The following is a 96,457-nucleotide window of genomic DNA, read 5'->3' as shown; positions in this document are numbered from 1 at the left end:
AAATTCTGCTCGGTTCTTTCTGGCTAATATCGTAACTTTAATCAACTATAATCCAATCATGCGTAACATCAGTTAATCACTTATATCATGGGAAAATACCACGGGCAATGTAGGAAGTAGCAATCTTCTCTACCGAACTTACAAATGAAGCTGTCCTTAAATCTGGAATATTTTTGGTTTTCATCAACTCACGTGTATCATGGTAAGCATTCACCATAATTTCCTCCAGTCCAGAATTCACAATATCCACTTCTCCAGGACCAGTTTCCATCAGCTTATGCTGTACATCAGAAAGCTTACCTCCGGTCAGTTCTTCCATCGCTTGCAGGATACGGCGGTTATTTACTTCTTCATAACGCTTATCCATACGTCCGAAAGATACTCTTGATAAATTTTTAAGCCACTCAAAGTAAGAGACTGTTACACCGCCAGCATTGAGATAGAGGTCGGGAATAATCATCACATTTTTATCCAGAAGGATAGCCTCAGCTCCTTTGGTAACCGGCCCGTTGGCAGCTTCAGCTACAATCTTAGCTTTAATTCTGGGGGCATTTTCTTCAGTAATTTGATTTTCCAGGGCAGCTGGCACCAGTATATCACACTCGTATTCCAACATTTCCTTAGCGTTTTCTACGCTTTTTCCTTTTTGGTAGTTGATGATTGCACCACTGCTTCCTTTCAGATGCATAAGCTCCTCTATATCCAGCCCATCTTCGTTATAAATCCCACCATTGTATTCGGCTACTCCTATGATGATAGCCCCTTCTTCCTGTAGAAATTTTGCCGAATGATAACCTACGTTACCCAGACCCTGAATAATAATCCTTTTACCCTGTAGACCGGTACTTAAGCCCAGTGCTTTCATATCTTCCGCTACGCTTACTGCCTCCCGTATACCGAAAGACACTCCTCTACCGGTAGCTTCAGTTCTGCCACGTATCCCATGCAAAGAGATAGGCTTCCCGGTTACACAACCATAGGCATTGATCTGTTCAGGAAAGAAGGTACTGTAGGTATCAGCAATCCAGGCCATTTCCCGCTCTCCGGTACCGTAGTCAGGAGCAGGTACATCTAAAGCCGGACTGATGAAGTTCTTTTTAATTAACTCGGAGGTATAGCGACGCGTTACTGATTCCAGTTCAGAAACTTTGTAGTCTATTGGGCTAATGCACACACCACCTTTAGCGCCTCCGAAAGGCACATCCATCAGAGCACATTTAAAGCTCATCAGGGAGGCTAAGGCCATTACTTCATCTTCATTTACATGCTTGCTGTAACGTATACCTCCTTTTACCGGCAGACGATGGTGAGAATGCTGTACACGCCAGGCGGTAATTACCCGGTAACCACCGTTAGCCAGCTTAATAGGAAAATGGAACTTGTAAATGCTATTGCACTGCTTGATCTGTTCTATAAGTCCCTGAGGGTGATCGGTGTAGGTTGCAGCGCGGTCTATGTAACTACAGACATCTCCAAAAAAACTGTAATCGCTCATAATATAAGGGTAAGAGTTATAAACTTTTAAAAAATAATTCTATAAAGTTACTTACGGTAAATAAAAATCAAAGACTATATCCCGCATACATTTGAAATGGCCCTTGGGACATTTATTGTAACCAATCTTAGAACAAGGTCTGCATGACAGTTTGTTATTCTCAAATATGGTGAATTTTGTCCTGTAAGGATACATCCCAAACATCGGAATAGTATTACCCCAAATAGAGAAAATTGTTTTCTTAAAAGCCGCAGCAATGTGCATTAAGCCGGTGTCGTGAGTAAAAACATACTGGGCATTTTTGACAATGGAAGCTGATTGGTTGAGATTAAATTGTCCACAGGCATTGAAGATAATTGCTTTCTTGTTAAGCTCATTCTGCAGTTGCTGTTCAAGCGGAGCGGAGGCTTCAGTTCTTTCAAAAAATTTCACAATCTCCTCTCCTGTTTCTCTGTCGTTTTTATCCCCTAGCAATATTATGGGCTTATTGATACGATCACAAAGCTCTATCATCCGGTCAAGCGGCAATTTTTTGGTATTGAACTGGGCACCGATAGCATATACTACATATTCTTTCTGATGCGTTTCAGGAAGCCACTCCAGTTCAACCTCATCTTTTTCAGGAATGAAATAGTCCAGCCCCAGGCTATCCATCTTCACTCCCAGGGGAGCTACCGCCTCCATGTATCGGTCTACAATATGGACGTTAGGCAATTTATTGATTTTGAGATTGGTCATCAGCCATTTCTCCACATTAAGCTTAGGAAAGCTGTAACTCTTTACCCCTAGCCTTTTTTTAATGATCAATGTGCGCAGATTATGGTGCAGATCAATCACATAATCAAAACGTTCGGCTTTCAACTCTTTAATGAGTTCACCCAGATTTCCATCCAGCAGGTGAAGCTTGTCAATGTAAGGATTGGCAGCCAGTATGTTCTGGTATTGCTTTTTCACGCAGTAGTGCACTTCAGCCTGCAATTGCGTTTTGATTGTTCGGGGAACCGGGGTAGTGAGTACAATATCACCGATTGATGAAAAGCGCAGAATTAGAATCTTCTTTTTTGCCATGGCGCAAAAATAAAAATTAAGCCAGTGCAGCAGTATCTTAAAGACAGTTTTTTGAAGAATTTCAGATTACTTCCCAATTCGTGGAGAATTTTGCTGTAATACTGCGTTATATAAGAGCTCACCCTATTTATTTTTACGGTGAAAAACGTTATTTTATCGTAAAGAGCCTTAGGTTTTGAGTTGATTATGATTAGATTATCCGGCAAGTAAATTTGCATACTATGGGAATAAGATTTTACTGGTTTTTAGCAATGCTTGGTCTACCCTGTCTGAGCATAGCACAGATAGTACAGCCAGATCGCATTGAGATAGAGGTAGAAAGTACAAGCAATGAATTCGTTGTAGTTTCTGCTGACGAAAACGGCCTGCTCATTTTTAGGGATTCTGAAGAACGTAATCCGGAGGGCAAACACATCTGGGAATTTCACAAGTACAACACTGCGCTGAAGCAGGAATGGAGACGGGATCTGGCCATTGAGTCAGACTATATTCTGAGAGGCTATGATTATGACAAAGGGCAGCTTTGTGTACTTTTTCAGGATGGCCCCTACCAGGATCGTAGATGGCCAATGCTGAATATGTCCGTGGAAACAGGTGATACTGTTCAACACTTTATCAACCGCGTGGCGCCTGTTAATCTGGAGTATTTTGAAATTGTAGGTCAAACGGTAGTACTGGGAGGTCAAATCAATTATAAGCCAGTCGTCATACACTACGATATGCTTACCAGCCGCCTCAGAGCACTGCCTGGCATTTATCAGGAAAACGGAGAGCTGATTGATATCATCCCTAATGAAAATGACAATACTTTTGATGTCCTCATTGGAGAAATGAATGACAATCGTGTCAAAACGGTGACGCTCAAGGCCTATGATCAGTATAGTAACCTTTTGCAGAGTGCTCCGCTCAATACAGAAGACCGCAAAAACTTATTAGATGCTCAGGTCACCGAGTTTGACGGAGAAAAACAATTTCTGGCAGGTACTTATGGTCCCCGTCGTTCTCGCTACTCACGAGGTATATTTATCGCTTCGGTACAGCCTAATGGTGAGCAGGATATCAAGTACTACAATTATGGTGATCTCAACAACTTTTTCAACTATATGCGCGACAAGCGGGAGGCTCGCATCAAACGGCGTATTGAGCGTAGAAAGCAGAAAAACAAAAAGCTTAAGTTCAACTACCGTATGGTGATCCACGAACTCATCGCTGATAATGGTAAATACATATTGCTGGGCGAAGCTTATTACCCTAAATACAACAGCTATTACTACAGCGGTTTTTACGGAGGTTACCCTTCACGCTACGACAATATGTATTTTGACGGCTACCGCTTTACTCATGCCATTGCAGTTTGTTTTGACAGAAAAGGCAACCTCCTCTGGGATCATGCTTTTAAGCTGGACAATGTCAAAAGCATGCAACTCAAACAACTGGTGCATGTGAACGTGCAGAATGATAGCGTAGTACTGATGTACTCTTATGAAAAAGAAATCACGACCAAAGTCATCAGAAATAATGGTGAGTATGAGGAAACTACCACCAAGCCTATCAAACTGGCTAATGAAAGTGATACCTTAAAAAATAAAAACGACAGCGAGATCGCTGGCATTGAGAAATGGTATGGTGAGTACTTCTATGTGCATGGCACACAAGATATTAAGAACAGCCAAAGCCGAAGTTTAGATCTCAAACGAAAGGTTTTCTTCATCAACAAAGTTGCCTACGATGGCAGTGGCAGTTGACGAAATGAACATTTTTTTCAGACAAGCCGGCACATTTTTGTATGTTCCGGCTTTTTTATGTCTATTCATGCCAGAAAAATTGCTCATTTACTCTTGCAAGATGTAACTTAAGCCTTGTAACTTGCGGCGTATTCATGAAACAAATAAAACAAATCATAGATCAGCCTTTGCTGGAAGTAGTCCTTAGCAGACTATGTCACCAACTGCTGGAAAATCATACCCCCTTTGACAATACTGTCCTCCTGGGTTTACAACCCCGGGGCATTCACCTGGCCGACCGTATCAAAGCACGATTGGAAAAAATCACTGGTCAGAAAGTGCCCTTAGGCTATCTGGATACTACTTTTCATCGGGACGATTTCAGGAGAAGAAGCATACCACTGACAGCCAGCACCACTAAAGTTCCCTTCCTCATAGAGGACAAAGAAGTAATCCTGATTGATGATGTACTCTATACAGGTAGAACAGTACGGGCTGCGATGGATGCCATGATCACTTTTGGCCGACCCAGTAAAGTTGAATTACTGGTTTTAATCAATCGTAAATATGCCCGTCACCTGCCCATTGAAGCTGATTACGTTGGTCAGGCAGTTAATACGCTGGATAGCCAGCGGGTAGAGGTACTGTGGGAAGAGCAGGGTGAGCAGGACGGTGTATGGTTAAGCAATAAACAAGAAGACGAAGCATGAACGCATTGCGCAGCAAACACTTATTGGGAATCAAAGACCTGAGTGGAGAAGAAATTCAGCTCATTTTTCAAACTGCTGACAGTTTCAAAGAGGTTATTAACCGACCGATCAAAAAGGTGCCGTCGCTGCGCGATATCACTATCGCCAATGTTTTTTTTGAAAACTCTACCCGCACCCGCCTTTCCTTTGAACTGGCGGAAAAAAGACTCTCAGCGGATGTGGTCAACTTTTCTTCTTCGGGCAGCTCGGTAAAAAAAGGAGAAACCCTGCTGGATACGGTGAATAATATTCTGGCAATGAAAGTAGACATGGTGGTGATGCGCCATGCCAGCCCGGGAGCACCTCACTTTCTGGCCAAGCATATACAAGCCAATGTTGTTAATGCTGGTGACGGCACGCATGAGCACCCTACACAAGCCCTGCTGGATACTTACTCTATCTATTCAAAATTTGGAAGCGTAGCAGGAAAAAAGGTAGCGATCATCGGTGATATTTTACATTCCAGGGTTGCGCTTTCTAACATTTTTGCGCTTCAGAAACTGGGAGCTGAGGTGATGGTATGTGGCCCTGCTACGCTCTTGCCTCGCTATGTAAAGCAACTGGGCGTACAGGTAAGCCTGGATGTGCGCGAAGCCTTAGAATGGTGCGATATTGCTAATGTGTTGCGTATTCAACTGGAAAGGCAACAAGTGAAATACTTCCCTTCTCTCAGAGAATACTCGCTTTATTATGGAATCAACCTGAAGCTGCTAAATAGCCTGAGCAAACCTATTACCATTATGCACCCTGGCCCGATTAATCGTGGGGTAGAACTAAATAGTGACGTTGCCGACTCAGAGCATGCCATCATTCTGGAGCAGGTAGAGAATGGCGTGGCTGTAAGAATGGCAGTACTTTATCTTCTGGCCAGTAAACATCAGAACTAATTTCAAATTAATACATTCATATTTCTAATAATGCCTATCAGGATGATCATTCATGATTGTGTTAGGTAACAGGTAGATACGATAGAAAGCTGAAAAGATGGAAGAATAAACTGTTGAAAAGTGGGGGTGATGCAGCGTATCTGAAGCAAACCGAGATTAAGATATAGCGTGTTGGCACAATCTGTTCTCCATTGGCAAAAAATCAACCTTCATGCAATTCATCAATAGATTTGTTCTACTGTATTTCCTCAGTGTTTTTTTCTTTAGCTTTTTATTGCTCAACACCTATTCTTTTGCGCAGCGTCCTGATAAAACCGACAGCCTGCAAAGACTCCTGACTAATTCTCAGGATACCAGCCAGGTGCATCTGCGGCATAAGCTCTCCAGAGCTTATCAGCATCATCAGCCGGATAGCGCGTTGGCCTACGGACAAAAAGCCCTTCACTTAGCTGAAAAAATACAGTACGAGAAGGGAAAAGCCGATGCATTACATCATATTGGTATATTAAAGAGAGATAAAGGAGATTTCTCTCATGCATTGGAAGATATGTTTGTCGCGCTGGAAATCTACCAAAAAATCAAAGACAGCGTGCAGATCGGCCATGCCTACAATGATATCAGCATCGTCTACGGCCTTTCTAATGATTTGGCTACTTCCAGAGAATACTTTCAGAAAGCGCTGGATGTATTTAGGAAGACCGGTAACGCTCAGGGGGAGTCTTATGCACTGAACAATATCGGAGCTATCTATGAAGAAGAAGGAAACCTGGATAAAGCTAAGGAGTATTACCTGGCCTCCATGCTTATTAAGCAAAAAAGAAAGGATGCTTACGGTATATCCCGGGGTTATAATACATTGGGAAACCTTTCTAAAAACCAAAAAAAATATGCTGAAGCGCTTAACTATTTCTTTAAGGCAGATAGCTTATTCATCAAACGCAATGATGATATTGCCCGGACCCACAATCTGAAATCCATCGCACAGACTTATCTTGCTTTGGGCGAGCTGTATCTTGCCAGAGACTATGCCCAGCAGAGTTATGCCATTGCAAAACAACTCAATAACAACCGCTTTCTGGAAAACACTCTAAAAGAACTAGCCCGAATTAGCGCTGCCCAGGAAGATTTTCAAGCTGCCTATCAATATCAGCTACTTCATGAGGCAGTTATGGACAGTTTGCATAAGGAGAATGAAGAAGAATACCTTGCCGAACTTAAAGCGAGATTTGATGATGAGCAGCAAAAAACAGAAATCGCCCTGCTAAAAAATGAAAAGATGCTGCAGGAGGCATCCATCGTACAGCAAAAAACCATGATATTTTCGCTGGTCATCGGGCTACTGCTTACCGCGGGTTTTTCACTTGCATTGTACCGTGCCAATTATCGTAATAAGCAGAAAAATGTACTTCTGGCCAGTAAAAATCAGGAGATTCAATTTCATACACAGGAAATGGCGGGACAAAAACATGATCTGGAGCAGCTCAATTCAACCAAGGACAAACTGTTTTCAATCATATCCCATGATATTCGTAGCCCGCTTAATTCACTGAAAGGTTTTTCCAGTCTGCTGGCTCAGGAGATAAGCATTATGAGCAGAGATGAGATGCAACGTACCAGCAAGCAGATTAATATTGCATTAGACAATCTAAGTCAGTTACTGGACAATCTGCTCAATTGGTCATTGATGCAGACCGGAAATGCCAAACCGGAATTCACTTCAGTGTATGTTAATGAGCTAATCAGCTTCAATATTGAACTTTATCAAGCTACCGCAGCAGAGAAGCATATACGCCTTGTCCATGAATCCGCTACGGATGTGTATGCCTGGGCAGATTATCAGTCGGTAAATACCGTGATTCGCAATCTTCTTTCTAACAGTATCAAGTTCTCCTACCCCAACTCTTCTATTTACATAGATACTTTACAGCACGAAGGTTTTGTAGAAGTTCTGGTCACTGATCAGGGAGTAGGCATGAGTGAAGAAGTACTGAGCAGTATCTTTTCTATTGACAAAAAACAGTCTCAGAAAGGCACAAATAATGAATCCGGTAGTGGCTTTGGACTCACGCTTTGCCAGGAATTAATCCTTCAAAATCAAGGCCAGCTCCGGGTTAGCAGTAAACTTCAGGAGGGTAGTACATTCAGTTTTTCTTTACCGATAGATAAATTTAAAGGAGAAAAAATTCATCAATAAACATTAAGTATTTAGAATAAATAATGAGATTTTACTTCTATTAGACAACCCTAAGCCATTATTGACGTGATAATTAGTAAGTATTATCATTTTTTTATCAATTATTTATTAAATAATTTTTTTATTATGAAGCTTTACAAACAATTGATACCAATTTTAGGAATTATCTCAATATTATTTACCCAATGTGGCCCTACAGTTCAAACCAATAAAACAGCCAGCGTAGACCTGTCTAAGTTTGATACTTATGCCTATCTTCCCAATAGTGACACTGTTGACTATACCAGGCTTCAAGAAGAGTTGGTAGAAGAGAAAACGATGGAAGCTATCAATACCCAGATGCAGGAAGTTGGTTATAATGTCAATAAAGATAATCCTGATTTGCTGATTAAAACCCATATCATGTTTGATCAGGAAGAAAATGTAGTGGCTGACCCTATATATACTTCTTATAATTATTATTATCCCGGCTATTCTGTGGGATATACTTCTCCATACTATTATACTGGCTATACAAACGTCAATAGAGTAGCAGGATATGACATTGATGAAGTTGAATATACCGAAGGTACTATGGCAGTAGATATCATTAATGCCGAAACGAATGAAATTGTATGGAGAGGATGGGCTGAAGAAACGATTTCTCCGGATAATTTTGAAGAAGACCTCAAAAGCTATGTAGAAGAAATCTTTGATGAATATCCGGTTGAAGATGCATAAGCATAAGGTATAACACAAAATTTAATAGCGTCTTCGGTAAAATGATTTTACTGAAGGCGTTTTTTTGTTTTTACATTAAACAGTGGTTTGCCAAGCTTAGAAAAACTAAAGCTAAACTACCTTTTTCTCCATAGCCTGTTCAGTCTCTACGGCTGGCAAATTGATCATGATTTTAGTTCCTACGCCTAGCTCAGACTGAAGTTCAATAGTGCCCCCCAGTTTCTCTACTGTTTCTTTTACAATGTATAAGCCTATACCTGAGCCCGTAGAAAGATCACTACCCCGATAAAACATCTCAAACACTTTGGACAATGCAGTAGCACTAATTCCAATACCGTTATCTTCCAGTATGATACCTGCAGCCTTATCTTTGGTTACATTAATGTTGATTTGTAAATAATTATCTGCGTTTCGGGGATTGAGGTATTTTATCGCATTTGAAAGAAGATTGCGAAAGATGATCTGAAGTCGCCTGATATCACTATAGTGTTCTCCTTCTAAATGATAAGTTTCGTGTATATGTAAGCGTGAAGAGTTTTCCATGTACTGAAGTTCTTCTCTCACTTCTTTCAGAAGTTCCGGAAAGCTTACTTGCTCCCGTTCTATTTGCATACGGGAGTTGCGAGAGTAGTCCAGAATATCCTTTACAAAGCTATCCAGTTTATGAATACTTTTAGAGGTCATTTTAAGGTATTCCTTGAGTTGCTGCTTGTCATTTTCATCCTCAATCAATTCTACCAGCCCTAAGATGGAAGAAAGGGGAGCACGTATGTCGTGGGATACTCTATACACAAAATTATCTAACTCCTGATTTGATTTTCTGAGATCAGCAGTACGAATTTCAACTCTTTCTTCCAGTTGCTGATTAATAGATTTCACTTCCTCATTAGACTCTGCCAGTTCCTCAGCCTGGGTTTGAATCTCTTCTTTTTGCTCCTGTATGAGAAGGTTTTTTTCATGTAAAGCCTTGTTTGCCTCTTGTAAAGCATGGTTAGTAGATTGTAACTTCTTTGTTCGTACTGCAACTTCAGATTCTAACTTTTTTTTCTGACTACTGATTCTTCTTAGCCTCAGGTAATAGCCAGCATATATAAGTCCTGCGAACAACAAGAAAAATAATGATCGTGCCCACCAGGTCTTCCACCAGGGAGGAGTTACGATAATCGTTAACTTACGCGAATGAGTATTATCAGGACTGATAGTTGTGACTATAAACTCATACTCACCGGGATCAAGGTTAGTATAGGTTGCTTTTCGTTCATTACCTACTTTCTGCCAGCTTTCATCCACAAATCCTTTAAGCTTGTACTGGTATGATACCTTATCCGGAAACGTGTAATCAAGTCCGGCATACTCAATGCTAAATACAGATTGATCATAGCGAAGCGTAATTGTATCGGTGACATTGATATGTGTTTGCAATGGGGAGTTCTCCTGACCAATAGAAACAGGCTTATTAAAAATCTGAAAGTCGGTGAATACAATCGGTATCTGGCGTATAGTTTCGTTCAGACTATCCGGGTGAAACATATTGAAACCATTGGACCCACCAAACAACATCTCTCCTGTTGGAAGATGTGCAGAAGCTACACGATTGAACTGTAAACCCTGAAGCCCGATACGCATATCATAATTTTTGAAAGTTTGTTCTTCCGGTGTAAAGCAAGAAATACCTTGGTTTGTACTTAGCCAAAGCTGCCCCTTGGTATCTTCTTCTATCGCGTGTACATGATTGCTGGGAAGTCCGTCATTGATCGTGAAAGTCTTAAATTTACCGCTCTTTCTATCAAAGGATTTAAGCCCTCCTCCTTCTAATCCCAGCCAAAGGTTCCCCATACTATCCTCAAAAATGCACTGGACCTGACTTTTGCTTTCCCCCTCTTCCCAAATAAGCTGTGGGGAAAAAGTCTTGGTATCCTTATCAAAGTTGAAGAAATTGCCCAGTGTACTTCCAATCCAGATGGTATTGCGGGAATCAATAAGTAAGGAAACAAATCTGCTATCTTCTACACCATCGTGAGAAACAATCTTCTCATCAAAATATTCAAAGCTTTCTGTTTTGGGGTCTAAGCTATTTAACCCACCACCCAAGGTAGTCATCCAAATCATGCCTTCATCGTCTTCAGCCAGACTAAGTATATTATCGTTATTAGGACCATTACCAGGTCCCATAGCATGAGTGTAATGTTTAAATGTATGCGTAACGGGATCAAAAAGATCAATGCCACTATTCCAGAAACTCACCCACACTCTTCCCTTACTATCTTGCAGTAAGGATTTGACCTTATTTCCTCCTATGCTTTTGGGATTAGCCGCATCATGTAGGAAACTGGTAAACTTACCATTCTCAGGGTTGAAAATGTTGAGCCCTCCCCCATCAGTACCTATCAGTATTGTATTATCATCCAGATAAAGAAAAGCAGTCACATTGTCATAGGACAATGTGTTTTCTCCAGGAATAGCGTAATAATGTAATGTACTGATATATGAATCATCAAAGATATTGACTCCCCCATTATAGGTGCCTACCCACAAGCGCCCTTCATGATCAGTAAATAATGATTTTATCTCGCTGCCGGATAAGCTTTTAGGGTCATAAAGACCTTTTTTGTATACATAAAAATTCTCTTCTTCTTCATTAAACTGGCATAATCCGTTATCCGTACCCACCCAGATTTTTCCATCCATCGTCTCGGTGAAGCTTATCACCTGATTGTTACTTAATGTGGTAGGGTCACCGGGCTGATGTGAAAAATGTTTGAAATTACCGGGTTTATTATCCTCCAATAAATATATTCCTTCATTAAAGGTTGCAATCCATAGCCGATCTTTGCTGTCGTAGTACAGCTTAGATATATCATATTTGGTAATGCCTGATGGATCATTATTCTGCCGTGTTTCGCTGGTAAATTTTTCACTAACAGGATCAAGGTAAAGGAGTCCATTCCCGTAGGTTGCTACCCAAAAATTACCCTTCTTATCCTCAACAATAGAGGCAAACTGAGCGGGACTAATACTATCCTTGTTAATCGGCTGAGAAGTATACAGCTTTGCCTGTAGTGTGGATGGCTTTATTTTGAGAAGTCCTCGGTCAGTACAAGCCCAGATATTTCCCTCACTATCTTTGTATAGTTCGCTGATAAAGTTAATATCTCCAAGATCATTCTGCTGGGGAAGTATCAGTTTCGGATGCTTAAAATTATCGGTTTTCCTATCATACAGGCATATCCCTCCTCCCCAGGTGCCCACCCATAGGTTTTTTTCGTCATCTTCTACCAATGATATAATGAAATTACTGGGAAGGCTAGTACTATCACCTACTACAGAGCGATAAGTTTTGAAGTCATGTCCCAAAAATTTGTTGAGTCCATCGGGTGTGCCTAGCCATACTATACCTTCAGTATCCTGATAAATTTCTGAAACGTAATTGTAGGATAAGCCATCCAACACCGTATAATTTTTAAAAACCACAGGGGGCTTTTGTGCAGTGCTATACTGACTGAAAAACAGAAAACACAAACTAAGAATAAAATAAAGCGGAGGGTGAGGCTTAATTTTAGGAGGTTTTAGTTTGTACATGTATGAGCTTGGTTAATTCAAAAAGCTATCTCTTCTATCAGATGCAGGAAGCCGGGTATTGACAGATAAAATTTTTTGCAATAGTTATAATTTGTAGCCTGTTGAGAATAGAACTGAGTTATTTTGATCATGCATTACTTAGTTAACTCAATCTGAGCTCCGTTAATTGATTTACTCTTAAACAGTTTTATCAAGCCAGAGCAAAGTACATCAACTTTTGCCATAACCATTTCGTCATTCTCTACAATTTCATCACATTCAATATGCAATCTAAAAACTTCTTATAATAAACTGCTTAGTCTGTACATGAGGCGAATTTCTAGCTTTTGAAGACCTTTAACAAATTCTGAAATATTATTAGCATGACAATTATAGAGTCGGTTGTTTCAACCCATATGATTTCCTGATATTTGCCTCAAAATGCACTCAAAAATCCTGCCTACATCTATTTGATCAAGAAGTCTGTCTAGCTTATGATGATAAGATTCTTTTTTCATGTTCTCACAAAAGCTTCCAAATAGGTATCTGAACGCTAATCTTCATTAAGCGGTTACTCTAACTCACACAGTGCATATTAAGAGCTAGGACTCAATTTATATAAACAATGTTAAGCCTGACAGTCCTAAAATTGCTGTAGGTTGATTATACTTTTTTATATTGCCTGCTATATTATGGTACATTTCCGGTTTGTGAAGACCGCAGCCCACTTTCAGAAAATGTGCCTTAGTATAATCGCCTGCTTGTAAATCGTAAAAAGCATGGCAACTTACCGTTTGAGCGGTAATTCGTAATTTAATTAATCTTGCACCATATCATAACAAATGAAGAAGTTTGATCTAACGCTTGAAGCCATTAAAAACATTAAACAGATAGGAAGTATCGCTTCCAGCAGCAGATTTCTCACCCGAAAAATTATTAAAGAAATTGATTTTAGCCAAAAGATCAGGGTACTGGAGTTAGGTGCCGGGAATGGTGTATTTACCAAGGAAATACTAAAGAGAATGTCAGCCAACTCCGAACTTTATACCTATGAGAATCATGATGGATTTATCCCTTTGCTCAGGAAGATTAAAGATAAAAGGCTGTTTCTGAAAGCTCAATGCGTATCCAGTATAGAGCAGCTTCCCGATGATTATTTTGATATTGTAGTCTCCAGCCTTCCGTTGGCCAATCTTAGCGATTCATTTAAGGAGAATATTTACCGTGCGATTCAGTCCAAGCTAAATGATTCGGGCATTTTTATACAATATCAGTATCTACTAAATGATTATCGGGACATTGAGAAAACATTTAGTATTTGCAAGCTGGGCTTTTGCCTTTTTAACCTGCCACCGGCATTTATTTACAAAGCGAAAATGCTGGAAGCTGAGTCTATTGAGCTTACCAAAGCCTCTTAAAGAAATTGTACATTCCCCAGATGTACCCTTTAGTATAGATATGACATTCCTATGACATAGATATGACTTAGCTATGACTGATCAATGTTTAGATCTTTTGTACTTTTCTTATAGCTGAGTAAACAAGCTTTCCGATAAGCAGATAAACTTACTACTTCTCAAATTTCGCAAAGATATCTTTGATGCGGCGCATCTCCTGCACCAGTTCCAGCCCCTCGGTGGGAGGAGCCTGCTCAACTACCAGATAACCACTGTAGCCTTTATCAAGTAGTGTACTTACGATCTTTTCTCCCTGGGTAATGCCTTCTCCGTAAGGCACTGACTTATAAGTACCGAAAGCGACCACATCTTTGAGGTCAACATGGTTAATCTTTTCGTGGAAATGCTCAATCACATCAAAATTACTTACCGAGGCCCCGTCAAAGTGCCCCATATCCAGACACATGCCTACATGGGAAGAATCTACCGCTGAAAATATCTTTTCGTAGTCTTCTATGTTTTCAATATTGTTGTTGGCGTGGTTTTCTACTGCAATGAGTACGTCCATCTCTTCGGCAGCGGGAGCCAGTTCTTTGAGGGTTTCAATTACATTTTCCAATCCTCCGGCTTTGCCCCTTCCCGCACCGGTGAACTTCACCCGGCGGCAGCCCAATGCTTTTGCCTGCTCCATAAGCCACAGCTTGTGGGTAACATCTTTGAGCACATTATCGCCAAAAGAAGTGCCTTGCAGGGAAATAGGCTTAAGTCCGTTTTCGTAGCAGCGTTCTCTTATACTGGCTATCCCAGAAGGCGTAATATTGCGTGGATACCAGACATTGAACTCCACATTCTTTATGCCGGTTTGAGGGATGATCTCAAAGGCAGGCTCAAAGTTTTCGTCTCCAAAACCATCCAGACAGATGGTAGCAATAGCCAGTTGTACTCCCTTCATATCATCCACATCTTTTTGAGTGCTGATAGAACTTCCAGTACCCATACTCAGACCTGCCAGAAGTGCAGATGAGCTCTTTACGAATGAGCGCCGGTTGATTTTATTTTCCATAGGTTATTATTGCTTTATTTAAGTGAGACCAGATAAGCGATCAGATGGTTAAATTCTTCCTGGGTCAGGGTATTTTCCAGCCCCTCAGGCATGAGCGAAGTGGGGGCAATACCATAACCTTTGGGCGCTTTATAGTTAACAAAAGCTCCGGATGGCATCAATAATTCAGCGCTGTTGTACCCTACATCTATCTGACGTCCATAATGGGTTTGCCCGCTACTATCCGTTACATACCAGCCCTGCCACTCGGGAGAAATAGCTGCTGAAGGTTCCAGTATGGCAGTGATTAACTGCTCCTGAGACTTGCTGCTGCCTACATGAGAAAGGTCAGGGCCAAAATCTCCTCCCCAGCCCTCTACTTTATGACAGCGCTGGCACTGGGTACTGGCCAGTTGAAAAACCAGCTTACCTTTTTCAGCATCACCTTCATCATTTACTCCCTGTCTCCAGGCTTCATCTGAGGCTGGTCGGTCTTCCGGAGCCAATGTACCTCTACACAGCTGCCATATGTGGCTTAGCTGCCGGGCATTGTCACTTTTTTTATCAGCAATAATTTGTTCAACATTGGCACTCAGCCCCTCTTTGCCTCCACAACGACAGAGGTATCGTAATGCAGTCTCAGCCATATTTTCACCTTCCTGCTGAAGCAGGGACTGCACATCTTCACAGTAGAGACTGTTTTGATACCCCAGTGAAATCAGTGCCTGGGTACGCAGGCTGGTCTGGTGGTTTTGATCCATGACAATACTTAGCATAGCCTCTGCTACCTGTTGATCATTGGTGCCCTGAAGGGCGTGTAGCAATGCTGATTGAAGCGTCTCGTTTCCTTCTTTCAGCATGTTCAGAAGGGCAGTTTTATGCCCTTGCGGATTTTCCAGATAAGGCAGTGCGGTAGCCCGGATTTCATCCGAAAGCTGTTTATTCGTCACAATAGAGATCAGGTAAGCCGAAGGGAGTTCACGCTTGATCTGTTTGGCTTCTGCTTCTGTTTTAGTTGTATAATTACTTATATATTCCGGCTGCAGGTGGCGAATGGTAGCTAGATAAGTCTCAAAAAGCGAAGCACTGATTTGCCCATCATACAATGCCTGCTCTATAGTGGAAAGCAGATCTCTTCGCAAATGGCTGCCGATGTAAATCAGGGCCATTCTCCGAACTTGCTCGTTTTCGTCCTGCAACAAGCTTTTCAACTCATCTTCGCTCAGCTTTTCAGATGACTTTGCCAGGGTCAGTAAAGCCTGGAGGCGTAATGCATCATCTTCCTGCCTGATCAAATCGTGGAGTTCCGGAAAATAAGCAGGATTTTGACTCAGCGAATGGCGCGCAACAGCCTGCAGGAAAACATCGCCTGACTGTAAGGCTTCCCGGTGCTGATCAAAATTTTCAAACTTATCATACAGCTCAAAGAAGTTTGTGGCTGACTGTTCATCCAATGCAACTGTCTGAGCTTGGGGCTGCATAGGTTCTTCTTTGCTGCCAGTAAGCCGCCATATTCTCCCCTGCCCATGATTAGGATACTGCCGAACTACCCAGTCGGTAATGTAAATATCTCCTTTGCTGTTAGCCGCCAGAGCTACCGGATGAAAAGTACTATCCCCCTGTATAATTACTTCTGCCTCTCCGGTCACGCTACTCATATTTTGCTTTAGCGGAACCCTAACGATATTATTCTCCTCCCAGATTGTGGCTAAAATATTGTCCTCGTAGTCGGAAGGAAAATTGCTGAAGCTGGCATCTATCAGTCCGGAAGGAGCTTCACCCAGGGCTGCGGCATAGGGTAAGGTGCCGGGTAGTTCGCCATTCCAGGCCAGGTAAGGATGAATTCCGCTGCCTCCGTACTGGGACTGATAGCCGTAATCTCCGCCGGGCACAATTTCCAGCAGCCGATTGGGCCCCCGACTGTCGGGATCGTTGTCTACCAGCATCAATCTGCCCTGGCGGGAAAACTTAAGGTCAAAAGGATTCCAGAATCCGGTAGCTATTTCTTCCACTGCTGAGCCATCAGGACGGCAGCGGAAGACATTACCACCATCACCATAGCCTACAATAGCTGAACCATCAGTACCCTCAATCTCATAGGCCAGACTACCACAGTTACCCCTTGATACATACAGCCAACCATCGGGTGCATAAGTTAAACCCAGAATACCCGCATGATCATACACATCCTTAGGGGTATGCATTTGTAAAATCAGCTTCCGCTCATCGCTCACGCCATCCTGATCGGTATCCTGAAAAGAAAGCACCCGGTCTTTTTCTGTCAGGTAAACGATATCTTCAGGGCCTATACTTAGGTTCATGCCGTCGTTGATACTATCTGCAAAAATGATCCAGGTATCGGGCTTCCCATCCTGGTTTTCGTCTATTCCTTTTTTGATGCGGTCAAAGTTTGGCCCCTGATAATCTTTAGGAGGCGTATGGGTATGAGACTCCAGAACGTAAATATTATCATGGCTATCAATTGCCAGTCCAATGGGTGTCATGATGGTGGGTGCAGTCTCTATCAGTTCCAGTTGTAGCCTTTCATCCAATACCTGAGGCATAAATGCAAGCTTTTCTTTCTCCTGATCGTCAGAACAGGCTACCAACAACAAGATCATAAAACTCAGAAAAATATATTGATTAGGTTTTCGCATCAGTATCTATTTAGGGTATCATAGTGTTGAGGAGTTATGATTAATGGATTTGATACATATTACCCCCTAACACTATCAGTACGAGTTTACAGAAAATCAGAGGCACTGCCAACAGATTTAACTTTTGCTTAACTTTTTTAACGCCTGTTTAAGAGATCACTTGAATATCATTAACAGGCTTGAGTAAAGTAAAAGTAGGATAGAAACTTCCATTAGTTTTACCATCTTTTGATTCCACTCACTCCTAAAATAAAACAAAATACACGAATCACTTGCCCTGCAGGCTTGTTATTAAAGTTAATGTCAACGAGTTTTGTATCAAAAAATAATTTAACAATGAATAATGATCCGGAACTGAACGGAAAATATCTGGGTACAATCACGAAGGACTTTGTAGTAGTTTCAGAAACTTTGAAGGAAGCCTCGTATCAAATACGTAAGCGTGGTTTTTCAGACTACCCAATCTTCCCGATTGCCAAAGTGGAATTACCGATCGGCAAGACGCTGATCGCAAGGGGCGAAATGGCTACCAACTGGCACTATAATGTCACTTATCTGGATGAGTTCCTGCAAAGGAAGTTGGTAACCGATGAAGACGACTTTAAAAAAGCTTACAAAGATCCTGATGAGTTTTGCTGTCTTTTTGTGGTAGACGATGAGTTCACCAACTTTGTGTTTATTCCTTACCCTGAAGAGTAAATACAAGCATAAAAGCATATTTTATTGCACTTTATCTAACGAAAGTGCCTCTATGCTGTTTATTCAAACAAGTTGATTCGTATCACCCACAACTAAATTTATTTTTTAGCTTTTTCTGATATTTCATGCAGATTTCTAAATTTTCGGCATTAGCCCGTCCTCTGGATATATCATACCGCAGCAACTTCAGCATATTGCTTTTATGCATAATTACATTATTAGCTGCCTTTTTCTACCAATGGAGTTACCTGGATAATGTATTTGGCAAGAGTGTATGGTGGGCTGGTCAGGCTATGCTTACAGTATTTCTGGCCTGGGCACTGGGGAGAGAGATTGATCCCGATGTAAAGGCGACTGCATTTTTAGCTACCCCTTTTTCCCTTGGGTTATTTCTATTTGCTGGTAGTTTTGAGTGGCTGGTCCTGGTAGCCATGCTGATGCTGCTCAGGGTATGTAATCATTGCACGGGGAATACAGTAAAATGGCTGGATGTTATCTTTTGCCTGGGGCTATGCGCTTACCTCTGCTGGCAGGGACATTATCTGGTAGGCTTTGCCTTTAGCGCGGCTTTTCTGGTAGACAGCCGCTTCCCTCCGGCTAATAAACTGAGCCTGTGGTATGCAGTAGCTGCACTACTGATGGCTATCCTGTCCATGATCTTTTTTCCAGTAGAATTAACTAACAACGAATTCCTCTTCTCAGGCTGGTGGATAGCCGGGGTAGTATTGGTACTTCTTATTTATCTACTGGCCATACGGGAATACAAGCGGCCTCACTCTACCGAGGACTATAGGGTACAACCTCTGAACGGCCCCCGGGTACAGAGTGCGCAACTTATAGTCATGATTTTTGTACTGGTGATTTACCTGACGCAGAATTTTATGGCCAGCATGGAACTGGGTGCAATCTGGGCAGTCATTATCAGTTTGGATCTCTTACGCTTTTATCAGCTGCTTACGAGGCGTTCTCTTTATTGAAATGTGCCCAGCCCTGTGCCTGAATAGGTACTGCCTGTTGTGCTCTGGTAATCAGATTTACACCTTTCTTCGTTTCATGCACATAGCCTATAAAGTGGATATCCCGGTGGTTTTTGATCTTTTCAAAGTCATCCTGGGCGATGGTAAAGAGTAGTTCATAATCTTCCCCTCCGTTGAGCGCACAAGTATTGGGATCAATCTTAAATTCAGCGGCAGTGTTATAAGTAAGCTCATCTATAGGAAGGTTTTCCTCATAGATATTCATGCCAGCATTGGATTGCTCACAAAGGTGGAATATCTCCGAAGCCAAGCCATCAGAGACATCAATCATGGAAGTAGGAATGATCTTTAAGTCTCGGAGTTCGTGGATAATATCCATGCGCGCTTCGGGCCGAAGCAAGCGTTTGACGATATAGTCATAAGACTGAAGCTGGGGCTGCATTTCCGGATTCTCTTTAAACGTGATTTTTTCCCGTTCCAATACCTGTAATCCCATGTAAGCCGCACCCAAATCACCACTTACGCATACAATATCATTGTGCCGGGCACCATTCCGGCGAGCCAGCTTATCTTTTTCAACTTCGCCTATTGCTGTGATTGAAATCACCAGACCGGCCTGAGAAGCAGTAGTATCACCGCCTACCAGGTCTACTTTGAAGTTTTCGCAGGCAAAACGGATACCCTGGTAGAGTGCGTCCACTGCTTCAACAGAAAAACGATTACTCAAGCCAATGCTTACTGTAATTTGTGTAGGGATGCCATTCATAGCTGCTATATCTGATACATTTACAGCCACTGCCTTATAGCCGAGATGCACCAAAGGCGTATAGGAGAGGTCAAAATGGATTCCTTCGGTAAGCATATCGGTACTGATCAGCATATATTTCTCACCGGTATCTATAACTGCTGCATCATCTCCAATCCCAACTTTGGTAGAATCATTTACATTTTTAAACTGCTGCTGAATATGCTTAATCAGGCCAAATTCTCCTAAGTGGGCTATTTCTGTTCTTTTGGACTGTTCTTCTGACATAGTTTTGTGTTCTAAGTGTTATGGTTTGATAGTGTTTTAGTGCTTTACAAAGCACTGCAATTCATCATTATGCATTATTCATTCATCACTATCCAGTATTTCCTGACATAACTCTATCAGTACACCATTGGTTGACTTTGGATGCAAAAAACAAATCAGCTTATTATCCGCACCTGCTTTGGGAGTTTCGCTGACGAAGGTAAACCCTGCGGCTTTCAGTCGGCTGATTTCATGCTCAATATCATCAACCTCAAACGCCAGGTGGTGGATTCCTTCCCCTCTCTTCTGGATAAACTTATCAATGGCTGAGTCAACATCCAGAGATTTTAATAGTTCCAACTTCGCATTGCTTAAGCGAAAGAAAGTGGTTTTTACATTTTCGCTCTCAACTTCCTGGGATTTGTAAGCTTCCTCTCCCAAAAGGCGAGCAAAGAGCGAAGCTGATTCCTGATCTTCTTTTACAGCGATTCCAATATGTTCTAGACGCATCATGCTATGAAACTTTTTCTTGAAGAGCACAGTTCAAATTTATATATTACCTTGATAGTTTATAAATTAGCGGCTCGTTTAAAACAACCTATCGTAAGGCCTTATCCTATTAAGAAACAGCCCTTAAAGGGATTAAGTTGACTCACATTTGGATAGCTTTAGGTCCTTTTGTTACTTAGAGAAATAGGATATTACTTTACATTAGTAAGTTAGGACGTAAAGTTCGTGTTAAATATTGGCTTAATAAAATTTACTTTACAATGATAAAAGTCACAGACAAAGCAAAAGCAAAAATTTACGCTTTGAGAACTGAGGAAGGCTACACCGAAAATCATAACATCAGGGTAGCAGTGAAAGGTGGAGGTTGCTCGGGTCTTATGTACGACCTGGTCTTTGACAGCAAAGTTGAGGATAATGATCAGGTGTTTGAAGATAAAGGGATTAAGATATTGGTAGACAAAAAGAGTCTGCTTTATCTTTTGGGTACTACACTTGACTTTTCCGATGGTCTGAATGGTAAAGGATTTCATTTTGTAAACCCTAATGCTTCCCGGACCTGTGGATGTGGCGAAAGCTTTGCCGTTTAAGAGATATTAGCAATACCATCTCAAGTTTTCAAAGCCAGAATCAGTAATGATTTTGGCTTTTTTATTTTTGTACTACACTACTCCCCTACTCATTTTGATATCGCATTGTAAAATAAGCATACATATTTTCTATCATTTACCCCACGTAAACACATGTCACAGGAAAACCCTCAGAAACTGACGCTTAAAACAGAGCAGGCTGATCTCACTTATCTGTATACACTCTCCGATGGAGATATAGACTTTATGCAGGAAATGGTGAGCGCTTTTATCAGTGAAATTCCTGAAACGATATCGCTTTTTGAGCAGTACTTGAAAAGTGAAGATTGGCAAGCAATAGGAATGTTAGCCCATAAAATCAAACCCTCCATACAGACGATGGGCCTGAACCATACCTATGAGTTGATGAAGATCATAGAGGTTAATGGTAAAAAACAGCAAGAAGTGGATGAACTTCCTACTCACACAGCCCAATTATTGAAAACCCTACGGCTAGTAATTCCTGCTTTACAGTATGAGTTGGACCAAAAATTTCCCAGCTATACCGCTGAGAGATAATGCTAAGAACGAGTTTTTTTTAAGCAGCTTTTTTCTCCATTGAGCTGCATCAGCTGTAAAACGCTCTATCACCACTGGATTTACAGTGGTGTAATGCTGCTTATGCTGCCAGAGGAGGCTGAATAAGCGCACTCATGTGGGAGCGAATAACTTTCGTTTCAGGCTTGGTTTTGACTGGAAAATATCAGTAATTCTTTTGGAGAGTACATTATTTCAGTCAATCATATGCCCTACAAACCCATCCACTTCCTGCAAAGCAAACAGGCTCTTCAGGGGTTTCTTTGCCATTTCATGTTCATCCAAAGCAGTGAGGATAAAAATATGCAGGCAGGTATCCCAGAAAAACTGATAGGGATACCTGCCCCTTGCTGGTTGGGTAAAATGAAAATCAGAGTCTGCAGATCTGGAGTAACCCGATACCATGCTATCAAACATCACTTTTCTTACCTGCTTACGGATTTCTTCTTCACTCATACTTTATTTTACATATTTATCCCATAGTCCGTAGCTCTCCTTGACAGGGCCGCGTGGAATGGCTAATGCAGCTACTGCCAGTCCGGTGATAGCACCGCTAATATTAAGCGCGAGCGTACTGTCCTGTAAGAACCATGGTAATAAAGCGACTACCAAGCCCAGTAACACATTGAGGTAGCGACCTATTCTCACCACTTCACCCATGCAGATCACAGACACTACCACAATCAGTGAGCCTCCCAGGTGATTAACGTCTGCTGCTCTGGCCTCTATGCCTACACCAAATGCTGCAGGAGCAAACATCAGCCACACTCCCAATAAGGTAGATACTGTCAATGTCCAGGGGAAGCTCATGCCCCAGATAGAGGCTTTAAATACTTTCCAGGGACTCTGGGGAAGCTCCATAATCTTGGGTGAACGTTCATCTGTATTTTGCTCCATAGGTTTTCCGCCCTTCCAGAATACTTTCCAGAAGGAGTCTCCTCTTCTCTTAGCCTGTACCATGTGTTGACCCATCGCCACTACTTCATCTATTTCCAGGGGAATCATGGGTAACATAACGGCAGCTGCCATCAGGCAAAATGTACACCAATGCCCCACTACCACCGGCTGAGAGATGACAAGGAATATGTGAACCAGACCTAAAGGAATCACCAGTATACCAAAGAAAGTTACCATCCAGGGCATCGTCCTCCAGCGGGTGGGTGCGCCCATCCACCCCATCAGAAACTCAAATGTATAGGCAAGGGCTCCCATCGCACCGTCGGAGATGGGCAATGAATGAGACATGTTTGAATTAAGTACCAGACGGCTACCCTCTCCGAAAAAGGGATCCCAGATCTGATCTATAAAGCCCAGCTGAAATGCTCCCAAATAGCGGGAAACCATCCACCCTACGAAACCAGCAACAATCATAATCCAGCGCTGGGGCCAGCTGGAAGGATTATAACTCCAACCGGGAGGCACCTGCGCACCCATCTTCATGTAGGTGATCATATTGGGCATGCCGGGAATCAGAATGGTGAGCGCAATCACCAGAGCACCTACCAAGGTATCATTAATGTAAGCAGCAGCATTGGGTGCCCAGAAGATAAGTGGTGCAATGCTTAGCCAAACTCCCACAAAACAGCATATCCACATGCTTACCGGACGATTGGGCGTAAGGGAGCGCCAGCCAAAAAAGATCAGTAACAAGCCACTAATGATATCACTCCATTTCATGAAGCTGATTCTTTGCGATAGTGTAAGCCAGACTTCGCGCCCACCGCTAGGCTCAGCCGTGGATTGGGCATAACTGAACGTGAGAGGTGACAACACCATCCAAAAACCTAACATGACCAGCATCCAGTACACCCAAAGCGTTTGCATATGGTGCATGTGCAGCATTTGCATGCGCTGGTCATGATCCATCATCTGATGTCCGCCTCGTTTGTGTTGCTGATGCTCATCACTTTTATGTTGCTGACCTTTTTCTTTTGGCTCCCCTTTCTTCTGGTGATGCTGTTGGATTTGCTTTTCTGCCATCGGACGGCTTACACCTCGCATAGCCATCCCTCCTTGCTTGTGCTTTTTCTTTTTACCCTTCTTTCCTTTATCCTTATCTGTATCTTTGTCTTTCATAATTGTTAAAGGTTAAAAAATGACATAAAAAAAGTGTGGGATAAAGTAGAAAAGCATGGAGGGAGTATCCATGCTTCATGATTTATGCAGCTACACTCAAATAGCTTTCGCAGGCCTCTTCGCAGGCACGGCAAGCTTTGGCACAGGCCTGGCAGTGATCCATCTCATGCTTTGCACAATCATCCCCACATTCTTTACAAAGGGTCCGGCAAAACTCCACCGCTTCCTTAGCATGATGACTTTTTCGGGACACAAAATTAATAGCCTGTAAACAGGAGTCAGCACAGTCATGATCGGTACGGATGCAATCTACCATCTTGGCAATGTTATCACTATTAAGGCACTGGTCGGCACAATACTGACAGGCAGCAGCACAATCTGCTAACTTTTGGATAAATTCCTTATGTTCTCTCATGATAAAAAATGTTAAGGTTAGAAGATTAAAAAATTTATTTCTTACTAATGACATAGGTTTAACCAACATTTTGATGTACATAAATTAATGGTCTACCTACAAAGTGCAAATAATATTATATGACATTTTGTTTTAGATAATAAAGAATAGCATGCTATAAACTTCAATAGAGGCAAAAACAACTATTTTTTTTGATATATTTCTACCATATCTATTTTGAAAATAATAGTATTGCTCTCTAAGGACAAGGAAGCTACATTGGTAGCTAAAAGCAGTTAACAGGGGATTTAGGTATTTCTTACATGCTTCCGCTAGCCTTATGGAACTAGTTAAAAAAATATTAAATTGGATAGAACTGCTATATTGAAATTGCAAACAACATAACATGCGTATGTATTCATTTTGGAGAGTTTTCGCAGGAATAGTATTGTCGTTTATACTTTTGGCTTCCTGCAACAGTGGTTCATATCAGCCCCCATTGTTTGAAGCAGTTTCTCCGGAAGAAAGTGGAATTACCTTTGTAAACCAGATAGAAGAAAACGATACGCTGAACGTTATTGATTATCCCTATATCTATAATGGCGGTGGACTGGGTGTGGGAGATGTGAATAATGACGGACTGAAAGACCTCTTTTTTGCCGGTAATATGGTAGAGAACAGACTCTACTTAAATAAAGGAAAACAGGAATCCTTCCGCTTTGAAGATATTAGTAAACAGGCAGGTATTGACATCAACCGCTGGTGTACCGGGGTAGCCATGGTAGACATCAATCAGGATGGACACCTGGATATCTATGTCAGTGTAGCCAATAAGTTTAACCGTGAAGCCAGCCGTAATCTTCTTTTTGTAAATAATGGTGATGCTGTACCAACTTTCACTGAAATGGCTGCTGCCTATGGTCTGGATGACGATGGCTACTCCACTCAGGCTGCTTTTTTTGATTATGACAAAGATGGTGACCTGGACATGTACCTACTCACCAATGGAATGGAGTCTTTTAATCATAATAACACCCGCCCTAAAAAAGTCAAAGGAGAAGGTATCAGTAATGACAAATTATACCGCAATGAAGGCGTAGGAGTAGATGGTCATCCCGTTTTTGCGGATGTCACTGAAGAAGCTGGGATTCTGAAAGAAGGCTATGGACTGGGCATTACAGTCAACGACATCAATGATGATGGCTGGCCGGATGTTTATGCGGCCAATGACTTTATCACCAACGACCTGATGTGGATGAATAACGGCCAGCAGGATTCTCTGATCACATTCACCGACAAAGCACCCGATTACCTCAAGCACCAGACGCATAACGGTATGGGCACCGATATCGCCGACTACAACAATGATGGTCTTGTGGATATCGTAGTGCTGGATATGCTACCGGAAGATAACCAAAGACAAAAGAGTATGCTGCCCAAGCCTAACTTTGAGAAGTTTGCGCTTACGCTGGATCTGAACTATACGCCCCAGTATATGCGCAACACACTGCAACTCAATAATGGTAAAACGCCTGAGGGAGAAATGTCTTTCAGCGAAATTGGACAGTTAGCAGGAATATATAAAACCGACTGGAGCTGGAGCTCGCTCTTCGCCGACTATGATAATGATGGATATCGCGACCTTCTGATTACCAACGGTTATGTACGGGATGTCACTGACCTGGACTATATCATGTATCAGTCCTCCACCTCACAATTTGGTACCCAGGATAGTAAAAAAGCAGGAGTGAAAGAACTGGCTTCTAATCTCAAAGAAGCTAAAATCCATAATTACGTATTTAAAAATAAACGTGACCTGACTTTTGAAGATCAGTCTGAGGAATGGGGAATTGCTACGCCGTCCTTCTCCAACGGCACTGTATTCGTAGACCTGGACAATGATGGTGACCTGGACCTGGTGATGAACAATATCAACGATCCGGCTTTTGTCTATGAGAATAAGGCTGAGACTAAAGGCAATCATTTTTTAAAAATCAGTCTGAAGGGTTCAGCGCAAAACCAGGCAGGCTTAGGTGCCAAGATTACCCTCTGGTACGACGGTCAGCAACAGTACCATTATCATACAATTTATCGGGGTTACAAATCCAGCATAGATACCGATCCACATTTTGGTTTAGGGCAATATACACAGATTGATTCCTTGTGGATTGTATGGCCGGATGGCAAAAGTCAGAAGCTGCAAGATGTAAAAGCAGATCAGACTTTGATGCTTGATTACTCAGAAGCAATGGATCAGCAGCTTCCCGAAGCTGAAAACTCTCAACCTTTATTGACAAAAGCTCCGTTTACGCAAGAGCTTGGCTATCAGCATGAGGAAAATGAGTTTATAGACTTCAGGTACCAGAGCCTGCTTCCCCGTATGTATTCACAGGATGGCCCGGCTATAGCCACCGGAGATATCAACGGAGATGGTCTGGATGATTTTTATGTAGGAGGTGCCAAAGATTTTGCCGGTACATTTTTTACCCAGCTTACGGATGGCTCTTTTGAAGAAAAAGCTTTGGAAGATGCTATCAACAGCGAGGATATGGGCGCACTATTTTTTGACGCCGATCAGGATGGTGACCAGGATTTGTACATAGTTAGCGGAGGCAATGAGTACCATGAAAAGCATGAGGCCTATCAGGATAGGCTTTACCTGAATGATAGCAAAGGGAACTTCAGTCGTGCCGAACAGGCTTTACCAACCATGCAGAGTAGCGGCTCATGCGTAGTGGCAGCCGACTACGATCAGGATGGTGACCTTGACCTTTTTGTTGGCGGCCGATTACGTCCTCAGCAGTATCCTCTCCCACCCCGCTCCTACCTGCTTCGTAATGATGGTGGCAAGTTTACTGATGTTACGGCAGAAGTAGCTCCTGCTTTGGAAAATATTGGCCTGGTGACTTCCGCCCTCTGGACAGACTATGATAATGATGGAAAAGCAGACCTGATGCTAACCGGAGAATGGATGTCCATCACTTTTTTGCATAATGAAGGGGGAAGTTTTAAAGATGCAACTGCCGAAACCGCCCTTCCTAATACTTCTGGCTGGTGGAATAGTCTGCTGGCAGGAGATTTTGACCATGATGGCGATATGGATTATGTAGTCGGAAACCTGGGTTTGAACAGCAAATTCAAAGCATCTGAGCAGGAGCCGGTAAGTATTTTTGTCAAGGATTTTGATGAAAACAATACCATTGATCCGATCATGGCCCACTACATTATGGGAGAAGAATATCCCGTTCCTTCCCGGGATGCCCTGTTAGGACAGATCATAAGTCTGCGCCGAAAGTTTCCTCGCTTTGAAATTTACGGGCAGGCCCGCTTTTCTGATGTATTTACTGAGCAGGAACTGGAAGGAGCTTATATATTAAAAAGCAGAAAAATGGAGAGCAGTTATCTGGAGAACCTGGGAAATGGAAAGTTTAATATCTGGGAATTACCTCTTGAAGCACAGTTTTCTCCTATCTACGGTATGCTGGCCGATGATGTAAATGGTGACGGACACCTTGACTTGCTCACCGTAGGTAACTCCTACGCCAGCGACACTCAGACCGGATACTATGATGCCGGAATTGGCAACGTCCTTTTAGGTAATGGCAAAGGGGGCTTTACTCCTATGAGAATGCAGGAAAGTGGATTCTTTGTAGACAGTGATGCCAAAGCTTTGGTTTCTATACTGGGCAAGAATCAAAAAATCAGCTACCTCATCTCCTCCAATGCTGATAGTCTGAAAGCCTATACCCCAGCTAATTCTATGACTGAAATGATGGTTATTCCTCTGGAAAAAAATGATTTCTACGCAAAAGTGGAGCTCAAAGATGGCAGCAGCTATCGTCAGGAGTTTCACTACGGAGAAGGTTACTTATCACAATCTACCCGTAACTTTTGTATTGATACTCGCCAACTGGATAAAGTTACGCTGTACAACTTTCAGGGCGAAAGCCGGGTGATAAGGCCACAGACAGCCGAACTGAGCCAGCAACATATGCCTTGATATTATGAAAAAGTGGCTGGCAAGTCATATTCACTTTCTAGTATCATTTTGGCTGCTGTTTACCGCTTGTCAGCCTGATGCAGAAGAAGTGAGTCATGCGTATATGTTACAACTCCTTAAAGAGGTCCCCAGCAGAACGTATCATCCAGAAAATATTTTTGCCAATCAAACACGCATCCAGTTCTTTGATAGCTTGTTGAAGCTACAGCCTGATCATTATCCCTATCAGTATCAAAGGGCTTTGGACTTACTGCGCTATGGTAAATCTGAAGAAGCAGCTTTGCAACTGGAAAAACTTATCCTTCTGAAGAAGCAGGGACAACTTGAAGGAAAGCTGCCGCTGACAGAACAGGCATCTCTGGAAGCTTACGAGGCTTTGGCCTATCTGCGCCTGGGGGAGCAGGAGAACTGTATCATTAACCATACTGCGGCTTCCTGTCTCTTTCCCATACAAAAAGCAGGTTTTCATCAGCTTCCTCAAGGATCACAAAGTGCTATTGAACGCTATATCCACCTTCTGGAGCATGATCCCGATGACCTGACAGCCCGCTGGCTATTAAATGTTGCTTATATGACACTGGGTCAATATCCTCAGCAAGTAGCTGAGCCCTGGCTGATTCCTGATAGCAGTTTTCAGTCTGAGTACCCGGTAAAGCGTTTTGAAGACATTGCTTCCTCCATTGGCTTTGACTTCCGAGGCCTATCAGGAGGGCTGGTTGTGGATGACTTTACCAATGATGGTTACTTAGATATTCTGATTTCGGAATGGGGACAGGAAGACCAGCTTCGTTTTTTTGTAAACAATGCAGACGGAAGCTTCACTGAAAAAACCAAAGAAGCTAATCTTTCTGGCCTGTTCGGTGGACTCAACCTCATACAGGCTGACTATAACAATGACGGCTGGCTGGATGTATTTGTCCTGAGAGGCGCCTGGCTTCGCGAATTTGGTGAGCATCCCAATTCTCTGCTTAAAAACAATGGTGATGGCCCGGATGGACATCCCACTTTTACCGATGTCACCCAAATGTCGGGACTGCTTTCTTTTCACCCTACCCAAACCGCTACCTGGAATGACTTTAACCGGGATGGTTGGTTAGATCTTTTTATAGGAAACGAAACTGCCGGTGCAGACTCCTTTCATCCCTGCGAGCTATTTATAAATCAGGGAGGCAAAAGCCCTGAATTTGTTGACATAGCTGAGCAGGCAGGCGTGGCAGTAAGCAAAGTAGCTTTCAACATTGATCCAATCCATGTTAAGGGAGTAACATCTGGCGATTATAATAATGACGGATGGCCTGATATTTTTGTGTCTACCGGCGGAGGAAACAATCTATCATCCAATTTTCTATTCAAAAATAATGGGCTCAATGAGGAAGGTAAACTTAGTTTCACTGATGTTACCGAAGAAGCTGGTTTAGGCGGTGTGAACTCTACTTTTACCACCTGGTTCTGGGACTACAATAATGATGGATGGCTGGACATTTTTGTTGCCAACTACTGGAAAGGTAATCAGGGAAGTATCGCCAGCGATATTGCCGCGGAGTATTTAGGTCAACCCTTTGATGCTGCCACTGGTATCCTTTATCAAAACAATCAGGAAGGTCCGGACGGGAAAGTCACTTTCACGAATGTATCTAAAGAAAGCAAGCTTGACAAAATTCTCTATGCCATGGGTGCCAACTTCGGAGACCTGGATAATGATGGCTGGCTGGATATGTATCTAGGCACCGGTGATCCTACCCTTAGCTCAATTATTCCTAACCGTATGTTTCGCAATGCGGAAGGGAAGCATTTCCAGGATGTAACCACCGCTGCTGGTGTTGGCCATTTGCAAAAAGGGCATGCCGTCTCTTTTTCTGATATAGATAATGACGGAGATCAGGATATACTGATGTCTATGGGGGGAGCTTATCAGGGGGATGTTTTCCAAAATGCTTTTTTTGAAAATCCCTACCGGGACGGTCCTTATCAGGATGACAATCACTGGATTAGCTTACAATTGATTGGAAAAGAAGCGAACCGCTCAGCCATTGGTACAAGGCTCACATTTACCGTAGATGATAATGGAATGGACAGGAAAATACATCGGGAAGTAAATTCGGGAGGCAGCTTTGGCGCTTCTACCCTGAGGGTTGAGGTGGGGCTGGACAATGCAGTAATAGTAAAAAAACTTTCAGTACTTTGGCCCAACGGGCAGATACAGGAATTTACCAATCTACAAGCCGATCATTTTTATAGCCTTACTGAAGATGATGCGAATATCAAATCTGTTGAGCTTAAACAGCTTCATTTCGCTCCTTCTGAACATGCACACACACATCCATCTCAACCATAAAAAAAGCGTCCCCTTATGAAGACGCTTTTTCATCATTTAACCAACATCTAATAAAACATCTTTTTAATAGCCGGGATTCTGGTCTGCCTGATTGATATTAGGATTAGTCTCCAGTTCCTGCTGAGGAATCGGCCACAGCTTATGCCGATCAGCATAGGGTTTTCCGCTGGCAATGGCAGCGTCATCATCCAATCCCCAACGACGAAGATCATTATAACGGTGCTGTTCTCCTGCCAGCTCCACTTCACGCTCGTGCATAATGATTGTCATTACATCATCTGTGGTATTCGCCGGATAATCATCGGTAGGATATAAACCCAATTCATTATCCAAAGTGCGTGGCATATAAAGATTGATATCCGGATTATCTTTCTGATCCAGTGCACGTGCCCTTACCTGATTGACCAAAGCCAGCACTTCACTCAGAGGCTTTCCGTTATTAAGTTTTGCTTCCGCTGCCATCAGCAGCACATCGGCATAACGCATCAGGCGGAAGTTAATACCAGAACTTTGGTTACTGTCGTCACGAATATCATAATTGTGGTACTTACGCCAGGCAATCAGATCACCAAAAGCATCTCTGGTAAATACGCCCTGATACCAGCGTACGCTATCATCATAGAAAGTTTGCTCATAACGAGGATCTCCCAGTTCAAAACGGTCGGCAAAAGACTGTTTGGGACGTACATTGTTGAAGCTGGCAAAAGCATATTCAACACCACGGAAAGTACTTTCTCCTCCGCCTGCATTGTCAGTACCCCACTGCGCTCCTAGTCCGTCCTGAAACTGTATTTCAAACAGAGACTCAATGCTATTCTCCGCCGCAGGCTCCTGTTCTTCTCCTATGCCGTTCCATCTGAAATTTGCAACCAAACCATACGTTCCGTGCTGTCCATCTATGATTTCCATAAACTCACGCTCTGCATCAGCCCAACGCTCCAGATATAGATAAACTTTGCCCAAGTATCCGGTGGCGGCACCTCGGGTAGCTCTTCCCAGATCGCCGGAGCCATATTCATCTTTAGTCGGAAGGTTTGCCTTGGCGTACTGCAGGTCTTCAATCACAAAATTATACACATCAGCAGCAGGAGAACGTGGTTCTTCTATTGAAGCAGTGGGTGGCTCCGTAATCAGAGGGACATCACCCCACTTGTTGACCAAATCAAAATAGAAGGTAGCTCTTAAGAAACGAGCCTCCGCCACAATTCTGTTGCGCAGAGTTTCATTCATTTCTATCTCCGGCACCTGCTGTACGATACGGTTGGCACGGCCTACTCCCGTATAGTATGCATCCCACATACCTGTAATCACTTCGTTATTGGCATCCCAGGTATAGTTCAGCATTTGCGCCAACGTAGCCTGAAGATTATTTGTACCAATGCTTTCATCCGAAGGCATATCATTACCAAAGAAGTAGAAACGTTGTGCCAGGTTGGTAGCCTGCCAGGTAGCGTATACGGAGGTAAGCCCTAAAAGAGCATCCTGCTCAGTCTGATAAAAGGTATCCGGAGTAGGCCTGTTAGGATTATCTATTTCTAGTAGTTCTTCATCCCGCTTACAGGAAATTACAATCATCAGATTGGCGAGTATGAAGACCAGCAAAAACTTTAAGGATGTACTGTATTTTTTCATAATTCTGATTCTTTTTAAGCTCGTGTTTTCGTTAGAAAGTTACCTGAACACCCAACATAAAAGTACGGGCCTGAGGAAACTGTCCATTGTCAATTCCCCTGCCTCTGCTTGCCTGATCGGGATCATTATTTTGCGAACCTATTTCCGGATCGTAGCCTTCATAATCTGTGATGGTAAATAGATTTTGAGCGGTGAGATAGACGCGGGCATTAGAAATAAATCCTCCGGCATTTTCCAGGGCTACCGCTGGCACTGTATAACCCAAAGTAATGTTACGCAAACGTAAGAATGAGCCATCGCCAATAAAGCGGCTAGACTCGCGCGTGTTATTGGCAGGGTCACCTCCTACAGCACGAGGAATGGTATTACTTGTACCTTCTCCATCCCAGTAGCCAAGCGTACGTCGCTCAAAGTTGAACGGACGTAGCATGCCTGAAGCAAAGTAACGGTAACCGTAGTACAACTCTATCCCTTCAACGCCCTGAAAGAAAGTATTGAAATCAAAACCTTTATAGGACGCATCTAAAGTCAGTCCGTAGGTCAGGTCAGGAATGGGATCGCCAATATAGGTTTTATCGTCTACATTGATTTCTCCATCATTATTCAGGTCCCTGAAGCGAATATCACCAGGGCGAGCGTTGGGCTGATCCGCATGAGCATCAACCTCAGACTGATTCTGGAAGATACCATCCATTACGTATCCAAAGAAATGACCGATCGGCTGACCTTCAATAATTCGGGTTACCCGGGTTACATTTACATTACCGCTGATGATAGGCTGCCCTCCACCCAAATCCAGCACTTCATTTTTGAGCGTAGCGAAGTTTCCACTGATACTGTACTGAAAGTCACCGCTGGATTTGCGATATGTGGCAGCAAACTCAAAGCCCTCATTTCTTACCGAACCTGCATTCAGTGTTGGTGAGTTATTTACCCCTGTGCTGGGAGTAGGGGGAATAGGGACAAGGATATCTTCAGTTTCTTTGATGTAGTAGTCAGCATTGATCAATACCTGATTGTTAAATAAACCAATATCTATGCCTATATCTGTCTGGGTAGAAGTCTCCCACCTCAGATCGTCTGAAGCAAGATTTCTTTGTGCCACTCCTGTGCTAACTGCTCCATTAAATAAGTAATTGATCGTATTATCCAGTGTAGGCTGGAAAGAATAGTTACCAATTTCCTGAAAACCAGTTTCTCCCCAGCTAGCCCTAAGCTTTAGGTCGCTAATGAAGGAGACACCACTCATAAAACCTTCTTCGCTGACACGCCAGCCAACCGATGCGGAAGGGAAGACTCCAAACTTATTTCCCGGTGAGAAACGGGAAGATCCATCACGACGAATATTTGCAGTCAATAAGTAACGGTCATTATAACTGTAGGTCAACCTTCCCAGGTAGGATACAAGGGCAAATTCATTTAAGCCGCCGCTAACATTAGGCACTTCATTTACGCCATCCAGTACTCTTACTACAGAGTTAACAGTATTACGTCCGCCAGCACTGGCTGAACGTTCTGTATATGACTGACGCGTATATCCAATCAATAGCCCTAAATCATGCTGACCAAAGGTCTTGTTATAATTAAGTGTATTCTCAATGAGGGGAGAGATTGAATAAGCATTTCTTTCATTTAAGGTAGCAAAAGGTTGGTTACGACGATCTCCAAACTTATAGGGAGGCGTATACTGATAACGGGTTCCATAAATGAAGTCACCTCCCAGGCTCAAACGATACGTAAGTCCATCCAGGATTTCATACTCTCCATAAATATTACCTATCACCCTGAACCTGGTAGAACGATCCTCAAATAACTCTGCTTCACCTACTGGGTTATTGGCATCCTGCTCATCTATGATGCGGTTACCAGAATACAGGCTGGGGTTGGGTCCGGTAGTTCCTCCTACATTTTCAGGGTCAAAAACAGGGCGGTTGGGCGGGTAATGAATAATAGAGAAAAAGCTTGAAGTAAAGTCATTGGCCTGAGTGCGGCTGAATGCCATAGATTCTCCAAACTTAAACCTGCCGCTTTTAAAATCTGTATTGACCCTTAGGCTGAAACGGTCAAAATCCGTTTCACGCAATATACCCTCCTGCTTCATGTAGTTTCCGGATACACTAAACTGAGCATTTTCCGAACCACCGGATACCGTCAGATTCACATTGTTGATAGGAGCATTGCGAAACATTTCTTCCTGCCAGTCAGTCTTATTGACCAGTTCTTCCTCCCGCTGCAAAGCTACTACCCTGGGAAGGCCAGCGTTGTCGGTGAGAGCATCGGAAATCTGCTTGTACCCATCAATATCTGTAAGTTCCAACAGCCTCCAGGGCTGTTGAATACCTGTGTATGCATCTATTGATACTCTGGCTTCGCCTGCTTTTCCTCTTTTGGTGGTGATAAGTACTACACCGTTGGCAGCCCTTGCACCATAAATAGCTGCCGCTGAGGCATCCTTTAGTATTTCAATAGACTCAATATCACTGGGATTGATACTACTTAAGGCATTAAAATTGTTTTCGCCAGTAGCTCCGTTGTCGTTGATTACCGGCACTCCGTCTATGACATACAGAGGCTCAGAATTACCTATAGAACCTATACCTCTGATCTGTACCTGCATTCCAGCTCCGGGTTTTCCGGATTGCTGTACTACGTTGACTCCGGCAACCCTGCCTTGCAAACCCTGCTCTACCGAAGTAATTGCCATGTCTTTATAAGCGGTAGCGTCCACTGAAGATACAGCTCCGGTAAGGTCCCGCCTCTCCTGGGTACCATATCCTACCACTACAACTTCAGACAATGACTGTATATCGGGTACCATTTGTAGATCAATCGTTGAGCGGTTACCGATCTCCACTTCTTCTGGAGTATAGCCGATAGAGGAAAAAACTAATACGCTTTCTTCTCCAGGCACTGAAATTCTGTAGTTTCCATCAATGTCAGTAACGGTGCCAATGGTGGTTCCCTTTACCAAAACATTAACCCCTGGTAAAGGCCCTTCTTCTGAGGAAGTAACCGTTCCTGATATTGTTTTTTCTTGGGCAATGGCCAGACTAACTGATAAAGTGACTGATAAAGCGACAAGTAGCCCCCTGGAAAAGTAAGTATAGATACTCATTTGCTTAGGTTAAGGTGAAACATATATGACTGATTGTATTTTTTCACTTACATCAACTATCAGCGGCAACCTCAGAAATGCAAAACCACCCTCCCCATCATTTAGAAAAAAATTTCAACAATTGATAATATTACGATTTTGATAATATTATAATTAATATACAGATATTATTGAAATATATACGCATTTATCATAGCAATAACCAGAATTTTCATCTGTTTAAAAAAACTACTCTTTCATTATACAAAAAATATTCTGCTAAACAATTTCATGAAGAGAATTCAAAGAATAGAATTATTTATTGATAAGGGAGCTTATGCCAGCAAAAAATGTATTAGCATTGGATAATATTTGCACATAATTTTCCTAAGTGATTATCTTAAGTATAAATTTCAATGGCAAGGGCAGTCACATAAGTACTATCAATCCTTTAAAAAAGCCAACAGCTTATTTTTTTGACTTTTTACAAACTGTTAATTTTGCCATTTAATGAATGTGATTTACAGTATTTCGGTTCAATTCTACTGTGGGAACGGCTAGTACATTATAAGTCTCTTTTCCTTCTTCAATTCGGATCAATTGGTCAACGGTGAGGTTATAGAAAGTTTGCTTTTTGCCTCTTCCCCATTCAATGCTTAAAGTATCTATCTGCTCGGCTTTACCTAAACCTATTTGTGCCTGCAAGGGGGAACACCCAAAACTCCCTCCTGAGTTAATTTCTCTGACAATTTGCCTTTGCTTTCCGTCATCAGTAATAGTTAGAATTACTTTACTCCCTATAGCTGAGTGATTGGTTTCTTTCCCCACCAGCTTTATGGTGATCCAATGATTCACATCCCGGAGGGGAGAGTCCCGGTGGGGACCATCCTGATAAGGGTTCTGGAAAAGGATATTTTGAAAGTTATCTCCCTCATAAGCGCCTCCCATCACGGTGTAAATATCCTGGTCACCATCATTATCCCAGTCGGCAAATGAGACCGCATGGCCTTTCTGCAAATGTCCAAAACCACCGGCAGAAGTGACATCCTGGAAGTACTTGCCTTCCGCATTACGAAACATACGATTAGGAATGATGGAAGCAAAATTGACTTCTCCGGTGCTGAGATAGAAATCCAGATAACCATCATTATCCAGGTCGCCATAGTTGGCTCCCATAGCATAGCTGATCTTATCCAGCCCCACTTCTTTGCTAACATTGGTAAAAGTAACTTTTCCGTCCGGACCAAGCTGATTGTTTTTGTAAAGCCGGGCAGTCTCTGCAGTATGAGGCATACCCAGATATTCGGCGGTGATATCATGGGTGATGGAACTGATTGCCTGCGTTTCACGATAATAGCCTGCCACAAACAAATCCAGCCAGCCATCATTGTCATAGTCAAAAAACCAGGTAGGAAAACTGGATATTTTTTCTCCTAGCCCTGCCTGCTGGCTTACTTCTTCAAAAATAGGTATGCCTTCTTCATTGGTACCCATGTTTTGGAAAAGCAGATTTGACTTCCGATCATCCAGAGCAGAGACAAAGAGATCGGATTTACCGTCATTATTATAGTCGGCCGAGGTCACTCCTTTGACATAATACCATGCTGAATCTGTGCTCACCTCAACTCCGGCTTTTCCAGCTACTTCTATAAATGTGCCATCTTGCTGAGACAGATATAATTCACTGGGATGTATATCCTCCTGACTACTACTTTCATTGCCAATAAACAAATCCAGCCAGCCATCCTGATTGTAGTCATTCCAGCTAGCGGTTTGGGTAGGATGAAAAGAAAGCAGGCCCGCTTCAATGGTTACATCGGTAAAACTCAGCTTTCCATCAGGTCCTATGCCATTGTTGCGTAAAAGCGAATTAGGGTGCTTACCCAAAGGACCAAGCCATGCACCACGAAGTACCAATACATCCAGCCAGCCGTCATTATTATAATCAGCCTGCACTATATTCAGCCCTCCTTTAACAGCATCTAGTCCAGAAACTAAACTCACTTCTTCAAAACTTCCATCGCCCTGATTCAAAAACAGTTGCAATGGATCATCAGCAAACCAACTAGACACCATTACATCCAGGTAATTATCATTATTGAAGTCATCTACCACACAACCACCGGAAAGGCCATTTACATCCAGACCCAATTGGGGAGCTACATCTTGAAACTCTTTTAGAGGATAATCTGAAGCAAATGCTTCCTGAGGTATGAGCCACTCTTCCGGTACTTCTTGGGGGTATTTTCCCAAGGTCATGTATGCAACATTGAGCAGCCAACGACTATGTAGATCTCTGGGGTTCTCCTGCAAAATTTCTTCAAGATAAGTTATGGCCTGAGTAGAACCTTTAGGCAGCTGATGAAACCCAGCCTCCTGTATTGGCAAAATGCACGAGGCAGCGGTGTGATTGATAATACAATTCTGCTGTTCACCAAGACGCAGATAAGCCAATGCAAGAAGGTCATCAATGCGATCTTCATCATAATCAGACAGGCCGGGGATCAATAGCTGAGTATTATGGATGTGCCAGAGTTCTTCCAGAGTTTGAATAGCTTCCTCTGTCTGCCCGCCATAAAGCTGAGCTTCTGCCTTTTGAAACTTCAGCGCCATTTGTTCATACTCAGAAGCTACCTTTAGTAAGCTGTCAAAATAGCTAATCCTCACGCTACTGGCATACACATTTTCAGGAACAAAAAAAGACTCCTGCGCGCTGCGCTCTACTATCTCCTCCATCCTGGAAGATGGTGAGTGACAGGCAAAAAGAAGAAGTACAAACGCTAAGGTGAAAGTAGGAAACTTCATGGTTGATGACATACTGCTAAACTAATAAAAAAAGCCCTTCATGATGAAGGGCTTTAACTAAAATTACTGGTTATCAAACACTTACATTAGTACCCAGGATTCTGATCTTCATTAGAAAGGGCACTATTGTTATCAATTTCCACAGTAGGAATAGGTAACAAATCATGTCTTGGTTCATAAGCAGCGATCGGTTCTTCATCCAACTTACCCAATCTTCTCCAGCGACGAATATCACGGTTACGGATCTGCTCAGCTGACAGTTCAACCCTACGTTCGTGAACAATAGCATCAAACATTTCCTCCTGAGTACCAGTAGGATATTGCGCAGTAGGATAAGGTGGCATATCCACATCGGCACGGGCACGCACCTGATTGATATAAGGCAATGCTGCCGCCGGACCACTAAGCTCGTTTTCAACCTCAGCCATCATCAGTAATACATCTGCGTAGCGGATGACACGGAAGTTGATCCCTGAACGAGAGTTCTCATTAGGAACTTTGTAGATCATCTGATACTTTTTCCAGCTCGGCTTGTCAGTATCACCCTGCACATCACTGACATTCAAAGTATCAAGTCCACTATTGAAGAGGTCTCCGATTTGGTAAAAAGAGTACTCTTTACGCGGATCATCCTTTGCAGCGCCATTGGCTACAGTCTCAAATTCATCGGCCAATGAGTTAGAAGGAATCACGTTTCTCCAGGCATTAGGACCATATTCCTGACCACGGAATGTGATTTCGGTAATGCCATTACCATCTCCACTCCATGCGCCACCGGTTCCAAAGTCAAGCGAAAATTGTACTTCAAAGATAGATTCAATGTTGTTTTCAGCCTCTTCCTGATGATTATCCAGAAAACGGTCAACAAGGCCATATTCTCCTGATTCAATTACCGCCATAAGTGGTGCACGTGCTGCCTGGTAATCACCACGGAATAAATGTATTTTTCCTTTTAGTGCCTGTGAAGCTCCTTGGGTAGCTCTTCCCAGTTGCTCATCTGAATATTCCGATTTTTTGGGAAGGTTTTGCTCCGCGATATCCAAGTCAGCAAATATCAGATTGTAAACTTCATCCTCTGATGCAGCTCTTGGTGTTCCTTCAGGACTGGTAGCCGGCTCTGTAATAATAGGCACTGCTCCCCACAGACTTACCAGTTCAAAGTATGCCCAGGCACGTAAAAAGCGAGCTTCGCCCTCTATGCGAGTCTTTAAATCAGCAGAAATACTTTCAGCTTCAGGGAGATTTTGAAGAACAAAATTGGACCTCAAAATTATGCGGTACATTCCTCTCCAAACGTCATTCACCAACTTATTGGCACCATCCAATTCATAATTTAATGTTCTGCCCCTAACTGCTTCTAACTGTCCTCCACCCGACTGACAATCATCAGAAAGTAAGTCGTGCAAAAAGAAATACTCACGATTGTAAAGGTTATTTGCCTGCAAAGCAGCATAGACAGAATTTACTGCGGCTATCGCCTGATCATCGTTGGCAAAGAAAGTTGCCGTAGATAATTGGGCTGGATTGTCCTTATCCAAAATCTCATCGTTACAAGACGAAATAATGAAGAAGATCAGCCCTATAGTGATTAATATTTTACTTTTCATATTTCCTATAAATTTCATTCTTTAAATGCTGTTTAAAACCCGATCTGTATACCTGCCAGGAAAGTCCGTGCCTGAGGAAACTGTCCATAATCCACACCTGTAGCCAATGAGGCATTCAAACCCTGGCGCACTCCTATTTCAGGATCATAGCCTGTATAATCAGTAATAGTAAACAGGTTTTGAGAAGAAACATACACCCGTACGTTGGATATAAATCCGTTGGCAAATGAGCCTAATAAATCTTGATTCAGCGAATAGCCGATAGTCATATTTTTTAAGCGCAAGTAGCTACCGTCTTCAATGTAGCGGCTAGAGATTCTGGAATTATTATTAGGATCAGAGTTTACCGCACGAGGTACATCAGTGTCGGTATTCTGAGGAGTCCAGCGGTCCAGTATGGCAACACCACCATTAAATAGTCTGGTCATTCCCTGCAAGTCGTAAATATTAGTATTCATGATTTCGTTACCTGACACACCTTGCAAGAATAAAGTGAGGTCAAATCCCTTCCAGTTCGCAGTCGCATTTAAGCCATAAGTAACATCAGGCAAGAAATGACCAAGATTGGTACGATCATCATTATTAATCACGCCATCATCATTGATATCTCTGAAGCGAATATCTCCAGCACTAGTACTGGAAGTCTGATAAGGAGACTCAGCGTCACCATCCAATGCATTAGCCTGCTCTACTTCCTGTTCGCTCTGGAAAAGACCTTCAACTTCCCATCCATAATAGTAAGCAATAGGCTGTCCTTCTTCGGTAAAAGTAACGGGATTACCTTCAAATGCGGGTCCAAATATGGAATTACCAATACCTAATGATGTCAGCTCATTTTCCACAAACGAAATGTTTCCGTTGACACTCCATTGAAAATCCCCTAGTGACTGATTATAACCCATGGTAATTTCTACACCTTTATTGACCACCGTACCTACATTAGCTACCGGGCTCTGATCGTAGCCTAATGATGGAGGAATCGGTACACCTAAGATCATGTCCTGCGTTTCGTTATTAAAATACTCAAAGCTGGCAGTGAAACGGTCCTCAAACAAACCTAAGTCAAAACCGATATTCGTCATTACAGTAGTTTCCCAACCTAGATCTGCATTTGCCAGCGCGTTTATTGTACTGGCAGGTTGTAGATTACCATTAAAGTTATAGAAGAAGTTCGGGTCAATAGTAGCCTGATAAGGATAATTACCTCCCGGTACATTCCAGTTACCAGTTTCTCCATAACTACCACGTATTTTCAAGTCGCTTAAGAAAGTAACTCCATCCATGAAAGCTTCTTCACTTATACGCCACCCGGCAGATACAGCAGGAAACAAACCCCATTTTTTTCCAGGGCCAAAGACTGAAGCTCCATCATAACGAACAGAGGCTCCAAACAGATATTTTCCCGCATAATCATAGTTCACCCTACCCAGATAGGAGATAATGGCTCTTTCATTTGCCGTTCCCCCTACGTTAGGATTTTCCACCCCATCCAGCACCTCAATATCATTAGTAATTGAGTTTTCACCGCTGCTGTTAATGCTTTCAAAATTAAAAGTCTGTTGCTCAGCCACTGCAATCGCATCAAGTGTATGTTCTCCAAAAGTTTTATTAAATGATAACTGATTGGAAATTAAGGGAGATACGAATGTGCTTCTCTGTTCACTGATTTGCGCTAAAGGATTAATACTGAAATCACCGGCGTTAAAGGCAGGTGTAAATTGGGAATTTTTACCATTATTTAAATCTAGACCGGCGAGGAACTTATACTTTAATCCGTCTATGATTTCTATCTCTAAATAAGCAGAACCCAAAAGTTTCAGATCTCTGTCATTGTTTTTACGCAAGGTTGCATTCATGACCGGATTTTCCGGGTCAGAACCATCTACCCTGTCCGGAGCACGAAAACCTCCCAGGCGGGTAGGGTCATAGATCGGAATGTAAGGCACGCTCTTGATCATATGCTCAATCTGAGAACGACCTCCTGAGAATGGCTCTACGTCACGGTCAGTATGACTTATTGTTAAGGTCTGACCAATTTTGACGCGGTCGCTAATATCAAACTCCGTATTGGCACGAAATGACAAACGCTCAAAGCCAGTACCCAGCATAATACCATCTTGTTGGAAATATCCACCTGAGACAAGGTAACGACTATTTTCCGAGCCCCCACTTACAGATATATTGTGTTCCTGTATGGGTGCCTCACGAAACATAGCTGCTTGCCAGTCAGTTTCCACTCCGGCAAACTCGCCTAAATTACCAAAGCGATCAGGGTAAGGCTCCCCGGCATTGTCAAAGAGGTCACGGCCATAATCCAGATATTGATTTCTGTTCAATAGGTCCAACTGCTTCCAGGCATTTTGCACACCATAATAAGACTCCAGGCTTACTTTCGGCTTTCCTGCTTCTCCCTTTTTGGTAGTAACCAGAATTACACCATTAGCAGCACGAGAACCATAAATTGCGGCAGCAGCAGCGTCTTTCAATATTTCAATTGACTCAATATCATTAGGATTTATGGAATTGATACCTCCGGCAGGCACACCATCAATGACATACAATGGATCGTTGTTATTCACAGTACCTATACCACGAATACGCACCAGTGGATTTGCACCGGGTGATCCGGTGTTTGTAACGTTTACTCCGGCAGCACGCCCCTGAAGTGCCGCATCAAAGCTAGGCACAGGCATCTCACTGATTTCTTTTGCAGATACCGAAGATATAGCACCGGTAACCCGAGCCCGCTCCTGCGTACCATAACCTACTACTACTACTTCACTCAAAGATTTGATATCAGGCAACAACTCTATATCAATTGTTGACCGATTGCCAACAGTCACTTCTTCAGAAGTGTATCCAATAGATGAAAATACTAACACACTCTCACTACTAGGTACAGTAATACGGTAGTTTCCGTCCAGGTCAGTGACTGTACCAGTCGTAGTTCCTTTTACCAGTACGTTCACTCCGGGAAGGCTTCCTTCTTCAGAAGAAGACACAGTTCCCGAGACTGTTCTTTCTTGCGCATAAGATGTTGTTACAGTCAGTAGCAGGCTCAACATTAAACCCGTTACAAACCGCCATTTTGTAAAAATACTCATAGAAATGTTGGTTAAACTAAAATAAAAACAATACCACTTTTAAGTTTTGGGATAAGACTCGTAAAAAAATAGTTATAAAGCATTAACACCAAACACTTAATAATTAGTACTAAAAATAAGTTAAGATTTAATATTTATCAAAAAAAAATCGTATGATTAAAAAATAAATAATTTCATAAAATTTTTAATGAATAATTCTGTATTTGACAATATATTCAAATTATTTTTATTCTCACACTAAAATATTGGCTTCTTTTTACAAAAATTGTAAAATCACCTTTTTAATATTTTCAATTTCCTGCAAGTTGACACTTAAGTTGAAAAGCCCTACTTTTCATTTAAGCTAATATACTGATAGATCAATCTATACGCCCTGTGAAAACGCTACTTCTCTTCTTACTCTGTTTTATATTTTCCGTGAACGTACACGCTAATGGAACTTCAGAATATCCTGTAAACGGCTTACTACAGAAAGCGCAAAGCTTTGAGGAAAAAAAAGAAACAGACAGTGCAGCATTCTACTATCTTCTGGCAGCTGAGGCATTCAACAAAAAGGCTGCATGGCAGGAAAGTATCAACGCCCAAAAGAAAGCGGGTGACCTGTATTTCGGCAGTCGTAAAAGTAAAGAAGTAATTGACAACTTTAACTATCTTCTGGACTCACTAAATTCCTACCTCAGCGATACTCTAATGGGTGAGTTATATTTTAAAATTGGAATCAGCCATGCCCGCCTTGCTCAGTTTGTAGATGCTCTGGAAAATCTGAAGCAATCCTGTGAGATAAGAGAGCAAGTGCTGGACCAGCATGATCCTGTTCTGGGAGACAGCTTTCATATGCTGGGTAGGGTGTATTTTACAGTTGGTAATTATCAGCAGTCACTACACTACCAGCAGAAATACCTGAAAATCAACCAGCACAATTTCCCCCCTGACCATATGGAGGTAAGTGATGCCCTACACTTCGTAGGCTTATCTTATAGCCGTTTATTTGAACATGACCTTGCCCTGGAGTACTATGCCAAATCTGCCAGTATCGTAGAAAATTCAGGAAAGGAGCAGCAGTGGGCCTTATCTCATATTTATAATAATATGGGGCTGGTATATGGACGGCAAAAGATGTTTGAAAAAGAGCTGGAATATTTCCTCAAATCGCTGGACATGAAGAAAAGCTTTGACATGTCTTATAGTGATGTTTATCACAACCTGGGCAAAACCTATATAGATTTGAAGCAATACCAGCAAGCTCACAATTTGCTTCACGAAGCCCTGCTCCTGAAAATAGCCGAAGTAGGTGAGCGTCATACTACAGTAGCAGGCACCTATTTTTACCTGGCAGAGTTACATAATGAGCAGCAACAGTACGATTCAGCCATCTACTTTGCAGAAAAATCATTAGCGATTAACCAGGATAATTTTGGAGAGAAAGGCACCGCCCTTGCTTTTGACTATAAGTTATTGGCTACCCTTTATCAAAAGCAAGCGGCCTGGGCACAGTCGCTTACCTATCTACAAAAATCCATTGCCTGCCTGCTTCAGGATTATGATAAGGAAGAACTGGCGGCAGTACCTTCTTCTGAAGAGCATGTCATTGATCACCTTACCCTTTTACAGCTTATGCATCAAAAGGGAGAAGTATTGATGCAGCGGTATATGGCTACAAAGCAAAGTGAGGATCTGCAACTGGCCTATCAGACCAGCCTTGCTGCAACCGATATGATAGACCATATTTATCGTAATTTTAATGATCCTGAATCTCGCACCTACCTGGCAGACAATGCCAATAAGATTTTAGAACTGGCACTGCAAGCTGCTTTTGAACTTCAGCAACAGGAAAATAATATTCAGTATCTACAGGCGGCCTTCCAGCTTATGGAGAAAAATAAGGCGCAACTACTTCTCCATAATATTACCACATCTCAATGGAAACAGCAGGCAGGTGTGGACGATTCTTTACTGGAAAAGGAGCAGGAGCTCAATGTCAAGCTGGCTTACTACGAAAAGCTCAGATTTGAAGAAGAAGGTCAGCAGAAGCCCGACACCGCCAGACTGAGTAAGTACAAAAATGAGATTTTTGCTTTACACCGAGAACAAGAGGCGCTTAATGAGTCCTTGAAAGAAAACTACCCGCAATATTTTCGCATGATGCATGAGCCCAATGACATCACCCTTGCAGAGGCACAAAAAAATCTAATTCAGAAAAATGAGCTGATGGTTGAATTTTTTCAGGGGTCTGACGCACTATATTGCCTCAGCATGGATAAACAGAACGTTAGAATGTACAGCATAAAAGCAGACAATCTTCCCGTAGAAAATTTATTGCAGGGTTTAAGAAATAGGGATTTTGTCACCTATAGTGAGTCTGCTTACACTCTTTTTGACCATTTGTTAAAACCCGTTTTACGGCAGCATCGCAGCGAAAAGCTAATCATCATCCCTGATGGAAGTCTGGGATATATTCCTTTTGAAGCTCTGCTGACTAAAGCGGTAGAAAATCAAAACAACGGAACTCATAATTACCGTTCCCTGCCCTACCTTATTCTGGATAAGGCCATCGCCTACCAGTATTCTGCACAACTATTGGCCTCTGTACAAGCAAAAAATTTCCGTAAGTTTGACCAATCATTTACCGGCTACGCGCCTGCTTTTTCAAAACAGCAAAATCCTTTACTTGCCACCCGCTCAGCCGAAGACAGACAGTTGGTAGATGAACTTGAGGCCTTACCTTTTGCAGAAGAAGAAGTACAATCTATTGCCCAATTGTTGAAAGGTAATATGCACTTAAGTCATCAGGCTACAGAAAAGAACTTTAAAGAAACTGCCAGCAACAGCCGCATCATTCACCTCGCTTCACATACCCTGATTGACGATCGTAACCCACTGTATTCACGGCTGGTTTTTGCTCCGGAAGCCGATAGCGATGAGGATGGGCTGCTCCACACCTATGAGTTGTACAATATGCAATTGAATGCGGATATGGTCACCCTAAGTGCCTGTAATACCGGCGTAGGTAAGATTCAGAAAGGTGAAGGAATCATCAGCCTGGCACGTGGGTTTATGTACGCGGGAGTACCCAACGTGCTAATGAGTCTCTGGGCAGTCTCCGACCGTTCTACCTCCCAACTCATGCAAAATTTTTATCAGGCACTTAATAATGGCAGTAGCAAAGCTGAGGCCCTGCGCCTGGCAAAACTGCAATATTTGGAAGAAGCAGATCCCAATACCGCTGCCCCCTATTACTGGAGCGGATTTGTGCTGATCAGCAACAATCAGGATGCGGCAGAAAGTAAGTTTCCTTTTCTTTATTTCCTTCTTCTTCTGATAGCCCTTATCTTGGCGGGTTGGTTTTTCTACAGAAGAAAATCAAACCGAAAAACTACCTAAAATTTCGTATAGATTGATATGAAGCATAGAAACATATTGTTAATCAGCTTACTGATTGTTTTTCCGTATTTAGCAAAAGCAGACGTCACTCTCCCTCAGTTTTTTTCTGATAACATGGTTCTTCAACGCGATATGGAAGTGCCTATCTGGGGCAAAGCCGATCGTAGAGAAAATATTACGCTCACCTTTATGGGCAAGGAATACACTACTCAGGCTGACAAAGATGGCAAATGGCGCCTTAACCTACCTGCTACTCCTGCGGGAGGACCTCATACCATCACCATTACCGGAGAAAATATCATCACGCTGGAGAATATTCTATTTGGAGATGTGTACCTGGCCAGCGGACAATCCAATATGGAATGGGAGCTATACAAAGTACCTGAAGGATTACAAACTGCCGGAGAGGCTAAAGACCATCCTGAAATCCGCCTGTTTCTGGTAGAAAAAAATCGTGCTTTTAAGCCTCAGGATGATGTACCTGAACAGCAGTGGCATATTGCTGATAGTACGCATGTACTGGATTTCTCTGCAGTAGCTTATTATTTCGGCAGACAATTACAGGAAGAAATCAACGTACCTATCGGGCTGATTGGCTCATACTGGGGAGGCACAGCCGTAGAAGCATGGATGAGTCCCGAAGTGCTGGATAGTATTCCCCGTTACAAAAGTATGCTTGACGCACTTGGCCGATATACCCAGACTGCCGATGAACTGGAACAGATGTTTTCCACTAATCTGGAAAGATGGGTAGAGCAGTCGGAAAGTGAGGATAGGGGATTCTCTGAAGGCTGGTACAGAGAAAGCTTTGACGACCAAAACTGGGAAAAAATGCAACTTCCCACCATCTGGGAGTTTGCCGGACTGCCTGAACACGATGGGTCTGTATGGTTTCGCAGGACTTTTTTCGTTCCAGAAGCCATGAGCAATAAAAATCTATATCTTCACCTTCCCCGTGTAGATGATCATGACATCGTTTGGGTCAACGGAAAAGAGATTGGCAGAGATAAAGGCTATCAGCACAGAGTATATCAGATTCCCCGCAGCTTACTGAATAACAGAGAAAATATCATTGCCGTTAGAGTATTTGACTCAGGCTATCAGGGCGGCATCTGGGGAAATAAAGAAGAATTTTACATCACCGACCGCAGCCAAAAAATAGCCTTGAGCGGAGAATGGAAATACCGCAAAGGGGTCAGTTGGGATGAACTACCTGTCCGTCCCAATACAGTTTTTAGCGGTTCTACGCCCATGATGCAGTACAATGGCATGATTGCTCCTCTTATTCCTTTCGCACTAAAAGGTATTATCTGGTACCAGGGAGAAAGTAATGCAGGAAGGGCTTATGAGTATCGTTCGCTTTTTCCTAGCATGATTCGTGATTGGAGAAGGCGGTGGCAACAGAATGAATTGCCTTTTCTATTTGTGCAATTGGCAAATTACAAGCAGCCTGACAAAGAACCACAGCCCAGCGAGTGGGCAGAGCTTCGCGAAGCTCAGGAAATGGCTTTATCTCTACCCAATACTGGAATGGCTACAGCCATTGACCTGGGAGAAGCTGACAATATCCACCCTGCCAACAAAAAAGAGGTAGGCAGAAGACTGGCACTCACCGCCCGCGCTGTCATCTACGATGAAGAGATTATCCACCAGGGGCCGGTATTTGATTCCATGAACATTGAGGGTAATCAGATTGCAATCACCTTTGAAACCAATGGATCTCCTCTAAAAGTAGATGATCTTTACGGTTATGTTAAAGGTTTTTCTATTGCGCGGGAAGATCGCGAATTTGTCAGAGCCAAAGCTTATATTCTGAACGACAGCACAGTAATGGTTTATCATGATACAATGATGAACCCGGTAGCAGTGCGCTATGGATGGGCAGACAATCCTGAAGATACCAACCTGTACAATGAGGCGGGTTTACCAGCTTTACCCTTTCGTACTGATGATTGGCCGGGAAAAACCTATGAATCAGCGGAGTATAGTTTAAAATAGTTATTAATACTCAAAACATCTATGGATTTATCTAGTTCTCCGAGTATACACTTTTTAAACTTTATAATTATGAATTACAGAGATCTTTTATCCAATAAACCTATAGAGAGTCAGGATTATCCATTCAATAGCATTGAATTTTTTGATGAAGACAAGGTTAAAGACAAAATGTATGTGGATAAATCCAAGCTTAAATCCGATGCTGAAGATAAGCTAGAGAAGGCGGTAGATAGTTATTTGGGAGAGCATCCCGAAATCAAGAAAGCAGTAGCTTACCGTGAAGAAGCACCGGAAAAACGTTTCGCTTTCCGCGAATTCGGTAGAAACTAATATTGATATTTCGTTAAGTACCTAACTCCTGAGCTTTTGTTCAGGAGTTTTTTTTATTATTTACATTTAACTCACTTCTAATCCATGTCCAAAAAAATATCTGATGAGTTGAAAGAGGCGATTCTTCATATGCCGGATAAAGAAAAAGATAAGCTACTGATTCGTCTAATTAGCAAAGATCCTATGCTGATTAAAAAACTTCACCACCAGCTTTTGGAAGATGAGGTAGATATGGAAGCAAAAAGAGATGAATTGATGCAGGGAGCTTCCTCCGTCTTTTCCAGAGAAGACTTTCATCACTGGACGCATACGCCTGGCCTGGTGATGATGGTTTTAAGAGATTTTAGCGGAGCGATCAGCCAACATGTCAAAATTACCAAAGACAAATACGGAGAAATACAGCTTTTGGTCTTACTGGTAAACCTGCCTTTCCGTAAGCAATCTACTATTCTATATGAAAATCAGCATCGTGCAGATAAGTTTGCCGAATATGTCTGTAAAAAAGCACAAACTGCCCTGAAGAAGCTAGAGAAGATGGACAGAGACTTCTACCTGGAGTTTGACAAAGATGTAAACGAGATGTTAGGCCACCTCAAAGCTTACCCTCCTACCTCAAGGCTAATGAGCACCTACCATTTACCTCCTTCGTGGGAGTATTGAAGAAGATAAAAGCTGGAAGCGGGAAGTCAGAAGTTTAAACTTCCAGCTTCTAAATTCAGGCTTCCAGCTTCACTACTTCCCAAAAAATATCCCTCCCACTACTGCTCCAATTCCGGCCAACACAAAAATCAGCCAGATCGCATTGCTGGCAAAAAAGGTATCACTGATGTACAAACCTATCAGAGCACCTATGGTGGCACCCGATAGAGCTTTGGCAATCAGCGGCATACGTGTGGTTTCTGACATAATCAGTTCTTTTGAAATCAAAGATAACAACAACAGAATGAGGAGCTTGTCTGCTTTATGACAACTTTATTTCAGCCAATCTTTTAGGGGCGCAGATAGTCCTTCCTGTGCTTCAGGATAAATAACTGTAAAACCAGAAGGGTTAGGATAAAAATCGCGTACAAAAGACCATTCTTCTTCAAAAACTTCCGGCTGTACCGCTTCGCTGATATGGTTTTGGGGATTGACAATGAGCAGTTTTCGTGGAGCGATTGTAGCCGCCAGGTCTACCAGATCATATCCATTTAAAGCTCCTGCTACACTTCCGGGAACCCATTCCGGATCATAATTTTCGTGCTCTACCAGCGAGGCATAAGAAAGCAGAGGTTCTACCAATGCAATCCTGTCAATGGCAGGCTCAAAAGTGGCAGCATGTAACAATGCAGGGGTCAAAGTGCTATGTGCGATAGCAGTAATTTCTGCCTCGTCACCTTCCTCCTTTATATGTTTTACCATTCTCACCATATCGGCTGCCTGTCGGGCCACAATGCTTTGGTTGACCAGTATGGAAGCAAACCACTGATTGTAGGATACCCCTTCAATATAAGCATCGCCTTTCAGATAGCCGGGACCTAGTTCACCAGCCCCCAAAACATCGGCTGCCAATACAGTAAACCCCTGCTTCACCAGACGCTCAATTTCTTCTCCTTTACCTGCCTGCGATGCTTTACCTTCCGGATGAAAATACAGCACCACTTGCTTACTTTGCCCTGCATCGGGTACAAAAAGCAGATAAGGATTTACATGCTCCTCCCCTATCATGAGATACTTTTGCACCTTATAACCTTCCCGCTGATACTGACCGGCAAAATGTACTTCAGTTGCAGACTGAGGTGCTTCATAGCCTGAAAGTGAAGTTGCTTCCTGTATGATTTTTTCTGGCTGTAAGCTTGCTCTTTGCTGTTTAACCTTAGCTTTCTTCTTTTCAGATGCCTCCCGATTTAGCTCAAACACGTTTTTGCTATCCAACGCAGTAGCTACCTGTCCGGTAGAAGTAACTTGAAGTTCTTCAAGGGTAAACAAAGGAACATCTTCATCCTTTGCACTACCAGGGTTTTGTAAATGCCTTTGAAAGAAAGCATACATCGCTTCCCGGTTTTTTTGAGTTGAGCCATGTACATGATCATCTTCGCTCATGGCAATGTTTTGTTCAGCCTCAAAAGCTTTGTAGGCTTGTTGCACTTCATCATAGGCCCTCCTTGCGCCTTCTATGCTAAAGAAATCCCGCGTAGTACTGATGATCATGGCAGGCTTGGGTGCTCTTACTTCCAGCAGATCCGCCAGGTCCAACCCCTGCTCTATGAAATACATAAAATTCTGCTCGGCATCCTGTGGACCTTTGGTTTTGAGCAGAATATCCAGACTGGTAATGTAGGCCTCGGTGGCAGCCGCATAGATTCTATCGTCAAAGGCAGCAATGTAAGCGGTCTGTGTCCCTCCTCCCGAACGCCCCGTCATGCCTATACGCTGGGGGTCTACTTCAGGACGGGTGAGCAGATAATCTACGCTGCGAATACCATCCCAGATCATATATTTTGCCAATGAACTGCCGGAAATAAAACACTGCGCTCCGGCATAGCCATGTTCTTTGGTGGGACCACCAATCTTAGACTCTTCTCCGTCTGCTTCAGGATACTGCATACGCTCACCTTGTCCCAGTGGATCAAAAGCAAGCACGATAAAACCTTTGTTTACCAGGTTCAGGATTTTGTGCTGATAGGTATCGCTGCGAAAGCCCAGAGCAGTATGTCCGCTACAATAAATGACCGATGGAGCTTTTCCTTCTAAATTCTCAGGCATAAAAAGCGCTGCTGTTACATAAAATCCCGGCTGAGATTCGTATACCAGCTTTTCCAATTTTACGCCATCTTTCACCAGTGTTTCGGTGACCTGAGGATTAAGCGGAGTTTTCTCAGGAAAAGGCCCTACAATCTTCATCAGCTTTTCTCTGACTTCTGTCTGTCTTTGTTTCCATGCTTTCTCTGTTTTGAGACCAGCTATATGTTTAGCCCTTTGCTCCAGCATTGCGGAGGCTTCATCTACCATCTCTTTGTAAAGGGCGTTGGACTGATCTCCATAGTACTGGTAAAAATTCAGCAGGGAAAGGTCTTCTTCCTGGGCCTGAACTGCAAAGCTGAATGACAAAGCCAGCAGAAAAATAATACTGCTTCTCATTTAAGCTATGGTTTCGCTGATGTCCACTAAATACATCTGTCGCTGATTGTTCTGATGGGTAGAATCAAAGATCACCTGCGTACCCTGCTGATTGGAACGAGGGTGCAGATCGCAACGCCATTCTCCAGTAAAATGCTTGGGTTCAAAAAATTTACCCAGCACTACCTTTCTGTCAGTGGGCACATGATATAGATAGAGGGTTTGCCGCCTTCCCGGATCACGATAGGGATAAGTGTCGTTGAGAATCCATTCGTTGTTAGTATTAGGCACATAAGTGTTGTGGCCGTTTTCCACCATTTTGTCAGGGCCTACAATCTGAACCTCATCCGTTTGGTCTTTGAACAGATAAAAAGCTGCCAGTTTTCCTTCCGGCTGTGTCCAGGCACAGATATGCTGAGGGTCACGCCAGATGAAGTGAGAAGTGTTGCCCGAAGGGTCCAGCACATAAGGATCACTGCCATCCATATTGGCGGTAAACATACGGGTGGTAAATCCGCGGTTTACCTGCTCCATGCTGTTGACCGGAGCTTCGCGCCAGCGGTGCAAAAAGATAAAGCGCTGATTGTCGGGGCTTACCAGCAGATGGTTGAAGTAGTGCCATTTGTCTTTCAGCGATTTTCCCTGGTAAGGAATATCTGCCGCCTCGGCCAGTGAAAAGATCAGCTTGGACTCACCCGTCTGCAAATCCATACGATAAATGCCAATATCCTGCGGTGCTCTCTGGTCAGCATAAGGATCAGGGATGCCTGGATAACCGTATCCGGGACGCATATTCTGAATACGGTTAAATTCCGTACCTACCGCATATTTTCCGTCCTGGCTCAGTGCATAGATGGCTTTGGGTAAGGTACGCTGCTTTCCGGTTTTCACATTCAGTACACGACTGATAAACTGACCGTCTTCCTGATCATTCCAGATTACTTCTTCGGAAGAACCGGGAATCCACTGTAGCATACAGCCCTGCTGCCAGCCCCAGGCATTGCTTTCGCCGATTTCAATCCAGCGGTCATTATCCTGCAGGTCTACCATCCCGATTTTGATGATGTCTTTTTCGGTAGGTGAACGCATAGGAATGTCTACTTCCATGCCCAGCGCATGGCGACCGGAGGGGTCTACCTGCCATTTGTCATAATAACCAAACCAGTGAGATTTTGGGCCCTGGGTAAGCTGGCGAACAGGAAATTCCTGCATACTGCTTTTCAAAAAATGAGGGTCGAGGCTCAAGCCTAAGCCCATACAGCCAGCTTGTTTGAGAAATTGTCGTCTATCTTGCATGTTTTACTCGGACGCAAACTGTCTTACGTCATTATTTTAGGTTGTCAATAGTATATTTTTGAATTTAAGAAAAAGAATGTCAATAGTGGTAATTGAGCACAAAGGAAGTTGAGAATATAGGTTTTTAGCTCAAAATCATTCGGGTGAAGCAGTAAGCCATTCATAGCTAAAGCTGACAAAGACATTTTGGGTATAGTCATCTTTTTCAAAAAAAAGCCCAATCTCGCCATTCTCCAAAATTGAGAGAGAGGAATAAGCTGCTTCTCCGGGATAAATCACTTTACCATCTGACCAGTGCTGCCCCTCATCATAGCTGACGCGTACATTCAGATTTTTTCGGCCCTCTTCAGATTTGAGGTTAGAGAAAACTAAGCAGTTACGCATTTTCCCGTTTTTCTCAAAAGCATAGCGAATCAAGCTGGCATTGCAGCCAGGATCTATTAATGTTGAATCGGGCTGGCTTTCCCAGCTTTTACCCTCATCATCAGAGATATGTACGTATCGCAGGCCCAGCTCATTCACCCTGCTGTTGATCATCCAACGACCATCAGAAAGTTCTACGATTTTGGATTCATCGGCAGGCTGTATGGGCGTGTCAATCACAAACCAACTTTTGCCATGATCGTCACTGCCATAGATGTACAATCCTTTATCCAGGTTTACGAGACAATGTAAAAGCTTACCTGAGCGGGTTTGTATTCCTCTTCCGGAGGTAATGAATTTGAAATCCTGATGCCAATCCGCTTTAGTAATTTGAGAAGTAATATCCTCAGGCTCACTCCAGGTCTTTCCATGATCTTTGCTTCTGACCACATGCAGGTAATATACATCCTTCTCTTTCCGCAAATCCATAAAATTGTAGAAAAGGAATATCTCCCCGGTCACCTCATCCAGAATGAAGGAAGGGTCGGAAGCAGATTGACCCAATGGAAAATCAACAATAGTTTCTATCTCTGACCAGTTCCTTCCGTGATCCTTACTTCTGCGCAACACAATATTGATATCTTCGCTCCACTTTAAATCACCGCAGGAAGGCACCCTCTCGTCAATTGCCGCCAGTAAATTACCATTGGTAGCGGTAACCAAAGCAGGAATACGATAACAGGCAACATCATCCTGATCCGCAGCACTAAACAGTTGCTGATAAGTGCCAATACCATCAGTTAAAGTAGCCTCTTTACTCTGGGCAAGGATAGGTGCGTATAGCAAAAAAGTGAATAAACATAGGAGCAGGCTGTTCTTCATCTGGCATCAGTTATTGTCGGATATCAATTTATGATGCGTATGTCAAATTTTAAAGAAAAAATGGCAACACAACTGAAAACGTAAATTGATAATGCTTTATCGCATTCTTCTTAAAACTGTAAAATAGCAAAACGACAGGATAAACCTGCCGCTTGGATGAAGGAAACTTACTATTTACCGATTTTGATTTTATACTACTTCTTCTACCGGAGAAACTTTATGGTTAGGGCGGTAGAATTGCATGAGCGCATAGCTGGCCAGAAATCCGGAAGTTATCCCTTCTATGGTAATGGTAAAAGCGATTAGTGCAGGATTTAAAAAGTCGCCAAATGGCTCTCGCTCACGTATTACCTCCATAAATTCCGGAGAAATGACAGTCACGTATAGTGTGACCAGCACTGCAAAGAGCAATACGCCTACTGCCGAGGTAAGCACTCCTAATCCAAAGCCTTTAAAATACACCAGATTCTGGCCTTTGTATTTCTTTTTATAATGTTTTATAGCCATGAGCACAAAACTGAACAAAATAAGTATGTTCAATGCTCTCAGTTCCAGGTTGTGTTCCAGCCCAAAAGCTTTCATCAGAAAAAAGAAGCCCACCAGAGCGAGTGTCATTAGTACTCCGTATCTGAGGGCGAGTCGTTCTATCAAATTATCTTTCTTGGTATCATTCATATCTATGTATCTTTTGGAGATCAAACCACTGATAGCATAACATGGCAATACCATACTTGTTTAGTAAATAAAAGTATTTGGTTAAACAAAAATGAATTAAAATAAAGTAATCCCTCTTTGCGTTTATTTGTTAGCCCCTTGATGTAAGACATACTAAAAAGAGCCAGGTATCTATAACATGCTTTTCAAGCCACTTTTCATCTGAAAAATTGTGTTAATCTCTTCTTCACTCAATGCCCTGTTAAATATAGCGAGTTCGTCCATCAGGCCTACATAATTGATTCCCAGCCGAATGGTAGCTTTCTCCAAATCCCAGCTAAAAGGTTCGGTGATATTTTCCTGTGCTCCCTGTGATTTACCATTCAAAAAGAGTGTAGCTCTTCCCTGACCGGTATTCAGGTGAGAAAAACGTATCACTACATGCGTCCATTTATCCCGGCTGAAGGGCATTGCTTGTGCATCAACCAGTCTATCCAGAAACTCAGGGTGATCGCCGCCTTCCCCACCTCCCGGATTCCATACTTCAGCATCACCAAACACGCCCATCCTAAAATCACGGGGATTTTTATCGCTGAAATCTACCCAGAGGGAAGCATCATCGTAACCTTCATCGGTGATCTGTATGGGGTCGCAGTAGCCCGGTGCCAGATCCTGACTGGGCGCAAGTTGCAGCCAGAATGAGACAGTACCACTCCAATCCTCTTTGGAGTATGCTAAATTTTCAGCGGCCTTGAAAAATAAGACATGATCATTTTTGCTGGTAAAATCCAGACAGGCTCCCGATACACCCTGCTCATTAACCATATGAATATATTCACTTTGCAAACCCTGCTCCCCTTGAGGAAGTTGATCATAGCTCTTTGCAGTATAAATTTCAGGATTACCCCTGGCAAAATCAGCATCCGCTTTTTCATCAAATGAGGCATAAAATGTAAGCGACTCTTTCAGGTTTTGTGACTGAGCTATCCCTGTGGAAATTAGAATGGTTAGAAGAATCAGAAAGAATAAAGTTTTCATCTCTTTTAGGTTGGTAGTTAGTAGGAGATGAATTTAATAAAAGTCCATGAGATGATGGTGAGAAATTAATTTCTAATTTATTTCCAGCCAACTCCTTATATTAAAATACAAACACAGATGTATGCTCTATCAGGACTTGACCTTCGCTTCATCTAATTTACGCTTACTGAATCTTTCTGCAATAAGGGCAATGATGAGTATCTGGGAGATGTGATAAAGCATTATCGGTAAAATGAACAGACTGGCATTGGGACTATTGCCAAACATTACTTTGGCCATCACTGAGCCATGCACAAGAGACTTTTTAGACCCGCAAAACAAAGCAGTGATCCTGTCTTCAGTGGAAAAATTTAATTTTTTGGCAATAAGATCTATCAGCAGCAGCATAAGAAAAAAGAAAGCTAAAACTGAGATGTAAAGTAACAAAAAGTGTGTCCACTTTAGCGCTGAGAATAACTGTGCGATGAAGGAAGCACTGAAACTAGCGTATACGATAAGTACAATAATGGACTTATCAAAAAGGCCAATGAGTTTGGTATGTTTGATGGCAAACCTGCCAAATCGGGGATGTAGCAAAATACCTAAGCCGAGAGGTAGTACAATTTGCAGCATCAACTTGGAAAATACGTCCAGAAAGGAGATGCCCTGCATTTCTTCTACAATTAGCCCCAGCCATAAAGGTGTAGCCACTACTCCTATCAGACCTGAAATACTGGCGTTAAAAATAGCTCCGGGTATATTGCCTCGGGCGATGGAAACCATGATGACCGAAGAAGAAACGGTAGAAGGTAAAACTGCCAGAAAAAACACACCTACCCAGAGCAAATGGAGTGTCTCGTCCTGTATCAATGGCTTAAAAGGAAGTACCAGCAGGGGAAATAGCACAAACGTACTGAGTTGAATCAGGATGTGCAGTCGGTAGTTAGTGAGACCTGTTCTAAAACTTTCAATGGAGAGTTTTAGCCCGTAAAAGAAAAAGATCAAGCCAATACCAATATCCGTGACCTGATCCAGGGCGAGGAGTTCGGCACCTTGTGGAAAAAGATAGGCTACAATCATCGCCAGAAAAAGCGATAGTATAAAGCCATTGATGTTGATGCCTCTTATCCTCATGTGCAATGGAGCATTCTGTAGAGCTAATATTCACTACAAAAGTAAAGAATAGAAAATAAGGTTAAAGTCTGTCAAACTATTTTTGTTGTGCCTGGGCAGATTTATCTCGCGATAAGGTTTTACCCTCTCCATTTGCTGTCAGCACTTAGTTATTTACCGATTAAGAAAAGCTTCCAGCCAATTGGAATGGGCTTTCATTTTTACAATCAGTAAAGGGATATCTTTGGAGATAGTCGTTAGTTTTTCAGTAACTGAACCGAGTAACAGCACTTCAGCGTCGCTCTTTCCTTTAGCCCCTAAAATTATCAGCCCTGCTTCATAATACTGTGCCCAATGGTGAATTTCTCCGGCTATATCTTCTTTCTCCACCAGTTTGTAATGACATTCTCCCGTATCTTCTTTACCAACCGCTTTTTCCTTTAGCTTTTTGAAAGTTTTTTCCCCATAATCCAGATATCCCTGACGATACTTATCCATGTTCCGAGGCAGATAGGGAAAATATTGAGGGGGCAACGTATATAGATGCAGATATTTCAATTCTGAGCTAAAAAACTGTGAGATTTTATGGGCTGATTGTATGACAGGCACTGCGCTTTTGGAAAAATCAAGCGGGGCAATGATCTCCTTTATCGGATATTTTGCCGATGAAGGCACTAACATGGCAGGGTGTCCGCTCAACTGAAGGAAGCGTATGGAGAAAATTCCCTGTCCTTCTTTCTCCGTTTTGTTGCCCATAATGCATAAGTCTACATTATGCTCATTTACCCACTTGACAATATCATTCACCCCCTGGTTCTGAAATATTTTAATTTTTATCTCAGCCCCACTATCGCTGAGATAGTTGTCTATATCTTCCCTGATTTCCTCTTTCACCAGCTTTTCTACAGGTTTGCTGGTTTCGGGATACAAGTCCTGAAGTTCTTTAGGAGGTTTATCAAGCAATATATTGTGAATCAGCAAAATATCTTTTACCGGAAAAACTTCGCACAGATAAGCCACATACTTTAAGAGGCTCTTATCCATTTCGGTCATGTCCAGGCAGACGAATAATTTCTTAGGTATATCCATAATACTTTGTTCAAGTTGAAAAAATTATTTCCCTATTCCTTCTCTCTCTTTCTGCTTTTGTTTACTGACAAGGTCTTTGACTACTTTTTCATATGCTTTTTTATCCTGCTCTTTTACAAGCATAATTTCTTCTTTATACTCTTCGTTTAGCCCTTTGTATAGACTGTAACACATGATAAGCAGTACGAAGGCAAAAGGTAATCCAGTGGTAATAGCTGCTGTTTGTAGTGCGTTTAACCCTCCACCCAACAACAATACTGCGGCTACCGCCCCTTCAGCATTTGCCCAGAAGATACGCTGCCCTACCGGAGCATCCAGCTTTCCTCCGGAGGTAATGCTATCCACTACCAGCGAACCAGAATCCGAAGAAGTCACGAAGAAGAAGATGACCAGCACAACGCCTACCAGTGAAGAAACAAAAGACCAGGGAAACTGCTCCAGAAGTACAAATAAGGCAGTAGCTACATTTTCCTGCACTGACTCTCCAATTTCTGCAATACCTTGCAACTCTAAATATATACCTGAACCACCGAAAGCAGACAGCCAGAGGAAAGTCAGCAGGGAAGGAATTATCAGGACGCCCAATACAAACTCTTTTACAGTACGTCCGCGGGAAATACGAGCGATGAACATTCCTACAAAAGGCGACCAGGAAATCCACCATGCCCAATAAAACACGGTCCAGCTATTCTGCCATTCGGTCTGCTGATAGTTTTCAGTCCAGAAACCCAGGCGGAGAATGCTTTGCAAGTAATTTCCTGTATTCTGCACAAAACCGTCAAAAATATACAGCGTAGGCCCTAAGATGATCATGAAAAGCAGAAATACCCCTGCAATCCTAATATTCAGTTCGCTTAATACGCGAACTCCTTTATCAATTCCCAATACAACCGATGTAGTCGCTGCCAGGGTAATCACAACGATAAGTATCACTTGGGTAATCACTGAGATTTCTATGCCAAAGAGGTAATTTAGTCCGGCATTAACCTGCTGTACGCCAAAACCCAGAGAAGTTGCCAACCCAAACAGAGTCGCCACTACCGCAATCACATCAATGGTATTGCCCACTGGGCCGTGAATACGCTCGCCCAGGAGTGGGTAAAAAACTGAGCGTATGGTTAAGGGTAGTTTTTTGTTGAAAGCAAAAAAGGCCAGTGCCGCACCTACCAGCGCATAAATTCCCCAGGCATGTAAGCCCCAGTGCAGAAAGGTCATGTTCATGGCAATACGGGCTGCTTCTACAGTTTCACCTTCTCCAAAGGGGGGACTCTGAAAGTGATACATCGGTTCGGCTACACTCCAGAACAATATACCTATCCCCATCCCTGCGCTAAACAGCATAGAAAACCAGGCCAGGGTACTGAACTCAGGTTCGGCACGTTTGCCGCCAAAGCGAATACTTCCTGTCTTGCTAAAAGCCAGGTAGATCACAAAAAACAAAAATGTGTTCACACACAGAATAAAAAACCAGCCAGCGTAATCGGAGATACCCGTCTGGAGGGAAGAAAAAATCTCTTCCATAGGTTCACCGATGATCAGCGTAACAGCAATAAATAATACAGTGATAATGGCTGCCGGCCAGAAGACCGGAGCATGAATATCAAAGTATTTGTTGATACCTTTCTGGTCTTTTGGATCCTGAAAGTCTTGTTCTTGTATTTCTTTGCTCATGTTTTGTAGTTTTCAATTCTAGAAATAGTAGCCCACATTGATGTTGAAACGTGTATGCCATTCGGCATCCTCTGTGCCTTCGGCCAGCGCATTGGTATAGTCTGGTCCCAGCCAGGGGTGATTGATTCCGCTGGCGAAATCAATGTAAGTATAAATAGGCCCGGCACTGATCATAGTACCCAATACATTCATCTGCGTATCGGCATAGCTTTCTGAGGATTTGTCATAATAAGAATAGTTGTCGTAAAATACCAATCGGGAGATAGGTCCCCAGTCCACCGGTACCTGATAGCTCAGGCTTGCAGTATAAACCTGACCCTGGTAGGCCACATTATAAGGAGCACCGTATGCTCCCATCGTGATGATATCTTCGCCCTCTCCTTCGCCCACGCTTAGCTGATCATCTTTGGGAATGTCTGCTCCCAGGGCGACAGCCTGAAGCTTCACGCCCACCTGGTTATAATCTCCGCGCATGTGGAGCGCAAGCGCATGGTGACTTCCTAATCCATCGGTCAGCGAATTGTAGATTTGTCCCCATTGCCCTGAGATTCCCAGCCGAGTATCATCTGCCAGGTAATACATGAGTTTTCCATTAAACTGATTGGTCTCTTCGTACTCGCCTACAAAGTCGTAAGAATATCGTCCGTAATCTGAGGATGGAAGTTCAGAGTTTTTATAAAAGGCAAGCACATAACCCCATTTTTTACCGCTATGAACGTACTTAGCGCCCAGGTCATAATCATCCTCCAAACCTAAGTAATAAGTTACATTGAAAAACCAGTTGTCAGAGTTATAAGTCTGATTACCAAAAGGCACCTGATTCAGACCAAGTTGTAACTGATTACTTTCATCAAAATTATAGCCTGCCCAGGCACTGTGGGGCATAGGTCCACCGAAAGCATCCGAGTAAAAACGATATTCGGCATTTAGAATAATCCCTTCCAACTCACCGGTCACATTAATACGAAACAGGTCAAAGGCTATGTCACCTCCTTTATTACGGTTATCCTGTTCCCCCTCCCAGCTTTTTACAAAATAGTTGAAGCGCACTGCTCCACCTATGATAAAAAGCGGCTTATCGCCTTCATTGTCAAGGGTATCAATTTCCATCACATCAAAAGTAGTTTCATGTAGCTTGCCCGTGAGTAAGATCACAGGGCGTGTATTAACACTATCAATACTTGCCGAGTCGGTTCTGATTTGAGCATGTAGTTCGGTAAAAGGAACAGATAGAAATACAAAAAATAGAAATAGATAAAAAAGTATAGGGTTTCTCATAACAGCTTGATTTGTTTTTGAGAAAATCATAAAAAGCTTACAGGGCTTACTTTATTTTCAACCACTCAGGGCTAAAGCTGTTCAGAATAAATTCAAAAAGGCTTAACAAATCAAGAAAAGGAGTTTTACTGATCCTTATGAATATCTGTAGGGGCAAACACTCCTCTTCTAAATCACCTATCAGTCTTTGGTGAGCGCATGATTTGGTGACAGGACTTTAAAACTTAAATTCAACATATTGAGTAGGAACGCTATCGGTCAACCATACACCATTCTCCGAACGATAAAACTCAAATCCTTCGCCGTACATTTGCCCTGCATGGATTTTCAGTACAACTGGTTTTCCATATCGCATGCCTACTTTTATGGCGGTTTCCTGATCAGTGGACAAATGTACATGATGCCTTGCTCCCTTGATCAGCCCCTTTTGTCTAATGGAATTCAAATTTCGTGTTGCTGTACCATGAAACAGTAAGTTGGGTGGTTCCTGCGCAACGAGTCCTAAATCAACAGCTAGGGAATGCCCCTGATTGGCCCGTATCTTTTTGTGATCTGGAGAAAAGGAAAACCTTTGCTTATCATTATTCTCCACGATATAGCTTAGCTTATCAAAATCAAGTTCAAGCTGCTTCAATCGGCTTTTCTGAATAAGTTCCTCTACATCAGCCCATCCTCCTTCATCAAGGGATAAGTCAATGGTTTCCGGTTGATGTCTGAGAATCAAACTCAGAAACTTGGAAAGCTTTTTTGTTTCTTTAGGATTCATTCTATCTACTGGCGGTAAATAAATCTACTCCACCCTGGCAGGAGGTCTGACTGCTGAGCCTTCTACACCCGTGAGGCTGTCACCCAACTCCTGACGTATTTCATCTGCTAAAGCTTTGATTTTTTCTACCACTTCGGGATGTTCGTCCGCCACATTATTGGTTTCACTGATGTCATCTCTCAGGTTATAAAGCGCTATCTCGTCAAACTTAAGTTGTTCATAATCAACCGGAAGACCATCGTCTCTTCCTTCACGGCCATTCAGTGAACGGTAAGCGTGGGGAAAATACAGCTTCCAGTCACCATAACGAACGCCATGCAGCTCATTGGTTTTATAGTAAAAGAAGTAAGCTTCGTGCGGGCTTTCCTGAGATTCGCCAGTAAGTACGCTCCATATGTTTTTACCATCAATTTTCTTTTCCGGCAAGTCAGCACCAGTAAGGGCAGCGATGGTAGGCAAAATATCTATGGTCATCAGAGGCACATCAATCGTAACTCCAGCTTGCAGCTTCGCAGGATAACGGATGATGCAGGGTTCTCTCTGCCCACCTTCCAGCGCTGTACCCTTGCCTTCCCTCAATGGTAAGGCACTTCCTGCATGCTTACCGTAGGATAGCCAGGGGCCATTGTCGGAAGTAAAAATAACTAATGTGTTTTCATCCAGACCATTGCTTTTCAAGGCTTCCATGATCTGCCCCACCGACCAGTCTATTTCCATGATCACATCTCCGTACAAACCTCTTTCCGACTTTCCTTTGAATTTATCAGAGACAAAAAGCGGTACATGAGGCTGGGGATGGGCAACATAAAGGAAGAAAGGCTTGTCCTTATTGTTTTCAATAAAAGTTACACTCCTCTGGGTGATCTGCGTAGTCAGCATAGACTGATCTTCCAGCGTATCTATCACCTCCGTATTATCATAGAGCGGTAATGGGCCAAAGTTGAAAACCGGACCTTGTTGGGGATGCAGCGGCCACATGTCATTGGAATAAGGGATGCCAAAATAATCATCAAAACCTTGCTGGTTGGGCATGTATTCCGTCTTGTCTCCCAGATGCCATTTGCCGTATGCGGCCGTAGCATAGCCATTGGCCTTCAGCATCTCAGCCATCGTAGTTTCTGAAGGATTGAGCGCGATTTTGGCATCGGGCATGAGTGCTCCGTGTATGCCCACCCGGTTAGGATAACAACCCGTCAGCAAGGCCGCTCTTGAAGCTGAGCAAACGGCCTGGGCAGCGTAGAAATCCGTAAGTTTTAAACCTTCACTGGCCATCTGGTCCAGATTGGGAGTTTTGATATCCGGCGAGCCAAAAACACCCACATCCTGATAGCCCTGGTCATCGGTAAAAATGATGACGATATTCGGTTTTTGGAGTGGAGTTTCCGCTTCAGTAGTGGTATTTTGGGAGTTACAAGCTAACAGAGCCAGCAATAATGGCAGAAGCAATAAACACCGGTATTTCATGGAATGTGAGGTTGTCATATACATATGTGTAGGCTTAGCGCTCAAGTATACTATTTTCAGTTTGCTGTGACAAGATGTATAGCTAATTTCAACCTACATTGCCAACAAAAAATTAGCAAATAATGCTCCTACTAAATGATCAAATGCTTGATAACAATCCGTAAGCTGCTTGTACCTTTTGGTAAAAAACTCAATTAAAAATATTCCTAAACGACAATTTCCTTCTTATGTATCGTTACTTTTATAGTTAAGATTCATCAAGATAAACGAGTAGTAACCCCCTGACTTTATGAGTATGCAAAGAAAAGCCCAGGTAAGTTCCTTAGTACAGCAATTTTCAAAAAAAGACCTGTTTGTTCACCTGATCAGTGCTCTCAGAAGCGAAAGCTTTCTGTATGCCAGTATCCTTAGGACAGAAATTCTAAATAGACCCTTTTCAGAGCTGGAAAAACAGACGATACGGGAGAGTTCTTTCTATCCAATGCTAAATGGAATTTTAGACAATTAGTACTATTAACTTAGTACCAAAAGAAAAAAATATAACTTTTCAAGAACATCGCAGACATTCTTCTGTTAGAATAATGTTTTAAGCATTGATTATCAATTTTTTAAACTTTTATATTATGAAATCCTTACTTACTATTTTTTCGGTATGCTTTATACTTGGCATAACTGCCTGCAATTCTGGACAAAATAAAACTACCGAAAGAACCGTGCTTGAATCCGATACGGTAGCCGTAGAAAAAGAGTATGAAGTGGAGAAGAAAATCCGTGAAAAGACGGTAACCATAGATACGATTACGGAAACAGAAACTGTAGAGAAAGAAGAAAACCTTGAGGATGAAAGTGGCTCCTGATGCCATTTTCGTTTTACTACATTTTTTAATCAATCCTTAACAAAAATGAGATTTTTTAAATTTTTCGCTATTACTATAGCGATCTCTCTGCTGACGGTCAGCAGCAGCTACGCACAGGTGTCGCCTTTGGTAACAGATGTGATTGCTATACCACAGTTTTTTATCAGCCTGCTGGCTGGGGTATTACTGGCTGTAGGTTTTCAGGTGCTTTTGTCCGCCCTGTCAGTAGCCATTGGGATTTCCGCAGTAGGTAATATTCAGAAAAAGGCCAACAAGTCATCATCAGACGCCGACAAGAACAAGTCTTCGTCCGGGAGCACGCCCATGGGTGTCAAAATCAGTTCCGGCCTAGGTGCCTGGACCATGATTACCGTAAGTGTAGCACTTTTCTGTGCAAGTTTGCTGGCAGTTAAGCTCAGCCTTATTGGTAATGTCATCATCGGTATCACATTAGGACTGGTGATTTGGGCTGCATTTTTTACTACTATGGCTTACCTGGAAGTAAAATCCGTAAGCTCTTTACTGGGAACGCTGATCAATACGGCTTTTGCCGGAATCAAGCACAGCATGTCGGCGCTACAGGATATGTTTACTAAATCTCAGGCGCATAAAATTGAAGATATTGCTGAGCATACCATTGATAAGGTACGTCGCGAAATGACGGATGCTACCGATATGCATACGATTAAAGATAAGATAGATGAATACGTAAACCGTCTGGAACAGACCGCCGAACGCACGCCTGATTATGAGCAGATCAAGCAGGATTTTATCAATATCCTCAGAGATGTTCGCATAGAAGAAAGGACAGATCAGGATTTACAGGGTAAAGAAAGTGAAATATTCATCAAACTGGCTTCTGAGCAATCTAACCTTAGTAAGCAGGATGTAAAAAAACTGGGTGGTGTATTCAAGCAGGCGCAACAGGCGGTAAAGTCTGGAGATACTAAAGAAGACAAAGCCAAAAAGGTGGCAGCACAGTTTATACCTGCTAATGAGGAAGATTTAGATAATTATGTACGTAAGATAGAAGAATACTTGCGCAGCACTGAGCGCGATGAACTTAATCCTGAGGCAATACGCCATGACATAGAGGAGATCATTCAACACCCTAATCATGCGCAGGAAATACTGAGCCGTCGTGCTAACCAGATGGATCGCAGTACCATGGTAGCACTGCTGGAAAACCAGAAAAAAATGGATCATGGCAAGGCAGAAAAGCTGGTTTCTTTTGTAGAGCAGGCGATTGGCACAGTGGCTAATAAAGCTACCCATGCAAAGCATCAGGCGAATAGCAAGGTAGACGATGCGACATCCACTACCAAAACGCAGTTCAATGAAGGGCAGCAGACAGCGAGCGCCAGGGCATCGGAGACAGGTTCAGGACTGGAAAAGCGTTTGAGAGACTATTTAAGTCGCACACAACGCCCTGAGATTCAATATGACTCTCTGAAATGGGATATAGAAAGCATCATGAATGATCCGAAGTCTTCTCCCGAGATAGTAAGAAATCGTCTGCAGCGTTTTAACAAAGAGACTTTTATTTCACTGCTGACAGCCAATGATAAGATCTCTCGCAGTGATATCGATAATCTGGCTAATAAGGTAGATGAAAGCAGAAACAAAATGATTGAAACCACCCATAAGATAGAAGCAGAAACTACCCGTCGTATTGCTCAGGCCAAGCAGGAATCTCTGCACCAGGCTGAGGATGTACGTAAAACCGCCGCTGCTGCCGCATGGTGGTTATTTGGTACTGCCTTTGTATCAGGGCTTGCCTCAGCAGCCGGAGGATTGGTAGCTATTCTGTAAAGTTATTTTTATTAGTTGATTACATAAAGGTCATAGGGTCAACTTATGGCCTTTATTGTCTTAGCTGAACTGATTGGTGCTTTCTTTAAGTCTTGAACGGCTACGATTTGTAGTAATTTTTATCTTAGCTTGTCCATTTCATACGCATGAAAACTATGTTTTTTGAGAATACCCAAAGCATCATCTGGGTATTCCTCTCTACAATATTCTTTTATTTCTTTACGATAGTGGCCAGTAGAATTGCAGGAATCCGTAGTTTTACTACCAACTCTAGTTTTGATTTTCTGGTGACCCTTGCTATGGGAGCACTCTTGGCTTCAACGATTACCAGCGATGCCATATCTTTGGTAGAAGGGACAGTCGCTTTGTTCACACTCTTCGTATTACAAACAGTTATTGCATTTATGCGGCACAAATGGTCTTTTGTAAGTGATATTGTAGATCATAATCCAATACTTCTGATAGATCGGGGTAAAATACTAGAAAAAAATCTTAAACATGCCAGAGTTACTCGCTATGAGCTAAATGCCAAACTACGTGGAAAGGGCATCACAGACTATAATCAGGTATGGGCCGCAGTACTAGAGGCTAGTGGTACAGTATCCGTTATGAAAAAAAACGATGCAGAACAAAAATTTAACCCTGCGTTACTGGAGGGTGTTATGAATAAAGTTAAGGAGGAGATATGAACAAAAGGTAGCATATCTGATTTTTTCAATTATATAAACTTTTTAAGCTATGAGTAACTCAAACAGTGCACTATCTTATCTAAAAGATTCTTTTCAGGAGTGGCAAAGTGATGATGCTTTTCGTCAGAGCGCTTCATTAGCCTATTATGCTATCTTTTCATTGCCTGCTTTGCTGATCATTGTGATCAATGTGGCCATCCTGGTCTGGAGCGAGCAGTATATTCAGCAACAAGTAAGCAATCAACTAGGAAGCATGCTGGGGCAAGATGCTGCCCAGCAGATTCAAACCATGATCAGTAACTCCAAGGAGCAAGGCAAATCTGTGCTTAGTATCATCATTGGCGTAGCTACTTTGCTCTTTGGAGCTACTGGTGTATTCTATCAGTTACAGAAGTCACTAAATGATGCCTGGGAAGTAGAGCAGGATCCTGAAGCTGGTATCAAACAGGTCGCTAAGAGTAGAATTACTGCCCTGGGCCTTGTCATTGCTATTGGTTTCCTGCTCATTGTCTCCCTTGTAGTGTCTACTGCTTTATCTGCACTCAGCGGCTGGATACAACAACAGTTACCCAACTTTCCGGTGTTTGTGTTTTATATTATACAAATTCTACTTTCCATAGGCATACTGACGGTACTTTTTGCTATTATGTTCAAAGTACTGCCCGATGTAAAGATAGAATGGCGATCTGTTTGGGTTGGGGCACTCGTTACTGCAATCTTGTTCACCATTGGCAAATTCCTGATTGGATTTTATATGGGAAAAACAGACCCTGCCTCTACTTTTGGTGCAGCGGGTTCTATCATTATTATCATGCTTTGGGTATATTATTCCGGCCTGATTTTACTTTTTGGCGCTGAGTTTACCCAGGTGTATGCCCGCAAAAATGGTCACCGCCTGCAGCCTTCCGCCCATGCTCGTCGCAATGCGGAGTATCGTCTGGCACAATTGGAAAAGAAAATAGACAACTCAAAGGAAAATCAAACGAGAACTCATTAACATGCTAAGCCAAATAAATATTTACATTAATTCACTACACATATGGCATCACTGCTGATGGTCATTTTGGGGTTAACAATTTTAGCTGCTTGCTTATACGACTTTGCCCTCACTACTTTTCTGGCATCCGGACAAGGGCCAATTACCGCCAAAATCAACCATATTGTTTACCAGATTTTTTTTAATGCAGCTGGCAAAAAGGCTACCCACCCTCTTTTAAAATATGTAGGTATAGCCATTATTTTTTCTATCATCTTTGTATGGGTGAGCCTGCTATGGATTGGTCTGCTCATCATATTTTCTGCTTTTCCTGATTCGGTACTCAACGGACAGACCAAAGAAGCAACGGATGTAATTGAAAAATTTTATTTTGTTGGTTTTACACTATCCACACTAGGTGTTGGGGATTTTATCCCGGGTAATGATATTTGGAGAGCTATTACCGCTTTTTGTGCCTTTTTGGGGCTTATTACCATTACAACTTCCATAACTTATCTGGTACCTGTATTGTCTAACGCAGTACACAAACGTTCGCTGGCGATGCAAATCTCGGATTTGGGAGCTACTCCCGAGCAGATCGTAATCAACAGTTTTAACGGTAAAGATTTCTCAGAAATTAGTACGCAACTGGCAAACTTAACGCCAGAGATCCATACATATATTCAAAATCAGTTAGCATATCCGGTACTACACCACATGCATGCAAATAATCACTCCGAAAATATAGTATTGCAGTTTTCCAAACTTGATGAGGCCCTTTCTATTTTTATACTTCATGTACCTGTAGAGTTACAACCTCAACGCCTGGAACTTCAGCTAACCAGAAGAGCACTTACCTCCTACTTTGAAGCGGTAAGCTATATGAAATTTACTGAAAAAGCTCCGCCACTTCCAGACTTTGAGTTGATTCAAAACAAAATTGGCAATACGCTTGAGTACACTGCTAACCCTCAGGAAAAATACAAGCTACTGAGTAGGCGTAGAAAACTATTATACAGTAACCTGATCAGCGATGGCTGGCAGTGGGATGACTTATACAATCAAGAATATTCAACCGATTTTGATATTGAGTTTGCCAGAAGTCTTTTGTAAAAAAGAAATAAACTTTTTTGCTCTTAAAAGCTTCTTCTCATAAACTTCTAAGGTTTTGAACCTTCCTTTTTTTGTTGGAATGCAAGCCTTAGCAAATTGTCAATCTATGAAGAATTCACCCAATCAGGATTACTTGCCCATTGATCATTACGGCATCATCGGTAATCAGCACACAGTTGCCTTGGTAGGTAACAATGGCTCCATAGATTTTATGTGCTTTCCTCGCTTTGACTCTCCCAGTATCTTTGCCTCTATTCTGGATTCTGAGAAAGGAGGGAAATTTTCCATTCAGGCTCAAATGGAAGATGAGGACTATAAGCAACAGTATTTGCCGGATACTAATGTATTGCTCACTCGTTTTCTGGCCTACGAAGGTATGGTAGAGATCACTGACTTTATGCCCGTAAAGGAAATGGAGCACAACTGTACACTGGTAAGAAAGGTGACTGTAATCCGGGGAGAAGTGGATATCAAAATGAACTGCGCACCACGATTCAACTACGCTCAGGATGAACATAAGGGTCAGCAAATAAACAACAGAGAGATTACGTTTGGCAGCACCCACTGGAACATACGTCTGCTGGCCGATGTAGATATGAAACTGGAAAATGGTGACGCCTGGGCTAACTTTACACTCAAAGAAAAGGAATCAGTAAGTTTCATTCTGGAAGCCATATCAGAAGAAGGAGATAAAGAAGATGAAAAAAGAAGTGTGGAACATTATGTAAATAAAACCTTTCAGGAGACCAATAATTTCTGGAAAAACTGGGTAGCACAATCCAACTATCAGGGCATGTGGAAAGACATGATGAACCGTTCTGCCCTCACACTTAAGCTCCTTACCTCCTATCAATTTGGCTCACCGGTAGCGGCCCCTACTTTTGGGCTGCCGGAAAGAGTGGGTGGTGAACGTAACTGGGACTACCGCTATACCTGGATCAGAGATGCGGCCTTTACCATGTATGCCTTTATCCGCTTAGGTTTTACCTATGAGGCAGGAGAGTTTATGAAATGGATACGCACTCAGTTTGAGAAAAATGTAGACAAACCCAACAATCTCCAGCTCATGTATAGTATAGATGGCGAATCAGACCTTCATGAAACTGAGCTGGATCATCTGGAAGGTTATAAAAAGTCAAAGCCGGTTAGGATTGGCAACGATGCCTATAATCAACTTCAGCTGGATATTTATGGTGAGTTGATGGACAGTATATATCTCTACGACAAATATGGAGAACCTATCACCTATGACTTCTGGGAAAAGCTTACTCATCAGATTGATTTTGTGTGTGATAACTGGCACAAAAAAGATCATGGTATCTGGGAAATAAGGTCTGAGACCCAGGAATTCATTTACTCGCGCGTAATGTGCTGGGTAGCAGTAGACCGGGCTGTCAGACTGGCTGAAAAAAGGTCTTTCCCTTACCCCTGGGAACGGTGGCGCAAGGTGAGAGATGAAATCTATCATGATATCTATGACAACTTCTGGAATGAAGGTCTTCAATCTTTTGTCCAGCATAAAGGAAGTGATGTGATAGATGCTTCGGTACTGCTGATGCCCCTGGTTCGCTTCATTAGCCCTTATGATCCCCGCTGGATTTCTACCCTGAAAGTAGTAGAAAAAGAGCTGGTTACCGATACACTGGTTTACCGCTACAACAATCAACTTTTTGAAGATGGGTTGGAAGGAACAGAGGGCACTTTCAGCATGTGTTCTTTTTGGTATGTAGAGTGTTTGGCAAGAGGTGGACAGTTGGAAAAAGCCCGTCTCTTTTTTGAAAAAATGCTGGGCTATGGTAATCACCTGGGGCTCTTCGCAGAACAGATCGGGCTCAGAGGTGAGCAGTTAGGCAATTATCCGCAGGCATTTACGCACCTGGGGCTTATCAGTGCAGCTTTTGCCCTCAACAGAGGATTGAATGGTACTCACTAGAGAACAATTTCGCTTTTATCCCTTTTCTCACTGCGCTTTGATAATCATTGGCACATATTTGCTAACTTAGCCATAAACAACTAAACAACAATCCCCATGAAGGAGGAAAGCACTATTCAGCTGGTGGTATTTGATATGGCTGGTACCACCGTAGAAGATAAAGATAGCGTACAAAAAGCACTACAAACTGCCCTTGCCAAAGCGGGCTTTAAGGTGAGTTTGGCAGAAACTGTAGAAGTGATGGGTTATCCCAAGCCAGAGGCTATCCGCATTCTGCTGGAGCAAAAGCTGGAAGATAAGTCTAAAATCACGCCTGAGTTTATTGAAGAGATTCATCAGTTTTTTGTGCAGGATATGGTCAGCTACTATGAGCAATCTCCTGAAATTAAGGAAAAGAAGGGTGTTAGTGATACTTTTAGCCTGCTAAGAAAGAACAATATTAAAGTAGCTCTGGATACCGGTTTCAGCCGACCTATCGCTGATGCAATTATTGATCGCCTGCACTGGAAAAACAAGATTGACGTAAGCATCACCAGTGATGAAGTAGAGAATGGACGTCCCTACCCCGACATGATTTATAAAGCCATGAAGCAGACTGGTGTGGAGGATATCAAAAAAGTAGCCAAAGTAGGCGACACTGCTTCCGACATGCAGCAGGGAATGGAAGCTGGTTGCAAATATGTGATTGGAGTCACCACCGGAAATTACACGGAGGAGGAACTCAAAAATTACGAACACACTCACCTCATTGCCCAACTACCCGAAATACTGGATATTCTGGGGATTACCTCTGAAAAAGTAGCATAAAAAAATCCGGCTTTTTCAGCCGGATTTCAATTCGTCTAAATCTTACTTTTTATCTGTTTCAGATAAGCCGTGCTTTCAGCGATACTCTGGATAGGATCTGGAGACTGATCCTGTTCTACAAAACACTGCTCTACCCCTACTTTGGGAGCCAGTTTGAGTACCTTTTGCACGTCAATCACCCCATCGCCTACTTCCTGAAAAGCATCTTTAGGCACCTTGCCTTCGTCATACTCGTCGGCAATGCCTGCTTTTTTGTTTTTTAGGTGCAGCAAACGAACCTGTCCTTTCATCTTTTTCATGAGTTTCTCAGGGGCATGACCACCAATGCTGGCCCAGAAAATATCCAGCTCAAACTGCACATTTCTGGGGTCAAGTTCTTCTATCAATAGATCGTAAGGCACCTTACCATCAATGGGCTGGAACTCAAAAGAGTGGTTGTGGTAGCAAAGATGAATGCCTGCCTGTTCACATTTCTCGCCCGCCTTGTTGAGCCTTTCAGCGTACTGCTTATACTGATCCAGTGTTTCTCTTTCAGCCTTGCTGAGGTAGCCAAAAACCAGATACTTTAGTCCATGTTTCTCCGCCGCTTCAATCACTGCATCTATGCTTTTAGCTTCGGGAGCATTCGCCCCCTGCAAATCCCAACGCTCGGTGATATAAGCCTGATTGATGAAAGAACTCTGAGAATACAAGCCTGCATCTTTGATCATGGGAAGCATATTGCCATATTCCAGCGGATTTCCTCCTTCTACCTGGCTATATCCGGCTGCTTTGATGGCTTTAAGCGTACCCGACGGGTCTTTTGCCATCTGATTTCTGACCGTATACAATTGCAAGCCGATCTGGTCTACATAGGCATTCTGCTCACGAAAAAAAACGGAAGGTACTAAAGATAAGCTAAGGCTTGCCGCAGCGCTCTGTTTGATAAAATCTCTCCTCTTCATCATAATTAAGTAGGTTGTTGATGGTAAACGCTAAATTTTTATTTGGCTATTAAGATAAGGAATTTTTGAGTTATGGTGTTATGGCCATCATGGATTGATGTAAGCAAATATTCAAAACCTCATCGCCATTCATTAGCAGCTAAGAACTACATCACTTTCTTCACCCTGCCTACTTCTCCACTCTCCAGCCGCACCTTGATGCCATGAGGGTGAAAAGCACTTTTGGTCAGGATATTTTGTACTACCCCCTCGGTAAGTTTACCGCTGCGTTGGTCCTGCTTTAACACAATGGAAACTTCGCTCCCAATTTTGATATCACTTCTATTCTTACCATCCATAATTGCTTATTTTTTACTGTTATGAACAACAACTTTATCCTACTCTAAAATCTTTAGCATTTTCACATCACAGCCGCAATGGCCAGTATTGTCTAAAGCTTTTGAAACGGGCTCAAACCCAAAATGCCTGTACAGTTGCTGTGCTTCTTTCATCTGGCTAAGGGTTTCCAGATAGATTTTCTCATAAGCAAACTCCCTGGCTTTTTGCAGGCAATACTCCATCAAAGTTTTTCCTATCCCCTGCCCTCTGGCTTCGTTAAGCAGAAACATGCGCTGGAGCTCGCAGATATTTTCTTCGCTACCATCCAGTTGCCTGATGCCACAGCCTCCCACTATCTTATCATTGAGGCAGGCGACAAAGTACACTGCTTTTTCCTGCTGGTAGGTCTGATACATATGGTCAAGGGTAGGGTCTCCCAGGATAGTTGTCTGAGGGTCTGCGTCATAGGCAGCCATAGCTGAGCGAATCACCGAAGCAATAGCCAAGTTATCTTGTGGTTCAATCTGGCGGATCGTTAGCATGTGCAAAAACATTTGGAAACCGCCAAAAATACTGAAAATAGCAAAACCTGGTAAAGCTTTTTACCAAATTATGACTTAGCAGCCTGTTTCTGTATAAATTCTTTAACCGACATAGGTTTACGCCCCATTATCGTCTCAAAGTCATCACTAACATAATTATATTCGTTGGCCTGCATAGCTTCGTAACTGCTAATAATGCCCTGTATTTCAAATCCAAAGGGGGAATCTCCTCCATAAAGCTTACGTATCTGCTCAGTATTTACATCCATATACTTCACCTCCTGCTGATAAGCTTCAGATATCCAGGCGGCGACTTCCTCGTAGCTAAAAGTTTCAGGACCAGTTAGCTCAAGCGTAGAATTACCGTAGTTATTTGTGCTCAATACCTGGCTTACTGCTGCTGCTATTTCGGATCTGGGAATGGAATTGATACGTCCTTCTTCTGCCGCAGCTTCCAGTTTACCTTGTTGCAATACCTGCGCTATACCTTCAGTAAATAGATCGGCATACCAGGCATTGCGAAAAATGGTATAGGTAAGTCCGCTGCTCTTGAGCAGGGCTTCGGTTTTGGCATGTACTTCCGCAAACAGAAATCTGGATTCGGGCACAGCATTGGTAAAACTGGTATAACACACGTGCTTGGTACCTGCCAGTACGGCTGCACTAATCGCGTTTTTGTGCTGTTGGATTCTCTGCTGGTTGGGAGCATGGCTGGAGATCAGCAAAACTTTGTTTACTCCCCTGAATGCTTTGATCAGACTATTTTTATCATCATAGTCTGCCTCTCTTACTTCCACACCCTGTTCTTTGAAATGACTGAGTTTCTCGGAGCTTCTGCTGCATGCTACCAGCTTTTCTCCTTCGGATAATTTAGGTAAAAGCTGTTCAACGATTGAGTGACCCAAATGACCTGAAGCTCCGGTAATTAATATCATAACAAAAAATAATTGTATTTGAAAGATTGGCTTAATTGAACAAAGCCCTTCTCAAAAAGTTTTGAGAGTAGCTTTTTAACTCTCGCTAGGAAAATTAGTTTCAGCAGAACCTCAAGATTATTAAATTACCCTTTTACTTTATATTAAAACCTATTCTATGAAAAAATTAATCAGCTGTTGCATTTTTACATGCATCACCTTTTTTTCCTGTGCGCAATCTGTAGTTTCTACCGAGCAGGAAAGTTATACTGTAGACACTGTACTTACTGACCTCACTATACCCTGGAGCATGGCTTTTTTACCCGATGGTAGCATGTTGGTGACTGAAAGAGGAGGAAAGCTCAAACATTTTAACCCTCAAACTCAGGCTGTAAAAGAAATCAAAGGGTTACCTGAAATTTACGTACGCGGACAGGGCGGACTTTTTGACCTGGAGTTGCACCCCGATTATGACGAAAATGGCTGGATCTACATTACCCATGCCTACTCTGAAGGTGGGAATGAAGGCAATATCGCATTGATGCGCGCTAAATTAGAGGGTGATGAACTGGTAGAGCAGGAAGTGCTCTTTAAAGGCACACCTTTGCGTGATGCCGGACAACACTTTGGCGGAAGAATTGAGTTTGACAATGATGGATATCTGTATCTTTCTATCGGCGACAGAGGTGCAAGGGAGAATGCACAAAACCCTGAAAATGTACTGGGGACAGTAATGCGTTTTAATGATGACGGCAGTATTCCTGAGGATAATCCTTTTGTCAACGATAGTGGCAAACGTCCTGAGATATTTTCTTACGGACACCGTAACCCTCAGGGAATGGCAATGAACCCGGCAAGTGGTGAGCTCTGGGAGCATGAACACGGCCCACAGGGCGGCGATGAGATCAACATAGTAAGAAAAGGAAATAATTACGGCTGGCCGATGATTTCTTATGGTATCAATTATGATAATACAAAATTTACAGATATTCGTGAGAAAGAAGGCATGCAGCAGCCTGTTTGGTATTATGTACCTTCCATCGCTCCCTGCGGCATGGATTTCTATACCGGTGACAAGTTCAAAAACTGGCAGGGAGACCTCTTTGTGGGTTCACTCAAATTTCGCTATGTGGAACGCCTGGAACTGGATGGTGACAGGGTGATCAGCTCTGAAAAGCTATTGGAAGATATCGGAAGGGTTAGAACAGTGAGAGAAGGCCCTGATGGAAATATTTATGTGGTGGTAGAAGGTCCGGGCATGATTGTCAGGATGGTACCTGCCGCTATGGATAAAGCTTCTTTAGAGGAATAATGTATTTTTTATTGTAAAACATTGCCCCGGTTCATTTCAGTGGATCGGGTTTTGTTTTGTATTATAGCCACTTATATACTTTTACAACGGAGTTATTTATACCCTCTCCTACTAGTATCAATCCTTCAATTCCTGAGACAACACCTGATTTCCTAAATGCTTCTTATGAGAAAAGTCAAATATTTTTATTTTAAAATAAGTAGTTCTGGTGATGAGTTTTTTCATAATTCTCAAAGGTAACAGGATCATAATATTTTGAGTTTTTGATTTATTTTTTTCAGGTAAAGGAGAGTATTTTTTTGCAAATAGTGTATTCTTCACCCATACCTCTTCAGCTTAAAAAAAGCTATAAGCCATTAATAACTCAGTTTATCGTTGAAAAGCTGATTAAAGTCAGTTATTAAGCTGATATCTATCAAAGACATCTCGGTATAGTCCTTTTACTTTTGACTCGTCAAGCATGATGGAATAAGAAGTTCATCAAACCAGGAGAAACAAAAGTAGCAGTATCATGAAAAATTCACACTATATCATCGCGCTCACACTGATCTTCGTCTCAGTATCCTGCGCGACATTTGCACAATCTACCTATCAAATTGCAAATGACAGTAAGATGGTCATCCAGGGGACATCTTCCCTGCACGACTGGGAAAGTGATGTGACCAAACTAGAAGGGAAAGCGCAGCTGCAGGTACAAGACCAGCAGCCTCAGTTTCAGAATTTTTCCCTCACCATTCCGGTAGAGTCTATCAAGAGCGGAAAATCTGCCATGGATAAGAACACTTATGAAGCATTGCATGAAGATGATTATCCCAACATCCAATTTACCCTAAAGGAAATTCAAAACGCAGGTCAGGGAAAAATTACCGCCTCTGGCAACCTGAGCATAGCCGGGGTTACCAAGCCGGTGACACTCAGTGCCGATTATGATTTAAACAATCCCGCCCAGATCAGTCTGGAGGGAAGTCACAGCTTCAAAATGACAGAATTCGGGATTGAACCTCCCACCGCAGTATTCGGAACTATTAAAACCGGTGATGAAATCACCATTGCATATACGCTACAACTCAGTAAAACCAATTGAAAACTACAATTAAAAACCACGCCATGAAAACGCTAAAGAAAATTTCAATCGCTCTGATTTTGATCAGCATCCCCTGGATGAGTTATGCCCAGTTCAAAGATATGCAGTACTGGAGACCTTACGATAAGCGAGGTATCAATGTATTTGAAGTGCCTAAGGCCGATACAGTAGATTACAGCGGTGTGGCAGTAAGAGTAGGAGGTGCCTTCACGCAGCAGTTTCAGGCACTGGAACACAGCAACGAAGCTACACCCATTGATATGGACGGGACAAACGTGAATGAATTAATTGACATCGGACCTGGATTTAATCTGGCCACTGCCAACCTGAACCTGGACGTACAACTGGCCGATGGGGTACGTATGAATGTGGTTACTTATCTTTCTGCCCGTCACCACCCCGAAGCCTGGGTAAAAGGTGGTTATCTACAGGTAGACAAAGTCCCTTTCCTGAAGAGTCAGTTTCTGGATAATATATTTGAATATGTAAGGCTGCGCATAGGTCATATGGAAATCAACTATGGCGACACTCACTTCCGCAGAACCGATAACGCCAATGCGATGTACAATCCTTTTGTGGGTAATTACATCATGGATGCATTTACCACTGAGATTGGGGCAGAAGTCTACTTCCTCAAAGATAACTTCCTGGCAATGGTAGCTTCTTCCGGAGGTGAAATACAGGGTGGTGTTACCAATCCTGACAGACGCGCTCCTGCTTTCTATGGCAAAATAGGTTACGACAATCAAATCAGTGAGGATTTACGCTTCAGACTTACCGGTTCATTCTACACTACTACTTCCTCCGTAAATAATACGCTGTATGCCGGTGACCGTGCGGGTTCCAGATACTACCTGGTAATGGAAAATGTAAATGCTTCCACCTCTTCCAATTTTACCTCTGGTCGTTTTAACCCTAACTTCCGTGACGATGTTACTTCCTTTATGGTCAACCCTTTTGTGGAAATTGGCGGTCTGGAACTCTTTGGCGTAGCTGAGTGGTCTAATGGCAGCCTTTCTACAGAAGATGAAAACCGTGACTGGAGCCAGTATGGTGGAGAAGCAATCTACCGTTTCCTGCCTTACGATCAACTTTATGTAGGCCTGAGGTATAATACGCTTTCCGGTCCTTTACCTTTCTCCACTGACGAGATAACTATCAACCGTCTGCAGGTAGGGGGTGGCTGGTTCATCACCAAAAATATTCTGATGAAAGCAGAGTACGTTACCCAGACTTATAGTGACTTTGCGCCCAGTAGCATCTATCACGAAGGTCAGTTTGATGGACTAATTCTGGAGGCTACTGTAGCATTCTAGAGATCAAAATTGTATAATTTGGAATAAGTTACCCGGCCTGAAGTCGTGTAACTTATTCTTTTGAATAGCAAAGCGAGCAATTTTAGACAAACTTTTTTTCTCCACTTTTGAACTCTAAAATCATGGGCTCCTCTCTTCTTCTTTATAGCTATGCATTGATGATATCGCTGGCTTTTTTTACCAAGCGTCTGATTTTCCCGGTCCGAGAGGAGAAGCTCGTAAGCGTTTTGATAGAAAGGGATAGTCACCTGAAGATTCTGGGGACTACCAATATCAACTCTTTTAGCTGTGCCTACCAGGGCAATATCGGTGCGGACACGTTATCCATCAACGTGCAAAGAACTGAAAATGAGATATTGCTGGACCATGCCCAGCTTTCTGTTGAAGTAGCCCGGTTTGACTGCGGTCACTCCGGAATGAATAAAGATTTCCGTGCACTTTTGGAGCATGAGCAATATCCTTTGCTGAAAGTCCGGCTGGCAAGCCTTAACCTTTCTCCTGAAAAAAATTATGAAGCACTGGCTGAAGTGATCATAGAAATTGCCGGCAAGCTAGAATCTTATACTGTTCCTGTACAGCTTAAAGAAGAAGATGGAGAGGTATTTTACGTAGGTCGCCAAGCATTAAACATCAGAGATTTTGAGCTCACTCCTCCCAAAAAGTTTCTGGGGATGATAGTAGTTGATGAAGAGGTAATCATAGATTTTAAGCTTAACCTCAGCTTATTATAGGTCTGTTTCTTCCTCCCAGAAAGCTTCTCCCACTTTTACTTGTAGTTCCAGCAAGATACTTTTCAATTCCTGAATATCATCAAAATCAGCTTCTTCCCAGGTTAGGTATCTCTTTTTACCGTCTTTAAGATGAAAATATGTGCCCAGAGTGTGCATCTTAATGGATTCAATCTGCTGATACAGAATAGTATGAACCTCTCCACCCGGCTGAGTCCGGAAGCTTAGTTTTTCATCTTCAAAAGCCACAAAAAGCTCCTGATCTTTACGCGTGGCTTTTATCCCTCTGATTAGCAAAAGCGTAACCAAAAACAGGTTGAAAAAGTGAGGAAAAAGGAAAGACATTATTTCCGAAGAAAAGAAAGCAGACCTGTTTGAGAACAACATCAGCAGTTCGCATAGCAAAAAGAAGGAAGCCATCACAAAGTACCAGCGCCGATTGCGCAAGCTTTTTAAATGATTGGCCTGAATATCCGGAAACAAGCTGATCTTTTTGCTTTTCATAAGGACAGTTCAGAATTTTAATTTACTTCCTTATCAGCCAGCAACAAAGCCTCATCTAAAGCTTCTACGATAAAATCAATTTCATCTTTATTTACAATCAAGGGAGGCACTATCCAGATACCAAATTTGTCCGAAGGAATGTAGATATTTTTCTCTCTAAGCAAAAATTCAGCGATCTCTGTGACTACCGTTTTGGTGTATTTTTCTGATATTTTCCGTAGAGGTTCTTTAGTTTCTCTGTTTTTGACAATCTCTAGGGTATAAAATAACCCCAGCCCTCTTACATCTCCTACCGAAGGATGCTTTTGCCTAAGTTGCCCTAATCTCTCTCCCAGGTAAGCTCCCATTTTCTGCGTATGGGATAAGATGTTTTCTTCTTCCAGCACTTCAATACTTGCAAGGGCCGCAGCACAGGAAAGCGCATGTCCTGAAAAACTCTGCCCCATCCCAAAAATGTTGTCATCAAAAGAACGGGCTACTTTTCCGGATAAAATGGTAGCGGCCAGTGGGCTGTACATGCCCAGCGCCTTACCCATGATGATGATGTCCGGCTCAATGCCATAATGCTCAATCGCCAGCATTTTTCCAGTGCGCCCCATACCCGTCATCGTTTCGTCTACGATCAGAAGTATGTCATGCTGGTCGCAAATTTCTCTGAGGCGGGGAAAATAATCCGGTGGTGGTGGAATGATACCATTAGAACCAACGACCGGCTCTACCAATACTGCAGCTACTTTTCCCGAGCCTCCTTCAAAGGTGATCATCTGTTCCAGGTAATTGGCACAGGCCAGTTGGCATGATGGATATTCCAGTCCAAAGGGACAGCGGTAACAGTATGCGTCTGGGCCATGTACAAAGCCTGGCACGTTGAATGGCTCCTGAAACCAGCGTCGGGGGTCTCCACTGGCGGATGAGGCCAGAGAAGTAGCCCCGTGCCATGAGCGATAGCGGGAAATGATTTTGTAAGGAAAAGGATACTGCCGGTTTCCTTCCAGCTTTTCTTTGCCTTCCTGCTGCATGCGGTTGTACTGATACATACGTGCTGCTTTGATGGCTGCCTCCACCGCATTGGCCCCGCTTTGAGAAAACCAGACTTTCTTATTAGGACTTCCAGGTGTGATACGGGCCAGCTTTTCAGCCAGTTTAGCAGTTGGTTCGGTAGCAAAGTCATCAGTGACATACACTATTTTTTCCATCTGCTGCCGCATGGCTTCCAACACTTTGGGATGACTGAAACCCAGGTTGATACATTCGTGTGCACTGCGCAGGTCAAAAATTTTACGTCCATCAGTAGTGTGTATCCAGCAGCCTTCCGTTTTTTCTATTTCCAATGGTTGGTATCCATCCTGGGCTGCCCAGCACTGTAGCATGTACCTGGCTTGTTTACGCGCATAATCTTCTTTCATGGCCTTAAGCAGTAATTTCCTGAGTAGTAACTTCAGTAACTTCTCCCTGTTTCCAGACATGCAGACGCTGACGGAAGTAAATCATGGAAAGTATCATCAAAGCACTACCTACAAAAGTCATGGTGTAGGCTGAAACAATAAAGAAGCGGAGCCAGCTTAGTTCAGCATGACCAAAATTTTTGTAGAAAAGCACCCCTACACTGCCCAGATAGCCAAAAGAGTCGGCCACATAGATTAAGAATCCGGCGGTACCCACATATCTGAAAGCAGCCAGCAGTCGGTCAAACAATATGCTGTTGAAAGGCACATAACCCAGATACAAGCCCAAGCCAACCAAAGTCATCCACAGCGGAGGACTGATCCATGCCTGCTCAAAAGCAAAAGTACTGGCCCCCACCAGCAAGAAACCAAAAGCAATCAGCAAATGATAAGTATTCAGCGCCTTACGGTTACTTTTGATCAGCATAAGCAAGCCCATGATGAGGAGAACAGCTAAAGCAATGGGTACTTCAGTTTCGGTATAAATGGCTACATCTTCTCCATAACCTAGTGAAATCCAGATCTCCCGGGCAAAGTTATCCCGGAAATCACGGAAGGCAGTAAGAAAAATATAGGCAATGACCAGTAGGATAAGGCCGGGAGCAAAAAGCCGCAGAAACTCCCAACGCTCCGCCTTATTCATGGGTTTGCGCTTGGTACGCAGTCGCTCATCTTCTTTGGTGGGCGGAGGCAGTTGGTTGAGCATCCATACAAAAAATAGCAAAGGCAGTGCGAATAACATTCCCGTCACAAAGGGCATCCAGAAATTGCTCACCCCCCAATCCAACATCACCCATGCCCCTACTGTTTTGACAAAACCGGATGAAAAAATGAAGCTGATGGACAAACCTGCTCCTAAAATTTCTGTGAGTTTACGGCCTTCCAAATAGCTGAATACCAGCCCCCATACCATGCCTAGCGGCAGGCCATTGAGAAAAAGAAAAGGAATATTGTAAGGAGGAGGGACTATGGCAAACAGTAAAAGTGCTACACCCGCTATTCCAATCAATATTACGATAGAAATAGCTCTGTGCTTCCATCCCATCTCGGAGACAATTTTGATCCCCAGGAATTTGGAAAAAGTATAGCCAAGTACCTGAGCAGTGATCAGCCAGATTTTGTAATCTACTCCCCAAAGGGCAAAATCACTAAAGGTAGCTACCGCAAATGGTTTGCGAAAGGCATACATACAGGAGTAAGTGCAAAAAGCAGCGATAATGGCGTATAGAGAAAAGACCCAGTCTCCGACCGGGCCGCGGGTTCGGCTAAGCCAATGCGTAATTTTAGGATGGTACATAGTGAATTCCTTTGGTCGTGAGGGCTACATCCTGCCACTTGCCATCCAGCAAAACACGGCAGTGATCATATCCTATGTCTAATAGCAAGTTTGCGGTTTCTTCAAAACAGGCCGTAATCTCTCTCGGATGATGCGCATCAGAGTTTAGCATGATAGGAATATCCAGCGCTTTCATACGCTCCAGTATCCAGGGGCTTGGATAGGGATCAACCGTTTTCTTTTTGTAAATGCCCCTTGTATTGACTTCAGTGATCAGGCCTTTCTTTTGAATCACCTGCAGGGTTTCTTCCACCGCATCACGATACCAGGAGGATTCCTCGCTAAACAAATCTCCCTCCTCGCTCTGCATCTTGATTTTATCCAGATGCCCCACGATGTCCGGCGGATCTTCCACTACCATTTGCCTGATGAGGGAGTAATATCTTTCTATGGCTTTTGGGGTATCTCCTTTGAAAATCCGCTCCAATCCTTCCAGAAAAAGCGCATGCTTGCCGTCAATTTCCCAGGGATGTCCGTTTGGAAAGAAGTCCACAAAATGCACGGACCCCACTGTATAATCCAGACCTAGTTTTCTGATCCGCTCATGTCCCGGTCCGGCTACTTCGGGAATATAATCTACTTCCAAACCAGTATAAATTTGAAGCTGATCGGCATATTGCGCTTTTGCGTTACGAACTTCTGCCACGTATTTTTCAGCCTCACTTTCTTTCATAGTCCAGGCCACTTCAAAAGGGATAGGCGCATGAGAAGAGAATCCATAGGCAGGCATCTGTTGTGCTATAGCTGCCTCGGCATATTCTTCAGCCCTGCCTTTTCCATCACAATAATGCGTATGCCCGTGAAAATTGGTAAAGCCCATGAACGAGATGTAGGTTAAAGATTAGAAGTTTCAGGTTATAATTGCTCAAAATAATACTAAACAGGAGTTTGAATATAGCATAAATAAAGGTGCACAGGATTAAATTAATGTTATCATTTTTCAGAACAAGTTGAATATCATTCAACTCTAAATAATCATTCCAGCAGATTTAACAATAAATTCTTATGGGAACCGCTACAGTTCAGGCAAGAAATTTTTACCTTGCTCTGGTAAAATCAAGTAAAACCTCATGCGAAACCTCGCGACCAGCTTAGTATTTATTTTTGTATTAGCCTTGGACATCCATGCCCAGATGTTGCCGGGGATTAAACATGTAGTATTGATAGGCATTGACGGACTAAGCCCGGAAGGTATCATGCAGGCCAGTACCCCAACCTTTGATTCACTGATGCAGGAAGGAGCCTATTCTATGACCGCTCAGGCAGTTTTACCTTCCAGCAGTGGCCCCAACTGGGCTTCCATGATTTATGGAGCCTCTCCTGAAGAACATGGTGTTTATAATAATGAATGGCGGCCTAAAGATATTGGACAACAGGTGCTTTGTAATGAAAAACCCGGAACCATGTGGCCCAGTATTTTTCGCCTGGTAAGAGATCAGTACGATGATGCTGAGCTGGCAAGTTTTCATGAGTGGAGTACTATTGGCAGACTGATAGAACCTGGCGTTTTGAATATGCTGGCAGATACCAAAGGCGAAGATCGTACTGCCCAAGCAGCGGCTGATTATTTATTTGAGTATGAACCCGAAATCATGTTTGTGCATCTGGATCATGTAGATCATGCCGGACATTCCCAGCAATGGGGCTCAGCCGAGTATCTGCATGCGGTAGAAAAAGCCGACCGACTGACCAATCTAATTTTGGAAGGGCTACGCAAAAAAGGCCTCTTGGAAGAAAGTCTGATCATTGTTACTTCTGATCATGGAGGTATTAATACCAGTCATGGCGGCAATACTCCTGAAGAGACCACTATCCCCTGGATCATCAGTGGTTCAGCCGTTAAGGCCAATTACGAAATTTCTGAAGATATTATGACCTATGATACTGCCGCTACCATTGCCTATGTATTTGGCCTTCAGCAGCCTTCCTGCTGGATTGGTCGCCCGGTCATCAGCGCTTTTAAAGAATATTAGTTGATGAGGAATGATGTAATACATAATACCTATTGCAAAGATGCCACCGTATTGAGTTCTCAGAATATGCAATTTTCAAATCTGTATTTATAATTTTTTTTCCATGAAAAAGCAATTTGATGTAGCTATCGTGGGTGCCGGAATCGTAGGCCTGGCAGTGGCACTGGCTTCAGCCCGCAAAGGTAAAAAGGTAGCTGTGTTTGAAAGAAATTCACGAGCTATAGGAGCTTCCATCCGTAACTTCGGCCTGATCTGGCCTATAGGTCAGGCACCCGGCCCAGCCTTGGAAAGAGCGCTGCGGAGCAGAGCCATCTGGCTGGAAGTAGCAGAAAAAGCCGGTTGCTGGGTCACTCAAAATGGCTCATTACATCTGGCCCATCAGCCAGATGAGATGGCAGTGCTGGAGGAATTTATGGCACAAAGCCACGATAAAGGCTACGAATGTCAAATGCTCACTGCCGCTCAGGCTTCACAAAAGAGTAAAGGTGTTAGGCCAGAAGGATTGCTGGGCGGCTTATGGAGTGCCACCGAACTTACTGTTGATCCCCGAGAAGCCATTGGCAAACTACCCGCCATGCTGGAAGAGCGATATGGTGTGCAGTTTTACTTTGATACAGTCATCAATGCCATAGAAAAAGGTAAGCTCCAGTCTAGTCAACAATCTTATCAGGCAGAGAAAATATTTGTGTGTAGCGGCAGTGATTTTGAAACGCTTTACCCGGAAGTATTTGCTCAGACAGAGCTTACCAAATGCAAGCTACAGATGATGCGCACTGCTGCTCAGTCAAACAATTGGAATTTAGGCCCTACCCTTTGCGGAGGTTTAACGCTCAGGCATTATGCTGCTTTTCAGGACTGCCCTTCTTTACCGGCAATGAGTGACCGCTTTGATGCAGAAAACCCTGCTTTTGCCCAATGGCATATCCATGTGATGATGGCTCAGAATGGTTTGGGCCAACTAGTGATTGGAGATTCACACGAATACGGGAAGACCTTAGGTCCTTTTGACAGAGAAGACATTAACCGTCATATCATGGATTACCTGCATACTTTTGCTCAAGCTCCGGATATGGAGATTGCGGAACGCTGGCATGGTATCTATCCTAAATTGCCGGGAAAAACAGAATTTATCGCCCATCCTTCTGATGAAGTAACTATCGTCAATGCTCTCAGCGGTGCCGGTATGACACTTTCTTTTGGACTGGCAGAAGAGGTGATCGCTAAAACTTTGTAAATAAAAAAGGATAGCCATAATGACTATCCTTAACGTCTTTGTAGTACCCTAAGGCAGCATAGCCTTAAAATCATCGTAAGTGGCAGGGTTAAGGGCGTCAGTATCGCAGCCTACTTCATTGGCTTTCTCCGTAATATTTTCCACACGGTTATCCGGATTAGGGTGAGTACTCAGAAACTCAGGAGTCCCTCCAGCCTGCTCTTCATCTATCAACTTCTGAAAAAACGAGCGGGCAGCAGCGCAATTGTAGCGGGTATCCGACAGATATTCTACTGACTTTTCATCCGCACTGGTCTCAAAATTTCTACTAAATTCCAAACTTAACAGACCTGCGGCTACCTGGCTTAACTGCTGGGCAGTACCTTCACCCAACGCAATACTAATCAAAATACTAAGCCCCTGCTGTCTTTCCATCTGGCGAGCGGAATGCTCCAGGTCAGCGTGAGCGATCTCATGACCTAGTACACCTACCAGGTCATCTTCCTGCTCCAGATATTTGATCAGTCCGGTATAGACATACACAAACCCTCCAGGTGCAGCAAAAGCATTTAAAGTTTCATCATCCTTTATGATTCTGATCTGCCAGGGGAATTCTTCGTAGCGTACCGCGTCTGAAGCTAAGATTTCACTGAAAACACCTTCCAGGTAGTCATATGCTTCCGGATACTCTGATTCGTCCAAAACCGGATACTCTCCAGGATTTGCCAGGATAGTAGAATCCAGTTGACGCCCTAATTCAATCTGCTGCTCGGGAGAAATAAATATTGCACTATCCTCTTCACAAGAGACAAATGCAAAAAATAACGTGCAGCTTATCGCATAAAAGAAAAATCTGAATGAAAATTTATTGTTCATAAAAAAAAGCATTTGAAATATTTACCCAAATGAAACTTCATCTAGTAAATGATTGCCTGCAAGTTTCATGCTCTTAATAACGCCACCGTAGTTTACATGCACAATATTTATCTGATCATCAAAAATTTCTGTCAGGATAGAACTTCTTACCTGTATACTTTCTAGGTGATCCACATCACTCACCTCAAAGTAGCACCACATCGCCATATCCTCTATTTCCTTGCCTAAATAGACCGCTTGCACGTCTTTTCCATTTACTTTGATATTCATATGCTTGCGTAAATACTTTTCAATATGTTGGTCCAGGCTTTGCGGATCTTTAGGATTGAGCACATCTACAAAGGCCTGCTCAGGTGTTCTGAACTGCTCGTCATTCAAAGCTTCTTCCAGATCGTCGGCAAAGATTTTAAGAGTAATTTGCAGCGTATTTTCATCAGAAGCGTGGTGAATACTCATCACACTGACGTGGAAGGGATGAAAATTAAGCAGCAAACTTGTCAGGAAATATATTAAAATCATGTTTTCAATAGGTTAGTTAAATTATAGTTGGGAAGGCAGAAGCTGGAAGTCAGAAGACCGAAGAAACTTCGGACTTCCAGCTTCCGTCTTCTTCTGACCTCTTTTTCTAAACGGAAATTTTCCTCAATTCATCCCTTAATCTAACGAAAGCTTCTCTGCAAATACATCAAGCGTAGTTTCTGGCTTGCCCAATCGCTGCCAGGTTTCCTCGGCACGGAAAGTTTCAGGATAATTATTGATACTATCAATAATGTGAGCACCATAGCTGGCTTTATTAGAAAAAATGCCCAGAAATTTCAGAATTCCTATCGGCATTTTAGTAATTTTCAGGTTTTTTTCAGGAAAATGCTGAGTAAATTTTGCCAAAGCTTCTTCCTGTCCGATGGCTTCCGGTCCCTGCACAATATAATGATGATTGCCTTCATCAATCTGTAATGCTTTGGCTACCTGCCTGCCATAATCATGGGCAGCAATCCACCACATTTTGTGTTTAGGCTTACCTACCAGCAGCAGGCGATTCCCTGACATAAATTGACTGGGAATGGCTTCCATAAAGTTGGAGGGATAGAAAATCGTATAAGGAATTCGGGATTCTTTAAGCTGCCGGATCGCATCTCTTTTGATTCCAAATACCCACCAATCTGAGGAATACTCCTGAACCAGTGAAGATAAGTTGGCTATGCGCTGTACTCCCTCCTGCCGGGCAGCAAGTATAACTTTGCGCATACCATCTCTTTCAGCATGGAAACCTTTTTTGGGCTCATCCTGGGCTACTGAAAGGCTGAGATATACCGCGTCCATACCTTTGATAGCCTTGCTGATGGTTTCGTCATGCTGTAAATCACCCTGCATCAGTTCAATACCATTCGGAAGAAGTTTTCTTGCTTTGTCTACATTGCGCACCAGCGCTCTAAGCTGAAATCCTGCTTTATGCAGTTCTATAGCTACCGGTCGGCCTAGCATGCCTGTAGCGCCAATGATAAGTACTTTCTGGATCATGGGATAGGTAGTGTTATGGTTCTAAGTGTTATAGTTAGATGGTGGTATAGTTGAATATTACCTGTCTAAAGTATTTTTTTAGTTTTACCAAGTGTACTTGTATTGGATATATAAAACTAACCATATAAGATGCTTAATTGGATAACCATAACACTTTAACACCCTCCCACAATAACACTATTTAAACTCTGCCAGAATCTTTAAAGCATCTTCACGGTCAACTGCTAATTGTGCTTTGAGTAGCTCAATATTTTCATACTTCATATCGCCACGAATCTTTCCTATGAACTCAACCTGAAGGGTTTCTCCGTAGATCTGCTTGTCAAAGTCAAAGATATTGACTTCAATATTACGTTGTATCCCATTGATGGTAGGACGCACACCAATGTACATCATGCCTTCGTACTGATGCTCATTCCACCTTACTTTGCAGGCATAGATTCCGTCTTTGGGAATAAGCTTATAACGTTCAGGAATCACAAGGTTTGCCGTAGGAAAGCCCCAGCTTCGCCCTAACTGATCGCCTTTCACCACTTCACCTGAAATCTGGTACGGGCGTCCCAAATACTCACTAGCGGTAAAAATATCTCCTTCTTCCAGGGCCTGACGTATTTTAGTAGAGCTTACCCCCACATGATCCACATCCTGACGTGGTATTTCTTCTACCTGAAAGCCATATTTATCAGCGTTTTCTTTGAGGTACTCAAAGCTACCTTCTCTATTTTTACCAAAACGATGATCGTAGCCAATCACCAGATATTGGGTGCCAATTTTTTTGACCAGTACGTTGCGGATAAATTCGTCGGAGCTGAGCTGAGAAAATTCTTTGGTAAAAGGAATACGTACGACATGGTCAATTCCCAGCTGTTCAAAAATTTTCACCTTTTCCTCAAATGTGGATAAGAGTTTCAGCGTGTCGTCTTCGGGATGCAAGACCAAGCGGGGGTGCGGCCAGAAGGTAACTACTACCGTTTCTCCACCTTTCTGCCGGGCAATTTCAATCAGGCGCTTCAATATTTTTCTATGCCCTATATGCACACCATCAAAAGTACCACTGGTCACTACAGCGAGCTGAGGCTGCTCAAAAGAAGTGCTTCCATCGTGTACTTTCATAGTTAAGGTTTTATCTCTTTTTGTAATTGATAAAGGGGTAGTTTGTTATAGCTTCAGACATTTATGAAGCGTCTTTTTTGACCAAATCTACAAATTCATTGATCTGATAAGCCTCATTTACATGAAACGCTCCGTTGCGTGTACGGCGCAGGCTGGAAAGATAAGCGCCTACTTTAAGGGCTTTTCCAAAATCGCGTACCAGGCTGCGGATGTAAGTACCTTTAGAACAAACAATACGAAAATCAACTTCGGGGAGTTCAATTCTGGTCAACTCAAAAGTGTTTACTGTAACTTCACGGGCTTTGACCAGCACCTCTTTCCCCTTGCGGGCTTTTTTGTACAGGCGTTCCCCTCCTACTTTGACCGCGGAATACATCGGAGGAATCTGCTCTATTGCACCTAAAAACTGTTGCCGAGCTTCTTCCAGTTCAGCTTCTGTAAGATGATCTGCCGGAGTATCGCTGTCAAAATCAGTTTCCAGGTCTATGGAGGGTGTAGTTTTGCCAAGTACCAGTGTACCGGTATACTCTTTCTCTTGCGCTTGAAACTGCTCTATCTGCTTGGTCATTTTACCGGTGCAGAGGATAAGCAGCCCGGTCGCCAGAGGGTCAAGCGTGCCGGCATGTCCAATTTTCTTGAGCTTGAGCTGATAGCGGAGCTTATTCACTACGTCAAAAGATGTCCATTCCAGAGGCTTGTCAATCAGTATTACTTCCCCCTGCTGAAAGTCATAATTTTCTTTGTCAAACAATGAATAAGGCTCAGGCATGAATGATTATTATGTCAATGCGGTAATGATGGCGATGATGCCTACGATTAAACAATAGAAAGCGAAGTAAATTAGTTTACCTTTTTTCACAATAGAGATCATCCACTGGCAAGCCAAAAGACCGGAAACGAAGGCAGCAATAAAGCCTAAAAGAAGGGCTAATCCTGAAATCCCCCCTGCCAAAGCGGGTTCTTCATAGTAATCTTTGACTTCCAGTAATGAAGCTCCGAGAATGGGAATAAGCACCATCAAAAAGGAGAAACGAGCAGCTTTTTCTTTTTCCACACCTATCAGCAAAGAGGTGGCAATCGTAGCACCTGAACGGGATATACCGGGAAGAATAGCAATAGCCTGCGCCATACCGATGATTAAGGCTTTGGGATAAGTAACATTCCCCCCCTGCTTTTTGGCATAGTAAGTCATAGCCAGCAGGGTAGCGGTGAGCAATAGCATAAAACCTACCAGGAGTACATCTCCTCCGAAGAAGGCTTCAATCTGATCTTTATAAAAAACACCGATCAGACCTACGGGTATCATGGAAAGCAGAAGTTTGGAAATATACTTTACCTCGTCATTCCATTGAAATTTGAATAACCCAACAAAAAGCTGAGCAATATCTTTACGAAAAACTACAATGGTACTGAGTGCTGTGGCACTGTGCACCACTACTGAAAACAGCAGGTTGTCTTTACTCTGCACTCCTAATAAAACTGTTCCCAGTTCAATATGCCCGCTACTACTTACAGGCAAAAACTCGGTAAGACCCTGAACGATCCCTAAGATAATGGCTTCTATGATAGACATAATATATACTCACTTTTGACTTGAGTGAGCAAAGATCATTCAGGTTTTGTTAAAATAGCGAAGAATTCTACGATAAAACCTATCATCACAGTAATTGGGCCTAAAGTTAAACCTAAAAAGCCAAATCCATACTGCTCGCTGTCTAATGACATCATTGTAAATCCAAGAATGAGGATACCGATTCCGATTACCATCAGAACGTAGTTTTTCTTGCCGAAGGGAAGTTGATTTTTATCTGCCATGCGTTTATGGTGTTATGGTTTTATAGTTCTTAGTGTTATAGTTCTTGATTTTATAGTGTAATAGCAGATGGTTGTTGTAAAATTTGCAATTATCTGATTCCATATTAACAATCAGTTCTATTTTTCTGATCCTCTGAAAATTATGACTCTTTCCAATTTTTAATTTTCAATCTGAAAATTTTAATTAATAAAGCTCGTCCAGAGACATTTTCAGGTATTTGCTGATTGCCCTATAGGTACTCAAAAAACCTATAAAGCCTCCCACAATCAACAGCAAGCCCATCAAAATAAAAATATTAGCAGGGTCCTGAAGCTGTTCTATATCCTCAATCTGCTGGTTGAGATACTGCAATACAAAGAGCAAAAGTATAGAAGCCAGTATACCTCCCAAAACACCATGCATAAAAGAACGACGTAGAAAGGGACGTTGGATAAATCCTGCTGTAGCCCCTACTAATTGCATACTCCTGATCAGGAAGCGCTGGGAAAAAAGTGCCAGGCGAATGGTATTGTTGATGAGGACTGCTACAATAATAACCAACAAGACTGCAAAACCTAATAACACCAGACTCACTTTCGCCAGATTTTGATTGATAGAACGCACCAGATTTTCCACATAGGTCACTTCAAAAACACCGTTCATGCGCTCAATGTCCAGTTTCACCTTAGCCAATGCTTCTGTATCCTGAAACTCCGTATTGATATTGATCACATAGGCGTCACGCAAAGGATTTTCTCCCAGAAATTGAGTAAAATCTTCACCGGTATCTTCTATAAATTCTTCCGCCGCTACTTCCTTAGAAATAAAACTGATTTGCGGCTGATCTTCCACTACCGCCACATATTCTTTACCAGCTAGCGTTTTCTGAATCTGAATTTTTTCATTTTCTGAGACTGTACGATTTAGGAATATCTGCATGCTCACGTTTTCACGAATCATGCGCGTAAGGCTATTGGCATGTAGAATCAGCAGACCAAAAAGTCCAATCACAAAAAGTGCAAGCGTAATACTGAAAACCACACTGATATAGGGATAGCTTCCCAGCTTTTTTTTCTTTTTATGTTTGACCTCTTTTACTTCCATGACAATTTTTCAGTGAAACGAAAGTCTACTTCAATTATTTACCTTTGCGGCCACTTTTATTACCTCCACCTTTGTTGCCTCCGTTCTTACGGCTATCATCACTGGCCTTCATGGCTTCTTCCAGGCGCTGCTGAAATTTAGACTTCTTCTTGTTTTTATTCCGCTTCTTGTTCTCATCCAGAATCTTACGGATTTTCTCATCATCCACAAATTTACGGATGATGGCCTGCTGACCGAAAGTAACAATGTTAGACACAAAATAGTAGAAGCTCAAGGCAGCAGGGAATGAATTCAGCACGAACATAAAAATGACCGGCAGAAAGTACTGCATGTTTTTCATCGGTCCCTGCACCGTACTCGCCTGATTGTTTGACCAGGTGTACAGGATGGTAGAAGCCGTCATCAGCAGTACAAACAAACTCACATGATCTCCATAAAATGGAATGGTAAAAGGTAAGTCTAAAATTGAATCGTAGGTAGAAAGATCTTCTGCCCAGAGGAAAGGCTCCTGACGTAGCTCAATGGCATTGGGAAAGTAATTGAACATGGCCAGTAGTATCGGCATCTGCAGTAGCACCGGCACACAACCGCTCAGCGGGTTGACACCCACTTTCTGGTAGAGTTGCATCTGCTCCTGCTGCGCCTTAGCCATATCATCTCCATGCTTTTCCTTGATCTCGTCCAGCTCTGGTTTCAGCACTTTGATCTTAGCCATAGAAATATATGACTTATAAGAAAGTGGAAAGAGCAGGGTTTTGATTACCAGCACCAGTATAATAATGATTAATCCATAGTTGCTGATGAATTGTTCCAGCCAGTGAAACATATAAGAGATAGGATACTTACTGATCCACTTTACTATGGGCCAGCCAAAGTCAATATTTTCCTCAAAATCAGGGGCAACTTTGGTCATCACCTGCTGGTCGTTGGGGCCAAAGTAGTAGCTGTAGGATAATGTACCATTACTCAGGTCGGCCAGCCCCATACTTACCGCCATATTCATGTTTTTGACCAGTGTAGTATTTTCTTCTTCTGGGCTATCGGTAACCAACCGAGCCTGACTGAAAGATTCTTCAGCAATGATGGCAGCACTAAAGAAGCGCTGCTTCATGGCAATCCACTTCAGGGGAACTTCTACCGTTTCTTCTTCTGCTCCATCACCCATCAGTGAAGAGAGCTGCTCAAAATCACCATCGGCAGTGTAATAGTTCATAGTGCTTCTGCGACGGCTTTCTTCCATATTCTGTTCCAGCGGACGAAGTTGGTTGCTCCAAGCAAATTGCAGATTACTACTGGTAAGCGCACCGGTAGCATTTTGTAACTCCAGATGATAGCCAATTTCATAACCTCTACCAGGGATGCTATAGACCTGTCTGATCTGCCCTCCCCCTTCAAGATTGGCAATCAACGTAACTTGGGTAGTATCTCCCTCGCTCACATTAACTTCTGAAGCACTGCTATTGTAATAAAGATCGTAAAGGTCTATTTCACCTCTTTCTGTATCCGCCAACAGGCTAAAACTATTGCTTTCTTCATTGAACAGTACCAGTTGGTTTCCAGCACCGTCCTTATATTTTTTCAACTCTACCCTCTCTACTGTACCTCCGTGGGTATTTATGGTCAGGAGTATATCTTCATTTTCTACTGATACTGTTTTAGCCTCACCGCTAGAAGCCTGGGCAAACACCCCGTATCGCTCACGATTACGCGCCTGCTGAACAGAATCAGCAGCAGCAGGAGTTGTCTGCTCTATGTCAGGTTCCTGCTGAGCAGGTGCCTCATCCACTTGTTGGGCCTGCTGCTCATTTTCTGCCGGAGGTGTAGGCTCCGGTGCAAAAAACTGAAAGTAGACAATGAGTAAAAGGCCCGAAAGCAATAAGCCTATTGCTTGGTTTCTATCCATAATATTAATAATTCTATGATAAGAATAGATACAATTTTAAGCGTCTTAAAATTTCAAGAGCGCAATATTAATGATTAATGACCAATGTACAATGAACATCCAAATAGAGCTGTCTTGCAGCCAGAGTAATAGGCTGAGCAATTTTGACTTTCACACTCAACATATAAGTAACTCTTCAGGTATTTTTATTTCATCATGCACAATATTATCTTTTGTTTTCTTTGGCAGCTTTAATAAAGCGGACAAATAAAGGATGAGGACTCAGCACTGTGCTTTTTAATTCGGGATGGTACTGTGTGCCTAAAAACCAGGGATGATCTTTAAGTTCAATGACTTCTACCAGCTTTGAATCCGGATTAATCCCGCTGGCGATCATGCCTGCTTTTTCAAATTGTTCCAGGTATTCATTGTTGTATTCATAACGATGACGGTGCCTCTCCTGAATAGTCTTGCGTCCGTAGGCCTGATAAGCCAGACTTCCTTTTTTCAGTTCACAATCGTAAGCACCCAAACGCATAGTACCTCCTTTGTTGACGATATGCTTCTGATCTTCCATCAATGCAATTACCGGATGCTTGCTTTTGGCATTCATCTCGGTAGAATCTGCATCCCTGATGCCTAATACATTGCGAGCGAACTCTATTACGGCACACTGCATGCCCAGGCAAATCCCGAAGTAAGGCACCTTATTTTCCCGGGCGTAACGGGCAGTTGCCAGTTTTCCGGGAATACCACGCTCGCCAAAGCCCGGGGCCACCAGTATACCATCTAAGTCGCTTAAAATCTCTTCTTTATTTTCTGCATTAATGGTTTCAGAAGAGATCCAGCGGACTCTTACCTTACATTCATTTTCAGCACCAGCGTGTACAAAAGCTTCGGCAATTGATTTATAAGCGTCCGGCAATTCTACATATTTTCCGATCACTCCTATGTTTACTTCGCTTAGTGGATTTTTGAGTTTACCCAAAAATTCTTTCCACTGCTCTATATCAGGCTCCCTTTTATGCGAAAGCTTAAGTTTGCTAAGGACCCTTTCATCCAGCTTCTCTTTACGCATCAGTAAGGGGACATCATAAATTGTGTCTGCATCTTTGGCTTCTATGACCGAATTGATGTTTACGTTGCAGAAAAGCGCAATTTTTTTCCTAATATCCATAGGAAGGTGACGCTCAGCACGGCAAACGAGGATGTCTGGTTGAACACCCGCTTCTGAAAGACGCTGTACTGAGTGCTGAGTAGGCTTGGTTTTAAGCTCCTTAGCTGCTTCCAGATAAGGCACGAGGGTAAGATGAATTACCAAAAAGTTACTGTTTCCCAGTTCCCAACGTGCCTGGCGCACTGCTTCAATAAAAGGCAATGACTCTATATCACCAACACAACCTCCGATTTCGGTAATTACGATGTCAAACTCACCGCTTTCTCCCAAGCGAAAGAAATTAGCTTTGATTTCATCCGTGATATGCGGAATCACCTGTACCGTCTTTCCCAGGTAAATTCCTTCCCTTTCTTTGGTGATTACATTATTGTAAATGCGGCCGGTGGTTACATTATTGGCCTGCGAAGTGCGGACATTCAAAAATCGCTCATAATGCCCGAGGTCAAGGTCGGTTTCTGCTCCATCATCCGTCACATAGCATTCGCCATGCTCATAGGGGTTCATTGTCCCCGGATCTATGTTGATATACGGATCAAATTTCTGAATCGTAACCCTGAAACCCCGCGACTGTAATAGTTTACCCAGCGATGCAGAGATGATTCCTTTACCTAGTGAAGATGTAACGCCTCCCGTTACGAAGATATACTTTACTGAACCCATAAGATGTTGCCTCCCATTATTCTGATTTGGACTTTAGCAAATATTATGGGGCACAAAGTTACGGGAATAAATAAGATTATTAAGTAATACTGATGATTAAAGTTGATGCCAGCCTGGATACTTATCAAACAGTGATTTTTCAAACATTTTATAGTAAAGGAGGTAGTAAAAAGCAGTATGTCTTAATACTGAATCAAAAACTTTTAAATAATTCTTACATTAGATACATTTAAAGCTTTTGGAGTTTATCCATTTGCATTTTTTACTTATAAGCCTAGATTAATAAGGTTGAAGCAGTATAAAATTTAATTTTTACGAGCTTTTATTATACTAAACCCATAAGCAAAGCATTTATTATCATAATTTTTTGTTAAGTATTTTAATCTTTCTTCTGTACCTGCACATAATTTTCTTGAGTTCTTTTAGAAATATTACAACTTTAATCGTATATTTGAAAATGTAATATTATTTATTTTTTTTATAATTTTGCTAATAAATAATATTACAAGCGCACTGAAACAAATGATACACGAGATGCAAAGGCCTATTGCAATCACATTATTCTGTTGGCTGAGCCTGTTCAGTACATGGGCTTGGGGGAAGGATAATAGTAAACTAATAGAAAAACCTGCTGTTACTCATAATAGTGACACGCTTCACTATAAAAAGATCTTCCACGCATCAGCTTTTGCCCCTGAATTTACACTTTCTACCAACACTATAATTGTAGATGAAGACTTTGAGGGGGAAGAAATAATTAACATTACTCCAAACCCTGATAATGATACTCCTTTTGTAGAATATAGTATTAATGAAGTTACATCCCCTGACTTTGCCGATGTAGAAATCATTCAAAATGAAGATGAAGTTTATGTTAGAATCACTTCAGTAGAAAATGAAAACGGAGGCCCCATTGATATAGAAGTCACTGCTACTGATGTTAATGATGATACTAATACCTTCTCCGCTGCTTTTAGCCTGCAAGTAAGCCCGGTCAATGACATCCCTACAGTAGCCAATACCATTGACAATATCACTGTGGATGAAAACGCCGAACCCAGCAGCATTGACATCAGCAATGTCTTTTCTGATGTGGATGACGAAGAGTTGAGCATCACCGCCAGTAGCGATAATACCGATCTGGTACAAGCTTCTATCAATGGTAATAGCCTCACCCTTACCTTCTCTCCTGAGGCTTCCGGGCAGGCTAACATCA

The 96,457-nt window shown here is 42.7% G+C and carries 76 protein-coding genes; 31 read left to right on the top strand and 45 right to left on the bottom strand.

The window, feature by feature from the left end; translation table 11 throughout:
• Positions 1-85 precede the first annotated feature (85 nt).
• Together WJR50_RS12295 and WJR50_RS12290 are read right to left on the bottom strand one after the other, a co-directional pair.
• Positions 86-1,495 carry a Glu/Leu/Phe/Val family dehydrogenase gene (locus WJR50_RS12295; RefSeq protein WP_341293578.1) on the bottom strand — a complete coding sequence of 470 codons (1,410 nt, stop codon included), beginning with the start codon at positions 1,493-1,495 and terminating at the stop codon, positions 86-88.
• Positions 1,496-1,546: 51 nt separating this feature from the next.
• Entirely contained in the window at positions 1,547-2,563 is a 1,017-nt protein-coding gene (locus tag WJR50_RS12290; RefSeq protein ID WP_341293577.1) for a glycosyltransferase family 9 protein, read from the bottom strand.
• Positions 2,564-2,784: 221 nt separating this feature from the next.
• Between WJR50_RS12290 and WJR50_RS12285 the strand changes: the two genes are divergently transcribed.
• The 5 genes from WJR50_RS12285 (at position 2,785) to WJR50_RS12265 (ending at position 8,837) form a co-directional block, all read left to right on the top strand.
• The gene (locus WJR50_RS12285) at positions 2,785-4,308 is read left to right on the top strand and encodes a hypothetical protein (protein WP_341293576.1); all 1,524 of its coding nucleotides are present in this window, start codon (positions 2,785-2,787) and stop codon (positions 4,306-4,308) included.
• A gap of 134 nt (positions 4,309-4,442) precedes the next feature.
• The gene (pyrR, locus tag WJR50_RS12280) at positions 4,443-4,997 is read left to right on the top strand and encodes a bifunctional pyr operon transcriptional regulator/uracil phosphoribosyltransferase PyrR (protein WP_341293575.1); all 555 of its coding nucleotides are present in this window, start codon (positions 4,443-4,445) and stop codon (positions 4,995-4,997) included.
• Complete coding sequence (locus WJR50_RS12275; protein WP_341293574.1) at positions 4,994-5,923, top strand: aspartate carbamoyltransferase catalytic subunit; 930 nt, start codon at positions 4,994-4,996, stop codon at positions 5,921-5,923. The genes pyrR and WJR50_RS12275 overlap by 4 nt, the downstream gene beginning before the upstream one ends.
• A 211-nt stretch (positions 5,924-6,134) precedes the next feature.
• Positions 6,135-8,117: a tetratricopeptide repeat-containing sensor histidine kinase gene (locus WJR50_RS12270; RefSeq protein WP_341293573.1), complete on the top strand. Its 1,983-nt coding sequence runs from the start codon at positions 6,135-6,137 to the stop codon at positions 8,115-8,117.
• A gap of 126 nt (positions 8,118-8,243) precedes the next feature.
• On the top strand, positions 8,244-8,837 hold the full coding sequence (locus WJR50_RS12265; RefSeq protein ID WP_341293572.1) for a DUF4136 domain-containing protein: 594 nt from the start codon (positions 8,244-8,246) through the stop codon (positions 8,835-8,837).
• Between the two features lie 111 nt (positions 8,838-8,948).
• On the opposite strand, the gene WJR50_RS12260 is transcribed toward WJR50_RS12265, so the two are convergent.
• Entirely contained in the window at positions 8,949-12,416 is a 3,468-nt protein-coding gene (locus WJR50_RS12260; protein ID WP_341293571.1) for a sensor histidine kinase, read from the bottom strand.
• Between the two features lie 821 nt (positions 12,417-13,237).
• Here WJR50_RS12260 and WJR50_RS12255 point away from each other — a divergent pair.
• Positions 13,238-13,813 (top strand): class I SAM-dependent methyltransferase, encoded by a 576-nt coding sequence (locus tag WJR50_RS12255; protein ID WP_341293570.1) that lies wholly within the window; start codon positions 13,238-13,240, stop codon positions 13,811-13,813.
• Between the two features lie 151 nt (positions 13,814-13,964).
• Here the strand turns inward: WJR50_RS12255 and WJR50_RS12250 are convergent, their stop codons facing one another.
• The gene (locus WJR50_RS12250; RefSeq protein WP_341293569.1) at positions 13,965-14,855 is read right to left on the bottom strand and encodes a sugar phosphate isomerase/epimerase family protein; all 891 of its coding nucleotides are present in this window, start codon (positions 14,853-14,855) and stop codon (positions 13,965-13,967) included.
• A gap of 14 nt (positions 14,856-14,869) precedes the next feature.
• Entirely contained in the window at positions 14,870-17,491 is a 2,622-nt protein-coding gene (locus tag WJR50_RS12245; RefSeq protein WP_341293568.1) for a PVC-type heme-binding CxxCH protein, read from the bottom strand.
• Between the two features lie 336 nt (positions 17,492-17,827).
• Between WJR50_RS12245 and WJR50_RS12240 the strand changes: the two genes are divergently transcribed.
• Positions 17,828-18,190: a hypothetical protein gene (locus WJR50_RS12240; protein WP_341293567.1), complete on the top strand. Its 363-nt coding sequence runs from the start codon at positions 17,828-17,830 to the stop codon at positions 18,188-18,190.
• A 125-nt stretch (positions 18,191-18,315) separates the two neighbouring features.
• The gene (locus tag WJR50_RS12235; protein WP_341293566.1) at positions 18,316-19,167 is read left to right on the top strand and encodes a hypothetical protein; all 852 of its coding nucleotides are present in this window, start codon (positions 18,316-18,318) and stop codon (positions 19,165-19,167) included.
• Here the strand turns inward: WJR50_RS12235 and thiL are convergent.
• Both thiL and mce read right to left on the bottom strand, forming a co-directional pair.
• Positions 19,145-20,200 carry a thiamine-phosphate kinase gene (gene thiL / locus WJR50_RS12230; RefSeq protein WP_341293565.1) on the bottom strand — a complete coding sequence of 352 codons (1,056 nt, stop codon included), beginning with the start codon at positions 20,198-20,200 and terminating at the stop codon, positions 19,145-19,147. The two genes, WJR50_RS12235 and thiL, sit on opposite strands and share 23 nt — an antisense overlap.
• Positions 20,201-20,278: 78 nt before the next feature.
• Positions 20,279-20,692, bottom strand: a complete 414-nt coding sequence (gene mce, locus WJR50_RS12225) for a methylmalonyl-CoA epimerase (RefSeq protein ID WP_341293564.1) — start codon at positions 20,690-20,692, stop codon at positions 20,279-20,281.
• 257 nt (positions 20,693-20,949) lie between these two features.
• Between mce and WJR50_RS12220 the strand changes: the two genes are divergently transcribed.
• Positions 20,950-21,276, top strand: coding sequence for a HesB/IscA family protein (locus WJR50_RS12220; protein WP_341293563.1), 327 nt, complete (start codon positions 20,950-20,952; stop codon positions 21,274-21,276).
• Between the two features lie 153 nt (positions 21,277-21,429).
• Positions 21,430-21,834: an Hpt domain-containing protein gene (locus WJR50_RS12215; protein WP_341293562.1), complete on the top strand. Its 405-nt coding sequence runs from the start codon at positions 21,430-21,432 to the stop codon at positions 21,832-21,834.
• Between the two features lie 213 nt (positions 21,835-22,047).
• On the opposite strand, the gene WJR50_RS12210 is transcribed toward WJR50_RS12215, so the two are convergent.
• From WJR50_RS12210 to WJR50_RS12200, 3 genes are all read right to left on the bottom strand, one after another.
• Entirely contained in the window at positions 22,048-22,308 is a 261-nt protein-coding gene (locus WJR50_RS12210) for a hypothetical protein (RefSeq protein WP_341293561.1), read from the bottom strand.
• 3 nt (positions 22,309-22,311) lie between these two features.
• Positions 22,312-23,928, bottom strand: coding sequence for a vitamin K epoxide reductase family protein (locus WJR50_RS12205; protein WP_341293560.1), 1,617 nt, complete (start codon positions 23,926-23,928; stop codon positions 22,312-22,314).
• A gap of 82 nt (positions 23,929-24,010) precedes the next feature.
• Positions 24,011-24,343 (bottom strand): four-helix bundle copper-binding protein, encoded by a 333-nt coding sequence (locus tag WJR50_RS12200; RefSeq protein WP_341293559.1) that lies wholly within the window; start codon positions 24,341-24,343, stop codon positions 24,011-24,013.
• A gap of 385 nt (positions 24,344-24,728) precedes the next feature.
• Between WJR50_RS12200 and WJR50_RS12195 the strand changes: the two genes are divergently transcribed.
• Both WJR50_RS12195 and WJR50_RS12190 read left to right on the top strand, forming a co-directional pair.
• A complete protein-coding gene (locus tag WJR50_RS12195; RefSeq protein WP_341293558.1) occupies positions 24,729-28,322 on the top strand; it encodes a VCBS repeat-containing protein in 3,594 nt (1,197 codons plus the stop codon).
• Positions 28,323-28,326: 4 nt separating this feature from the next.
• On the top strand, positions 28,327-30,657 hold the full coding sequence (locus WJR50_RS12190) for a CRTAC1 family protein (RefSeq protein ID WP_341293557.1): 2,331 nt from the start codon (positions 28,327-28,329) through the stop codon (positions 30,655-30,657).
• 63 nt (positions 30,658-30,720) lie between these two features.
• Here WJR50_RS12190 and WJR50_RS12185 read toward each other — a convergent pair whose 3' ends face one another.
• The 5 genes from WJR50_RS12185 to WJR50_RS12165 form a co-directional block, all read right to left on the bottom strand.
• Positions 30,721-32,289, bottom strand: a complete 1,569-nt coding sequence (locus WJR50_RS12185) for a RagB/SusD family nutrient uptake outer membrane protein (protein ID WP_341293556.1) — start codon at positions 32,287-32,289, stop codon at positions 30,721-30,723.
• A 31-nt stretch (positions 32,290-32,320) separates the two neighbouring features.
• Positions 32,321-35,404 carry a SusC/RagA family TonB-linked outer membrane protein gene (locus tag WJR50_RS12180; protein WP_341293555.1) on the bottom strand — a complete coding sequence of 1,028 codons (3,084 nt, stop codon included), beginning with the start codon at positions 35,402-35,404 and terminating at the stop codon, positions 32,321-32,323.
• Between the two features lie 486 nt (positions 35,405-35,890).
• Positions 35,891-38,188, bottom strand: coding sequence for a CRTAC1 family protein (locus WJR50_RS12175; RefSeq protein ID WP_341293554.1), 2,298 nt, complete (start codon positions 38,186-38,188; stop codon positions 35,891-35,893).
• A gap of 86 nt (positions 38,189-38,274) precedes the next feature.
• Positions 38,275-39,795: a RagB/SusD family nutrient uptake outer membrane protein gene (locus WJR50_RS12170; RefSeq protein ID WP_341293553.1), complete on the bottom strand. Its 1,521-nt coding sequence runs from the start codon at positions 39,793-39,795 to the stop codon at positions 38,275-38,277.
• A gap of 32 nt (positions 39,796-39,827) precedes the next feature.
• Positions 39,828-42,899, bottom strand: coding sequence for a SusC/RagA family TonB-linked outer membrane protein (locus tag WJR50_RS12165; protein WP_341293552.1), 3,072 nt, complete (start codon positions 42,897-42,899; stop codon positions 39,828-39,830).
• Between the two features lie 375 nt (positions 42,900-43,274).
• Between WJR50_RS12165 and WJR50_RS12160 the strand changes: the two genes are divergently transcribed.
• From WJR50_RS12160 to WJR50_RS12145, 4 genes are all read left to right on the top strand, one after another.
• Positions 43,275-46,280, top strand: a complete 3,006-nt coding sequence (locus WJR50_RS12160; RefSeq protein WP_341293551.1) for a CHAT domain-containing protein — start codon at positions 43,275-43,277, stop codon at positions 46,278-46,280.
• 18 nt (positions 46,281-46,298) lie between these two features.
• Positions 46,299-48,278, top strand: a complete 1,980-nt coding sequence (locus WJR50_RS12155; RefSeq protein ID WP_341293550.1) for a sialate O-acetylesterase — start codon at positions 46,299-46,301, stop codon at positions 48,276-48,278.
• A gap of 69 nt (positions 48,279-48,347) precedes the next feature.
• Positions 48,348-48,608 (top strand): hypothetical protein, encoded by a 261-nt coding sequence (locus WJR50_RS12150; protein WP_341293549.1) that lies wholly within the window; start codon positions 48,348-48,350, stop codon positions 48,606-48,608.
• A gap of 84 nt (positions 48,609-48,692) precedes the next feature.
• Positions 48,693-49,268, top strand: coding sequence for a hypothetical protein (locus WJR50_RS12145; RefSeq protein ID WP_341293548.1), 576 nt, complete (start codon positions 48,693-48,695; stop codon positions 49,266-49,268).
• 72 nt (positions 49,269-49,340) lie between these two features.
• On the opposite strand, the gene WJR50_RS12140 is transcribed toward WJR50_RS12145, so the two are convergent.
• From WJR50_RS12140 to WJR50_RS12085, 12 genes are all read right to left on the bottom strand, one after another.
• Positions 49,341-49,514, bottom strand: a complete 174-nt coding sequence (locus WJR50_RS12140; RefSeq protein WP_341293547.1) for a hypothetical protein — start codon at positions 49,512-49,514, stop codon at positions 49,341-49,343.
• Positions 49,515-49,580: 66 nt separating this feature from the next.
• A complete protein-coding gene (locus WJR50_RS12135) occupies positions 49,581-51,728 on the bottom strand; it encodes an alpha/beta hydrolase (protein WP_341293546.1) in 2,148 nt (715 codons plus the stop codon).
• Positions 51,729-53,003 (bottom strand): hypothetical protein, encoded by a 1,275-nt coding sequence (locus WJR50_RS12130; protein WP_341293545.1) that lies wholly within the window; start codon positions 53,001-53,003, stop codon positions 51,729-51,731. It abuts the gene before it with no gap.
• 135 nt (positions 53,004-53,138) lie between these two features.
• The gene (locus tag WJR50_RS12125; protein ID WP_341293544.1) at positions 53,139-54,248 is read right to left on the bottom strand and encodes a sialidase family protein; all 1,110 of its coding nucleotides are present in this window, start codon (positions 54,246-54,248) and stop codon (positions 53,139-53,141) included.
• 189 nt (positions 54,249-54,437) lie between these two features.
• Positions 54,438-54,923, bottom strand: a complete 486-nt coding sequence (locus tag WJR50_RS12120; protein ID WP_341293543.1) for a DUF4199 domain-containing protein — start codon at positions 54,921-54,923, stop codon at positions 54,438-54,440.
• Between the two features lie 171 nt (positions 54,924-55,094).
• A complete protein-coding gene (locus tag WJR50_RS12115; protein WP_341293542.1) occupies positions 55,095-55,940 on the bottom strand; it encodes a LamG-like jellyroll fold domain-containing protein in 846 nt (281 codons plus the stop codon).
• A gap of 129 nt (positions 55,941-56,069) precedes the next feature.
• On the bottom strand, positions 56,070-57,053 hold the full coding sequence (locus WJR50_RS12110) for a bile acid:sodium symporter family protein (protein ID WP_341293541.1): 984 nt from the start codon (positions 57,051-57,053) through the stop codon (positions 56,070-56,072).
• Positions 57,054-57,206: 153 nt separating this feature from the next.
• Entirely contained in the window at positions 57,207-58,121 is a 915-nt protein-coding gene (locus tag WJR50_RS12105; protein WP_341293540.1) for a universal stress protein, read from the bottom strand.
• A 24-nt stretch (positions 58,122-58,145) separates the two neighbouring features.
• On the bottom strand, positions 58,146-59,792 hold the full coding sequence (locus WJR50_RS12100; RefSeq protein WP_341293539.1) for a BCCT family transporter: 1,647 nt from the start codon (positions 59,790-59,792) through the stop codon (positions 58,146-58,148).
• 18 nt (positions 59,793-59,810) lie between these two features.
• The gene (locus WJR50_RS12095) at positions 59,811-61,070 is read right to left on the bottom strand and encodes a hypothetical protein (protein ID WP_341293538.1); all 1,260 of its coding nucleotides are present in this window, start codon (positions 61,068-61,070) and stop codon (positions 59,811-59,813) included.
• A 217-nt stretch (positions 61,071-61,287) separates the two neighbouring features.
• Positions 61,288-61,836 (bottom strand): RNA 2'-phosphotransferase, encoded by a 549-nt coding sequence (locus WJR50_RS12090; protein ID WP_341293537.1) that lies wholly within the window; start codon positions 61,834-61,836, stop codon positions 61,288-61,290.
• Between the two features lie 24 nt (positions 61,837-61,860).
• On the bottom strand, positions 61,861-63,300 hold the full coding sequence (locus WJR50_RS12085; protein ID WP_341293536.1) for a sulfatase family protein: 1,440 nt from the start codon (positions 63,298-63,300) through the stop codon (positions 61,861-61,863).
• A 289-nt stretch (positions 63,301-63,589) separates the two neighbouring features.
• Between WJR50_RS12085 and WJR50_RS12080 the strand changes: the two genes are divergently transcribed.
• The 8 genes from WJR50_RS12080 to WJR50_RS12045 all read left to right on the top strand — a co-directional run bounded on the left by WJR50_RS12080 (position 63,590) and on the right by WJR50_RS12045 (position 71,487).
• Positions 63,590-63,808, top strand: a complete 219-nt coding sequence (locus WJR50_RS12080) for a hypothetical protein (protein ID WP_341293535.1) — start codon at positions 63,590-63,592, stop codon at positions 63,806-63,808.
• Positions 63,809-63,923: 115 nt separating this feature from the next.
• Entirely contained in the window at positions 63,924-64,157 is a 234-nt protein-coding gene (locus tag WJR50_RS12075; protein ID WP_341293534.1) for a hypothetical protein, read from the top strand.
• A gap of 45 nt (positions 64,158-64,202) precedes the next feature.
• On the top strand, positions 64,203-65,969 hold the full coding sequence (locus WJR50_RS12070; RefSeq protein ID WP_341293533.1) for a hypothetical protein: 1,767 nt from the start codon (positions 64,203-64,205) through the stop codon (positions 65,967-65,969).
• 146 nt (positions 65,970-66,115) lie between these two features.
• Positions 66,116-66,658, top strand: a complete 543-nt coding sequence (locus tag WJR50_RS12065; protein ID WP_341293532.1) for a DUF421 domain-containing protein — start codon at positions 66,116-66,118, stop codon at positions 66,656-66,658.
• A 49-nt stretch (positions 66,659-66,707) separates the two neighbouring features.
• Entirely contained in the window at positions 66,708-67,655 is a 948-nt protein-coding gene (locus WJR50_RS12060; RefSeq protein WP_341293531.1) for a YihY/virulence factor BrkB family protein, read from the top strand.
• Between the two features lie 42 nt (positions 67,656-67,697).
• Complete coding sequence (locus tag WJR50_RS12055; RefSeq protein ID WP_341293530.1) at positions 67,698-68,747, top strand: ion channel; 1,050 nt, start codon at positions 67,698-67,700, stop codon at positions 68,745-68,747.
• 106 nt (positions 68,748-68,853) lie between these two features.
• Entirely contained in the window at positions 68,854-70,680 is a 1,827-nt protein-coding gene (locus tag WJR50_RS12050) for a glycoside hydrolase family 15 protein (protein ID WP_341293529.1), read from the top strand.
• Positions 70,681-70,776: 96 nt separating this feature from the next.
• Entirely contained in the window at positions 70,777-71,487 is a 711-nt protein-coding gene (locus WJR50_RS12045) for an HAD-IA family hydrolase (RefSeq protein WP_341293528.1), read from the top strand.
• Between the two features lie 35 nt (positions 71,488-71,522).
• On the opposite strand, the gene WJR50_RS12040 is transcribed toward WJR50_RS12045, so the two are convergent.
• From WJR50_RS12040 to WJR50_RS12025, 4 genes are all read right to left on the bottom strand, one after another.
• A complete protein-coding gene (locus WJR50_RS12040; protein ID WP_341293527.1) occupies positions 71,523-72,434 on the bottom strand; it encodes a sugar phosphate isomerase/epimerase family protein in 912 nt (303 codons plus the stop codon).
• Positions 72,435-72,577: 143 nt separating this feature from the next.
• On the bottom strand, positions 72,578-72,769 hold the full coding sequence (locus WJR50_RS12035; protein ID WP_341293526.1) for a YwbE family protein: 192 nt from the start codon (positions 72,767-72,769) through the stop codon (positions 72,578-72,580).
• A gap of 39 nt (positions 72,770-72,808) precedes the next feature.
• On the bottom strand, positions 72,809-73,291 hold the full coding sequence (locus WJR50_RS12030; RefSeq protein ID WP_341293525.1) for a GNAT family N-acetyltransferase: 483 nt from the start codon (positions 73,289-73,291) through the stop codon (positions 72,809-72,811).
• Between the two features lie 68 nt (positions 73,292-73,359).
• Positions 73,360-74,226, bottom strand: coding sequence for an SDR family oxidoreductase (locus WJR50_RS12025; RefSeq protein WP_341293524.1), 867 nt, complete (start codon positions 74,224-74,226; stop codon positions 73,360-73,362).
• A gap of 157 nt (positions 74,227-74,383) precedes the next feature.
• Here WJR50_RS12025 and WJR50_RS12020 point away from each other — a divergent pair, with 157 nt between their 5' ends.
• From WJR50_RS12020 to WJR50_RS12005, 4 genes are all read left to right on the top strand, one after another.
• Positions 74,384-75,517, top strand: a complete 1,134-nt coding sequence (locus tag WJR50_RS12020) for a PQQ-dependent sugar dehydrogenase (protein ID WP_341293523.1) — start codon at positions 74,384-74,386, stop codon at positions 75,515-75,517.
• A gap of 511 nt (positions 75,518-76,028) precedes the next feature.
• Positions 76,029-76,601, top strand: a complete 573-nt coding sequence (locus tag WJR50_RS12015) for a YceI family protein (RefSeq protein WP_341293522.1) — start codon at positions 76,029-76,031, stop codon at positions 76,599-76,601.
• Between the two features lie 23 nt (positions 76,602-76,624).
• On the top strand, positions 76,625-77,917 hold the full coding sequence (locus WJR50_RS12010; protein ID WP_341293521.1) for a hypothetical protein: 1,293 nt from the start codon (positions 76,625-76,627) through the stop codon (positions 77,915-77,917).
• 122 nt (positions 77,918-78,039) lie between these two features.
• On the top strand, positions 78,040-78,648 hold the full coding sequence (locus WJR50_RS12005) for a YceI family protein (RefSeq protein WP_341293520.1): 609 nt from the start codon (positions 78,040-78,042) through the stop codon (positions 78,646-78,648).
• Here WJR50_RS12005 and WJR50_RS12000 read toward each other — a convergent pair.
• The 4 genes from WJR50_RS12000 to WJR50_RS11985 are packed head-to-tail and all read right to left on the bottom strand — an operon-like array spanning position 78,643 to position 82,750.
• On the bottom strand, positions 78,643-79,149 hold the full coding sequence (locus WJR50_RS12000) for a hypothetical protein (protein ID WP_341293519.1): 507 nt from the start codon (positions 79,147-79,149) through the stop codon (positions 78,643-78,645). The two genes, WJR50_RS12005 and WJR50_RS12000, sit on opposite strands and share 6 nt — an antisense overlap.
• A gap of 17 nt (positions 79,150-79,166) precedes the next feature.
• The gene (locus WJR50_RS11995; protein WP_341293518.1) at positions 79,167-80,555 is read right to left on the bottom strand and encodes an aminotransferase family protein; all 1,389 of its coding nucleotides are present in this window, start codon (positions 80,553-80,555) and stop codon (positions 79,167-79,169) included.
• A gap of 4 nt (positions 80,556-80,559) precedes the next feature.
• The gene (locus WJR50_RS11990; protein ID WP_341293517.1) at positions 80,560-81,891 is read right to left on the bottom strand and encodes a DUF5690 family protein; all 1,332 of its coding nucleotides are present in this window, start codon (positions 81,889-81,891) and stop codon (positions 80,560-80,562) included.
• The gene (locus tag WJR50_RS11985) at positions 81,878-82,750 is read right to left on the bottom strand and encodes a histidinol-phosphatase (RefSeq protein ID WP_341293516.1); all 873 of its coding nucleotides are present in this window, start codon (positions 82,748-82,750) and stop codon (positions 81,878-81,880) included. The genes WJR50_RS11990 and WJR50_RS11985 overlap by 14 nt, the downstream gene beginning before the upstream one ends.
• A 250-nt stretch (positions 82,751-83,000) precedes the next feature.
• Here WJR50_RS11985 and WJR50_RS11980 point away from each other — a divergent pair, with 250 nt between their 5' ends.
• Positions 83,001-83,903 (top strand): alkaline phosphatase family protein, encoded by a 903-nt coding sequence (locus tag WJR50_RS11980; protein ID WP_341293515.1) that lies wholly within the window; start codon positions 83,001-83,003, stop codon positions 83,901-83,903.
• Between the two features lie 103 nt (positions 83,904-84,006).
• A complete protein-coding gene (locus WJR50_RS11975; RefSeq protein WP_341293514.1) occupies positions 84,007-85,137 on the top strand; it encodes a TIGR03364 family FAD-dependent oxidoreductase in 1,131 nt (376 codons plus the stop codon).
• A gap of 48 nt (positions 85,138-85,185) precedes the next feature.
• On the opposite strand, the gene WJR50_RS11970 is transcribed toward WJR50_RS11975, so the two are convergent.
• From WJR50_RS11970 to pyrG, 10 genes are all read right to left on the bottom strand, one after another.
• Positions 85,186-85,992: a M48 family metalloprotease gene (locus WJR50_RS11970; RefSeq protein WP_341293513.1), complete on the bottom strand. Its 807-nt coding sequence runs from the start codon at positions 85,990-85,992 to the stop codon at positions 85,186-85,188.
• Between the two features lie 21 nt (positions 85,993-86,013).
• A complete protein-coding gene (locus WJR50_RS11965; RefSeq protein ID WP_341293512.1) occupies positions 86,014-86,511 on the bottom strand; it encodes a DUF6702 family protein in 498 nt (165 codons plus the stop codon).
• A gap of 135 nt (positions 86,512-86,646) precedes the next feature.
• The gene (locus WJR50_RS11960) at positions 86,647-87,510 is read right to left on the bottom strand and encodes an SDR family oxidoreductase (protein ID WP_341293511.1); all 864 of its coding nucleotides are present in this window, start codon (positions 87,508-87,510) and stop codon (positions 86,647-86,649) included.
• A 177-nt stretch (positions 87,511-87,687) separates the two neighbouring features.
• Positions 87,688-88,623, bottom strand: a complete 936-nt coding sequence (locus WJR50_RS11955; protein WP_341293510.1) for a bifunctional riboflavin kinase/FAD synthetase — start codon at positions 88,621-88,623, stop codon at positions 87,688-87,690.
• 61 nt (positions 88,624-88,684) lie between these two features.
• Positions 88,685-89,392, bottom strand: a complete 708-nt coding sequence (truB, locus tag WJR50_RS11950; RefSeq protein WP_341293509.1) for a tRNA pseudouridine(55) synthase TruB — start codon at positions 89,390-89,392, stop codon at positions 88,685-88,687.
• 9 nt (positions 89,393-89,401) lie between these two features.
• Entirely contained in the window at positions 89,402-90,196 is a 795-nt protein-coding gene (locus WJR50_RS11945; protein WP_341293508.1) for an undecaprenyl-diphosphate phosphatase, read from the bottom strand.
• A gap of 35 nt (positions 90,197-90,231) precedes the next feature.
• Positions 90,232-90,438, bottom strand: coding sequence for a DUF3098 domain-containing protein (locus WJR50_RS11940; RefSeq protein ID WP_341293507.1), 207 nt, complete (start codon positions 90,436-90,438; stop codon positions 90,232-90,234).
• Positions 90,439-90,622: 184 nt separating this feature from the next.
• Positions 90,623-91,522 carry a cell division protein FtsX gene (locus WJR50_RS11935; RefSeq protein WP_341293506.1) on the bottom strand — a complete coding sequence of 300 codons (900 nt, stop codon included), beginning with the start codon at positions 91,520-91,522 and terminating at the stop codon, positions 90,623-90,625.
• Positions 91,523-91,556: 34 nt separating this feature from the next.
• Positions 91,557-93,425 carry a membrane protein insertase YidC gene (gene yidC, locus WJR50_RS11930; protein ID WP_341293505.1) on the bottom strand — a complete coding sequence of 623 codons (1,869 nt, stop codon included), beginning with the start codon at positions 93,423-93,425 and terminating at the stop codon, positions 91,557-91,559.
• Positions 93,426-93,630: 205 nt separating this feature from the next.
• Complete coding sequence (gene pyrG, locus WJR50_RS11925; RefSeq protein ID WP_341293504.1) at positions 93,631-95,241, bottom strand: CTP synthase; 1,611 nt, start codon at positions 95,239-95,241, stop codon at positions 93,631-93,633.
• A 534-nt stretch (positions 95,242-95,775) separates the two neighbouring features.
• Between pyrG and WJR50_RS11920 the strand changes: the two genes are divergently transcribed.
• Positions 95,776-96,457: hypothetical protein (locus tag WJR50_RS11920; protein WP_341293503.1), on the top strand; the 682-nt coding region annotated here is incomplete at its 3' end.

It is taken from the genome of Catalinimonas locisalis (assembly GCF_038039535.1).
Classification (GTDB): domain Bacteria; phylum Bacteroidota; class Bacteroidia; order Cytophagales; family Cyclobacteriaceae; genus Catalinimonas.
Note: the sequence above shows the minus strand (reverse complement) of the source record. Positions and strands in the feature narration are given on the sequence as shown.

What these genes read in the sequence shown, in the direction of transcription:
- WJR50_RS12295 (WP_341293578.1), bottom strand. Translation starts at nt 1,495, where the DNA reads ATGAGCGATTACAGTTTTTTTGGAGATGTCTGTAGTTACATAGACCGC.
- WJR50_RS12290 (WP_341293577.1), bottom strand. Translation starts at nt 2,563, where the DNA reads ATGGCAAAAAAGAAGATTCTAATTCTGCGCTTTTCATCAATCGGTGAT.
- WJR50_RS12285 (WP_341293576.1), top strand. Translation starts at nt 2,785, where the DNA reads ATGGGAATAAGATTTTACTGGTTTTTAGCAATGCTTGGTCTACCCTGT.
- pyrR (WP_341293575.1), top strand. Translation starts at nt 4,443, where the DNA reads ATGAAACAAATAAAACAAATCATAGATCAGCCTTTGCTGGAAGTAGTC.
- WJR50_RS12275 (WP_341293574.1), top strand. Translation starts at nt 4,994, where the DNA reads ATGAACGCATTGCGCAGCAAACACTTATTGGGAATCAAAGACCTGAGT.
- WJR50_RS12270 (WP_341293573.1), top strand. Translation starts at nt 6,135, where the DNA reads ATGCAATTCATCAATAGATTTGTTCTACTGTATTTCCTCAGTGTTTTT.
- WJR50_RS12265 (WP_341293572.1), top strand. Translation starts at nt 8,244, where the DNA reads ATGAAGCTTTACAAACAATTGATACCAATTTTAGGAATTATCTCAATA.
- WJR50_RS12260 (WP_341293571.1), bottom strand. Translation starts at nt 12,416, where the DNA reads ATGTACAAACTAAAACCTCCTAAAATTAAGCCTCACCCTCCGCTTTAT.
- WJR50_RS12255 (WP_341293570.1), top strand. Translation starts at nt 13,238, where the DNA reads ATGAAGAAGTTTGATCTAACGCTTGAAGCCATTAAAAACATTAAACAG.
- WJR50_RS12250 (WP_341293569.1), bottom strand. Translation starts at nt 14,855, where the DNA reads ATGGAAAATAAAATCAACCGGCGCTCATTCGTAAAGAGCTCATCTGCA.
- WJR50_RS12245 (WP_341293568.1), bottom strand. Translation starts at nt 17,491, where the DNA reads ATGCGAAAACCTAATCAATATATTTTTCTGAGTTTTATGATCTTGTTG.
- WJR50_RS12240 (WP_341293567.1), top strand. Translation starts at nt 17,828, where the DNA reads ATGAATAATGATCCGGAACTGAACGGAAAATATCTGGGTACAATCACG.
- WJR50_RS12235 (WP_341293566.1), top strand. Translation starts at nt 18,316, where the DNA reads ATGCAGATTTCTAAATTTTCGGCATTAGCCCGTCCTCTGGATATATCA.
- thiL (WP_341293565.1), bottom strand. Translation starts at nt 20,200, where the DNA reads ATGTCAGAAGAACAGTCCAAAAGAACAGAAATAGCCCACTTAGGAGAA.
- mce (WP_341293564.1), bottom strand. Translation starts at nt 20,692, where the DNA reads ATGATGCGTCTAGAACATATTGGAATCGCTGTAAAAGAAGATCAGGAA.
- WJR50_RS12220 (WP_341293563.1), top strand. Translation starts at nt 20,950, where the DNA reads ATGATAAAAGTCACAGACAAAGCAAAAGCAAAAATTTACGCTTTGAGA.
- WJR50_RS12215 (WP_341293562.1), top strand. Translation starts at nt 21,430, where the DNA reads ATGTCACAGGAAAACCCTCAGAAACTGACGCTTAAAACAGAGCAGGCT.
- WJR50_RS12210 (WP_341293561.1), bottom strand. Translation starts at nt 22,308, where the DNA reads ATGAGTGAAGAAGAAATCCGTAAGCAGGTAAGAAAAGTGATGTTTGAT.
- WJR50_RS12205 (WP_341293560.1), bottom strand. Translation starts at nt 23,928, where the DNA reads ATGAAAGACAAAGATACAGATAAGGATAAAGGAAAGAAGGGTAAAAAG.
- WJR50_RS12200 (WP_341293559.1), bottom strand. Translation starts at nt 24,343, where the DNA reads ATGAGAGAACATAAGGAATTTATCCAAAAGTTAGCAGATTGTGCTGCT.
- WJR50_RS12195 (WP_341293558.1), top strand. Translation starts at nt 24,729, where the DNA reads ATGCGTATGTATTCATTTTGGAGAGTTTTCGCAGGAATAGTATTGTCG.
- WJR50_RS12190 (WP_341293557.1), top strand. Translation starts at nt 28,327, where the DNA reads ATGAAAAAGTGGCTGGCAAGTCATATTCACTTTCTAGTATCATTTTGG.
- WJR50_RS12185 (WP_341293556.1), bottom strand. Translation starts at nt 32,289, where the DNA reads ATGAAAAAATACAGTACATCCTTAAAGTTTTTGCTGGTCTTCATACTC.
- WJR50_RS12180 (WP_341293555.1), bottom strand. Translation starts at nt 35,404, where the DNA reads ATGAGTATCTATACTTACTTTTCCAGGGGGCTACTTGTCGCTTTATCA.
- WJR50_RS12175 (WP_341293554.1), bottom strand. Translation starts at nt 38,188, where the DNA reads ATGAAGTTTCCTACTTTCACCTTAGCGTTTGTACTTCTTCTTTTTGCC.
- WJR50_RS12170 (WP_341293553.1), bottom strand. Translation starts at nt 39,795, where the DNA reads ATGAAAAGTAAAATATTAATCACTATAGGGCTGATCTTCTTCATTATT.
- WJR50_RS12165 (WP_341293552.1), bottom strand. Translation starts at nt 42,899, where the DNA reads ATGAGTATTTTTACAAAATGGCGGTTTGTAACGGGTTTAATGTTGAGC.
- WJR50_RS12155 (WP_341293550.1), top strand. Translation starts at nt 46,299, where the DNA reads ATGAAGCATAGAAACATATTGTTAATCAGCTTACTGATTGTTTTTCCG.
- WJR50_RS12150 (WP_341293549.1), top strand. Translation starts at nt 48,348, where the DNA reads ATGAATTACAGAGATCTTTTATCCAATAAACCTATAGAGAGTCAGGAT.
- WJR50_RS12145 (WP_341293548.1), top strand. Translation starts at nt 48,693, where the DNA reads ATGTCCAAAAAAATATCTGATGAGTTGAAAGAGGCGATTCTTCATATG.
- WJR50_RS12140 (WP_341293547.1), bottom strand. Translation starts at nt 49,514, where the DNA reads ATGTCAGAAACCACACGTATGCCGCTGATTGCCAAAGCTCTATCGGGT.
- WJR50_RS12135 (WP_341293546.1), bottom strand. Translation starts at nt 51,728, where the DNA reads ATGAGAAGCAGTATTATTTTTCTGCTGGCTTTGTCATTCAGCTTTGCA.
- WJR50_RS12130 (WP_341293545.1), bottom strand. Translation starts at nt 53,003, where the DNA reads ATGCAAGATAGACGACAATTTCTCAAACAAGCTGGCTGTATGGGCTTA.
- WJR50_RS12125 (WP_341293544.1), bottom strand. Translation starts at nt 54,248, where the DNA reads ATGAAGAACAGCCTGCTCCTATGTTTATTCACTTTTTTGCTATACGCA.
- WJR50_RS12120 (WP_341293543.1), bottom strand. Translation starts at nt 54,923, where the DNA reads ATGAATGATACCAAGAAAGATAATTTGATAGAACGACTCGCCCTCAGA.
- WJR50_RS12115 (WP_341293542.1), bottom strand. Translation starts at nt 55,940, where the DNA reads ATGAAAACTTTATTCTTTCTGATTCTTCTAACCATTCTAATTTCCACA.
- WJR50_RS12110 (WP_341293541.1), bottom strand. Translation starts at nt 57,053, where the DNA reads ATGAGGATAAGAGGCATCAACATCAATGGCTTTATACTATCGCTTTTT.
- WJR50_RS12105 (WP_341293540.1), bottom strand. Translation starts at nt 58,121, where the DNA reads ATGGATATACCTAAGAAATTATTCGTCTGCCTGGACATGACCGAAATG.
- WJR50_RS12100 (WP_341293539.1), bottom strand. Translation starts at nt 59,792, where the DNA reads ATGAGCAAAGAAATACAAGAACAAGACTTTCAGGATCCAAAAGACCAG.
- WJR50_RS12095 (WP_341293538.1), bottom strand. Translation starts at nt 61,070, where the DNA reads ATGAGAAACCCTATACTTTTTTATCTATTTCTATTTTTTGTATTTCTA.
- WJR50_RS12090 (WP_341293537.1), bottom strand. Translation starts at nt 61,836, where the DNA reads ATGAATCCTAAAGAAACAAAAAAGCTTTCCAAGTTTCTGAGTTTGATT.
- WJR50_RS12085 (WP_341293536.1), bottom strand. Translation starts at nt 63,300, where the DNA reads ATGAAATACCGGTGTTTATTGCTTCTGCCATTATTGCTGGCTCTGTTA.
- WJR50_RS12080 (WP_341293535.1), top strand. Translation starts at nt 63,590, where the DNA reads ATGAGTATGCAAAGAAAAGCCCAGGTAAGTTCCTTAGTACAGCAATTT.
- WJR50_RS12075 (WP_341293534.1), top strand. Translation starts at nt 63,924, where the DNA reads ATGAAATCCTTACTTACTATTTTTTCGGTATGCTTTATACTTGGCATA.
- WJR50_RS12070 (WP_341293533.1), top strand. Translation starts at nt 64,203, where the DNA reads ATGAGATTTTTTAAATTTTTCGCTATTACTATAGCGATCTCTCTGCTG.
- WJR50_RS12065 (WP_341293532.1), top strand. Translation starts at nt 66,116, where the DNA reads ATGAAAACTATGTTTTTTGAGAATACCCAAAGCATCATCTGGGTATTC.
- WJR50_RS12060 (WP_341293531.1), top strand. Translation starts at nt 66,708, where the DNA reads ATGAGTAACTCAAACAGTGCACTATCTTATCTAAAAGATTCTTTTCAG.
- WJR50_RS12055 (WP_341293530.1), top strand. Translation starts at nt 67,698, where the DNA reads ATGGCATCACTGCTGATGGTCATTTTGGGGTTAACAATTTTAGCTGCT.
- WJR50_RS12050 (WP_341293529.1), top strand. Translation starts at nt 68,854, where the DNA reads ATGAAGAATTCACCCAATCAGGATTACTTGCCCATTGATCATTACGGC.
- WJR50_RS12045 (WP_341293528.1), top strand. Translation starts at nt 70,777, where the DNA reads ATGAAGGAGGAAAGCACTATTCAGCTGGTGGTATTTGATATGGCTGGT.
- WJR50_RS12040 (WP_341293527.1), bottom strand. Translation starts at nt 72,434, where the DNA reads ATGATGAAGAGGAGAGATTTTATCAAACAGAGCGCTGCGGCAAGCCTT.
- WJR50_RS12035 (WP_341293526.1), bottom strand. Translation starts at nt 72,769, where the DNA reads ATGGATGGTAAGAATAGAAGTGATATCAAAATTGGGAGCGAAGTTTCC.
- WJR50_RS12030 (WP_341293525.1), bottom strand. Translation starts at nt 73,291, where the DNA reads ATGCTAACGATCCGCCAGATTGAACCACAAGATAACTTGGCTATTGCT.
- WJR50_RS12025 (WP_341293524.1), bottom strand. Translation starts at nt 74,226, where the DNA reads ATGATATTAATTACCGGAGCTTCAGGTCATTTGGGTCACTCAATCGTT.
- WJR50_RS12020 (WP_341293523.1), top strand. Translation starts at nt 74,384, where the DNA reads ATGAAAAAATTAATCAGCTGTTGCATTTTTACATGCATCACCTTTTTT.
- WJR50_RS12015 (WP_341293522.1), top strand. Translation starts at nt 76,029, where the DNA reads ATGAAAAATTCACACTATATCATCGCGCTCACACTGATCTTCGTCTCA.
- WJR50_RS12010 (WP_341293521.1), top strand. Translation starts at nt 76,625, where the DNA reads ATGAAAACGCTAAAGAAAATTTCAATCGCTCTGATTTTGATCAGCATC.
- WJR50_RS12005 (WP_341293520.1), top strand. Translation starts at nt 78,040, where the DNA reads ATGGGCTCCTCTCTTCTTCTTTATAGCTATGCATTGATGATATCGCTG.
- WJR50_RS12000 (WP_341293519.1), bottom strand. Translation starts at nt 79,149, where the DNA reads ATGAAAAGCAAAAAGATCAGCTTGTTTCCGGATATTCAGGCCAATCAT.
- WJR50_RS11995 (WP_341293518.1), bottom strand. Translation starts at nt 80,555, where the DNA reads ATGAAAGAAGATTATGCGCGTAAACAAGCCAGGTACATGCTACAGTGC.
- WJR50_RS11990 (WP_341293517.1), bottom strand. Translation starts at nt 81,891, where the DNA reads ATGTACCATCCTAAAATTACGCATTGGCTTAGCCGAACCCGCGGCCCG.
- WJR50_RS11985 (WP_341293516.1), bottom strand. Translation starts at nt 82,750, where the DNA reads ATGGGCTTTACCAATTTTCACGGGCATACGCATTATTGTGATGGAAAA.
- WJR50_RS11980 (WP_341293515.1), top strand. Translation starts at nt 83,001, where the DNA reads ATGCGAAACCTCGCGACCAGCTTAGTATTTATTTTTGTATTAGCCTTG.
- WJR50_RS11975 (WP_341293514.1), top strand. Translation starts at nt 84,007, where the DNA reads ATGAAAAAGCAATTTGATGTAGCTATCGTGGGTGCCGGAATCGTAGGC.
- WJR50_RS11970 (WP_341293513.1), bottom strand. Translation starts at nt 85,992, where the DNA reads ATGAACAATAAATTTTCATTCAGATTTTTCTTTTATGCGATAAGCTGC.
- WJR50_RS11965 (WP_341293512.1), bottom strand. Translation starts at nt 86,511, where the DNA reads ATGATTTTAATATATTTCCTGACAAGTTTGCTGCTTAATTTTCATCCC.
- WJR50_RS11960 (WP_341293511.1), bottom strand. Translation starts at nt 87,510, where the DNA reads ATGATCCAGAAAGTACTTATCATTGGCGCTACAGGCATGCTAGGCCGA.
- WJR50_RS11955 (WP_341293510.1), bottom strand. Translation starts at nt 88,623, where the DNA reads ATGAAAGTACACGATGGAAGCACTTCTTTTGAGCAGCCTCAGCTCGCT.
- truB (WP_341293509.1), bottom strand. Translation starts at nt 89,392, where the DNA reads ATGCCTGAGCCTTATTCATTGTTTGACAAAGAAAATTATGACTTTCAG.
- WJR50_RS11945 (WP_341293508.1), bottom strand. Translation starts at nt 90,196, where the DNA reads ATGTCTATCATAGAAGCCATTATCTTAGGGATCGTTCAGGGTCTTACC.
- WJR50_RS11940 (WP_341293507.1), bottom strand. Translation starts at nt 90,438, where the DNA reads ATGGCAGATAAAAATCAACTTCCCTTCGGCAAGAAAAACTACGTTCTG.
- WJR50_RS11935 (WP_341293506.1), bottom strand. Translation starts at nt 91,522, where the DNA reads ATGGAAGTAAAAGAGGTCAAACATAAAAAGAAAAAAAAGCTGGGAAGC.
- yidC (WP_341293505.1), bottom strand. Translation starts at nt 93,425, where the DNA reads ATGGATAGAAACCAAGCAATAGGCTTATTGCTTTCGGGCCTTTTACTC.
- pyrG (WP_341293504.1), bottom strand. Translation starts at nt 95,241, where the DNA reads ATGGGTTCAGTAAAGTATATCTTCGTAACGGGAGGCGTTACATCTTCA.